Source organism: Bradyrhizobium commune, assembly GCF_015624505.1.
GTDB lineage: Bacteria > Pseudomonadota > Alphaproteobacteria > Rhizobiales > Xanthobacteraceae > Bradyrhizobium > Bradyrhizobium commune.
In genome coordinates, this window is record NZ_CP061379.1 from 5,967,557 (window position 1) to 6,080,967 (window position 113,411).

The window sequence follows — 113,411 nt, forward strand, 5'->3', positions numbered from 1 at the left end:
CGACGATGCGCGTATCCGCGGAGTCCTCGAGCTGCGGCATGCCGAAGCGGATGCGCAGATCGGCGAGCGGAATCACGTTGCCGCGCACGTTGATCACACTGGGAACGAACGATCGTGCACCCGCGACCTTCGTCACCGGAACGGGGTCGATGATCTCGCGCACAAGGCCCGCGTCGAGGGCGAACTTCTCCTCGCCGAGACCGATCATCACGACCTGCATCGCGCCGGCCTGGTGTTCGGCTGCCAAACCGTCGGTCATCACGCCGCCTCGCTGATATGCTGTTTCTCGACCTTCGACTGCGCCAGCGCGACGAGCTGCGCGACGTCGAGGATCAGCGCCGCCGTGCCGTCTCCCAAAATCGTCGCACCGGAGAAGATCGTGACGTCCGAATGCAGCTTGGAGAGCGACTTGATCACGGTCTGGTGGTTGCCGATGATCTGGTCGGCGACGAGACCGACATGGGTCTCGCCGGTCGAGATGATGATCGTCTTCTGGTGGCGGTCGGGCGCGCCGGACGCGTTCATGATCTCGCGCAAGCGCAGGAACGGCACGAGATTGCCGCGGACGTTGAGGAAATTGCGGCCGCGCGAGCGCTCGTCCTCGGCGGTCAGCTCGATGCATTCCTCCACCGCCGACAGCGGAATGATGTAGCGGCCCCCACCGACGCGGATCAAAAGGCCTTCGATGATCGCAAGCGTCAGCGGCAGGCGCAGCGTCACCGTGGTGCCCTGGCCCGGCCTGGTCGAGAGATCGATTGAGCCGCGCATGTTCTCGATGGTGCGCTTGACCACGTCCATGCCGACGCCGCGGCCGGACAGCGCCGAGATGGTCTGCGCGGTCGAGAAGCCCGGATGGAACAGGAACTGGTGGATCTCGTGATCAGACAGCACGGCGCCGGCGGCGATCAGCCCCTGCTCTTCGGCCTTGGCGCGGATGCGCGCGGTGTTGAGACCGCCGCCATTGTCCTTGACGGTGACGAGCACCTGCGCGCCGGAGTGGACGGCTGCGAGCTCGATGCGGCCCTGTTCGGTCTTGCCGTTGGCGGCGCGGGTCGCGGTGTCCTCGATGCCGTGATCGATGGCGTTGCGGATCAGGTGCACTAGCGGATCGGCCAGGCACTCGATCATGGTCTTGTCGAGCTCGGTGTCCTCGCCGGTGGTGACGAATTCGACCGGCTTCGACAGATCGCGCGAGAGATCGTGAATGAGACGACGGAAGCGGCCGAACAGCGAGCCGATCGGCACCATGCGCGCGCCCATCGTGGTGTCACGCAAGGAGGAGGCGAGACGCTCGATCTCCTCGGCGATCATCTTGATCGAGAGATCGGAGCCGGAGGCCGCAAGCTGGGTCAGTCGCGCCTGGGCGATCACGAGCTCGCCGACGCGGTCCATCAACTCGTCGAGACGCTCGGCCTGCACGCGGACGGTGGCGATGCCACGATCGTCGCGCTTGCCCTCGGGCTTCGGCTCCGGCTTGGGTTCTGGCTTGGGTTCCACCTTCGCGACGGGCGGCGCGGCGACCGGCGCGACGGCAACCTCGACCACCGGCGCGGGCATCTCGGCCGGCTCCTCGTCGAGGAGCTGGAACAGCGGCGCCGGCGCGGGCGCTTCGACTTGCTCCAGCGGCGAAAGAGTGAGCTTCATCTCGTCCGAGACGAACATGAAGACGTCGTCGATCGCGTCCTTGTCGCAGGCCGCGTGCAGCTTGACGTCCCACTTCAGATAGCAGTCTTCCGGCTCCATTTCGTCGAGGAACGGGATGCCGTCGGTGATCGGCACGACGAAGCAGGGGCCGAGCTTGCAGAGATCTTCCAGCAGATCGAGCGGGTTCGAGCCGTTGCGCAGAATGTGGGATTCGAATTCCAGGTAAAGGTGCCAGCCGGCCTGCCTGCTCTCGGACGGCGCCAGCGGCGGCGCTTCGACGATCTCGGCGACCGGAGCGGCGGGCCGGTCGGACGACACGAAACGCTTGAGGTCGTCGAGGATGGCCTCACCGATGATGTCGTCGGTCGACTGCGGATCCTCGATCAGCGCGCGGATATAGTCCTTGGCGGCAAGCGCGACCGCGATCAGCTCCTGGGTCGGCTTGATCTCGCCCTTGCGGACGCGATCGAAGGCGGTCTCGAATTCGTGGGTGAAGGAAGCGACCTTGTCGAAGCCGAACATGGCGCCCGAGCCCTTGATCGTATGCAGGGCGCGGAAGGCGGAATCGACCAGCTCGCGGTCGTCAGGACGCAGGCCGAGATCGAGCAGAGCCCCTTCCAGGACCTCGAACAGCTCGCTGGCTTCCTGGCGAAAGACCTCGGTCGGGTCCATCGCGCTCATGCACGCACCAGCTTGGCGACGACGGCGAGCAGCTGCTCGGGCTTGAACGGCTTGGTGATCCAGCCGGTGGCGCCGGCGCTCTTCGCTTCCTGCTTCACTGTGTCGTTGGATTCGGTGGTCAGGAACACGATCGGCATGCCGACCGCGCTCGGCAGCTTGCGCAGCGCCTTGATGAGCTCCAGCCCGTTCATGACGGGCATATTGAGATCGGTGATGACGAGATCGAGCTTGCCGGCCTGCGCCTTGGCGAGCCCCTGTGCGCCGTCACCGGCCTCGATCACGCTGTGACCGGCCGGCTCGAGCACGACCTTGATCATCTGCCGGATGCTGGGGGAATCGTCGACCGTGAGAATCGTGGCCATTAGGTGCCATCTTTCTTTTGCGGGAAATGCTGATCGATCATCGCCTCGCTGGCGAAACCGGCGCGGCGAAGGGTGTTGCGCAGAGATTGGGAAAATGACGTGAGGACCACAGGGCGGCCCTGGGCATCGCCAGTCTTGGCGGCCGACAGCAAAAGCTGGATCGAGGTCACGTCGGCCTTGTCGACGCTGGAGCAGTCGATCTCGAGCCGGTCCTGCCGGCCAAAGGCCTCGCGGATCAGGTCATAGACGCTGCGGATCGCAGCAATGCTGCAATCCGCAGGCAGCCGTAGGGACCACTTCGGCTCAGTCACATCAGACGACATTCGTCCCCCAAATTTCCCCGGGGATTCGGTGCACGCATGGCGCGAATCCCGCGCGATGACTATTCGCTTGGGAGAGTGAGCAAACTCCTAATGGGACTCCCCGTACAACTACGGGTCACAATCCCCAAAACTTCGCGTCTGCATGCATGCGTGCATAGCCCGCTCAAATCTCATGCGCTGCGCGCAGTCTTGAAGCTGTTCGCCGCTGGTTGGACGTTTGCTCCGCGTTAAATCGCAAAGGCTATTCGTTGAGGTCATGCTTCGCCATCCGAACGAGTCCGGCCGCCGATGCTGACCCAAGCGCTTCTGGTTGACGACAGCCGCTCTGTCCTCAATTTCCTGAAACGTCATATCGAAGCGGAAGGCCGGGTCGAGGCCACCACCTTCCTCGATCCCGTCGAGGCCCTGGCCTGCGCGCGCGAGCGCGTTTTCGACCTCGTGCTGGTCGACTACGAGATGCCGCACATGGATGGCATCAGCTTCATCCGCACGCTTCGCAGCCTGCCCGGCTGCGCCGACATCCCGATCGCGATGATCACGTCGCGACAGACCGACGACGTCAAGATGGAAGCGCTGCAGGCTGGTGCAACCGATTTCCTGCCCAAGGCACCACAGAGCGTCGAGATGACGGTGCGGCTGCGGAATTTAATTCAGCTTGGTGCAGCCGTACGCAAGCTCAATGACCGCGCCGCGCATCTGGCCAGCGAAGTCGCGGCCGCGACACGCAAGCTCGGCGAGCGCGAGGAGGAGATCATCCTGCGGCTCGCGCTCGCGGTCGAATACCGCGACAACGACACCGGCGAGCACACGCTGCGGGTCGCCGGCTATAGCCGCATCATCGCCGAGCAGCTCGGGCTTCCTCCCCGGCTCTGCCGCGACATCTATCTCGCCGCCCCCCTGCACGACGTCGGCAAGGTCGCCATTCCCGACAATATCCTCCTCAAGCCCGGCCGGCTCACCGATGAGGAGATGGCGGTGATCCGCACCCATGCCACGATCGGCGAGAAGATTTTGGCCGACTCCAGCTGCGAGCTGATCCAGCTCGGTGCGCAAATTGCCGCGGGACATCACGAGCGTTGGGACGGCGCCGGCTATCCGAATGGCCTGACGGCGGACGCGATCCCGCTCGCCGCGCGCGTGGTCGCGGTCGCCGACGTCTTCGACGCCCTGACGACACGACGCCCATATAAAGAGCCGATGCCGCTCGAGGCGGCACGCGCCTATCTGGTCGAGAACCAGGGGCGGCAGTTCGATCCGGCCTGCGTCGCGGCGTTTCTATCGCGCTGGGACGAGGTTGTGGAAATTGCCGGGCAGCGCGGGACGCTGGTGCAGACATCCGGGGCTGACCCCTCACCCATGATAGAGAGAGTGGCCGGAAGCGGTGCAGACCTCGACCGTTCCCCCGAGACCACCGTGGCGATCTGATTGCGAATCCAGTAACGGCTTGCCAAAGCTCCGTTTTCTGCCATCACAGGCTTGAACCTCTTCCTAGATAGCCTGCACCAATTCATAAGAGTGATTGTAATCACACTTGCCTGGGCCATCCGCTGCTAAGCATGTGACCAGGACGGGGATCAGTCGCGCATCGTTCGAACTGGATGAGAAAACCCATGAGAAGCCTGATCAGCGCCATTGTCGGCGTGTTTTGCCTCACGGTCCCCGCCGTCGCGGAGACGCCGGCCGCGATTGTCGAGGACATCCAGGGCAAGGTCGACGGCGTCGAGTTCATGGACTATGTGGCGCCCGGCAAGATCATCAAGCTCGGCCCCAAGGCGGGCATCACGCTGAGCTATCTCAAATCCTGCATGCGCGAGACCATCAGCGAGGGCGTCGTCCTGGTCGGCACCGAGCAGAGCACGGTGCAGCTCGGCAATGTGCAGCGGGTCAAGGTGCCCTGCGACGCCAATGCGGCGCAGCTCTCCGATCGCGAGGCCAACCAGAGCGCGGCGACCACGTTCCGCACCATGCGCAACGACGTCAAGGGCGGCGCACCGTCGAAGCTGCCGACGATCTATGGCACGGCCCCGCTGATCGAGGCCAAGGGCGGCACCACGCTCACGATCGAGCGGACCGACGGCAAGGAGCCGACGATCAGCGTGCCGCTCAAGAACGACATCATGGTCGGCGGCAAGTTCTACGACCTGACCAAGGCCAGGAAGTCGCTGACGCCGGGCGGCACCTATCTCGCGACACTCGGCACCAAGCGCTACACCTTCCAGGTCGACGCCAGCGCCACCTCGTCACCGACGCCGATCATCAGCCGTCTGCTGCGGTTCGAATAGCCGGCCGGCGACGGCGCGATGCGGCGGATCGGCAGGCGGGACATCGTTGCGGCGATCCTGATCGCGCTCGTTGCGGGCGCGGTTTTCACGTCGCCGCCGCTCGAGGCGCTGCAAGGTCTCTCGCTCGACATCCTCACGGCGTTGCGCTGGGAGCTCGTCGGCGATCGCCGCGATCCCGCGACGTCGCCGGTGGTTGTGGTGGCGATCGACGGCGAGACCTATGACACCCCGCCCTTCAAGGGATCGCCGACGCAAACCTGGACACGCGAGATCGGCCGGGTGCTCACTGGCATCACCGAGGGCGGCGCCAAGGTGATCGGCTTCGACGTCATCTTTCCGAGCTCAATCGAGCAATCCGAAATTCCCTTCGGCGACGCGTCGTTCGGCAGCCGCTTGAAGGGATTTGACCGGGACTATCTCATCGCGCTGCGTAAGCTGTCCGACGGCGGCAAGCTCGTGCTCGGCGAGATCCTGAGCAACGACCATCCGGACGCGCCCTACCCCGCACAGCGACTTGCGGTGAGAAACAACGTCCGCGCCCTCAATGTTCACACCGACACCGACGATGTGATCCGGCGTATGCCGCTGAGCTTTTCCTTCGACGGCAAGCCGGTTCCCGCGATGGCGGTCGAGCTTGCCGCGCGCGCGCTCGACGCAAAACCTGAGACTGCATCGTCCGGCGTGACGACATTGGCCGGTTATGCCATCCCGAGCGCCGTGCCTAACACGCTGACGCTCAACTTCCGTGGCATGGGTCGCGACGTTCCCGCCTATTCCTTCGCCGACCTGCGGGCCTGCGTCGAGAAGGGCGACACCGATTTCTTCCGCCGCGCCTTCGGCGGCAAGGTCGTGCTGCTCGGGACCATCCTCAATTTCGAGGACCGCAAGCTCACCTCGATGCGTCTCTCCGGCGGATATGACGGGACGCCGGGTGCGCGATGCGCTTTGCCTGCACCGGCGAGCACGGTACAAAAGGCGCGCAGTGACATCGCCGGCGTCTTCGTGCACGCCGCCTTTGTCCGAAACCTGATCGAGCGCGACGCCGTCACAGAGCTTGGCGCCCCGCTGCGTATCATTCTGACGATTGCGTTCGCGGCGATCATTGCCTGTGCGGCCTGCATGCTTGCACCGGGCGGCGCGCTGACGACCTGGCTCGCACTCACCGCCGCCTACGCCGCTGTCGCCGTCGGCGCATTCGTCCACGCACTCGCGCTTCCCTTGACCGAGCCTGCGCTCGCGGGCCTCACCGCACTCGGAATGATGACCAGCTACCGCTTTGTCATCGCCGACCGAGAAGAGCGCTTTTTGCGCAAGAGCTTTGCGTTCTATCTCGCGCCTGAGGTGATCAACACCATGGTCAACTCCGGCAAGATGCCGGAACTCGGCGGCGAGATGCGCAACATCACGATGTTCTTCTCCGACCTGGCCGGCTTTTCGTCGATTGCCGAGAAGATGACACCGGCTGAGCTGGTCGCGCTGATGAACGAATATCTGTCGGCCATGACCGACATCATCGAAAGCCATGGCGGGTATGTCGACAAATATATCGGCGATTCCGTCGTCGCCATGTTCGGCGCCCCGGTCGACGATCCCGATCATGCGCGACACGCGGTGGCCGCAGCGCTGCAATGCCGCGACCGGCTGGCGGAGCTCAACGGCAGCCATCCTGCATTCAAGGGCCGCGGCCTTGCCCACCGCATCGGGCTGAACAGCGGTGAGGCCGTGGTCGGCAATATCGGCTCGCGCCGACGCTTCAACTACACCGTGATGAGCGACACCGTGAACCTCGCCTCGCGGCTCGAAGGCGCCAACAAATATTTCGGCACGACGATCATGGCCTCCGAAATGACGGTCACCCAGAGCCGCGGCGCCTTCACCTGGCGCGAGCTCGATATGGTCAGGGTGCAGGGACGCGACGAGCCGATCCGGGTGTCCGAGCCGCTCGCCGACAAGAACCAGGAGACGCAGGAACAGGGCATCCGCGCGGCGACCTACGCCAAAGGACTGGCGTGCTGGCGGGCGCGCGACTTCGCGAAAGCGGCCGAGCTGTTCGAAAGCGCGGCCGGCGACGATCCGCCGTGCCGATACTTTGCCAGGCGCGCGCGCGCGTTGGCGGCAAACCCGCCGCCGCCGGACTGGACAGCGGTGAATACGCTGGAAGGGAAGTAGCCGCGCGAGCTGCGCTTGCTAAAACGGCAGCCCGACATAGTTCTCCGCAAGCAGCCGCTGCGCGGTCTCGGACGAGAACAGATACTCGAGCTCGGTCTGCTGAAGCCGATCCTCATATTCGGAGCGGTCGGGAAAACGATGCAGCATCATGGTCATCCACCACGAGAAGCGCTGCGCCTTCCAGATGCGGGCGAGCGCCTTGGCTGAATAGCCCTCGAGGCCGGAATCGTCGCCCTGCTGATAATGCCCGAGCAGCGCGTGGTAGAGATAATAGATGTCGGAGCCGGCACTGTTCAGCCCGCGCGCGCCGGTCGGCGGCACGATATGGGCGGCATCTCCGGCAAGGAACAGGCGGCCATAGCTCATCGGCTCGGCGACGAAGCTGCGCAGCGGCGCGATGCTCTTCTCGATCGAGGGGCCGGTGACCAGGCGGCCGGCAACCTCGTCCGGCAGTCGACGCTTCAGCTCTGTCCAGAACGCGTCGTCCGACCAGTCCTCGACCTTGTCGGTGAGCGGCACCTGGACGTAGTAGCGGCTCAGCACCTGCGAACGCATCGAGCACAGCGCAAAGCCGCGCGCGTGCTTCACATAGATCAGCTCCGGCGACACCGGCTTGGTGCGCGACAGCACCCCAAGCCAGCCGAACGGATAGACCTTCTCGTATTCGCGCAGCACGTCCTTCGGGATCGATCTGCGGCTGACGCCGTGAAAGCCGTCGGCGCCGACGATGTAGTCGCAATCGACCCGGACGGTCGCCCCGTTCGCTTGATAGGTCACATAGGGCCGATCCGAGGTCAGATCGTGCGGCGTGACGTCCTCAGCGTTGTGCACGACCTTGCCGCCGAGGCGGTCGCGCGCCTCGTAGAGGTCGCGCGTCAGCTCGGTTTGGCCGTAGACCAGCACCGAATTGCCGCCGGAATGCTTGTGCAGATCGATATGGGAGAGCACGCCGTCATGGGCGATCTCGAATCCCCTGTGGATCTCGCCCTCGCGATCCATCCGCTCGCCGCATTGCGCCTCGCGCATCAATCTTGCAAAACCGTGCTCGAGCACGCCGGCGCGGATGCGCGCAAGCACATGGTCGCGGCTGTATTTCTCCAGCACGACCGTGTCGATGCCCTTCAGATGCAGGAGCTGGGACAATAGCAGCCCGGACGGCCCGCCGCCGATGATGCAGACCTGAACTTTCATTCTTGCGTCCTCCCGTCTGCGCTTTTTTGCAGATTCCGCTACCCAGACCGATGGAGGCTTTCGCCATTGTCTTGTACAATTCGAACATGAGAAGCGCAGCCTCCGCCCCGGCGATCCGGGTCTACAATCTGTTCGGCGAGTCCGGCGATCTGCCCGACGTCGTGCATTGCGAGACGATCGCGTCCCGCTCGGTGCTGCACGACTGGACGCTCGCCGTGCATCGGCATGCCCGGCTGCACCAGGTGCTCTTGATCGAACGCGGTGGCGGCGAAGCAACGCTCGAGGGGCGCGTGGAGCCGCTCAAGCCGATGCAGATCGTCAACGTGCCGGTCGGCCATGTCCACGGCTTCCGTTTCGTGCCCGGCACGCAGGGCTGGGTGCTGACCATCGCCGCCGAAATCCTCGACGAGGCGCTGCTCGCCGCCGAGGGCCTGCGCGGCGCGCTGTCGCGCTCGGCCGTGGTCCGCGGCACGCCGCAGATCCGCGCCACCATGAAGCAGATCTTTGCCGAGCACGCCGCGCGCCATTTCGGCCGCGCCCATGTGCTGCGTGCATTGTCGGCGGCCATGATCGGCCTCGTCGCGCGGGCGCTCACGAACGAGAACGGCGGCAACGGCGCGGCGGAATCCGGTCTGTTCCGCCGCTTCGAGGCGCTGCTCGAAGAGCACCATCTGGCGCGCTGGACCGTTGCCGACTACGCGGGCGCGCTGTCGATCACGCCGACCCATCTCAACCGCGTGACACGCGCGGCGACCGGCGACACCGCCTCGCATCTGATCCTGAACCGGCTGATCCGCGAGGCGCGCCGCAACCTCGTCTATACCAACCTGCCGGTCTCGACGATCGCCTACGCGCTGGGTTTCGAGGATCCCGCCTATTTCAGCCGCGTCTACGCCGCCGCCACCGGCCTGTCGCCGCGCGCTTTTCGCGAGCAGCTTCACGGCGGGGAGTAGCGGCGGCAGGCTGCCCCTTGCAAAAGGTGCAGCCATCCCTTATGTACGCGCCTCACTTTGCAATCAGGCAACCGACAATGCGGCAGTCACAGCAAGCATCAGTGCTGATGATGACGGGAGGGCTAATGCCCTCGTCCGCCGTGGATCTGCTTTGCGCCTGAACGAACGTCACACCTGACAATCGAAGCGGCCCGGAGCGGATACGGCTCCGGGTGCCGAACGAGCTCTCGCGGTGCCCCGAGTCGTGCAAACCAGCACGGGAGCTCGAGCACCACAGGTGTCCTATGTCCAAAGAGAAGTTCACTCGCCTCAAGCCCAACTGCAACGTGGGCACGATCGGCCATGTGGACCACGGCAAGACGACGCTGACGGCGGCGCTGACGAAGGTCTCGGCCGATTACGGCTGGGGCGCGTTCGTCTCCTATCAGGACGTCGCCAAGGCATCGGCTGCGCAAGGTACGCGTGACGATTCCAAGATCCTGACGATTGCGACGAGCCACGTCGAGTTTTCGACGGCGGCGCGGCACTACTCGCACGTCGACTGTCCGGGCCACGCCGATTATGTGAAGAACATGATCACCGGCGCGGCGCAGATGGACGGCGCGATCCTGGTCGTCTCCGCCGCGGACGGGCCGATGCCGCAGACGCGCGAGCATATCCTGCTGGCGCGGCAGGTCGGCGTGCCGCGCATCGTGGTGTTCCTGAACAAGTGCGATGTCGCGGATGACCCTGAGCTCGTCGATCTCGTCGAGATCGAGGTGCGTGATCTCCTGTCGAAGTATGCTTACGACGGGGACAACGCGCCGGTCATTCGCGGCTCGGCGATCCAGGCGCTGCGGGGCGAGACCGGTCCGCTGGCGGATCAGGCCATCCTGAAGCTGTTCGAGGCGCTCGATAGTTTCATCGAGGTGCCCGAGCGGCCGAAGGATCGTCCGTTCCTGATGCCGATCGAGGGCGTTCAGTCGATCTCCGGCCGCGGCACCGTCGTGACCGGGCTGATCGAGCGCGGCACCGTCAAGCTCGGCGACGAGGTCGAGATCGTCGGTCTCGGCGAGACGCGCAAGTCGGTGGTGACGGGCATCGAGACCTACCGGAAGATCCTCGAGCAGGGGCAGGCCGGCGACAATGTCGGCTGTCTGCTGCGCGGGATCGACCGGGAGGCGGTGCAGCGGGGTCAGGTGCTGTCGCGGCCGGGTGCTGCGAAGCCGCACCGGGCCTTCCGGGCGGAGGTGTACGTGCTGACGAAGGACGAAGGCGGGCGGCACACGCCCTTCTTCGGGAACTACCGTCCGCAGTTCTACTTCCGCACGGCGGACGTCACCGGCACGGTCCAGCTCGGCGATGGCGTCGAGATGATCATGCCGGGCGACAGCGCCGAGCTCACGATCGAGCTCAACAAGGCGATCGCCCTCGAAGAGCGGTCGCGCTTCGCGATCCGTGAAGGCAACCGCACCGTCGGTGCCGGTGTCGTGACCGCAATCGTGGAGTAACGGATGGGGGCCGGGTCGACCGGCCCCCATCCACAATAGTCAACCGCGCGTTACTGGTGCGCCGTCTCCCGTCCAGACTTCGCGGGCATATCCTCCGGATGCCTCTTCTCGTAATGCAGGAAGAGATCAAGCAGCGCCAGAAGCACGATGACGATCCCGAATCCGATGCTCAGATGCATCGCCCGCGTATGAGGAAATCCGAGCAACCAGGGCGAGGCGATGAGCCAGACGCCCATCAGGACGTTGATCCACTCCTCCCATCCCGGTAAGCAATAATAGCCGCCAGCGACAGCACGACAATGATCGCGCTGGTGACCCAGAGGTCGATCTTGCCCCGGCTGTTGGTCAGCTTGAACAGCCACGGCGATATGAAGAGAACGGCGGCCAGAAACAAGTTGTAGACGTCAGGGGCAGTTTCGCGTTCTTGCAGCTTGCTCATGGCAAACCCTCCGCGAGGGACCTGTCGAAGCAAGAAGCATGACCCAATTTGGTTCCTCACCGGCGGCGGCCGCTTGCCTAGACTTTGGTCTCACTCAGGAACCGAAGCGGCGGCGATAGTCCTGCGGTGAAGTGGCGAGCACGCGAAGGAAGCTGCGGCGCATGGTTTCCTCGGAGCCGAAGCCGCAGCGCTGGGAGATCCGCTTCGCCGGCAGGCGCGTTTCCGACAGCATCCGCCGGGCCGCCTCGACCCGCAGCCGCTCGATCGCACGCAGCGGTGTCAGCCCGGTGGCCTTGGCATAATGGCGGCTGAAGCTGCGCTCGCTCATGCCGGCCTGATGGGCCAGTCGCGACAGGGAGAGATCGCCGGCGAGATGCTTGTTGATCCAGTCGTGCAGCGCGCCGAATTCGTCCTCGGCCGATTGCAGCGACAGCGCCTCGCTGAACTGCGCCTGGCCGCCCGGCCGCTTGAGGAAGACGACGAGATAGCGCGCCACCGCCAGCGCCGTGGTGCGGCCGAGATCCTCCTCCACCAGGGCCAGCGCCAGGTCGATGCCGGCAGTGACCCCGGCCGAGGTCCAGATGGCCCCGTCGCGCACGAAGATCGGATCGGCCTCGACGCGTATGGCGGGGAAGCGTCGCGCGAGATCGGCGCAGTAGGACCAATGGGTCACCGCGCGCCGCCCGTCGAGCGCGCCTGATGCTCCGAGCAGGAATGCGCCCGTGCAAACCGACGCAACCCGTCGCGCCTTCTTCGCGCGTTGCCGCAACCAATCCAGCAACGCCGGATCCGACGCTGCGAGGTCAACGCCCGGACCGCCCGCGACCAGCAGCGTATCCAGCGCGCTGGAACTGCGCGGCAGCGGCTCCGTCGTGATTTCCAATCCCGACGACGCCGCCACCTGCGTGCGATCTTTTGCCACCACGCGAAGGGCATAAGGCGGCGTCCCCCCGGCCTCCACGATCTGCTCGTTCGCGGTCGCAAACACCTGGAGCGGTCCCGTGACGTCGAGCAGCTGCACCGACGGATAGGCCAGCACCTCGATCACGCGGGTTGAACCGGCCTGCGCGGCACGCGAACCGGAACTTGGCGAGAAACGAGGGGTCTTTGGCATTTGCGCCATAGCGTGCCCGGTTAGATTGCCGCTGTCCAGCATCGAGTTGAGAGCAAAACCATGATCCCGCCCGAGACCCATTTGCAAATCGGATCCCTGCTGTTCGACGGCCTCGACCAGATCGATCTCACCGGCCCCTTCGAGGTGCTGTCGCGCATCCCCAACGCGACCTATCGCGTCTATGCAAAAACGACCACCCCCGTTCGCGACGTTAAAGGCTTGCAGCTGACGCCGGATGCGACGCTCGTCGAGGCGCCCCGGCTCGACGTGCTTCATGTGCCGGGCGGCTTCGGCCAGGAAGCCATGATGGAGGACGAGGAGATCCTGGCCTGGATCGAGAGGCAGGTCGCAGGCGCCGGCCACGTTTTCTCCGTCTGCACGGGCGCCTTGCTGCTCGGCGCCGCAGGACTGTTGCGCGGACGCCGGGCAACGACCCATTGGGCTTCGTTTCACCTGCTGCCGTTGTTCGGCGCCATTCCCGTCAACGAACGGGTCGTCGTCGACGGCAATTGGGTCTTCGCTGCCGGTGTCACGGCCGGAATTGACGGCGCGCTGCGGCTCGCAGCCGAGCTCCGCGGCGACGACGTCGCGCGCGCAATCCAGCTCTACATGCAGTACGCGCCGGAGCCGCCGTTCGACAGCGGCACGCCGGAGCGCGCCGCCGGCCCGATCCTCGACCAGGCGAAGAGGGCGGTGGCCGCCATCACCGCGCAGCGGGAGGCAACGGCCCGGCGCGTCGCGGCGAGGCTCGGGATCGCCGCCTCCAATCTCTGATTCACGACGCTCATATCGACCAACCGAAGGAGGACATCATGAGCACGAAAACCTTCACCAGGACCGCGCCGCCCGAATGGCTTCTCGCGATGTGGAAGGAAATCGACGACAAGACGTTCGGCAAGGGCTTTGACTGCTTCGCCGAAGACGCGATCTGCAATCTCGGCGTCGCCGACTGGCACGGCCGCGAGGCAATCCGCAACAATCTGCGGCAATTCATCGACCGCGGCTTCACCGCGCTTCACGACGTCATCGAGTTCTGGGACAGCCCGCTGCTCAAGATCTTTCGCGGCGAAGTCTCGATGCGCTTCGACGATCCCAACATCGCGTCCGTGCGACCGACGATGGTCCATTTCTTCTATATGGACGAAAAGGATCCCACCAAGGTCAAGCACTGGATCGGTGCGGTCGGACCGACCGGCTTCTAGCGGCCTATTGCTCTGAGCGCGAAGGCCTGCCTCGGACAACGGGATCGGCTTCATCCACCGATGCGGCGGCGCGCGGCGGCTAGTCTGCGCGCCCCGCTTTCTCACGCACGACCGGCTCGGCGGGGGCGAACGCTGTCATGGCAAGCCTGATCAGTGTCGCCTGACGGTCAGTACCGGTTTTCTGCAAGAGCTTTTGCAGATGGGTTCGCGTCGTCGGCTCGGAAATGCCGAGCACAATTGCCGTCTCCTTCACGGTCATTCCCTGAGTCAACATGGCGAGCACCCGGCACTCAGCGGGAGAAATTCCAAACCGTTTCTCGAACAATTCGTCCGGCAACGCCTGCACATCGCCAAGCGATTGAATAAACACCGCAACCGATGCGCCTGAAGAAGCCGCGAGGTCGCCGCGCACCCGCCCGTCGAGCGGCAGGATCCAGGCAGCGAGGTCGCCACCATCCGCCCGGCCAATCGGAAGCACCGCTGCCGGCCGGACAGACTCGATCGCATCCCCAAGCGTCACGCGCTCGATCGTCCGCATCAGTTCGGCGTTCGTCCGGGGATCGCAGCACGCAAGGCAGTCGCCGTCGCGTCTTATCGCATTACGCTGATCAAGGAGCCGGCGGCCGGCAGAATTGGCATGAACAATGCGGGATCTGCCATCCACCAGGATGACACCGATCCTGAGCAGGTCGAACGCCGCGGACAACGTATTGCTCTGTTGCGACGGCACGTCGAGCAGCTCTGCAATGCCCACGGCGCGCCGGACATGCGGAGCAACGATACGCAGCCGTTCCAGTATGACATCGGAGATCGGACGCTCGCACGGCACCGACAGGCTGCTGAAGTGATCCACCTTGCGTGTGAGAACGGTCAATGCGGTATCGTAGTAGCCGCTCGGCGCGATCACCTCATTATAGAACCGGCTCTTCAGATAATTCTCCCGCCCAAGAGCGTCCTCGCCGGAGAAGGGTTCGTCGATGCCGACCAGCCAACCCATCGATATCATCGGGTTGATCGCGGTGCTCTCCGTCATACTCCTCTGAAAATCCGGGCTAATCCCCCATTGCGAGATCAGGTGAAACTGTCGCCTGTAGGGACTTTGCGTCGAGATCGCAGCTGCTTCGCCGCCTATATAAGCGACCACCTGTTTCAGCGTCGCCGACCAGTTCGCCGGCGCGACAGCACAATCGTAAATACATCCTATCAGCTCTCGCAACTTTTCGTCCTCGCCCATGGGTCACTCCGCGGGAGACAAAATTCGCTCTGACCGACTGGATCGGATGACCGGACGAAATATTCCCGAAAAAAAGTCGCACTCATTCAAACGAATGAATACACGGGCGTGCCCCGCACTCAGGATGCTGCTTTCGAAGTGATACGCTTGAGACGGTGATTTTCAGCATCCCAGCGCAAGGGCTGGCCGGCCGCGGCGGCGGCGATTTAAGGCGCTGACATCACCTAACCAACGACAAGGAGGCTCCGTCGCGATCGCGCCAAAACGATCGCGGGACGAATTTTGCATTCTTTTGAAGGGATCATCACCATGCCCTCGTATTTTTCTCGCATTCTTTTGGCTGCAAGCATCGTTCTCCTGCTCACCGATCACAGCTTCGCTCAACGAGACCCCGGAGTGCGCGGCGGCCTGCAAAACACGGGAGGCGGGCTTCAGGCCCAAGGCATCAAGATTCCCGTGCCGCCGCTCATCGTCAGGAACGGCAATACCCAGATCAGCGACAATGAGAAGCGATCGTTCTACGAAGGCATCCTCCGCGCCGGGCAGTTGGAATCAAGCTGCGATAACTGCGCGATGGTGACCGACGGCTCACCCGCGCCGAAAAATCCGATCAACGGGCTCAAGGAGCTCGACCCGATTTTTCCGCAGTTCACCACCAATTCGAACGGGCTCGGTGCACGCCACAATGCCGACCAGTGCTTCGGGTGCCACTTTCAGCCGACATTGGGCGGATCCGGCGGCTTCCTGGTTCCCAATCCGGTCGATCTCGCGAAATTCGGGCCAGGAGCTGCCCGGCCACCAGAGAATCCGCAATTCGATCTGATCCCGCACCGCTTCGGCAAGCAGAACATCGTTCCTTCTTTTGAAGAGCGGTACGGGCCGATCCGGGAGGTGCGGTTCATCCACAAGGTCGATGCCAACGGCGATTTCATTCGCGACAGCAACGGCGCGCTCATAGCGGATGGCGGCGTGCATCAACTCTGGACGGTCAAGGGCATCAGCAACGATCCAACGATTCCGAATTGTTCGTTGACCCAGCCGAATTTCGAAAAGCAGCTGCGGCAGAACAACCTCGCGTTCCGGATTCCCTTGCAGATGACCGGTCTCGGTCTGATCGACTCGATCCAGGATCGCGAAATCCTTGCGCGCCAAGCGGCGACGCAGGGCGCGCGAACGGCATTGGGTATCGCCGGCCGACCCAATCGCAGCGGCAATGATGGCACCATCACCCGCTTCGGCTGGAAAGCGCAGAACAAGTCGCTCACCATGTTCTCGGGCGAGGCCTACAACGTCGAAATGGGCATCACCAATGAGTTGTTTCCCACTGCGACCGAGGAGGATCCGGCGTGCAACGGTCCCAACAAGCCGGAACCGAACGACGTCACGCGTATGGATTCCGACGACGAGATCAACCAGTCTTTCTTCAATCCGCTGCATGTTCTCGCGGATTGGATGCAATTCACCTTGCTGATGCGTTTCACGGACGGTCCGCAGCCTGCGCCGAACCCGAGTCCCAGTGCCATTCGTGGCAGGCAGTTGTTCAGCGATGTCGGCTGCGCGCTCTGTCATACGCCGACGATGCAGACGGCGCCGGTGATGAACAGCGCAGTGCTGCAGAACCGGCCCGTCAACCTGTTCTCGGACCTGCTCTTGCACGACATGGGCGCGGGCCTCGCGGATGGTGTCAGCCAGGGTCAGGCCGGTCCGAGCGAATTCCGGACCACGCCGCTGTGGGGCGTCGGTCAGCGCATCTTCTTCCTGCATGACGGGCGAACCAGCGACCTGGTCGACGCAATCAGGGCGCATCGTTCGAACGGATCGGAGGCCAACGCAGTCATCGGAGCATTCAGCAATCTGCAGATCTCCGACAAGCAGGCCATCCTGGACTTCCTGCGCTCGCTCTGAACGTCACCCGCATCGTTACCTGCCCGCGACGCTCGCGGGCAGGCTCATTGGAGGTTTGGTCATCGCATGGGTGGCCGCGGCATCGCACTTTTGACGTTGGCATTTGTCGGCATTGCCGGCGGGCTGTTCGGCGCCCGCGCGCGCGGAGCGTTCGACGCCGGGCTTGAAAAGACTGATCCGGAATTGCCCGCCTTGAAGCGGCTTCCTCCCGAAGATGCGTCGCCCGCGGAGACGCGGCCGCAGGGCAATCCGCTCTGGGGCGTGCCGATCGGCTCGTTGGCCGAGACGATCCAGCGACCAATCTTCACCGCCCTCCGACGTCCGCCCTCGCTGACGCCGGCCCCTATCCCTGGACCCGCGGCAGCGCCCGAACCCGTGAGGCAGAGCGCGCCGCAACGGCCGAACCTCAAATTGGTCGGGACGATCTCCGGCGGCGCGCTTCGTCTCGGCGTCTTTCTCGACGAAACATCGCAACAGCCCACGCGCCTTGCGGTTGGAGAAAACCACAACGGCTGGGTTTTGCGCGCAGTGAGCCCAAGTGACGCCCGCTTCGAAAGCGAAGATCGGGCGGTCACGCTTCTGTTGCGCGTCGAGCCAGACGCACACGCGCCGCCCAAAGATGGCGCGGCTCCGCGCGAGGAGCCTGCCGCGCTCGTTCCCGCGCGGCACCGCAGGCGCTGACGCCCGGCCGGCTTCGTCGGGCAATCGCCCCGCTAGACGTCGAAGAACACCGTCTCGTCCGGCCCCTGCAAATTGATCGTGAAGGAATACACGATCTTGCCGGCCCGCTCGCCGCGAGTGGCGATCAGCGTCTTGCGACGCGCCGGCGGCTCGACCAAATTGAGCACGGGATCGGCCGCGTTGGCGGCTTCCTCGTCGGAGAAATAGAGCCGGGTGTTGAGGCCGATATTGATGCCGCGCGCGACGATCCAGATGTTGACATAAGGCGCACATCTCCGGCCAGCCGTGTCGATGATCGCGCCAGGCTTGATGGTCTCGAACGTCACCAGCCCGGTCTCGAAATCCGAGCCTGCGCGGCCCCAGCCGCGAAACTCCTGGTCCAGCGCGCCAGCCGAGCGATCGGCCGGATGGCTGTAGCGGCCGGCCGCATTGGCCTGCCAGATCTCGAGCAGCACGTCGCGCAGCGGCGTGCCGCTGCCGTCGATCACCCAGCCTTCAAGTGTGATGCGCTCGCCCTTGGTGTTCGGCGTCACCAGCACGTTGGAAAAATTCTTCTCGAAGATGTCGAAGCCGGCCATCGCCGGGATCAGGCCGATATGGACGTAGGGCCCGGCGGTCTGCGACGCGGTTTCCTTGAGATAGTTGAGCGGCTGCGGCATGATTCAAAATCCTTGGCTCAGTTCCCTTCGGGACGATTTTCGAAATAGGTGGAGCGCTGGCCACGCAGCACGATGTCGAAGCGGTAGGCGAGCGAGTCGAACGGCGTCGACGCATTGAGATCGAGCGGCGCCACCAGGCGCTCCAGCGCGTCCTTGTCCGGGATGGTGGTCAGGATCGGGCAGACCGGGATCAGCGGATCGCCCTCAAAGTACATCTGCGTGATCAGCCGCTGCACGAAGCCCGAGCCGAACACCGAGAAGTGGATGTGGGCGGGGCGCCAGCTGTTGACGAAGTTGCGCCAGGGATAGGGACCGGGCTTCACGGTGCGGAAGTAATAATAGCCGGTGTCGTCCGTCAGCGCGCGGCCGCAGCCGCCGAAATTCGGATCGATCGGCGCCAGATACGTGTCCTTCCTGTGCCGATAGCGGCCGCCGGCATTGGCCTGCCAGAACTCGACCAGCGTGTTCGGCACGCCGCGCCCGGTCTCGTCGAGCACGCGGCCGTGGACGATGATGCGTTCGCCGACGGGATCGCCGTCCTTGGCGTAGTTGCGGATCAGATCGTTGTCGAGCGGACCGAGATCGTCGTGGCCGAACACCGGCCCGGTGATCTCCGACACCGAATTCTCGATCGACAGCAGCGCCTGGCGCGGCGAGCGCAGCACCGAGGATTTGTAGCCGGGCGCGTGCGCCGGCGGATGGATCGAGCGGTCGCGCTGGAAGAAGCCGCCGTCGCTTAGCCTGAACGGCTCGGGGCGGTTGAGGCGGGGATCCCTTAAGGCTGGCGCCTGGGCATGCATCGGCGTTGTCTCTCCCTGTGCTGCGCCGGTTCCGGGCGCGCGGCTTATCGGGAGATTATGCGGCGGTCTATTCCACGGATAAATAGATCGATTATAATGAATTGCATGAGAGAAATCGATCATTTGGCGCTCGACGGCCACGCCCTCGAACTGTTCCTCGCCGTGCTGGAGGAAGGCTCGGTGACGGCGGCCGCCACCCGTCTCGGCCTGACGCAATCCGCGGTCAGCCACGGACTGAACAAGCTGCGGCGGATCGCCCGCAATCCGCTGTTCGCCAAATCCGGCCGCGGCATCGTCGCGACCTCCCACGCCCAGGCGCTGGCCGCCAAGGCGCGCGCGCTGATCGACGAGATGCGCAGCTTTGCCGGCGGCGTCACCTTCGAGCCGAAGCTCGCGCAGCTCTCGCTCACGGTCGCCGCCAATGATTTCCAGCGCGACCTCTTGCTGCCACGGTTCTTCGACCATGTCGCGGCGCAAGTGAAGAGCCTGAACCTGCGCGTGATCCCCTCGCAATCGCCCACGCCCGCGATGCTGCGCGAAAACCGCTGCGATCTCCTGATCACGCCGCTGCCGCCGTCCGGCGTCGACATCGTGCAGAAGCGCCTGCTGCGGGATCATTACGTCTGCTACTACGATCCCAAGGCGCGTCCCGCGCCTGCCGGCCGCAGCGCCTATCTCGCGGCGCGCCACGTCACTGTGGTCTATACCGACAATGAGCGGCTCGACTTCGACCGCCGGCTCGCGGCCAACGGCTTCCACCGCGACATCGCGATCTCGGTGCCGAGCTTCTCCGGCGTGCCGTCGTTCCTGCGCGGCTCGCGGATGCTGGCGAGCATGCCGAGCCTGCTGGCGTCCGGTGTCATGCACGGATTTTCACAGGTGCCAATTCCGCTGGCCTCGCGCACGCGGACGCTCGCCGAGCTGCCGATGTTCATGGTCTGGCACCAGCGCTATCAGAAGGATCCCGCGCACCGCTGGATCAGAGCCCAGCTCGAGAGCGTGGCGGTGTCGGCTGCGGCGGCTTGAGCGCGGGCCCCCGGCCGCGGGAAAGCCTGATCCCCGCCAAACCCACTGGTTGCGCCAGGCCCGCCACGCTAGAATTCCCCCATGACAGTGACCGATATTGCGAGCCGGACCTACAATCACAGCTGGCGGCTGGATCCCATCATCCGCAGCCTGCTCGACACCGACTTTTACAAGCTATTGATGTTACAAATGATTCGGGAGGCCTACCCGGATCAGCAGGTGACCTTCTCGGTCATCAACCGCTCGCGCCATGTGCGGCTCGCCGAGATCATCGACGAGGGCGAGCTGCGCGCCCAGCTCGACCATGCCCGCACCATCCGCTTCGGCAAGAAGGAGCTGATCTGGCTTGCCGGTAACACCTTCTACGGCAAGACCCACATGTTCTCGGCGGACTTCATCCGCTGGCTCGCCGAATTCCGCCTGCCCGAATACGAGCTGCACAAGGTCGACGGCCAGTACGAATTACACTTCCACGGTCCCTGGACCCACACCACGATGTGGGAGATCCCGGCGCTTGCCATCCTCAACGAATTACGCTCGCGCGCGGCGATGAAGGGCCGCGGCCGCTTCGAGCTCGACGTGCTGTTTGCCCGTGCCAAGGCCAAGCTGTGGACCAAGGTGGAGCGGCTGCGCAAGCTCGAGAATTTGCGGCTGTCCGATTTCGGCACTCGCCGCCGCCACGGTTTTCTCTGGCAGCGCTGGTGCGTCGAAGCCGTGAAGGAAGGCCTGGGTTCGTCGTTCATCGGCACCTCCAACGTGCTGCTCGCGATGGACAACGATCTCGAAGCGATCGGCACCAATGCGCATGAGCTGCCGATGGTGGCCGCTGCGCTGGCCAAGGACGATGAGGAATTGCGCTGGGCGCCCTATCGCGTCCTCGACCAGTGGCGCCAGACCTATGGCGGCAACCTCCTGATCGCGCTGCCCGACGCCTTCGGCACCAAGGCCTTTTTGCGCGATGCGCCGGAATGGGTCGCCGACTGGACCGGCTTCCGTCCCGACAGCGCGCCGCCGATCCAGGCCGGCGAGGAGATCATGGCCTGGTGGGAAAAGAAGGGCCGCAATCCCCGGGAAAAGCTGCTGGTGTTCTCCGACGCGATGGATGTCGGCTCGATCGAGGAGACCTATCACCACTTCACAGGCCGCGTGCGGCTCTCGTTCGGCTGGGGCACCAACCTCACCAATGATTTCGTCGGCTGCGCGCCGGACGGCTCGTTCAATCTCGATCCTATCTCGCTGGTCTGCAAGGTGTCGTCGGTCGACGGGCATCCGGCCGTCAAGCTCTCCGACAATCCGGAGAAGGCGACCGGCATGCAAACCGAGATCGAGCGCTATCTGCGGGTGTTCGGCGACGCCGGCCGCGTGCGCAAGCCGGTGCTGGTCTAGCGCCAATTCTCTCGTTCGGGTAAATCGCGCTGGATGGATTCGAACCGTCCGCGCGCGGATATCGTGCGGGTTCCGGCTCGTGTGCATTTGCAACGATCTGCGCAAATCCGTTTCACAACGTTTTCACCTTGCAACACGGTCGCTCGACGTTTTCAGGTCGAGTTAAGCAGCGTTCCCGCCTACTTCGCGTTATCAACGGACCACTCCGCTGGGGTCGTTGAGTGATTTGGGGAACGCCTTGTGTTTCGCAGAACCGCGACGTCCATGAATGGGCGCAACTTCCTTCATGTCATCAAGCTCGTCTCGCCATTCGTCGCAGTCGTCGTGCTGCAGGCGGCGATCGCCGGATTCAGCCTCGAGGTGATGTCCTCGGTCCGCGCCTATGTCGCGGGCGAAGCGATGTGGTCGCGCTCGCAGAAGAACGCGGTCTACTTCCTCAACCTCTATCTGCGCTCGGGCGATGCGAGCCAGTTTGCGCAATACCAGACCTCGCTCGCCGTTCCCATCGGCGACGAATACGCCCGCTGGGCGCTCGAGCGCGATCCGGTCGACGTCGAGATCGCGCGCATCGGCTTCCTGCAAGGCGGCAACCATCCCGACGACGTTCCCGGCCTGATCTGGCTGTTCCGTCATTTCAGCGGTGTCAGCTTCCTCCTGGAGGCGATCCGGGAGTGGACAGCCACTGATCCCATGCTGCTTGAACTGAGCATCTTCGGCGAGGTGATCCGCTCCGAGCTGAAGGACGGCCCGATTCGCGACAGCGAGCGCCTGCAATTCCTGTCGTCGCGGCTCTCCGAGCTGAACAGGCAGTTCACAGGGCATGCCGAGCGGTTCTCGACGGTGCTCGGCGAAGGCTCGCGCGCCATCAAGCTGACGCTGACTTGCGTGAACATCGTCACCGCGGCGACCCTGATCCTGCTGCTGATCTGGCACACGCGGCGACTGGTGCTCCAGCGACAGGCGTTCGAGGACGCACTCCATGCCGAGAAGGAGCGCCTCGCCTTTCAGGCCTCGCACGATTGGCTGACCGGCATTGCCAACCGGCGGGCCTTCGAGGCGCGTCTGCAAAGCGAGCTCGACTCTGCCGGCGAAAATTCGTTGAGCCTGATCCTGCTCGACCTCGACCAGTTCAAGAGCGTCAACGACAGCTGCGGCCATCTCGCGGGCGACCGCCTGCTGGGCCAGGTCGCACATCTCCTGCAACAGGACCGGCGGCCACATGATCTCGTAGCCCGGCTTGGCGGCGACGAATTCGGCCTGATCCTGCCGCAATGTCCGCCTTACGACGCCGTCGACATCGCCGAACGGCTGCGAAAGTCGCTCGAGCTGTTCAACTTCGCCTGGGAGGATCGCTGCTTCGCGGTGACGGCCAGCATCGGCGTCACCTGCATCACCGGCGGCAACACCACGCTCGAGGAGGCGATGCGTCGGGCCGACGCCGCCTGCTATCGCGCCAAGGAAAAGGGACGCAACCGCGTTCAGATCGACCATGGACGACCCGAGGTCGTCATCGTTGCACGGCCGCGCGAAGCTGCGCGCGCCTGACGCCCGTCGCCCTGTTACCGGCCCGGCAGGATCCCGAGGCCGACAAGGTGCGCATCGAGAAACTGTTCGACCTGCTGGCGCAGCATCTGGGAGGGCACGGCCACCATGCGCTCCTCGAGGCCGAGCGAGATGATGCCGTGCACGGCGGAAAACAGCGTGCGCGACAGCAATGCGATCCGCACATCATCCGCATCCGGCAGCAACCGCTCCAGCGGTGGATGCATCAGCGCGAAGGCGTCCATCACCATCTGAAGGATATCGTCCGGATACGGTCGGTCGTCCTCCATCCGATGCTCGAACAGTGACCGCAGCAAATTGGGGTGCTCCGCGAAGAAGGCGAGATAGGTCTCGGCAAGCCCATAGAGCTGGCGTACCGGATCTTCCGCCGGAACCCCGGCCAACCGGACCGTCAGGGCCTGAACGGTCTCCCGATTCACGGTCAGGATCACGCCATCGAAGTCCCCGAACTCGTTATAGACGCTGCCAACCGAACAGCCGGCGGCGTCCGCGACATCCCGAACCTTCAATGATCTCAGTCCCTTGGACGCGATAATGCCGCGGGCGATCTCCATGATCAGGAGCCGCCGCCGATTTTTTTTCTGATCGCGCAGCGATTTTTCTTGAACATTGTTCATTTTCAAGCTACTCACGTGAACATTGTTCAAATTAACTCGGAGACTTGCAAAATGCAAACCCTCGTTGTTGATATCGCCACCACCTTCGTCGATGACGCCACCGCCCTCGCCACGGGCCTCGGCCGCGCCGTCCTGAGGCTTGCGATGGCGCCGATCGATCGCATCGCCAATGCCTGCGACATCGCCGGCGTGCTCGCCGAGCGCCGCGCCACCTTCCGGATGTGGCGGGCGAGCCGCGATCAAGCCCGCCACGGCGGCCGCCGGTTCAGCCTGCTCGGCCGCATCTCTCCCTTTCGCCACCTCTCCCATCTCACCTGAGGCCGGAGCGATCCCGGACCGGGTTCGGTCCAATGCAAGGTCCGGTTGCAACGAAGCAATCACCATGTCCGGACATTGCCGACAAATTCAGCCTTCGTCGAAAATCCGATTCAGCTTTTCCTATCTCTCTGGGCGATACCCCGGCGAGTACGGCCAAAGCCATTTGCGAACCTAACGAGACCGCGCGGAGACCAAACAGGATCGGAACGGTGAGCGGCAAAAGCGCAGGCTGGGACAGACGTCGTCGTCAATCTGCGCCAGTCTGTCGCATAGGCTCCGGTCCTCAGCATCACCGCCGTCAGCCATTCAACCTCGGACAGCTCTTCTGGAACAGGACTGGTCATGATCAGGGATTTGATGTCGTCACGCCGTTTCGCGCCGCTGTTCTGGGCGCAATTCTTCTCGGCGCTCAATGACAACGTGCTCAAGAACGCGCTCGTCATCATCCTGCTTTACAGCGCGGCCACCGGCCACGGCGATGCGCTGGTGACGGTTGCGGGCGCTGTCTTCATCTTCCCCTATTTCATCCTGTCCGGGCTCGCCGGCCAGCTTGCCGATAAATACGTCAAGTCCGTCGTCGCAAGGCGGCTGAAGTTCGCCGAGATCTTCGCGGCGGGCTTTGCCGCTGCCGGTTTCTTCCTGCACTCGGTGCCGCTGCTGTTCACCGCGCTCGCGCTGTTCGGCATCATTGCCGCGCTGTTCGGCCCGGTGAAATACGCGATGCTGCCGGACCAGCTCGAGCTCGGCGAGCTCGCCACCGGCAACGCGCTGGTCGAAGGCGCGACCTTCATGGCGATCCTGCTCGGCACCGTCGCCGGCGGCCAGTTCGTGGCCGGTTCCGCCCATATGGGCTGGGTGTCATCGGCCGTGGTCGTGCTGGCGCTGTTGTCCTGGGCCTTCGCGTCCCGGATTCCGCAGACAGCGCCCTCCGCCCCCGATCTGCCCGTCAACGCCAATCCCTGGACCTCGACGGTCAGCCTGTTGAAGACGCTGTACGCCGACCACCGGCTGTGGGACGGCACGGTGATCGTCTCCTGGTTCTGGCTGGTCGGCGCCATCGTGCTGTCGCTGCTGCCGGCGCTGGTCAAGGATGTCGTCGGCGGCTCCGAAGGCGTGGTGACGCTGTGCCTGGCGATCTTCGCGATCGGCATTGCCATCGGCTCGCTGTTCGCGGCCAGCCTCAGTCATGTTCGTCCGAACCTCGCTTTGGTGCCGATCGGCGCCATCCTGATGGGGATCGCCGGCATCGACCTCGCCTGGGCCATCGCCATGACCACCAAGGGCCAGGACATTGCGGCAGTCGATTTCGCGACCTCGTTCGCGGGCCTGCGCATGATGATCGACTTCGTCGCGTTCGCTTTCGGCGGCGGCTTGTTCGTCGTGCCGTCCTTTGCAGCCGTCCAGGCCTGGTCGACACCGTCCGAGCGCGCCCGCATCATCGCGGCCGGCAACGTGCTGCAAGCCGGCTTCATGGTGGTCGGCTCGCTGTTCGTCGCGCTGTTGCAGGCGGCAGGATTGCATATCGGCTGGATCTTCTTCGGCCTTGGCGTCGCAAGCTTCGGCGCGGTGTGGTTCGTGCTGACGAAATGGGGCAAGGAAGGCGTCCGCGACTTCGGCTCGCTGCTGTTCCGCGCGCTGTTCCGCACTGAAGTGCGCGGGCTCGAAAACCTGCCACCTCCCGGCACGCGCATGCTGATCGCGCCGAACCATGTCAGCCTGATCGACGGCCCGCTGCTGCACGCCGTGCTGCCGATCGACGCGAGCTTCGCGGTCGATACCGGCATCTCCAAGGCCTGGTGGGCAAGGCCGTTCCTGCGTGTCGTCAAGCATTACACCATGGACCCGACCAAGCCGCTGGCCGCGCGCGACCTGATCAAGCTCGTCGCCGCCGGAGAACCCGTGGTGATCTTCCCGGAAGGGCGCCTCACCGTCTCCGGCTCGCTGATGAAGGTCTATGACGGCACCGCGATGATCGCGGACAAGGCCGACGCCGTGGTCGTGCCGGTTCGCATCGAAGGCGCGCAACGTTCCCATCTCAGCTATCTCAACGCCAGCCAGATCAAGCGGTCGTGGTTTCCGCGGGTGACGGTCACGATCCTGCCGCCGGTCAAGCTTCCGGTCGACCAGTCGCTGAAGGGCAAGGCGCGCCGCAATGCCGCCGGCGCCGCGCTCCAGGACGTGATGATCGATGCCATGGTGAAGAACGCAATGCTCGACCAGACGCTGTTCGAGGCGCTCGGACACGCCTATCGCGACCGCGATACCGGCAAGGTCATCGTCGAGGACGCGCTCGGCACCAAGCTGACCTATCGCAAGCTGATCCTTGGCGCGCAGGTCCTGAGCCGCAAGTTAGAGGCCGGCACCGCGGCCGGCGAGAATGTCGGCGTGCTGCTGCCGAATTCGGCGGGCGTCGCTGTCGTCTTCATGGCGCTGCAAAGCATCGGCCGTGTTCCGGCGATGCTCAACTTCTCCGCCGGTCCGGTCAACGTGCTTGCCGCGATGAAGGCCGCGCAGGTCAAGACCGTGCTGACCTCAAAAGCCTTCATCGAGAAGGGCAAGCTCGACAAGCTGATGGCGGCGGTCTCCGCCGAGGCCCATGTCATCTATCTCGAAGACGTGCGCGCCTCGATCGGGACGGCCGACAAGATCAAGGGCCTGCTTGCCGGAACCGCACCGCGCGTCGCCCGCCAAGCCAACGATCCGGCCGTCGTGCTGTTCACCTCAGGCTCGGAAGGCACGCCCAAGGGTGTGGTGCTGTCCCACCGCAACATCCTCGCCAATGCGGCGCAGGCGCTGGCGCGGGTCGATGCCAACGCCAATGACAAGGTGTTCAACGTGCTGCCGGTGTTCCACTCGTTCGGGCTGACCGGCGGAATGATGATGCCGATGCTCGCGGGCATTCCGATCTACATGTACCCCTCACCGCTGCACTACCGCATCGTGCCCGAGCTGATCTACCAGACCGGCGCCACCATCCTGTTCGGCACCGACACGTTCCTCACCGGCTACGCCCGCTCGGCGCACGCCTACGACTTCCGCACCCTGCGCCTGGTGATCGCCGGCGCCGAGGCGGTCAAGGACCGCACCCGTCAGGTGTTCATGGAGCGCTACGGCATCCGTATCCTCGAAGGCTATGGCGTCACCGAGACCGCGCCGGTGCTGGCGATGAACACGCCGATGGCGAATCGTCCCGGCACCGTCGGCCGCCTCTCGCCGCTGATGGAAAGCCGCCTCGATCCGGTTCCCGGCATCGAGGACGGTGGACGCCTCTCGGTCCGTGGACCGAACGTGATGCTCGGTTACTTGCGGGCCGAAAATCCCGGCGTGCTCGAAAGGCTTCCCGACGGCTGGCACGACACCGGCGACATCGTGTCAATCGACTCCGCCGGCTTCATCACCATCAAGGGCCGCGCCAAGCGCTTTGCCAAGATCGCGGGCGAAATGGTCTCGCTGTCGGCGGTCGAAAGCATCGCGACGACGCTGTGGCCGCAGGCCGCATCGGTCGCCGTGTCGATCCCCGACCAGCGCAAGGGCGAGCGCATCGTGCTGCTGACGACGGAGAAGACCGCCGAGCGCAGCGCCATGCAGGGCCAGGCCAAGGCGATCGGCGCCTCCGAGCTGACCGTGCCCGCGGCGATCATGGTGGTCGACAAGGTGCCGCTGCTCGGCACCGGCAAGACCGACTATGTCACCGCGACCGCAAGGGCCCGCGACCAGGCGTCCGCGCCGGAGCGCGAGGTTGCGTAAGGAAGATGCACGAGTCGTCTGAGATCGGCGGCGCGCGATGTCCGGGAGTGGTTCTGCTTCATGGCATCGCGCGCACCTCGGCTTCTCTGAAGAGCCTTGAGCGGGCGCTCCAGGCGGCTGGCTTCGCAACGCTCAATATCGACTACGCCAGTCGCACCAATCCAATCGCAGCCCTTGCGGACGATATCCACCCGGCCATCGCCCGCTTCGCCGAACGTGACGCCCCGCTCCATTTCGTCGCGCATTCGATGGGAGGCCTCATCACGCGCGCCTATATCGCGAAACACCGGCCGCACCGGCTTGGTGGTGTCGTGATGCTCGGCACGCCGAACGGCGGCAGCGAGGTCGCCAATCTCCTGAGCGGATCTCGCCTCTTCCGCGCATTCTACGGCCCGGCCGGGCTCGAACTCACCACAGCAAACCGACCGGATGCCCTGCCCGCCCCCGACTATCCGGTCGGCGTGATCGCGGGCAATCGATTCATCGACCCCGTCGCCGGCCTCTTTGTTCTACCGAAGCCGAATGATGGTCGAGTCTCGGTCCAGAGCGCGACGCTGGCCGGCATGGCCGACCATGTCGTCGTTAAGGCTTCTCATACCGGGCTGCCGCGTCACGCCGTCGCAATTGCACAGACCATCGCTTTCCTGCGCGAAGGCCGCTTTCACGTGTACGCGTGAATCGAGGCGGCCTGGATCACGCGTCTTCGATGTCATGTCCGCTATGTTCCTGACAGCGACGAAAAAGCGGACATTGCCGTAGGTCCGAGATGAGCCAGAGGTAGGCATCTGCGGATGCCGACTCAGTCAGAGAGTGACCTTCGATCGAACGATGCGAATGGCAGGGTAGCCCTGTTTTTTGAGGAAAAGTCGGGCCTTCGCTTCCGCGTCTTTGGGGGCGAGCGGCCCGATCAGAATTTCCTTGATGTTGCCGCGCTTCTTAAGAGGTAAATCCGCCTCGACATAGTGCTTAGTACGGTCGCCTAGCTTTAATTCCCTACGGATGTCGTCAAATTTGCCGGGCAGGTTCATGATGACATACCGAACCTCGCGCTCATTCGCGTACTTGATATCCTTCGCGGTCAAACAATTCCAGACAAGTTGCGATGCGATGAACTCGGTCTGCATTGCCTGGATAAATTGCAGCAAGATTTCCTTGTCTCTTGGCATCTTGATGTTTGCCCTGCCGTAGCGGCTAACGACCTCAGCGACCTTTTCAATCCCGCGCCGGTGACGCACCCGCGTTGCAGGTTCGCCGTAGATCACGCGACCCACGTGCAGGTTATCACTCGCCTTTTCGCTCACCGTGTCCTTGTCGGGCTGAAATAACGGCGGAGCGAAGCCGATGGCGAAACCGCGTCCCGCATTTCCGTATTCCAGCCATTGTTGGCGATCGTCGCGATGCTTGCTGAGACTGAACAAGTAGAACTCGAAGGTATCGACCAAGGAGTTAACTTCGAGCACGTCATCAAGACCGCAGCACATAGAGCGCTTAAAAGGGTCTTTCGACCAGCCGACCGACCGCATTACCTCGCGCGCAATTTGGAGCGAGTATTCGAATTCGGTTTCGTCCCGCTGATGCAAGTGGCGAAAGCACCAAATCTGTTGCTTCTTTAAAATGCTGTGGAACGGGACATCACCCGTATAATGATAGAGCGCATCGACCGGCGTGGTCTCGTTCTGCTCTTCGAGCAATTGTTTTTGTGACCACTTGACGAAGCCATCCACTGCGGTTCGGACTTTGCGCGGCAAGTGGGCGTATCGCGTATCGTAGAGATCGGTCATTAGGTTCGCTGCCAATGCCACAATTGAGCGCCGGACTGGTCGAGCGGTCAAGGCCTGAAATGGATGGTTTGGTAAGTTCGCTAAGGGTCACAACCGGTAAAGCTCAGCGCAAGATTTCCGCTTTGCCTCCGAAACCTGACATATGCGGATTTATGAGTACACGGCCTACCGTAACCGCTAAGCCTCCGTCCGCCGCTCCTGCGCGTAACGCAGCAGCGCCGCGAAGCGATAGATGCCGTGCACGAACTTGCCATACGGCATGGTGATGAACAACGCGAACACGGCGCCGAGATGCAGCGCGAGCAGCGGCCCCATGGCGGCGGTCTCACGCAGAATGAGAAGCAACATGCCGGTGAGACCGGTCAGGAACAGCATGGCGATGAAGCCGACATCCATGCCTGAGCTGCTCTCGTCGAGCAGCTCGGGCGCACGGCGCGACTTCGCGATGAACAGGCCGACGGGGCCAACGACGAGGCCGATGCCACCGAGCGTGCCGAGCACCGCGGGCAGGTCCCACCAGGGATACGGCGCCTCGCGGCCGAGCAGATAGTGATAGAGCGTGCCAACCGAGGTCGCGGCAAAGCACAGCAGGAAGCCGTAGAACGTCAAATGATGGAACAGCTTGCGCCGGTCGGTCGGCTTGTCGTCCTCGTTGTAGCAGCCGACGCCGCCGCCGTGGAGATAGCGCAGCTCGCCGGCATCGCGGATCGCCTGAAAGATCGAGCCGCCATCGGCGCGGCCGCCGATGGGCGTCCCGATGTCGCGCCAGAACGCACGCACGCTCATGACCAGCGCGAGGATGGCGAAGAGAAACGCCGCGCTGAACAGCGCCGCCATCGCATTGTGCGGCATCAGCCTGTAGAACGCGCCGGGACCGGTGTGCACGCCGAACAGCACGCTGCGGTCATTCAAGGCTGCAAAGCCGAAGATGAAAGCCGCCATGCTGAGCGCGGCGACGATGCTGATGACGAGGCCGTTGCGCGCGAAGGCGCCGGACAGCGCCCGCGGCCAGGCATAGGCGGCGTAGGATTCCGCGCGCGCGATCGCGAGCGTCTGGGGAACGTTGACATTGAACTCGTGCGGCGGCGAGAACTGGCAGTCGACGTAACAGGCGCCGCAGGAATGGCAGAGATTGGCGAGATAGTTGAGGTCGCCATCGGAGAAGGCGCGGCGCATCTCCATGGCGGGAAACACCGCGCACAGACCCTCGCAATAGCGGCAGGAATTGCAGACCGTCATCAGACGGTCGGCTTCGTCCAAAATCCTAGTTCCGTGCATGTTTCGCCGCTTCCCGTCCTGCGATCCGCCCGAACACGCTGCCGATGGTCATGCCCATGCCGGCCGCGTAGCCTTTGCCGAGCACGTTGCCTGCCATGATCTCGCCGGCCGCGAACATGTTGGCCGACGGCTTGCCGTCAGCCATCAGCATGCGCGACTCCTTGTTCACCCGCGTGCCGAGATAGGTGAAGGTGATGCCGGGCCGCACCGGATAGGCGAGAAAAGGCGGTGTCTCGATTTTGCGTGCCCAGTGCGTCTTGGGCGGTGTGACGCCTTCGGTCACGCAATCGTCGAGAATGGTGTGATCGAAGGTACCGGGCCGCACCGCGGCGTTGAATTCGGTGATGGTCTTTTCCAGAGCAACTGGGTCGAGCGTCAGCTTGCCGGCAAGCTCGGCGACCGTCTGCCCGGCGATCGGCGGGAACAGCGTCGGCATGAAGCTGGTGACGACGGTCGAGTCGAAGATGATGTAGGCGATCTGGTCGGGCTGCGCCGCGACCAGCCGGCCCCAGATCGCGTAGCGCTTCGGCCAGATGTCCTCGCCCTCGTCGTAGAATCGCTCAGCGTGCTTGTTGACGACGATGCCGAACACAACGGAGTCATGGCGCGTGATGATGCCACCGTCGAATTTTGGCGCGCGCGCGTCGATCGCGACCGCATGGCACTGGGTGGGATCGCCGACCTCCTGCACGCCCTTGGCGAGCAGCATCTTCAGGATCGAGCCGCGGTTATAGGGCGTGCCGCGGATCAGGAAATTGTCGGCGGCCTCGCCCCAATATTGCTTCAGCCATTCGATGTTGGCCTCGAAGCCGCCGGCGGCGGCGACCAGCGAGGTCGCGCGGATCTCGGTCTCGCCCCCGATCGGCCGCTTCAAGCGCGCGGCGAGGAACATGCCGTCCTCGATCACGAGGTCGGTGACCTCGGCATCGTATGCGACATCGACGCCAAGCCGCTCGGCGGTGAGATAGAGCGCATTCAGCATGGCGCGGCCGCCGCCGAGGAAGAACGAGTTGGTGCGGCCGAGGCTCAGCGTGCCGCCGAGCGAGGGTTGCCAGCGCACGCCCTGCTCCACGATCCAGTTGAGGATGTCCTTGGACTCCCGGATCATGTGGCGGGCCAGCACCTCGTCGGTCTGCCCGCCGGTGACGCGCAAGAGATCCTCCCAGAACTCCTCCTCGGTATAGGGACCGGTGAGGATTTCGGTGGCGGCGTCATGGGCGCAGCGCATGTTGCGGGTGTGGCGGGTGTTGCCGCCGCGATAGAATTTTGGCGCACCTTCGAGCACCAGCACGGACGCACCGCCGCGTCGTGCCGCGATCGCCGCGCACAGCGCCGCGTTGCCGCCGCCGATCACCAGCACGTCGTATTTGCTGCCCATGCCGTCCGTCCGATGCGACGAGGTTAGAGACATTCTGCCCGCACGCGGTCCCGGTCAACCCTGAGAGCCATTGCGTACTTTTGTATACAAAGATATACAGTAGCGGCGCAAGCGGCATCTCTGCATGGGCAGGATGCGCCCTGCGCTTCGAGGGACCATGGCGAGGCGCCCGGCAAAGGCAGGCGGATCGATCGCGCGCGGCGGTGGCGTGGCGCTGGGCGAAGCCGTGTTCCGCTCGCTTTGCGAGGCCCTCCAGGCCGGCAGCTACCGCGCCGGCGACCGCCTCCGCGAGGAGGAGGTTGCGCAGCGGCTGAAGGTCAGTCGCACCCCTGTGCGGGAGGCGCTTGGCCGGCTCGCGGCACGCGGCTTCGTCGAGCCCGCCGGCGGCCGCGGGCTGATCGTGCGCAACCTCGACATCTCGGAGGTGCTCGAGCTCTACGCGATGCGCGAGATCATGGAAGGTGCCGCCGCGCGCCTTGCCGCCGAGCACGCATCTGCGCCGGAGATCGACGCGCTCAGGGATATCGAGCAAGCATTCATGGAGGCGTCCGCGACCGACGCCGCCGAGATGGCAAGAGAAATGGCAAGGCTCAACCGCGCCTTCCACGAGGCGATCTGCCGCGCCGCCCGCAACCGCTATCTCGACAACGCTTCGCGGGAATTGCAGGACTGGATCGCCCTGCTCGGCCCGACCACCTTCACCGTGTCCGGCCGTCCCTCGACCAGCCACGGCGAGCATCAGGCGATCATCGAGGCGATTGCCGCGCGCGACGGCGACAAGGCCGAACAGCTCGCGCGCGCCCACATCCGCGAGGCGCTGCGCTGCCGGCTCAAGTTGTTGCAGAAGCAGTAGAGACATTCAGGCGAGCACGTCCGCGACGACCGCCTTCAGCACATCCCGCACATCGGCAGGCTTGAGCCGAACCTGCAAGCCGCGCTGGCCACCGTTGACGTAGACCTGCTCATGCGCAAGCGCACCCTGCTCGATCACGGTGCGGACGGGTTTGCGCTGCCCGAACGGGCTGATGCCGCCGACCTTGAAGCCGGTGACACGTTCGGCTTCCGGGGGCTTCATCATCTGCGCTGCCTTGCCGCTGACGGCCGCGGCGAGCTTCTTCATCGAGACTTCCTGATCGGACGGCACGATGACGCAGACCGGCTTGCCGTCCACCAGCGCCATCAGCGTCTTCAGCACCTGCGCGGGATCCTCGCCGAGCGCGGACGCCGCCTGCAACCCGATGCTCTCAGCGTCGGGATCGTAGTCATAGGCGTGAACGGTGAAGGCAACGCCGGCAGCCGTCAGCGCGCGGGTGGCAGGGGTGACTTTGGACATGGGTGATATCTAGCACCGTCAATACGAGGCGCGAAGGGAGGACATTCCGTCGTCGTCCCGGCGAAGGCCGGGACCCATAACCCCAGGGAGAAGTTTGGCGAAGACTAGTCGTTCGGGATGCTACCGCCCGCAATCGATAGATTCCGCGGTATGGGTCCTGGCCTTCGCCACGACGACAGCGAGGGTGTGCACGCGCCCTGCAATGACGACGATGCGGGAGGCGATGAGTACCAGGCGGGCGCTGTTGGCGATGATGCAATAATACAGGTGTTTTGCCCGACGCCGCAAGCTGTTTCGGCAAGACCGAAATTACTCAAGCCTCTCAACCCCGGTTCTACTGTGCATGGGGTTGTTTTCGCATTTTAGAGGAAGGCCTGGCCCGGACGACGCCGGAGGGGTGGCTCGCTACTCCGCCGCGTCGCGCATCTCGGCGCGCTCGGCCCGCGCCGCGCAGAATTTGAACTCCGGGATCTTGCCGAACGGATCGAGTGCGGGGTTGGTCAACAGGTTCGCCGCCGCCTCGGCGTAGCAGAACGGCATGAACACCATGTTCTCGGGCACGTCGCGGTCGGAGCGGACCTTGACCTCGACGGCGCCGCGGCGGGTTTCGAGCCGGATGAAATCGCCGGGCGCAAGCTTCTTCTGGCGCATGTCCCTCGGATTCATGAACGCCACCGCCTCCGGCTCGATCTGGTCGAGCACCTGGGCGCGACGGGTCATCGAGCCGGTGTGCCAATGCTCGAGCACGCGGCCGGTCGAGAGCACCATCGGATATTCGTCGTCGGGCAGCTCGTCCGGCGGGATGACATGGGCCGGCACGATCTTGCCGCGGCCGCTGGCGGTCGGGAAACCCGTGGTGAAGATGATCTCGTTACCGGGCAGTAGCGGATCGTCCGCCGGATAGGTCACGGCCCCCTCACGCACCAGCCGCTCCCAGCTGATGTTCTTCAGCGACGGCATCAGCTCCGCCATCTCGGTGTAGACTTCGCCCGCGTCGGCATAATTCCAGGGCAGGCCCATGCGCTTGCCGATCTCCTGGATGATCCAGAGGTCCTGCCGCGCATCGCCGGGCGGCTTGATCACCTGGCGCGCGAGCTGCACGCGGCGGTCGGTGTTGGTGAAGGAGCCTTCCTTCTCCGCGAACGCCGAGGCCGGCAGGATGACGTCCGCGTGGAAGGCGGTCTCGGTGACGAACAGATCCTGCACCACGAGATGATCGAGCATCGCGAGCGCCTGGCGCGCATGCTGCAAATCAGGGTCGGACATCGCGGGGTTCTCACCCTCGATATACATGCCCTTGATCTCGCCGGCATGGATCGCGTTCATGATCTCGACCACGGTGAGGCCGCGCACGGGATCGAGGTCCTGGCCCCACAGCTTCTCGAACGCGCCGCGCATGTCGTCGCGGCCGACCGGCTGGTAGTCCGGCAGGAACATCGGGATCAGGCCGGCGTCGGAAGCGCCCTGCACGTTGTTCTGGCCGCGCAGCGGATGCAGGCCGGTGCCGGGACGGCCGACCTGGCCGGTGATCAGCGCCAGCGCAATCAGGCAGCGCGCATTGTCGGTGCCGTGGACGTGCTGGCTGATGCCCATGCCCCAGAAGATGATCGACGATTTTGCCCGCGCATAGGTCCGCGCCACCTCGCGCAGGGTCTGCGCTGGGACGCCGCAGATCGGCGCCATCTTCTCCGGCGTGAACTCCTTGATCTTCTCCTTGAGGTCTTCAAAGCCCTCGGTGTAGCCGGCGATGTACTGGTCGTCGGTCAGGCCTTCGGTGATGATCGTGTTGATCATCGCGTTCAGCATCGCGACGTCGGAGCCGGGCTTGAATTGGAGGTGCCTGGCTGCGTGCCGCGACAGCGATTGCCGGCGCGGATCCATCACGAACAGCTTGGCGCCGTTCTGCTTGACCGCATTCTTGATGAAGGTCGCGGCCACCGGATGGTTCACAGTCGGGTTGGCGCCGATCACCCAGATCACCTCGGCATCCATCGCCGCGGAGAACGGCGCCGATACCGCGCCCGAGCTCAAGCCTTCGAACAGCGCTGCCACGGACGAGGCGTGGCACAGACGCGTGCAGTGGTCGACGTTGTTAGAGCCGAAACCGGTGCGCACCAGCTTCTGGAACAGATAGGCCTCTTCGTTCGAGCCCTTGGCCGAGCCGAAGCCGGCGAGCGCCTTCACGCCATGCGTGTCGCGGATTTCAACCAGCCCCTTGGCGGCGATGTCGAGCGCTTCGTCCCAACTCGCTTCACGAAAATGGGTGAAGGGATTGGCCGGGTCGACCTGGTCGTTGGAATCCTTCTTCGCATTCGGCAGCCGCACCAGCGGCTTGGTCAGCCGATGCGGATGGTGGATATAGTCGAAGCCGAAGCGGCCCTTGACGCAGAGACGGTTGTGATTGGCCGGGCCATCGCGGCCCTCAGCATAGATCACCTTCTCGTCCTTGACCTCGTAAGTCACCTGGCAGCCGACGCCGCAGAATGGGCAGAGCGAATCCACCTTCTTGTCCGGATAGGTCACGCGGGTCTGCTTGTCGTCGAGCATCACCGCCGGCATCAACGCGCCGGTCGGGCAGGCCTGCACGCATTCGCCGCAGGCGACGCAGGTCGATTCACCCATGGGGTCGTCGAAGTCGAACACGATCTTGGCGCTGTGGTTGCGATAGGCCATGCCGATGACGTCGTTGACCTGGACCTCGCGGCAGGCGCGCACGCACAGGCCGCACTGGATGCAGGCGTCGAGATTGACGCGCATCGCCGGATGGCTGGCGTCGGTCTGCCAGCGCTCGGCAGCGGGGAAGCGGCTCTCGGTGACGCCGGTGGTCTCGGCCCAGTGCCAGAATTTCGACTCCGGATCGTGCGAGGTCTCGCGCGCCGGCTGGTCGGCGACCAGCAGCTCCATCACCATCTTCTGCGCCGACACCGCACGCGCGGATTCGGTCTTCACTTTCATGCCGACCGACGGCGTGCGCTTGCAGGAGGCCGCAAGCACGCGCTCGCCTTCGATCTCGACCATGCAGGCGCGGCAATTGCCATCGGGGCGATAGTCCGGCGCGGGCGAATAGCAGAGGTGCGGAATCTCGCGGCCCTGGCGGTGCGCGACCTGCCAGATCGTCTCGCCGGGTTTGGCCTCAACCTGCTTGCCGTCGAGCTCGAACGTGATCCTGGTCATTCGGCCGCTTCCTTGAACTCGTCAGGGAAATATTTGATGACGGACGACAGCGGGTTCGATGCTGCCTGTCCGAGCCCGCAGATCGAGGCATCGCGCATCGCCTGGCTCAATTCTTCCAGCAGGGCACGGTTCCAAACCGGCTTCTGCATCAACAGCGCCGCCTTCTGGGTTCCAACCCGGCACGGCGTGCACTGGCCGCAGCTCTCGTCCTCGAAGAACTTCATCAGGTTCAATGCGGCTGCGCGCACGCTATCCTGTTGCGACAGGATCACGATCGCGGCCGAGCCGATGAAGCAGCCGTATTTCTCCAGCGTGCCGAAATCGAGCGGGATGTCGTCCATCGACGCCGGCAGGATGCCGCCGGACGCGCCGCCCGGCAGATACGCATAGAATTGATGGCCGTCGGCCATGCCGCCGCAATATTCGTCGATCAGCTCGCGCACGGTGATGCCCGCGGGCGCGAGCTTCATGCCGGGATTTTTCACACGCCCGGAGACCGAGAAGCTGCGCAGGCCGTGACGCTCATGACGGCCATGGCCCTTCCACCAGTCCGCGCCCTTCTCGACGATGTCGCGCACCCACCACAGCGTCTCGACGTTGTTGATCAGCGTCGGCAGACCGAACAGGCCGACCTGGAACGGATAAGGCGGCTTGTGCCTGGGCAGGCCGCGCTTGCCCTCGATGCTCTCCAGCAGCGAGGATTCTTCGCCACAGATGTAGGCGCCGGCCCCGCGGCGCATGTGCAGCGTCGGGCCGCCCACGGGAAGCTTGGCGATCTCGCGCTCCAGAATCTCGCGCGACGCCGGATACTCGTCACGCAGATAGATATAGACATCGGAGGCCTGCACCACATGCGCGCCGATCAGCATGCCCTCGATGAAACGGTGCGGATCGGTTTCGAGATAATAGCGGTCCTTGAACGTGCCGGGCTCGCCCTCATCGCCGTTGATCGCCATCAGCCGCGGGCCGGGCTCGCCGAGCACCGCGCGCCATTTGCGCCCGGTCGGGAAGCCGGCGCCGCCGAGGCCGCGCAGCGATGCGTCGTCGAGCGCCTTCAGCAAATCGTCCCTCGGCAATTCGCCCGAGCGCACGCGATTGAGCAGCTTGTAGCCGCCGGCGGCGACATAGGCGTCATGGTCGATGTATTTCGGCAGATGCGCGTGAGTGTCGCCGGATTTCGCCGCGGCCAGCACGTTGGCGACCGTGGCGTGATCGACGAAGTTGTGGCCGACTTCAGCAGCAGGCGCCGTGTCGCAACGGCCGACGCAGGGCGCCCGCACCACGCGGATGCCGGGACCGGCGGCGTCTTGCAAATCCTCGAGCAGCTTCTCGCTGCCGAGCATTGCGCAGGTGAGAGAGTCGCAGACGCGGATCGTCAGCGGCGCGATATCCGGCTCGCCTTCCTTCACCACGTCGAAATGCGCGTAGAAGGTCGCGGTCTCGAACACCTCGGCAAAGGCGAGCTTCACCTCGTCGGCGAGCGCGGCGAGATGCGCCGCTGAGATCTGATGATACTTGTCCTGGATGAGATGCAGATATTCGATCAGGAGATCGCGCCGCCGAGGGCGATCGGCGAGCAGCAGTTCGATCTCATGCGCGGCAGTCGGATCGACCTGCCGCCCCTTGGGCGTAGCCTTGGCGCGCCGGCGCCCTTCGCCCGGATGCTCGAATTCCCTGACCTTGTGAACGTCGTCGTTGCTGCTCATGGAGACGTCGCGTTCTCCTCAAAAGCGCCTATCAGGCACGCGCATGGAGCCAACTCTAATCTCTGGTATGCCAGAGGCAAGGAAATTTAGAACGTCTCAATTATGATTGAGGGGGCAGGCAGCCGCCCTGCCGTGCCCCCTTGCGCAAGCGGTGCGCGGAACGTCGCCTCAGGTCTTGCTCATGCACTCTTCGATGTAGAACCAGCGGTCGTCGCCGATCAGCCCCTTGGACTTCACATCGGCGCGGCAGGCTTTCAGCTTCGGCTTGTTGGCCGACCACTTCGCCTTCATGTCCTTCAGCTTCTGCATGGTGAGCTTGATCTTGCCGGGCGGCTTGGCGTCGGTCGTAGCACTCGGCGCAGGCGCAGCAGGCGCTGTCGCAGTTTGCGCAGATGCGGTGTGAAGGCCCGCGGCCAGCAGCATGGCAGCGAGGCAAATACGGGTGCGAAGCATCGGAATCCCCCTAAGTCCCATTCTCAATCATCTTGTCAGGCGAGCACCGCGGGATGTGGCCATGCGGCAGCATCCCGCGACGATGTGGGCTTGAGATCAGAAGATCTTCACGGCGCTGAGCAGCGTCATGTACACGCCATAGGCCAGCGGAATGGCAACGAACGCCCAGAACAGCGCGGCCTTGCCGTCGAGGCCTCCCGTGCCAATCCCGAACGAGCCGGTCTGCCCGGCGTTCGCGCCGGCGGTCGATGCCTGGAGCTTCGCCACTTCGGCTTCGCTCATGTACCATTTCGGATTGACCGGCTTGATCAGGTAGTTGCAGATCAAGCCCGCGACCAGCATGGCGCAGAGGATATACATGGTCGAGTTATAGACTTGGTCGCGCGGCACGCCCGCCGCGAGCTGAAACTCGCGGATGTAGTTGACTATGACGGGGCCGATGATGCCCGCGGTGGACCACGCCGTCAACAGCCGGCCGTGGATAGCGCCGACGAACTGGGTACCGAACATATCGGCGAGATAGGCCGGCACGGTCGCGAAGCCACCACCGTACATCGACACAATGATGCCGATGGCGAGCACGAACAGCAACTTCGAGCCCATTGCCGCAAAGGTCGGCGCCAGCGCGTAGAGTACGATGCCCAGGATGAAGAACGTATAGTAGGTGTTTTTGCGGCCCATAAGGTCCGACATCGAGGCCCAGAAGAACCTGCCGCCGATGTTGAACAGCGATAGCAGGCCACCGAACCCGGCCGCGATCGTCGCAATCTGAGCCTTCTGAGCCGTAGTCAGCGCGTTGAAGCCGACATCAGGCAGACCGATAAGCTTGCCGGCGAATATCTCCTGGAGAATCGGCGAGGCCATGCCGAGCACCCCGATGCCGGCGGACACGTTCAAGCAGAGCACCCACCAGATCAACCAGAACTGCGGCGTCTTGTGCGCATTGTTGAGATGAACGTGATGCTCGGAGATCATCGACTTCTTCTCGCTCGGCGGCGTCCAGCCATCGGGGCGCCAGCCGGCCGGCGGCAGGCGGTAGCGGAACGCGCCGATCATCATGAAGACGAGATAGCCTGCCCCCATAGCGAGGAAGGTCTCCCAAGCTCCGACCGAGGTCGACGTCTTGAATTGGTTCATGAGCCAATCGGCGAGCGGGAAGCCGATCATGGCGCCGCCGCCAAAGCCCATAATGGCCATGCCGGTCGCCATGCCGCGGCGGTCCGGGAACCATTTGACCAGCGTCGACACCGGCGAGATGTAGCCGAGACCGAGACCGACGCCGCCGATCACACCACAGCCTAGCCACATGACCCAGAGCTGGTGGACATAAATTCCGATGGCGCCGAGCACCAGTCCGCCACACCAGCACAACGCCGCAACGAAGCCGGCCTTGCGTGGCCCGACGCGCTCAAGCCAGCCGCCCCAGATTGCGGCGGAGACGCCGAGGAAGACGAAGAACAGCGTGTACATCCACCCGAGGCTTGCGACCTTCCAGTCGCACGTCGTGGTGAACAGCTCCTGCCACAGCGAAATATCCGGGCAGGCCTTCGGCGCGGTCAATCCGATCGCGCGCGACAGCGGCAGCCAGAACACCGAGAAGCCATAGGCCATGCCGATGCAGAGATGGATGCACAGCGCCGCCGGTGGCACCAACCAGCGATTGAAGCCGGCCACAGCGATGGTTCGCTCGCGATCGAGGAACCCGGCGCCTGCGCCCGAAATCCTTCCAGCGCTTTCGATTGTCGTCATGCATTCCTCCCCTGCCGCCGCCCTTCTGAGCAGCCTGCCGCTACCATCCTGTTCCTCAGCGCTTGGCGGTGCAGCCTCTGTCCCTGCTGCTCCGCACAATCATCCGACACGCGCCAGGATTGTCACACGCGTCTGAAAAGTTAACCCCTCGACCGGGGCTCTATGCCCGATACGAGCTCCAGGCTTCGTGCGTGGCCCGTTGATCCGCGTATCGCAGACAAGACTCAACCTCCGCGCCCGTACGGAGAAAGTCAATTGGGGCAGAAGCCGTGATCGATGTCGATAGACAAAAGGTCGGTATCAGCGCGGTAACGCGCTCAAGAATGCAGCGCAGCATTGACGTCGCCTATCGAACCATTTGTCTTTTCTATCAAGAACACGATGCGCGCGTCGTTGCGCTCGGTGATCTCCACCTTGTCGCCGGTCTCGCGGATCAGATTCGGAATGTCAATCACCGACAGGGGATCGGTACAGTGCACTTCGAGCTGATCGCCCGGATGCAACGGCTTCAGCGCCTTGCGTGTCTTCAAGGCAGGCAGCGGGCATTTCAGCCCGGTAAGATCAAGTGTTGTCCTGGTCATGGGCGCAACATGCAGGGGCAGATTAAACGCGTCAACGCGGCTGACTCAGATCAGGTCGGCGTAGGACAGGAAACCTACGCTCGAGCCGGGCTCGACGCGCGTGATGTCCTCGCCGAGTTCGACAAGGCCGTCGGTCTCGACCAATGACGACAGCAGCCCGGCGCCCTCGCGCGGGAACTTGACCGCCTCCAGCATTCCGTCCGCGCCACGCCGCAACGAGGCGCGGACATATTCGCGCCGGCCGATCTTCTTCTTATAGGAGAAGGCCGCGGGCACCGGAATCGGCAAGAACCGTTCCGGCAGGCCGCCGGCGAGCGCCAGTACGGTGGGCCGCACCACATGGACAAACGTGACGAAGCTCGCCACTGGATTGCCGGGCAATCCGATCAGCGGCGTGCCCTGGATGATGCCCATCGCCACGGGCCGGCCGGGCTTGATCGCCATCCGCCACAGCACCAGCGAGCCGATGCTCTCGACCGCCGCCTTGACGTGATCCTCCTCGCCGGTCGAGACACCGCCGGTGGTGAGGATCAGATCATGTCTGCCTGCGACCTGCTTCAATCCATCCGCAAGCGATATGCGTTCATCGCGCAAGATGCCGAGATCGGAAACCTCGCAGCCGAGCCGGCGCAACATCGCCATCAGCATGAAGCGGTTGGAATCGTAAAGCTGCGACCGAGCGCGTGGCTCGCCGGGCGACGCAAGCTCGTCGCCAGTCGAGAACACCGCGACGCGGATGCGCCTGACCACATCGAGCAGGGTCAGGCCGAACGCAGCTGCAAGCGCGACGTGCTGCGGCCGCAAGCGCAGACCGGCGCGCAACGCGACGCGACCTTGCGGAATGTCTTCGCCCGCGGGGCGAACATTGGCGCCCGGCTTGAGCCCCGGCGGCAGCACGATCCTGCCGGCGTCATCGATGCGGACATCCTCCTGCATGAAGACGGTCTCGGCATCCGGCGGCATCGGCGCGCCGGTAAAGATGCGCGCGGTGTGGCCTGGCTTGATCGCGGCCTGCGCCAGGCCGCCGGCCTGGATGCGACCGTCGAGCGGGAACGCCTGCTCCGCATCCCGCGGAAGGTCCGCGCTGCGCACGGCATAGCCGTCAACAGCGGAATTGGTGAAGGGCGGCAGCGGCAGGGGCGCCGCGATGTCGTGCGCCAGCACGCGCCCGTCCGCATCGACCAGCGCCACCGCCTCGAGATCGGCAATCGCATTGACCCGCGCCGTGATCAGGCCAACCGCCTCGTCGACCGACATCATCGGTCCACCGAAGGCAAAACAATCGTCCGACAATTGCGCCATGGTGCCTCGTCAGCGCATTGCGGCGCTCTTCGCGACCGCTTCCTCAACCGGCATCGCCGCACGCAGCAGCAATGCCGCAGCAGCCGGGATATCATCGAGATGGACGGTCGGCAGCCGGGTTTCAACCGTCGCATCGGTCGCAATCCCGACAATTCCGGGATCATCGGGGAACAGCAGCGGCTTGTCGTTCGCGGCGCGGTGCACCTCGATCTTGCGATGCGGCTCGCGTTTGAAGCCTTCGACGACGACGAGATCGACGGCAGACAGCTTGCTCAGAAGATCCGGCAGCCGCGGCTCCGCGGCGCCACGCAATTCGTGCATCAGGGCCCAGCGGTTCGACGAAGCCACCAGCACCTCGGCCGCACCGGCCTCGCGATGGCGCCAGGAATCCTTGCCGGGCACGTCGACATCGAACTGGTGATGCGCATGCTTGATGACGGAGACGCGCAGCCCCTGCGCGTTGAAATGCGGGATCAGCCGCGTCAACAGCGTGGTCTTGCCCGCACCGCTCCAGCCTGCAAGGCCGATGACTTTCATTCCAGCTCCGTCTCCGCGAGCGACCTGGTCTTTGGTGGAACCGCTCCCGCCACCGTCATTGCGAGCGACGCGGAGCAATCCAGACTGTCTCCGCGGGGGCATTCCGGGATTGCTTCGCTTCGCTCGCAATGACGAGGCGGCATTTTCCTCTCTCTCGGCCATGCTTATATCGGCTTGGCCCGAATGTCATGCTAACCTCGCGGCCATGATGAAGATCGACAAAGCCCCGGTGCCCCTGATCGTCCCAAACCCGGACGACCCACGCCTGACGGAGAGCGTGACCGGGACCGACCAGACCGGCGCCAGGGTCGAGATCAAGGTGCCGATGGAGCGGCCGCTGACGCTCTATTTGAATTCGCAGGAGATCGTCACCATGATGACGATCGGCGACTATCCGGAATATCTGGCGCTGGGCTATCTGCTCAACCAGAACATGCTGAAGTATAATGACGTCGTCACCGAGGTCGAATATGACGACGACCTCCAGGTGGTCGTGGTGCGCACCTCACATCACACCAATTTCGAGGCCAAGCTGAAGAAGCGCACGCAGACCTCGGGCTGCGCGCAAGGCACCGCCTTCGGTGATCTGCTCGAGGCCGTCGAGAGCGTCGCGCTGCCGAAGGCCGAGCTGCGCACCTCCTGGCTGTACCAGATGACGCAGACCATCAACACCATGCCCTCGCTCTATCTCGAAGCCGGCGCGATCCATGGCTGTGTGCTGTGCCAGGAAGGCACTCCGCTCTGCTACACCGAGGATGTCGGCCGCCACAACGCCGTCGACAAGATCGCGGGCTGGATGTACCGCCACGGCGTCGACGCCTCTGACAAGATTCTCTACACCACGGGACGCCTCACCTCCGAGATGGTGATCAAGACCGTTCGGATGGGCATTCCGATCCTGGTGTCGCGCTCCGGCTTCACCGCCTGGGGCGTCGATCTCGCCCGGCAAGTCGGGCTGACGCTGGTCGGTCGCACCCGTGGCAAGCGCTTCATCGCGCTCGCGGGCGAGGAGCGCATCGTCTACGACCAGAACCTCGAATACGTCGAGGAGGAATCGGCGAAACACAAGCGCAAGGGTGAAGGTGGTGACGACTAGGATTCCGGCAACGCAAGGCGTGCTGCTCGCCGGTGGTCTCGCGCGGCGCATGGGCGGCGGTGACAAGCCGATGCGCACGATCGGCGGCCGCACCATCCTGGAGCGCGTGATCGCGCGTCTGACGCCCCAATGCAGCGGCCTGATCCTCAATGCCAACGGAGATCCCGCGCGTTTCGCCGTGTTCGGCTTGCGGGTCATTGCCGACGACGTGCCCGGCTTTCCCGGCCCGCTCGCCGGCATCCTCGCCGCGCTCGACTGGACGGCGGCGAACCGGCCCGAGATCGAATGGGTCCTTAGCGCCGCCGGTGACTGCCCGTTCCTGCCGCGCAATCTCGTCGCGCGCCTGCACGAGGCACTTGAGCGAGAGAGCGCGCAGCTCGCGGTCGCCGCATCAGGCGACCAGTCGCATCCGGTGATCGGTCTGTGGCGCGTTGATTTGCGCGAACAGCTGCGTCACGCGCTGGTGGTCGAGGACCTTCGCAAGATCGACCGCTGGACCGCCCGCTATCGGCTGGCGACAGTGACTTGGCCGACCGAGCCGCTCGACCCGTTCTTCAACGCCAACACGGTCGAGGACATCGCGGAAGCCGAGCGGCTGGCGGCGCTGGATGCCGCGACCTAGCGCCAACGCGCAAAGCCGCCAGCGTCCAGCAATCCGCTCAGGCCGCGAGCGGCACCTCCCAAGCGTCGTAGCCGTAGACCCAGCTGGTATCGGTCCGCTCTCTCAGCCAGATATTGGCGCGCGAGGTCTCCTGCACCCGCGTGGTCCGCACCTTGCGCGTCGCCTCGAAGCGGCCGAATGCGTTGGCGACGCCGTCGCGGTCGACGCCTTCGAGGCAGCGCGACAGCACGGCGGCATCCTCAATCGCCATGGCCGCGCCTTGCGCCATGTAGGGCGTCATCGGATGACAGGCATCGCCCAGCAGCGTCACCTTGCCGTCCGCCCAGCGTTCCAGCGCATCGCGATCCATGATCGCCCATTTGTGCACGTCGGGGCACGCCGCGAGCACTTGGCCGACCTGCGGATGAAAGCCCTCGAACGAAGCGCGCAAATCGCACACGTCGCCCTTCGCCGACCAGGACTCGATCCGGAAGTTCGGCTCGGGCTGGCTGGTGACGAGATAGACCTCGCTGCGGTCGGGCTTGACGTAGTAGATCACGATGTGGCGGTCCTCGCCCCACCACTTCGTGCAGTCGTCGATCTTCTCCCCGCCGAGCAGCGCCGCCGGATAAGTGGTGCGATAGGCGATGCGGCCGGTGAACCTGACCGGCGCGGTGTCGAACAGGATGTCACGCACCACCGAATGCACGCCGTCCGCGCCGACCACGGCGTCAGCGACGACGCTCGAGCCATTTGCAAAAGTCAGGCGGATGCCATCGCCGGTCTCGTCGAGACCGATCAGCTTGTGGCCAAGCCTCACACGCTCATCAGGTACCGCGCTCGCAAGTGCCGCATGCAGATCGCCGCGATGGGCGAGCAGATAAGGCGCGCCGAACTTCTCCTCAGCGCTCTCGCCGAAAATCATGTCGAACTTGATGTCGCCGCTGTTCCAGTCGCGATTGTTCCACGAGCGCGGGTAGAACGACTGGCTGCGCATGCGTTGCTCCAGCCCCAGCGCGCGCAACACCTTCATCGCGTTGCAGCCGATCTGGATGCCGGCGCCGATGCGGGCGAATTGGGCTGCTTGCTCATAGACCATGACATCGATGCCGACGCGCCGAAGCGCCGCGGCGGTCGCAAGCCCGCCCATACCGGCACCGACGATCGCAACCGAAAGCGGCTTTGCCATCCCGTCCCACCCCTGTTTGTCGCGCGGCTTGAAGCGCCGCGTTGTCAAATCATAATGCTTGCCCGGGAACGGATTGAACAGCCATTCGAAGCATGGCCGTCCTCGCAATGGTCATGGCGGGCGGATCAGTCCGCCTTCCTCTCGGCATTCGGAAAGAACACCTGCTGTCCGTCGACCCTGTAGGCGGCGATCGCCGCCTGCCCCTCCGGCGAGATCAGCCAGTCGACAAAAGCTTGGCCTGGCTCCTTTTTCACGCTCGGAAGCTTTTCCGGGTTCATCAGCATCACGCCGTATTGGTTGAGCAGCCGCTTGTCGCCTTCGACGACGATGTCGAGATCGCCGCGTTCCCTGAAGGCGATCCAGCTGCCGCGGTCGGACAGCACATAGGCGTTCGCCGTGCGTGCGGCGTCGAGCGCAGCGGTCATGCCTTGCCCGATGTCGCGATACCAGGCGCCCTTGGCAGTCGCGATGTCGATACCCGCGACGATCCAGAGCGCGAGCTCCGCGGCATGAGTTCCCGAGCGATCGCCGCGCGACACGAACGGTGCCCCCTTGGCCTCGATCGTCTTCAGCGCGGTCGCGATGTCCTTGCCCTTCACGCCGGCGGGATCGCTCTTCGGCCCGACCAGCACGAAGTCGTTGTACATGACGTCGAAGCGCTTTGTGGCAAAACCGTCGGCGACGAACTTCTCCTCCTGCGGCCGCGCATGCATCAGCACGACATCGGCCTCGCCCTTCCGCGCCCCATCGAGCACCTCGTCGGCGCGGCGGGCGATCACGGTCACCTCGATGCCGGTCTTGTCGTGAAAGATCGGCAGCAGGTAACGGAGCAGGCCTGAATCCTGCGTCGATGTCGTCGAGGCCAGGACGATCGCGCGCTCCTCGGCGGACGACGCCGCAACGCCCGCGACAAGGCCGCAAAGAAGCGCAAGTGAAACAGGCAATTGGCGGACGGCCATGAACGGGTTCCCACTGAACAGAATGCGATCATGAAGATCGATTGCGCCGCACTCGTGACGCATCCGCCCGCGTGGCGGCAACAAAAGATAGAACACGAGCTGAGCCACTACCGGCAGCACACGTTGCCGGCGCATGGGCGATCGCGCCGCGACGGGTCGCTCGGGAAATCTCGGCAATGAATCAACCGGCACGTTGATTGCTCTCGCGAGCGCGCGGGTCGCAAGGCTCGCACCATTCGAGCCTCGCAAGATCGTCAACCAAGATGAAATCGCGTGTCAGGATGTGTTGCAAAGCAACGAGATGATCGGGCATGGTTCGCGCGGACTGAAATTGAAAGTGCAGAATTCCCCCTGCGTTGAACGTCAAAAAGAAGCAAGAATTTGCATAGGAATGCAGGATGGAATTCCTGACGACGAGTGAAGCCGCCGACTATCTCCGGCTCGGTGAACGAAAGCTCTACGAACTCGTCACCAACGGTGCGATCCCCTGCACCAAGGTGACCGGGAAGTGGCTGTTTCCCCGCCACGAGCTCGATCTCTGGGTGCTATCAGGACTGGCGCGTCCGGCCGGCATGCTGACCGCGGAGCCGCCGCCGGTCGTCGGCGGCAGCCAGGACGAGCTTCTCGATTGGAGCCTGCGCGAATCCGGCTCCGGCCTCGGCTCGATGAGCGAGGGCAGCGTGCGCGGGCTCGAGCGCCTGCAACGCGACGAGGTGATGGCAGTCGCGGTGCACTTCCACAGTCTCGATGCCTCCGGCAATCTCGCCTCCGACGCCAGCGTCACGGCGCTGCGGGACGCGCCGGATCTGCATGATGCGGTGTTGGTGGCGTTCGTGCGGCGCGAGCAAGGGCTCGTGCTGCCGCCGGGCAATCCGAAGCGGCTGCGCGGCCTCTCCGACGTGCTCGCGCTCGGCGCCAGGATGGCGATGCGACAGCAGGGCACCGGCGCGCAGATGCTGCTCGACATGTTGCTCACGCGCGCGGGCGCCTCCGCGCGGGATCTGCGCCGCGTGGACCCGCCGGCCCTCACGGGGCCTGATCTCGCCGAGATCGTCCGCGCCGGACAAGCCGATTGCGGGGTCGCGACGCGCGCCGCGGCGCGCTCGGCCGGCCTCGATTTCGTGCCGCTGGTCTGGGAGAATTTTGACCTCGCGATGCGGCAGCGCAGTTATTTCCGCCCCGCCATGCAGGCCCTGATCCGGTTCCTCAGCGAACGGCGGCTGCGGCAGCGCGCCGAGGAGCTGACCGGCTACGATCCCTCGCCGGCAGGACAGATCCGCTTCGCAGCCTGACATTGACGCCCGCCCCCAAATAGTTGCAAAAGAAACCAATTCAGCCGGGCATACCCGGCGGGGCAACAGCGGCCAACGCGCCGGCTCAGGGGAGGACAAGCGTGAATCCAACAAGATTTGGACTGCCGGTCGCGGCCGCCTTCGTGGCGGCGTTGATGTCGGGCGCCGCGATGGCGCAGATTTCCGACGATGTGGTCAAGATCGGCGTGCTCACCGACATGAACGGCCCGGCCTCCGCGCCGACCGGCCAGGGCTCGGTCACGGCAGCGCAGATGGCGATCGACGATTTCGGCGGCACGGTGCTCGGCAAGCCGATCAGCATCGTGATCGGCGACCACCAATTGAAGGCAGACGTCGGCGGCGGCATCGCGCGGCGCTGGTACGACGTCGACCAGGTCGACCTTATCGTCGACGTGCCGGTCTCGGCCGTTGGCCTCGCGGTGCAGAACATCGCGAATGAGAAGAAGCGGCTGTTCATCACCCACTCCACCGGGACCGCCGACTTCCACGGAAAATTCTGCTCGCCCTACGCGATCCAGTGGGTGTTCGACACCCGCGCGCTCGCGGTCGGCACCGCGGATGCGGTGGTCAAGCGCGGCGGCGACAGCTGGTTCTTCATCACCGACGATTACGCCTTCGGTCACTCCCTCGAACGCGACGCCTCCAGCGTCGTGACCGCCAATGGCGGCAAGGTGCTGGGCTCGGTGAAGCCGCCGCTGGCAACGCCCGACCTGTCCTCCTTCCTGCTCCAGGCGCAGGCGTCAAAAGCCAAGATCATCGGCATTGCCGCTGGCCCACCGAACAACATGAACGAGATCAAGACCGCCGCCGAGTTCGGCGTGCTCAAGGGCGGCCAACAGATGGCGGCGCTGCTCGCGCTGATCACCGACATCCATGGCATCGGCCTGCACGCGGCACAGGGCCTGTTGCTGACGACGTCGTTCTACTGGGACATGGACGACAAGACCCGCGAATGGTCGAAGCGCTATTTCGCCAAGATGAACAAGATGCCGTCGATGTGGCAGGCCGGCGTCTATTCCAGCGTGATGCACTATCTCAACGCCATCAAGGAAGCCGGCACCGATGATCCGCTCAAGGTCGCGGCGAAGATGCGCGAGAAGCCGATCGAGGATTTCTTCGCCCGCAACGGCAGACTGCGCGAAGACAATCTGATGGTGCACGACCTCTGGCTGGTGCAGGTGAAGACCCCGGAGGAAAGCAAATATCCGTGGGACTATTACAAGATCCTTACCACGATCTCGGGCGAGAAGGCGTTCGGTCCGCCGGACCCGGCATGTACGATGGTGAAGAAGTAAGATTGGCGAGTGGCGAACAGGGAGTGGCGAATGGGGGAAGACTCCATTCGCTATTCGCCACTCACCACTCGCTATTTCACCACCCCGATCTCGCGAAAATATTTCATCACGCCCGGATGAATCAGCTCCGGCTTCGGCGCGGCCGCGACCGTGTTCGCGGCGGTGGTCTCGCAGGCCTGCGCGAGCTTCTTGCAGAACGCCGCTTCAGTGCTGTGTAGCGTCTTCGCCAGCCGATAGGCGACATCGTCGGGCAGGTCCTCGCGGGTCAGCACAAAACTCCAGGAGCCGAGCGAGGCGATCGGCTCGGACTGTTTTGGATAGGAGCCGGCCGGCACGGTGAGCGGCTTGAGGAACGCGTGCTTGGCGCGGATGCGCGCGATCTCGTCTGCGCTCGGCGCGATGAAGCGCGCGCCGGACGCGCTCGAGGCGACCGCCGCGAAACCGGGCCAGCCGATGCCGGCGCCCCACAGCGCTGCGACGCGTCCGTCCTCGACCATCGCGGGGCCGTCGCCGGCGCGGTCGAGATAGACCGCCTTGAAATCTTCGTCCTGCTTCAGGCCAAGGCCGTCGAGCACATAGCGCGCCAGGATCGGCAGGCCCGAGCCCTTGGCGCCGAACGCGACGGGCTGGCCGACGAGATCATGGATGGTCTTGTAGGGACTGTCCGCGCGCACCACGAACATGCCGGGGTTGGAATAGATCGCAGTGAGGATCTTGAGCCGCACGGGCGTGCGGCCGATGCCGGCGAAAGCCTCGTAAGCCGGCTCGCCCGCGACCAGCGCGAGATCGAGCTCGCCCTTCTCCAGCAGCGGAATGTTCTCGTTGCTGCCCTTGGTGTTGCGCGGGACGATGGTGAGCGTGCTGTCTGCCGCGTTCATCACCTCCGCAAAGGCGTTGCCATAGAGCGGAAAGCCGCCGCCGGGCGTCGCAGTACCGAGGCTGATCGTTGTGGATGGAATGGGCTTGTCTCCGGTTTGAGCGGCGGCAGGGCCAGCGAGCAGCACTGCTGCGAGAGGAATGATCGAGGCAAGTTTCATGGTCGGTCCCGGCCGGTCTGCGTCAACATCGACTTGAGACGATGTAGGCAGGAGGCGATTTTTATGGAAGCATGGGCGTCAACGACAATAGAACAATGGGAGGCGTCATGTTGCGAATTTTGCGTAACAGTGTTTTCGGGCTCGCGATCATCTCAGGCCTGTTCAGCGCCGCACCTCCCGCCTCCGCCGCCGACTACCCCAACCGCCCCGTGCACTGGATGATCGGCTTTGCCGCCGGCGGCCCGGTCGACATCGTCGCCCGCATCATGGCGCAATGGCTGTCGGACCGTCTCGGCCAGCAGTTCATCGTCGAGAACCGCGCCGGCTCCGGCGGCAACATCGCGGCCGCGGCTGCGATCAACGCACCGGCCGACGGCTACACGCTGCTGTTCGTCGCGCCCAACAACGCGATCTCGACCTCGCTCTACAAGAAGCTGCCGTTCGACTTCCTGCGCGACACCGTGCCGGTCGCCAGCATCATGCAGCTCACCAACATGCTGGTCGTCTCCAACGCGATGCCGGTGAAGACGGTCCAGGAGTTCATCGACTATTGCAAGGCCAACCCGGGCAAGATCTCGTTCGCCTCGTCCGGCAACGGCACCTCGGTGCACATGTCGGCCGAGCTGTTCAAGGCGATGACAAAGTGCGACATGATCCACGTGCCCTATCGCGGCTCGGCGCTCGCCTTCCCCGACATCATCTCCAACAAGGTTCAGCTGATCTTCGACAATCTGCCGTCGGCGCTGGAGCAGTCGCGCGGCGGCAGCGTCCGCGCGCTCGGCGTCACCTCGCCGCAGCGCTGGCCCGGCGTGCCCGACGTGCCCGCGATCGCCGAGACCGTGCCGGGCTTCGAGTCGGTCGGCTTCTACGGCATCTCCGCGCCGAAGGGCACACCGGGCGAGATCGTCGATCTCCTCAACAAGGCCGTGAACGAGGCGCTGAAGGACCCGAAGCTGGTGGCACGCCTCGCCGAGACCGGCGGCATCCCCAAGCCGATGACGCCGGCCGAGTTCGGCAAGCTGGTCACCGATGAGACCGAGAAGTGGCGCAAGGTGGTGGAGTTCGCCGGGGTGTCGGTCGACTAGCGGCGCCGAAGCCGCGAGTTCGCATCTCGCCAACACGGCATTGAGGGGCCGGAAGGCCTCGTTCAATCAAAAAGTTCGAAAACAACCCCATGCACAGTAGAAAGATCGAGCAATTACAATTTGTTACGAAAAAGGCGGCAGTGAGCCCGCCCGAGGCGGTTTGACTTGTCGGGCAAAACAGGACTATAAGGGCATCATCGGAAATTTCGGTAATTCGAAAGTACCGGCCGTGCGGCCCCGGCCTCTCCGCCTCGCCAGAGCCGGCATTGCACCCCCGCCGCCATCCCTGTAAACGAACCGCGCACCGTTGCCGGCCGCGCGCTTCGCGCCGCCGTCTCGCGGCGGGGCCTGTAGCTCAATGGTTAGAGCCGGCCGCTCATAACGGTCTGGTTGCAGGTTCGAGTCCTGCCGGGCCCACCATTAATTCCGATATTCAGAATTTGCAGATTATGCCAGCTAGCTCAATAGTTTGCAGCACTATACCTCGGTTCGGTGAGCAATTTTCTCAGTAGGATTTTTTCGTTTGTTTTTCAATGGGCCAAAATTTGACCCCGACAGGACTCGAACTCATCTTATGAAAGAAGCTCGATTCTGCATTTTTTGAACGCTGCCGTTAAAACCTGATCTTCTTCTTGCGCCCATTTATCTCGACGGTGCGTTCTAGGTCTTTAGGCGAAAGGCGTCCGCCAACAGAGTTTATTGAGCGGGATTTCTGAACCATTAAGAACAACACAAAGCGTAGCAAGTGTGCGCGTCCTCCAACCGATAGCTCAACAATTTAGGCCGCGGCCCTCGTCGCCGGCGCCGCCTCCAGTTACTGCCGCGGACGTTCACGCCATACAGCATCAACGTTGTGGATTTCCACGCCGCGACAGGAGCACCAAGTCGGCCGCTTCCTCGGCATCCTCGAGAAGCGTCTTGCGCGGTGTGCCTATCAACGCACGCATGGTAAGGCCCCGAGCAAAATCCGTGACTTGGATCGCACGTTCGGCCGCAGGAAAATCAGACGGAATTTCCCCGGCAGTGATCGCGTCCCGGAAACGACCTTCCACTAGTGCCGCGCCGCCCGCGGCCGCCTTTTGCAGGAATTTCCGGACCTCATCATCATCCACGAGCGGCGCGACACAAATCAGAAGGCAACCCCGGGCAGATCCCTTCTCGGTCGCGCTTTCCACGGCGTAATGCAGAAAAGCCCCGATCGAGTCGCGGAGACTCTGTGGCGAGAGGAGCGCATTTGCAGCGCGAGCGCCTTTCGCCTCGGCATACGACTTGAGGACGCGCAGGAATATTGCCCGCTTGTCCCCAAAGACTGCATACAGGCTCGGTCGTCCTACACCCATCCCGGCGACCAGATCGTCAATCGTCACACCGTCGTAGCCCTTCGACCAGAATACCTGCGTGGCCTTTTTGAGAGCGTCGCTCTCGTCAAAGGTGCGTGGGCGTCCCCGTGGCTTGGCAGTATTTTGAAACATTCAGTTCAAAACTCCTTGACTGAGACCAATTCGCTTTGCAATATCTAACTGAACAGTTCGAAAATAACAAGGCGGCTCCTACATCACGGGGCTCTTTCGAGCTTCATCTTCACCACGGAGACGCTATGAAACATTCGTTCGCGCTCGTCACCGGCACCACGTCCGGGCTCGGTTACGCGGCAGCCGGCTTGCTCGCCACTAAGGGCTATAAACAGGTCATCGTCACCGGACGCAGGCTGAGCGCGGTCCAGGAAACGGCTGCTCAACTCGCGGCTGAGACCAAGAAGAAAATCTTCACGCCGCTGGAGCTGGATCTAGACTCGCCGTCTAGCGTTGCGTCGGCCCTCGCAGAGTTGGTCAAGCAGGGGCAGCCGATCGATTTCCTGCTGCTTAATGCGGGGATGGTCCCCGGTAAGAAGCGCGTGATCACTGCGGCGGGCATCGAGGCTTCTCAGGCGCCGTTGATCGGCCATCATCAACTGACTGTCGGCTTGCTCCGCAACAATCTGCTGAGCTCCGACGCGCGGATCGTTATTGCCGGCGCGGAGCCTGCCCGAGGAGGTGTGCCCATGTTCAAGTACACCGAGCTGGAAGCCTTTGCGGCAAAATACCACCAAGGCGACCGCACCGCTGCTGTGGAAGCCCTCCTGCGCAACGGGCCGAACGTGAAGTACACGGCCAACAATGCGTATGCCGACGCGAAGCTCATTGTCGCTTGGTGGACCGCGGCGCTAGCGCGCCGGCTACCCTCCGGCATGGCCGTGTATGCTGTCTCGCCCGGTGCATCGAACGCCACCAACGTCGCGCGAAACGCGGGCCCGGCGTTGAAGTATCTGATGATCCCAATCGTAAACCTCATTCCCGGCATGAATCAGAAGCCGGAGACGGCGGCCAGCCGATACCTCCAGGCGTCGGAGTTCGGAACCGACGTCTCAGGGCAATTCTTCGCTTCGGCTGCGGGGAAGTTCTCAGGCCCGATGGAGGTGCAGCGCCAACCACACCTCCACGACCGCGCCAGTCAGGAAGCCGCATGGAAGGCCGTCGCCAAGGTCTCCGGGCTTGATTTCAAATGACAGACTCAGGGAACTAAATGGTCAAAGAGCAGGGAAAGCTTCGTCGCGCGCTCACGATGGGTCTACGCCTGGTTGCAAGCTATGGAACACACGAGCTTTGACTACGCTGTCGATCGCATCGAACGCTTGGAACGGGAGGTGGGACAATTGAAGGAGGAATTGCGCCAAAGCCGCAATACGGGGCCCGTCGATGCTCGCAAGGGAAGCGCCGCTGGGCTCGAACATTGACGAACCGAAAGGAAACAAAATGTCACTATTGAAAAACAAGATCGCCGTCATCACCGGAGGCAGCAGCGGCATCGGCCTCGCGACCGCCAAGAGGTTCGTTGAAGAGGGCGCCTATGTATTCATCGCTGGTCGCCGGCAGGCCGAGCTCGATAGGCCGTCGCAGAGATCGGGCATTACGGTGACAGTGCACAAAACTCTTCGTCCGGCGCTACCTAAATTGCCTTGCGCGGATCGGGCTGAGGCTGCAGCCGATAGATAAGTGCACTGTCACCGTAATTCTTCGCTCGGCCAGCCTGTGCTACACATAGGAAGCGAAGCGAGCGAAGGCTGCCACGCCGGAGCCCAACGGGCGAAGGCGGGCTGTGCGGCCCGCGAGCTACGGCCAGGCAAGCCACCGCACCAGGCTAGTTCGAAGACGGTGCAACCTGCCCGGCGTGGCCATCCAGAATCGGGCCGAACATCTGCCATTGCTCGCCCGTGAAGCGCATCATTTGCACCTGCTCGATCGGAAAGAAATCCGCCGGGGTCGTCTTGATGCGAATGCCTGGAATCAAGGTGTCGATCTCAAAGTCGAGATCGGCCACCACCTTCATGACATTGTCGCGGGTCAGGTTATCGCCGCAACGCTTTAGCACCTCGACAAGTGCGGTCGATGCGTTGAAGGCGATCATAGGACCGCTATCTGAGCGGTCTGCCCCGGGATAGTACTTGGCCATGAAGGCATGGAAGCGCCGCATGCCCGGGTGGCTCTCCCATTGCGGATCGGTGACGTTCATCTGAAAGCCGGCACTGAGAATACCCTTGGCGTTGTCGAGCCCGGCGGGTTTCAGGACTGCTGCAACGGACACCGATATGTTGGTCACGATATGGACGGGATGCCAATCGAGCTCAGCGAGCTTCTTGATCGCTTGCGCGGCAAATTTCGGCGTGGCGATGTCGAGGAAAATATCGGGATGGGCAGCCTTGATCGCAACGACCTGCGAGTCCACCGTTGGCGTGCTGGTTTCATACGGCGTACTGGCGACAACCAACCTGTCGTAGTTGTCTCGCAGCACGTCCTTCAATCCCAGAATATAGTCCCTTCCGAAATCGTCATTTTGGTAGAGCACGCCGATCTTGGCGTTGGGGTGATGCTCGAGAATATACGCTGCGTAGACGCGCGCTTCAGCGCGGTAGTTCGGCTGCAAGCCGATCGTCCAGGGAAAATGCTCAGGGTCGCCCCAGCGCGAGGCGCCGCTCAACACGAACAGCTGCGGCACGCGCATCGTGTTCATGTATTTCTGGATGGCAGCATTGGTCGCGGTGCCAACTGCGCCAAAAATCAGAAAAACTTCGTCGCTTTCAACCAGCCTGCGCGCCTGCTCCACGGTCTTCGGCGGACTGTAGGCATCATCGTCGGAGATGAAAGTGATCCTGCGGCCGTTGATGCCGCCATTGTCGTTGACCATGCGGAAATACGCCCCCATCGTCTTGCCAATGATACCGTAGGCGGATGCCGGACCGCTGTACGGCATGATGTTGCCGATCTTGATCTCGGTGTCGGTCACGCCGGGACCGTATTGCTTCTGGGCAGATGCGCCGCCTGCAAGCAGGGCGAGTGTCGCGGAAAGCATCACCAAATGTCGGGCTCTGACGGCCATCGCACCTCCTCCTCCTGCCAATTACCCAACAACGGATGCAGCCATCATCGCCGTTACCCGACTGACGATCTGCGGGTCGCGCAGAGAGCTTGACCGCTTCACGAGATGGGTCACTTCGAGCATGATCCGATGCACCGTTGCGTCCTCCGCCGCGAGGCGCTGCAGCGCGGCGTTGAAGTTCAAGCGCTGGCAAAAATCATCCGGGCGTTGCCCACGCGTGTTCTCAAAAATGAAGTCGCCCTCCGCCACCGCCCACGGCGCGGCCAGCAAATCCTGAATCTCCGCAAAGAAAGACCGCGCCAGTCCCTTGAGCGGATCAGCTTCGAAAGCCCGCGCTTCGATCAGCCGTTTCAAGACGCGTGTTTCCTGTGCTGCCACACTCATTCCCTGGCCAAACGCCGGATTGAATCGGCAGATCACGTCGCCGAGCGGCAGCAGATGGTCTGGAAAACGGTCAAGCTCCTCAAAGCGTCGGCGAATGCTGCAGGGAAAGCCGAACCGGTAAATGGGTCCGACAGGGACAGTACCCTCGATCGCATCGTGAATACTGTGCGTTCGCAACGTCCGGGCAAACGCGACAAAGTCTGCAACGCTCTCCGGCATCACTTCCCCATGCATGCCGGTTAAATTGACTTGCCAGCAATTGTTCTCGACTGGCACGAGCAACCCGCCGCGGCCGCTTTGGGCAGAAGGCCGATGGATTACGGCGCGCCAGTCACGTGGCGCGGCAGGCGGAATCTCGAACATCGCGGTTGCGTAGCGCAGGTCGATGCCGATCTCCGTCTCTTGCGGTCTTGGCAAGGCCATCCTGTCCAGCAATTCGAGGGTCAATGCGCCGCGCGACGATGCGTCGACGATGAAGTCGGCCGCGAGTTCGTTGATCCCTCCGCTCGCTTCGTCGTAGCGAACTCCGGTCACCGCGGCATGGTCAGCCGATTCCAGCAATTGAGTGGCGCGGCAGCGCGATTTCAGGACAATATTGCCTTGCTGTTCGACGAGGCGCCTCGCGACAAATTCCACGAGTGGCCGCGTCATGCACAAAAAATCGAAGCCAAGATCGCGCCGCGGAAACGGATCGAAGCCGGGCATTTCGAGCAGGGATTGAGAGCCGACCCGCACGCGAACGGCCCCGGCGTGCTCAAGCTCCGTTTCGAAATCCGGGAAGAGTTCGACCAAGGCGTCGAGGCCGCCTCTGAGCAAAACGTGAATTTGTCGCGCCTGGGGCGTGCCGCTGCGCGCGATCGGCTCGGAGGGCAGATCGTCACGCTCGAGCACGGTGACGATTTCGAAGGACGACGACAACGCTTTCGCCGCGGCGAGCCCGCCAATGCCGGCACCGACCACGATCGCGTGCCGGCCGAGTAATCCTGGCATACCCGTTCCCCGCCAAAGAGCGTTCGTCGGCAATTGACCTAGACCAGGATCGTCGAGCGGTCTTGGACCCGAGGGAACAATGGCTTGGACTAAAGTGCCCCGTCTGGTAGATTTCTGCCGAGCGGTCCGTGTCGGCCTTTGCAACAGGATGGCTGATGGTAACGTCGACGCCCGGCTACACTGTCGTTCGGTTCTCGAGTTGCGCCTTGCCGGAAGACGGACGGGGCCAAGCGCTCGAAGAACTGCATGAGCGCGGCCTGCTGCCGACCAGGTTCATGCGCTACGGCAACGCTGCGCCGCGGGTTGATGTTGTCAACCGCACCATGCCCGGACTCCGCATTCTGACGGCGAGCTACGCGAGCGTCCGCCGCGAGGGCGGGCGGCAAGGAGGCGATCTCCTCTACCTCTGCATGACCCTGAACGGGACGACCATGGGGAGCCGGCGCGGGCGCGAGATGGTCCTCAGTGACGGGGACGCCGTGCTGTTGACCAACGAGGCGGCCGCATGGACCATGACCTCCGCCTCATCCGTCAGGATCGCTGGAATATGCGTGCCCCGATCGGCCATCGCGCCGCTTGTTCCCAAGCTCGAAAACGTAACGATGCGACAGATCACGAAGGATACAGGCGAGCTGAGACTCCTGAGAAAATATCTCGACGTCGTTGCCGATGATGAGGCCTTGGCCGCGCCCGCCTCGCAGCGTCTCATCACCGGCCATTTCTACGATCTCGTCGCATTGGTGCTTGGGGCCAATGGCGACGCCAAGGCGCTTGCTGCGGACAGAACGACGGGCGCGGTCCGCCTGGCCGCGATCAAAGCCGATATCGTCGCCAATCTCAATGACGGCAATCTGAATGCGACGATGGTCGCGACCCGCAATCGCATGACGGTGCGCTACCTGCACAAACTGTTCGAGAGCGAGGGCATCACCTACTCGGAGTTCGTGGTCCGCGAGCGTCTGGCGCGGGCCTATCAAAATTTAAGAAACCCTCTTCATTCGCAGCGCGCAATCGGCACAATCGCCTTCGATCTTGGGTTCAACGACCTGTCGTACTTCAACAGGGCGTTTCGCCGGCGTTACAATGCGACCCCGTCCGACGTTAGGGAACGGCGCGGAGAATGATGTCGCATTTGGTCCTGCAGAAATCCCACAGAAATCCTGTGAACAAACACGCGCAAAAATGGACAAACGAGCACGAGGAGTTGCGCCAGCGCACTTAATTGCCCTGACCGTTTTCGCGGGTTCGAAGCTCGTTAATTGAATGCACTGTCAGCGTAATGCGAGTGCCTTCACTTTCAAACCAACGCCAGCCGCAATGACCCTCCAACCGTGCGCGCGGCGCGTTGAACGTTGCCGTCCTTTGACTCGCGCAAGCGCCCATCTGACTGCGCGACGTCCTCTTGCCTCAGGGCGCGCGACATCCGCAAAGTCGGGCAGATCTTGCGCACTGACCTCGTGCGGGACGTTACTGCCCCACAACCGCCATCAGAGATTTTTGCCGTGGAGCCAGGTGCGGATGGCCTGGATGAGTTCGGCCTTGCGTTCCAGCGGCAGCCAATGTCCGGAGGGCATGCTCGTCACGATCAGGTCTGCGCAGGCCGCGCGCATCGGGTCGCCCTGGCGATTTCCGGTGATGCTGCAGATCTGGTCGAAGTCGCCGTTGACGAACAGCACCGGCTGCGACAGGCGGCCGCCATTGGCGGCCTTGCGCGCATAGGCGATGTTGGCGTCGTCGTTCAGGTACCACGCGCAGGAGGGGCGGAAGCCGTGGGCCTCGAATGCCTGCACCAGCACGTCGAAGTCCGCCGGCGGCCAGAGAGCCGGATCAGGCTGGATCGGCGGGGCGCGGTGCGCGGCGCCGAAGCGCCCGCCATTGCGCGTGACCATCGCATTCGGCGAAACCTTGCCGATACCGGCGGGATTGCCTGGCCGAAAGATCGACGCCAGCGATGCTGCCAGGTCCGCATCGAGATCGGCGACCGCCGCCTCGAAGTGCGTCGTGTAGTAGCGGTAGTAGTCCCATTGGCCGTCCGGATATTGATCAGCCGGATAAATCGTTCGGTCGACCAGCGGGACGATCGTGCGCAGCGCGTGCCCGTCGGGTTGATACGCGAGCGAGGTCAGCACGATGCCACGGCTGCGCTCCGGCTGATGCGCGACCAATTCACCGACCACGACACAGCCCCAGTCGTGGCCAACCCAGATCGCAGGCTTGCCGCCAAGGTGGTCATGGAGTTCCGCCATGTCTGCCACGACCTCCTCGATGGCATAGGCGTCGTTCGCTTCAGGCACGGAAGAGCCGCCGTAGCCGCGCAGATCGGGAGCGACGCAGTGCCAACCATCGGCGGCGAAGGCCTCCATCTGGGCGCGCCACATCAAACTGAGGGTGGGCCAGCCATGGACGAAGATCATCAACGGTCCGTCGGCCGGCCCGCACGCGATGTAGTGCGTTGAGTGACGAGGCGTCGTGAAAGTGCGCGAAACCAGCGCGGAGGATGGCGTTTGCAGTGCTGCGCCCGATGAGATCGACATGCTTCAACATTCCGTTTGAGTTCAGACCGGCTACCCCAACATCGGAAGTCTCCGCGCCGGATCAACCCCGCCGGCCTGTGACTTCAAATACGGCGCGTAACGCCGGTCGCAATGACCGTCCGACCGTGCGCGCGGCGCGTTGAACGTTGCCGTCCTTTGGGTCGCGCAAGCGCCGATCTGACCGCGCGAGGTCTTCATGGGCTGGGCCAGGATGTTCTGCCGGTACTCTTGCGCGTGCCCCGGAAGTTCCCATCTGTCTGGCCAGTCTAACCACCCAAGTCAGGACATCCTTCATGGCCAAGCTCGACGGCAAGATCGCTCTCATCAGCGGAGGCACCACCGGCATCGGTGCCGAGACCGCCAAACTCTTTCAATCCCAAGGCGCAACGGTCGTCGTCACCGGCTCCAGCGAGCGCTCGGTGGAGGCCGCCAAAGCGGCGCTGCCGGGGATCGAGGTGCTGCTCTCGGACGCCGGCAACGTGGCCGCCACGAAAGCGCTGGTCGACCAGGTCAAGGCCAGGCACGGCCGCATCGACGTCCTGTTCGTCAACGCCGGCATCGCCAGGTTCGCGCCGATCGCAGACGTCGATGAGGCTCTTTACGACAGCCAGTTCAACATCAATGTGAAGGGCGCGTTCTTCCTGATCAAGCATGCCATTCCGATCATTCCGGACGGCGGCGCGATCATTCTGACGGCTTCGGTGGCGGGTGCGAACGGCGGCCTGGGCGGCGCCAGTGTCTACGGCTCGACCAAGGCGGCGCTGCGTTCATTCGGCCGCACGATCGCCAAGGAGCTGACGCCGCGCGGCATCCGGGTCAACACCATCAGCCCGGGTCCGATCATCACCCCGATCCTCGACAAAGGCGGCCTCACCCCTGCCCAGAAGGATAACTTCATCGAGGGCGCCAAGACGCGCATCCCGCTTGGCCGCACCGGTACGGTCGCCGAAGTGGCGGCGGCCGCCCTCTACCTTGCTGCCGACGCCACCTACACCACCGGCGCCGAACTGTTCATCGATGGCGGCTTGATCGACCTATAGGTGCTTGCGAAGGTGCGATGTGGCGCTCGCGCCGGACACCGCGAGGGATCATGATCGCACCGCTAAAGCGCGATGAGATCGGGATGAATCGTCATCGCGCTTTAGGTTGTTGTTTGAGCATGATCCTTTCGGAAAACCGCTGCGCACTTTTCCGGATCATGCTTTAGCGGCAGGAGGATTTCACGATCGAGCCAGGTGAGCGCTATCGTGGCGAGGCGAGCGAACCTTCGCCGAAAGGGCCTGCTCCGGTTCTACCGGTCTCGCAGGCGGGCGCGATACGCGCTCGGCGTCATGCCATGATGACGCTTGAACGTGTTGGTCAGGGTCGAGAGGTTGCGGAAACCGGCGGCCAGCGCAATTTCTGCAATCGAGAGATCATCTTGCCGCAAGGCTTCTCTGGCCCGCAACAGCCGGCGCTCGACCAGGTAGCCGTACGGCGTCCGCTGCGTCGCAGCCCGAAAGGCGCGGATGAAATGATTGGTGGACAATCCAGTCAGGGCCGCAAGGTCGGCGAGGCCGATCTCCGAGGTGAGATTGGCCTCGATATAGTCGAGCACGATGCGTAGCCGGCGCGGACTGAGCGGATGCGGTGCACCGAGATTCTCCGTTGCCCGACGGCTGCGAAGCATCGCGTTCGAATGCCAATGGACCAGGTGGCGAATGAGCAACTGCTGCGTTTGATCGAGCAGCAGCGAGTGCGCCTGATTGTCGATGCCCCCGTAGAGCTCGAATTCGGCGACGAGCATCGCAAAGTAACCTTGCAGCCACGGGTCCCGCATGGCGAACAGCGGATCGATATCGACCATGGTTGTGCCGGTGAGATTCTGCTGGGCGTAGCCGTTGATCAGATCCTGATCGAGATAGAGATGCAGCATCTCGAACACGCCGTTTCGCACGCTCTCCAGTTCCAGATCGTGAGGACGGAACGTGACGGAGCCGTGTTGCGACCCTGTCCCCTGGCATACGCCCTTGATGAACATCGACACGGAGGTCGAACCGCCGATGTGGTACATCAGGACGTTCTGGCCGAGCTTGCGCAGTCCTGTCCGGGTCGCGGGCCGGCGCCACTTCGCGGCGATCATATGCCCATCCGCATCGGTCACGGCATAGTCCGGACCGGTGCCGGCGTTCGTGCCGAGATAGGCATCAAAGGCTGATTTTGGTTCGGGTCCCTGATCGCCCATAGGGTTTGTCCTCCACAGCACGCGCGGTCTTGCTGCGTCTGCGCCGCGCCTCCTTGGGACGGTCGCACAAGCGGCAATCACGCGACGTCTGGAGCGCGTGAGGTTTGGCCCACGCGCCCCTTGCTCGAGGTCAGCCTAACGCAGGCGGAGTTCTAGAGCCTTTCCCGTTCCGATGGAATCGGAACGGGGCTCTAGATTCTTGTTTTGACGCGTTTTCTTGACGCGAACCGGTATCCACTTCGCTCGAAAACGCTCTAGCGTCTAGTCAGGGCATCGCCACGTCGTGGCGGCAGATGCTCCGAGCATTCACTGGCAGTCAGGCCAACGCTCCTGAAATCGAGGTTGTCGCTGTCTTCCTGCCCGAACACCGTTTTCACGTCGTCGCAGGCAACCGGGAGGCCCTGGATCGGTCGTCCCGTACCGTTTCTGATCACGCCGGCTTGCAGGTTGCCGCCGCAGGTGAAGCTGCTGGCGTCGTTGATGCTGCCGAAGCCGCTATAGATCGCGGTCTGCGGGAACGGACACATCGGCCGGGTACGGCCTGGAACGAGGCCGTGCGAATCGGACACACCGAGGATGGTCTTCGGCACGACGCCGTGCTCGACCCAGTTCCGGAGCGCGACGAACGGATCGTACCAGTACGGGCCGAATCCACCACCGATGTGTCCGGTCATCGGGGCGACAAACAGACGGTACCAGGATTGCAGCTTCTCATAATCCGCAGCTTTGGTGCCGCCGTACAATTTGGTCGCGACGCGGTTGTAGTAGTCCACGTCATGCCGCCAGCGGATCGCCGGATCAGCACTGCCGTGGAGTTGAATGATCTTGGTGCCGTGTTTCATCACCTCCTTGAGGTCCGGATCCTGGTTGTCCGTGTAGAGATCGATCGGAGGCGCCCCCAAGTCGGATCCGATCCGCGAACCGGTTGCAGCTTCCCGCTCATAGGTGGTGGGAACGCCGGGAGATGCACACGCCGCCCACCCCGTGGCATTGGTCGTCCCCATCTCGAGCGATTCCTGATCGACGAACAGGCAGTTGTTCGCAGGCCACGCGGCGTTGGCGTGATCGTACTGCACCACCTCAACCGTGCTCGCCGTCAAGGTTGCGGAATTGTACGAGGTGCTCTGGAACGTCCCCAACGCATTTGTCGGGAAAGTGATGCTGATGTCGTAAGGATACCAGATCCGCGCGCCCTGGCTGTTGCGGGGCCCGTCGAAAATCCGGTCGAACGCCGCCGCCTGCCTGGCGGTGAGGCAATTCGGCCGTGGCGGCGCGCCCGTGACGCCGCAGATGTTGGCCGCGGCGGAGAAGTGCATTGTGCAGACCCTCGGATCGGCGATCATGCCGTCAGCGACAGTGTCGGTGCCTTCGACGTCGCATGCCTTGACGATGGTGTTGTAGAGGGCGGTCTGCTGGTCGTTTGTCGGTAATGCCCCGGCCCCGTCGAGTTGGATCAGCTTTCGCATGACCAGAGCCGGCCAACTGTCCGCCAGCCGGAACTGCTGCCAGCGATAGGCCGGCGCGCCGATCAGGAAGCCGTCATATTCGTCGCCATGGTGCTGCAATTGGCCCATGCCCATGTTGCCGCCGCCCGAGCCGCCATTGTAGTAGTGCAACTTCGGCTCCTTGCCGTAATAGACCTCCGCGATGGCGTCAGCCCATTGCCTGCCATACCAGGTGCCGCGATAGATCCAGTCGGCGACCGTCCCGTAGGCGATCTTGTTGCGGTAAGGGCTGTTGGCGGTCGAGATAATCGCGAAGTTGGCGTTACCGGGGGTGCCTTGCGTGAAATGGCCGGCGTATTGCTCGCCGGCGTCGGTGATCGAAGCGACGAAGCCCTGACGGATCGCGTAGGTGGCGTTGGCACCATCGAGCCCCTCTCCGAAGCCGGATGGGTTGAGTGTTCCGGACTGCCCCGGCGCCCCCATGGTCATGACGCCACCCGTCCAGGCGCCGTTGACGGCGCCAAGATTGGTCGGGCCCTGGTCGGCTGAATTGAGTGGCAGCGAAATCACGATCTCGATGGCCTGCTTCTGGCCGACATCGTAGGCTGGCTGCCCCTTTGGGATACCCGGCGAATCCAGGCCGGGGCCGGCGGCATTCGGTCCCTCGCCGCCGGGATAATAGACGAACGCGACCTGACAAAAGGCCGGCGTCGGTCCTATCGGCGTCGGTCGGAAGTTGAAGCCGGAGCCGCCGGCCGGCTGTTCCGGTGCCGCGGGCACGATGCTGGCATAAGGAACCGTGACTGTGCTTGTCCCCGGGGTAATGACGCCCTGAACGATGTCGCCCGGAAGCGTGCCTGGCACGATCGCTGCCACTTTGGTCCCGAGATTGCCAAGGCAAGTCGGCAATGGCGGCGGTTCTGGCCGATTCGCGCGTGCGGGCATTATAGTTGCCATAGCAACTATTAGCCCGGCGAAGTGCAGAACTGCTGGTCTTTGCATGGTTTCCTTCCTCCTCTTCGTGATTTGGTAGAAGCTGGTCGAACAATCACCGCTTTTGCACGAATACGCGTGGCCGTGCGGTCCGTTCGCCTGAGAGGGCGAGTACTAGGATCTCTGTTTTTGGATTGTCGACTTGACCAAGCGCATGACGTGCACCGGTGGAACGGAACGCACGGGCGACAGAAATCGCCAGACTGCGCGCTTGGACACACCCCCCCTTATTTCCTCTGGCTTGCAAGCAAGGACATTGGAAAGATCATTCGAGCCGTGCAACGGAAATCAGCACTTGAGAGGAGATCGCTGGAAGATTGGCGCGATTTTGTAAAATGCAGCGATTTTGGAAATCGATGGAGGCCCCGCCAGCCTCGCACCAGCTTCGCGCCAGAAACTACCTCGGGACGCTGCGGTCGCGCGGCCTTTCCTGGTCATCTCATGAATCGCCAACAACGCCGCGCCGCGGCCAAACAACCCGAAACCGTCGCACCGCAAAAACTGGAAGCCGTAAAACAGGGCCAGTTGCTGTTTGGTCTCGGCCGCTACGCCGAAGCCCTGGAATGCTTCAACGCTTTCGAAAAGCACAACCCCAACATCGCCCCCCTCTATCAAACGCGCGGCCTCTGCCTGCAACGGCTCGGCCGGTTCGCCGAAGCGCAGGCCGACTTCGAGCGGTCGATCGCGCTGAACCCCCTTGAGGCGGAGACGCACAAGAACCTCGGCACGCTGCATGCGCGATTGGGCCGGATGGAGCAGGCCTTGGCGTGCATCGATCGCGCGCTTGCGATTCGTCCGAATTTTTCGGCGGCGCTCACCGAGAAGGCGCGGGCGTTGTGGAGCCTGCAATTGCTGGATGAGGCCTTTGCGGCCTTTCACCAAGCGCTGGCGGTCGACCCCGGCAATCCGCATACGATCTGGAATCTCGCGCTGCTTCAGATGCTGACCGGAGACTTTGAGCGGGGCTGGCGGGGGCGCGAGGCGCGTTGGAATGCGTCGCTTGGGCTGGTCGATCGCGGCTTGTCGCAAGCCCTTTGGCTGCGTGACCGGCCGATCGACGGCAAGACCATTTTGCTTCATGCCGACGAGGCCCTGGGCGATTCCATTCAGTTTGCGCGCTATGTGCCCATGGTGGCCGCGCTCGGGGCGCGTGTCATCCTGGAGGTCAAGCCTGCGGTCCAGCGGTTGCTGGCTGATGTGCCCGGCGTCGCGATGTGTATCGACCGATCGGCTGTGACGTCGCTCGCGTTCGACCTGCACTGTCCGCTCGGGAGCCTGCCGCTCGCGTTCGGGACGCGGCTCGATACGATTCCGTTTGCGGACGCGTATCTTCCTGCGGCACCAGTGGCGCGCGTGAAGACGTGGCAAGACCGGCTCGACTCACGGCTTGGCCCGCGCAACCGCATGCGCGTCGGTCTTGCCTGGTCTGGGGATCCCGCTCACAACAACGATCACAATCGATCGATGGCGTTGCGCACGCTTGCGCCTCTCTTCGAGAGCGACGACGCTCAGTTCGTCAGCCTGCAAAAAGGCGTCCGGGTTCAGGACCGGGCCTTCCTCGCCGAACGCGCTGATATCGTCGACCTGACGGAGCAACTGACGGATTTCAGCGACACGGCGGCGCTGATTTTCTGTCTTGATCTCGTCATCGCGGTCGACACCAGCGTCGTTCACCTTGCCGGTGCGCTCGGCGTTCCGGTCTGGACGATGTTGCCGTTCAATCCGGACTGGCGCTGGCTGCTCAACCGCGACGACAGCCCGTGGTATCAGTCGATGCGGCTGTTCAGGCAACCGACGCGAGGCGACTGGGAGAGCGTCGTGGACAGCGTGCGCTGCGAGCTGGAGCGGCAGGTGTTCGCGTGGCGGCCTGAGCGAGAGCCGGCTTTGCTGCTGCCTGCCGAGTGAGCGAGACCGGGCGGTCTGCTGGACAGCCGCCCGGATGGTTCGATGCGAATGCCGTCTGGCGATCGTTGCCGCTCACCTGCCCTGAAGCAGAAGGCCGAGAGGCTTGAGCGGGCCGACCGGGATCATCTCGAACGCAAGGAAGCCGCCGGCCGCGAGCGGCAGCGCGTTGATGGTCGCCTTGGCTTCATCGACCGAGGCGACGTTCATGAGAAAGACCACGCCGGGCTTGTCGTCGCGGAACCAGAACTGCTCGATCTTGCCGTCGAGGTAGAGCTTGAGCGTGTCGGGGACTTCCTTCTGCATCATCTCCTTGCGCTGCTCGTCGGTCATTGGCTTGCTGAAAGATCCGATGGCGAAGACTTTCATGAGTGTTCTCCTGTTGATTGAGATCGTTGCGAAGGACCCATGCCGGGCGCCAATCGAGACGGAAACGACATATTTAGTGTCATTTACGCCAACTCAGGTTTGCGGATTCCGTTGACAAAACCGACGTTTTATCAGCATTTTGTCAGGCACCCTCAGGCCGATCACGCTGTGGCAAAGCTCGTTCGCTGAGGAAGGATGTAGGCTTAGCCAGGCCGAACAACCATTGTCGTAAACGACAACTTTAAGAGCATTTACGCCATGCGTCTCGCGATCCTCGCGCTGGAGGGGCTTTGGGATACCGGCCTCACGGTCATCCTCGACGCGTTCAAGCTCGCCGACAATTTTTCAGTGCTGCAAATGGGCGGAACGCTTCGCTTCAACGTCTCGATCGTGGGGTTGCGCAAGAAGGTTCGATCCGGCCAGGGATTTGCGATCCCGGTCGAGGCGATCGCGACGGAGGCGAAGCCCGATTGGGTGATCGTGCCGGCGCTCAACACCGCAAGACCCGAGCTGCTGGTCCCCGCCCTCGATCGGCGCGACGTGAAGCAGGCCGGGGAGCAACTTCGGACATGGCATGCGGAGGGCGCGCGCATTGGCGCGTCGTGCATCGGCACGTTTGTCGTCGCTGAAACCGGACTTCTCGATCACCAGGAAGCCACGACGACGTGGTGGCTCGCGCCCTTGTTTCGCCAGCGTTATCCCAATGTGCGGCTCGACGAGAAAAGAATGCTCGTGCCGTCCCGCATCGGCGCGACCGCCGGCGCTGCCATGGGGCATCTCGATCTGGCGCTGTGGCTGATCCGCCAGGCCAGCCCGGAGCTGGCCGCGATGGTCTCGCGCTATCTGCTGGCCGATCTGCGCTCGTCACAGGCTCGCTTCATCATCCCCAATCATCTCGCGCAGGCCGATCCCCTGATCCAGCGCTTTGAACGGTGGGCGCGGGATCGTCTCAAGCAGGGTTTTTCGCTACAGGACGCAGCCGAAGCGCTGGCAACAAGCCCGCGTACGCTTCAGCGCCGCTGCGAAGCCGTGCTCGGAAAATCGCCGCTGTCGTATTTCCAGGATCTGCGGGTCGAACGTGCGCAGTCGCTGCTGCATGGCAGCGGCCTCGATATCGAGGCGATTGCGGCCGAAGTCGGCTACGAAGATGGCGCCACGCTGCGAACGCTCATCCGGGAACGCCTGGGCCGCGGCGTGCGCGAGCTTCGGGCGGATATGCGTTGAGGCGGCGCGATCGTCCCCGATCAACGTCGCCCCATCGCATCGTCTTCCTCAGTGTCCCGCAGCTTCGAGAATGAGACCCGCGATCTCCTTGGGATGCGAGATCAGCGCCAGATGGCTCGCCTTGACTTCGATCGTCTTGGCGCCCATGCGCTTGGCCATGAAGCGCTCGAGGTCGGGATTGATGGTGCGGTCCTCGGTCGAGACGGCGTAGTAGCTCGGCTTCGACCGCCAGGCCGCATTGGTGGTCTTGCCCGCCAGCAGCGCCTTGTGGAACGGCTCCTGCACCGCGTAGAGCCCTTTGGCCTTCGCGGCGGGCAGGTCGCCGGCGAAGTCGCGCAGGAATGCTTCCTCGGAGAGGCGCCCCTCATCGCCGTCGAAGACGATGCCCGCGCTCGCCGGCGGCGTCGGATAGGTCTTTGCAAGCGCCGTATAATCCTCGCCCGCGTCGGGCGCGCGTGCTGCGACATAAACCAGCGCGGAAACGTTCGGATGCACCCCGGCCTCGGTCACGATCATGCCGGAGAAGGAATGACCGACCAGCACCGTCGGGCCGTCCTGCCGCGCCAGCACGCGCTCGGCGGAGGCGACGGCTTCGGGCAGCGTCGTCAGCGGGTTCTGCACCGCCGTGACGTTGAGTCCGGCGGCCTGAAGGCGCGGGATCACTTCCAACCAGCACGAGCCGTCGGCAAACAGGCCGTGCACCAGCACGACGTTGCGCGCCTTGAGGGGCGCGGCGACGGCCGCGGTCACGCGAGTCGATAGCAGCGAGGCTGTCGCGCCGGCGGCGAGGATGCTGGCAAAGGTACGTCGGGTCATGGTCACGGCTTGTCTCCTTGTTGAAGTGTCGTGGATCTGAAGGCGGTGACGCGGGATCCCCGCGCGGATTCAATGGGTTTGCAGCAGGGCCTCGACGTCGGGCGAACGGACAATGGTGCCGTCGCGCGCATAGACCTCGTGGTTGGCCTCAATGCTGTCGCGGTCATAAAGATAATTGACCATGACGCCGAAGGATTCCGCGATCCCACGTTTCGTTGTATTGCCGAGCCAGTTGATGCGCTCGAGCCGCGCGCCGTTGCCGAGGTGAAAGCGCGCCACCGGATCGATGCGGTTTCCGGCTGATGCCGGTCGCGTCAGATAGGTTGCACACAACCGCATCAGGACGGGACGCAGCGCTTCGCTCTGCCGCGCATCGTTCCACCATCCGTCCTGCGCAAGCGCGGATGCAACCGCTGCGGTGGATGTGCCCGCCTCAGCAAGCTGACCTGTGAGCCAGCGCCGGAAGCCCGGTATCGGCGACAGCGTGGAGAAGCGCTTGAGCTGCGGGAATTCAGCCTTGAGCTCCTCGACCACCTGCTTGATCAGGAAATTGCCGAACGACACGCCGCGCAGGCCTTCCTGACAATTGGAGATCGAATAGAAGATCGCCGTGTCCGCGCGTGCCGCCTGCGCGCGCGCAACCGCTTCGTCAACATCCTGCGCCAGCAGCGGCGGCATCGACGTCGCCAGCCCCTCCACCAGCGCGACCTCGACGAAGATCAGCGGCTCGTCGGGGAGTGCCGGATGGAAGAAAGCGAAGCAGCGGCGGTCCGGAGCAAGCCGGCGACGCAGATCGTCCCAGCCCTTGATCTCGTGCACCGCCTCATAAGCGATCAGCTTCTCCAGCACGGCGGCCGGCGACTGCCAGTCGATCCGGCGCAATTCGAGGAAGCCGCGATTGAACCACGACGAGAACAGGTGCTTGAGGTCGCCGTCGAGCAGCTTCAGGACCGGTTCGTCGCGAAGGCGCGCGGCGATCTCGCTGCGCATCGCGATCAGCGCGGCGGTGCCGCCGGGCGCCATGTTCATCCGCCGCAGCAGCTCCTGGCGCGGCGGATCGGCGGCCTGCGCCACCGCGGCCGCGGTCTCGGCCGTCGCCTCCGCGAGGTAGCGTTCCGCAGCCGTGCGCAGCGCGGTTGCGTCGGGCTGAAATCCGGCCGCGAGATAGCGCTGGAAGCCGTGCCGGTCGGCCGCATCAAGCGCGGCCATCACGCCGTGCAGTTCGCGGGCGACAAAGGCGCCGGACGCTTCGCCGCGCTCGGACAGCAGCGTCTCGGCAAGTTGCTGGGCGAGGCCGAGCCGGACCGACGTCGCATCATGCGGGTTGCTCAGGGTTTCCGTGGTCGAGGTCATGGTCTTCTCCTCATGCAGCATTGGTGGTGGCCGGCGTCGCGGCCGGCTTGCGGAATTTGGCCGGCGGCACGTAGAGCCCGCCCGACGCCGTGACCAGATCGTCGATCGTCCTGGCGGCGAGCAGGTCGCGCGTCGCACTCCGGACGTCGATGCCGAGATCGGACGGCAGCATCACGATGCCGCGGCGGCGCAGATCCTCACTCGCCTCCGGCGACTGCCGCCGGCCAAATTCGGTGTCACCGGCAACCGCACGCAATGCCGCCTCACGCTCCGCGGGGAGCCGGCAGCGCAGCAGATTGGCGACGCCCTTCTCGGTGATGACATGCGTGACATCGTCGCCATAGACCATGACCGGCGGGCGCGCGAAGCCTGCGGACGCCGCGAGGTCGAACGCATCCAGCCGCTCGACGAAGCTCGGCGCGCCGTTCGGCTGCTGCGTCTGCACCATCTGCACGACCAGCTTGCGGCCGCGCAGGGGATCGCCGGCCTCCTCGCCGGCGCGCAACCAGGTCGGGCTGTCGTGGCGGCGGCCACGCGCATCGGCGCCCATGTTCGGTGCGCCGCCGAAGCCGGTGATCCGTCCTTTGGTGGCGGTCGAGCTGTTGCCCTGCGGGTCGACCTGCAACGTCGCTCCGACGAACATGTCGCAGGCATATTGCCCGGCGACCTGCGCTAGCGCGCGGTTCGATCGCAAATTGCCGTCGGCACCGACCGGGAACACATTCGCGCGGCTCGCGACATAGCGCTCCATGCCGAGCTCGGAGCCGAAGCAGTAGACGTTGTCGACGAAGCCGGCCTCCACCGCGGGGATCAGGGTTGGATGCGGGTTGAGCACGAAGTGGCTCGCGACCTTGCCCTTCAGCCCGCGCGCGGCCGCGTAGGTCGGCAGGATCAGCTCGATCGCCGCGGTGGCGTAGCCGATGCCGTGGTTCAATCGCTGCACCTGGAACGGTTCGTAGACTGCGGCGATCGCCATCGTCGCCATCAGCACGTTCGCGTCCCGCACCTTGGCGGGATCGCGCGTGAACAGCGGCTCGATGGCGTAGGGTTTTGGCGACGGCACCACGACATCGACCCAGTCGCAGGGGATGTCGACCCGCGGCAATCGATCGACGATCTCGTTGACCTGCGCCACGACGATGCCGCCACGGAAGGAAGCAGCCTCGGCAATGGTCGGCGTGTCCTCGGTGTTGGGACCGGTGTAGAGGTTGCCATCGCGATCGGCCTTGTCGGCGACGATCAGCGCCACGCGCGGCGTGAGGTCGACCAGCATCCGGGCGTAGAGCTCGAGATAGGTATGGATCGCGCCGACCTTGACGGTGCCGTTGGTGACCAGCTCGGCCAGCTTGCGGCTCTGCGGTCCGGCGAAAGCAAAATCGAGCCGGCTCGCGATACCGCGCTCGAACACCGCGAGATGGTCGGGTAGCGCCAGCACCGACTGCACCATGTGCAGATCGTGCAGGCGCGTGGGATCCGCCTTCGCAAGCGCTGCAGCCAGGAAATCGGCCTGCTTCTGGTTGTCGCCCTCGATGGTGACACGGTCGCCCGGCATCACGACCGCCTCGATCAACGCGGTTGCCCGATCGGGCGGGCAGATCTTGCCGTCCGTGAGCGTTGCGGCGCGTGCCAACCGGGCTGCACGATCCGTTCCCTGTGACGTGACTGACATGTTCGACCTCTTTTGCTGAATGCCGTCTTCACAGCAGAAGGTAGGGTCGGCCCATTGATTAGAGAAACGATATTCCATAATATTATTGATCGCAGAATCGGATTAATCGGATGCTCGACTTCGAATTGTTGCGCGCCTTCGTCGCGGTTGCCGATTGCGGCGGTTTCCATCGCGCCGCCGAGCAGTTGCATTTGACGCAGTCGACCATCAGCCAGCAGATCAAGCGGCTGGAGCTTGAAACCAGGCGCCCTTTATTCCGGCGCACGACGCGAAGCGTGGCGCTGACCGATGACGGTGAGATGCTGCTCGGCGACGCCCGCCGCCTGCTCCAGCTCGAGGAGGCCGCGCGCCATCGCCTGACGGCGCCACGCCTGTCCGGCATGGTGCGTCTCGGCGTGGTCGAGGAAATTGCCGGAGGCTCGCTGCCTTCGGCGCTCGGTCGTTTCGCAGCGTTGCATCCCGGCGTGAAGCTCGAGGTGCAGATCGGGGTCAGTGCGGAATTGATCGCGCAGCTCGACGCCGGCCGGCTCGACGTCGTATTCGCCAAGCGCCCGCTCGGCACGTCACGTGGACGGCTGGTGTGGCGCGAACCGCTGGTCTGGGCGGTGGCGGAGAGTTTCGATCTCGTTCCCGGCGCGACCTTGCCGCTCGCGCTCTATCGCGAGAAATCCGTCTCGCGCGAGGCCGCGCTTGCCGCGCTCGACCGAAGCGATCTGATCTGGGAGATCGTCTATACGAGTCCGAGCCTGACGGGCGTGCGCGCGGCCTCGCTTGCGGGCCTTGCGATCACGCCGCTTCCAATCAGCGCAGTCGTTCCAGGCCTGCGCGTTCTGGGATTGGAGGACGGGCTGCCCCGCCTCCCCGACCTCGAATTCGCGATCTATGAGAGGGCACGGCCCGAAAAGGCGGCGGCGGCCCTCGCGGCAGCTCTGCTGGCGCTTGGACAGTCGCCGGCACGCCCGACGATCTGACAATCACGATGTATCGGCGACAAGTGCGCCTCAATGCTCGACGCGGTACAGCCGCCAGCGCTCCGGCACACCCTTGAGCTGGTGGGTACCGTGATCCTTCAAGCGGATTGCCGACTGCGACACCAGCAGATCCTTGACCGCACGGGAGACCAGCACTTCGCCCGCATGCGCCTTCGCGGCGACGCGGGTGCAGATGTGGAAGGCGAGACCGACCATCTCGCCGCCGCTCATCGTGTACTCGCCGGCGTGCAGGCCCACCCTGATATCGAGGCCCAGCGTGCGCACGGCCGTCTGGATTGCGGTCGCGCAATTGATGCCGGCGGCCGGCGCCTTGAACGTCGCCAGCACGCCGTCGCCCGTCGTCACGACCTCCTTGCCGCGCGCACCCTTCAGTTCCTTGCGGACGGCGGCGTAATAGAGACTCATCACCTTGGTCCAGCGCGCGTCGCCGAGCTTTGCCGCCTTTGCCGTGGAGCCGACGATGTCGACGATCAGGATCGTGGCACGCGCCTGCTTGAGGTCGGCGCCATCGCTGACGGATTTGCGTTTGGCCGCGATCGCGCCGGTCAGCGGTTCATAGCGATGGTTGCGACGCCGCGCGATCGCGGCCTTCGCATAGTCCTGGGCACGCTGCGCAGTGCCGCAGCGAATGGTCTTCTCCTGCGGCTGGCGCGTCCAATAGACCTTGCGGCCGGCGCCCGCGCCCTGGACCTCGACGGCGCCCCACTTCAGGAAAATCGCCGTGCCGACCCGGCGAACGCACCACGCCTTCGACGTGTATCCGGAAACGTTCGACTGATGGACACCGATGCGCAGGAATTTTGGCATGAACGTGCGGCAATCGAAGGAACGACGGGCCTAGGATCAAGCGTAGTTGTACGTTCCTGCGTTGGCAACAGGACTCCCAAGAGCGGATGGGACGCTTGGAGGCCGACCAAGCCTAGATCATCCGCCGCGGCTGTTGAAACGCGCCGCCGAAAGCCTCTTCCTTTCGCGTTCGGTAGATGGTGACGACCTCCCGGCACGCCTTGACGTTCAACCGGTGGAAATCGAGCTTCAATCGCTCCAGCTCACCGGCGGTTATGCGGTAGTTGGCCGCCCCCAGGAACAGCAGCGCCATCGTGGTGGGCCATGAGAAATCGAGAGATTTGGCCAGGATCAGCGCCGGCTCACGGTCCTTCTCGAGAAGTGCCCGTTCCGCGATATCGATCGGCAGCTGACACAGCAACGACAGGGCGACGGTGGTCTCGTTGAACTTGAGCGAGTGAGCAAGTTCGAAGACCTTGTCTTCCGTCAGCTCGCCTTTCTCATGCAACTTCGCGATCGTGCGTTTCGCGGTGAAGTAATCCTTCGACGCCGGGCCAAACCTGGCGTGAACGGCGCCCGTGACATCGACGACGACGCGGTGGATATCGGTTTCGATATCCGGCCGCTCCCTCCGGAGCTTCTCCCGCACCTCCTCGGAGGCCTTCGCGATCAACTGGTGGAAGATGTGCCGCGGAATGTCCTTTCGAAGTCCCACCGACTCCGCAAGGATCGAATCGCCTTCCGATCGCCGCACCAGATGGAGAAATCCGGAACCGGAGAAATTTGCGCCCGCGTTCGAGGCGACCGAGGTGACAACCTCGGACGATCCCCGCACCACCAGCACATCGGTGACCGCGACCGGAACCGCTTGCCGCTTCGAGATGGCAAGCAAATGCTGCTGGCTCTTGCTTTTGGCACACGCGATCAATGTCTCGGTGTCAAGCCGTTCCGACTGGCTGAGGATCGGCCATGCGACGTCAATACAATCGTCGCTGGCCATCTGCCGGGTCAGCGCATAGGGCGCATTGGGGCTGCTGGCGAGCTTGCCAGCGAGCTTGGCCCGCGCACTGGTCTCGATCTCCTGCGCGAGACGGCCGATGACCTCGCCAAAAGTCCAGATCTGCTCCTCGGAATAGGTGCCGGCGATCAGAACGTCTGCCGCATGCCAAAGCGCCCGCAGACAGCTCTCGGGATTTCCTCTCGCAACCGCTTCGTCCAACTCGGACAGGAAAGACGCGGTGACAGCCATCGATGCGCTCGCAGTTTTGAAAACGATCAAACGACAAAAAGGGTTTCAGTGAAACGAGGCGATGACACCACCTCAGCCCTCAACGCGCGGTAAAACCTCCCGGTCAACTTGGACCGGGCTTAAGGCCCGCCTAATCGGATCGATTGGATTTTAGCTATTGCCGGCTCTAAAGCGCGATGAGATTGGGATGAATCGTCATCGCGCTTTAGGTTGTCGGTTGAGCATGATCTTTTCGGAAAAACGCTGCGGCACTTCTCCGGATCATGCTCTAGCCGAACGCAAACAGCTCGATCGGCTCGCTGAAGCCGCGCACGGCGTGCTTGCCGACGCGCTCCAGCTCGAACTCCCGATCCACCAGCTCCGCAAAGTCGCGCGACAGCAGCACCGGTTTTCCGATCTGCTTGGTCAGGGTCTCGAGCCGTGACGCCATGTTGACGGCGGGGCCGATCACGGTGAAGTCGAGGCGGCTGCTCGATCCGATATTGCCGTACATGACGTCGCCGACATGGATGCCGATGCCGTAGTTCAGCGGCACGCGGCCGGTCGCCTTGTTGCGCTCGTTCAGGGCGGCCATCGCCGCTCGCGCTTCGGTCACCGCGCGCAGCAAATTGGCGCAGGCGTTGGGCTGGCTCAGCGGAAAAATAGCGAGCAGGCCGTCGCCGATGAATTTCAGGATCTCGCCGCCGTGCCGCGCGATCGGGTCAGACATCGCGTCGAAATAGTCGTTGAGGAGATCGATGACGTCGTCGCGCGGCCAATTGTCGGAGATTTTCGTGAAATCGCGCAAGTCGCAGATCATGATCGCAGCGCGCACCGTGGTGCCGGTGCCGCGCCTGGTGGCGCCGGCGAGGATCAGCTCCCCGGCATGTGAGCCGACATAGGTCTCCAGCAGCGTTCGCGCCAGGCGGTTCTTGATGCGGATTTCGCTGACCAGCGCCAGCACCGGCAAAAGCTTCTTGAGGCTCGCGATATCCGCATCATCGAAGCCGCCGGGACGGTCGGTCGCGAAGGTGACGAGATGGCGTTTGCCGAGCGTGTGGTAGAGCGGCCAGGCCACGTAGTCGGTCAGGCCCTTGGCGCGCATCTCGGCATAAAGGGCGTGCTTGCGGCCGAGCGCCGGGTCTCGTTCCAGATTCTCGCGCAATTCGGCGGCGCCGTCCTGCATCTCGTTGGCCGGGCTGCCGATGAATTCGGACCGCTCCCTGACATCGAAATCGACCCGGGCGATCTCCGCCTCGCGCATGCCGTCGGACCACATGAAGCGGGCCCCCAGCCATTGCGGATGCTGGATCAGCACGTGAAGCGTCGACCGCTTGAGCGGAATGCCGGCCTGCTGGAGGCGGATGCACATCTCGGCAAAGATGTTGTCGATGAAGCGCTCGTCGCGCGTGCCGTTGGTCAGCCAATCGACGACGGCGTCGCTGCCGGAATGGACGGTTTCGTTGGTTCTCGGCGCGCTCATCATCTGGTCCTGGTATGCATCGGACCTGATATGTTGTCCCGGAGCGGCGGCGTCAACCTAGCCAGTTGCCCGGATTGTGCGCAACGCTCCGGCGGACAGGTCAGCCGACCAGTTGGATAGACCCCAGCACGGCGAGCCCCGAGACCAGCGCCAGCGTCGACGCCTCGGCCAGTTCCACCTTCAGCGTATTTTCGTGCGAAATCGCAAAATCCTCGCCATCGAGACGGATGCTGCAATCGCCGCGCGCGGCGTAGACGAGATGCGTGCCGGCGGGCAATGGCCGGTCACCCGGATCTCTCAGTGCCGCGAGCTCGATCTCGACCGCGCCGCGGCGTCCCATCAGGTTGACGACCTCGACCGGGCCGGCCTGAAGCTCGGTGACGATTTCGGTCTCGCCGATGAAGCGCACCGTCGTGAACGGTTCGCGCTCGTCGAATTCCTGTCCGGGCGCTTTGAGCACCAGCCCACGGCCGCCGACGACCATCTGCAGGCGGTCGATGCCGGGCATGAAGGAGAAGGGACCAGGCTCGACAATCGGCGTCGAAGCGAAACGCCACAGCAGGCTGTCCCAATCCTTCACCGCAGCATCGGCGCGATGCGCGCCGGCGATATCGGTGAAGACGCCGCCACCGTTCTTCCAGGTCGAGCGGGTGTAGTGATCGGATGTCAGAAGGGTGGTTTTCATATCTCGCGCCCAGAATCAGCGCACGCATCATGCGCGGGGGTGGTCGACTTTGCCAACCGGTGATGACGCTATTTCGACCTGAGTGCAGCGACCGGCTGCCATGCCGCGTCGGGCGCCGCGTCCTCAAATTGCCGGCAGCGGTCGCGCATCAGCTCGGCCGGACGGTCGTGGCCGCGCTCGGCGAGCACGGCTTCGAACTCGGCCAGCGCCTCAGCGAAGCGCCGGGCGCGATAATGCGCGAGCCCCTGTTCGTAGCGTGCGATCCAGCCGGGCGTCTCGCCATCGCCGGCAAGGGCGATCAGCTCGTAGACGGAAAATCCCTCCTCCCGGCCATAGACCGCGATGCTGTCGATCTCGCGCGTGACGATGGCATCGCGGGCCAGATGCTCGGTCGCCTCGCCGATCAGGATGTGGGTGCCGAACGACTTGTTGGCACCTTCGAGCCGGCTCGCGACGTTCACGGCATCACCGATCACGGTGTAGTTGAGGCGTAGCTCCGAGCCGATATTGCCGACCAGCATGCGGCCGGAATTGATGCCGATCCGGATCTGGAGCGGCTGGCCGAGATCGTCGGTGATGCCGGATTGTTCGATCGCGCGCCGGCAGGCCAGCGCCGCGCGGCAGCAGCGCAAGGCGTGATCGGCCTGCGGCTGCGGCGCGCCCCAGAACGCCATCACGGCATCGCCGATGAATTTATCGATGGTGCCGCCATTGGCGACGATGACTTCCGAGGCGATGTCGAGATAGCGCGACAACAGCGGCACGACGCGATCGCCGAGGCGTTCGGACAGGCCGGTGAAGCCGGCGATGTCGATGAACATCACGCTGAGCTCCTGGATCGTGCCGCCCGGCTTGGCGTCGACGCCTTGCCGCAGCAGCGAGCGCACGAGATCGGCCGGGATGAATTTGCGGAACGCGGAGAGGCCGGCCGCCATTTCGGCGATGGCACCTGACAGGCTCGCGATCTCGCGCAGGCGCGACGGGTGACGCCGTACCTGCTCCAGCGCAAAGTTCTCGACATGGCGGATCTCGCCGACGACGCGCGTCAGCGGCGCGGCGATCACCGAGCGCGCCAGCATGGCCGACGCCAGCGCGGCAAGCACGGCGCCGATGGCGAGCCCGACAATCAGGCGCCGTAGCGTAGTCTCGACCGGGCCCAGGAACTCGGCTTCGGGGATGACCGTTGCCAGCCGCCAGCCGGGGAACGGAAGCGGCGCAATCGCGACCTCGTAGGCGGCCCCGCCCGAGGTCAGGCGGCTGCGCCAGGCCTCGTTGCGGCCATCGCTGCCCGTCTGCGCGAGCGCAGTCTGCGCCAGCGGCAGCAGCTCGCTGTCGCCACGCGCGACATGCAGCTCGTCGGCCTCCTTGTCCGGCGCCGCGACAAGATCGCCACGACTGTCGAGGATGAAGGCCGTTCCGGTGCGCCCGACCTCGAGCTGCGAGAGAAAGCGCGCGAGGCGGGTGTATTCGATGATGACGGCCAGCACGCCCTGGCGCTCCTGGTAGACGTCGATCGGACCCGCAAAGGCGATCGACGGGCGATCGCCGGTCGGATGCTCCGTGACGCGGAACCATTGCGGATCATCCGCGGTGAGCCCGGTCTTGAACCAGGCCTGGTCGGCGACGTGGAAGCCGGTCGGCTCGAACCGGCGATTGGCGAATTCGATGTCGCCGGGCACCACGTCGTACTCGTCGACGCGGCGCTCGCCGGCGTGATCGGTCAGCGAAATCTCCATCATCTCGAGGCGCCGATCGCCGAGCTTGTGCGCGGCGAAGAACGAACCGTCCGGCCAGCCGAAGGCGACCCAGGAGATCGTCGCCTGCGACTGCAATTGCGACAGGAACACGAATTCGCGCTTGTCGGCCTCGCGGGTGTCGAGCACGTTCTGGAGGAACAGGGTGCGAATGGCGGTGTGGGCGGCGCGAGCCTCGTCGACGATGGCCGCGACTTCTTTCCGGACCGCCGCCACGATCTGCTCGTTGATGGTGGAGGCAAGCTGCCGGCTGGTCGCCTCCGCCGTCCGCCACCACAACAGGCTCGCGAGCGCAGCCGTCAGAAGGATCGCGGTCAGCACCAGCGCCGAGACCGCCATGCGGATAGAGACCGTCAATCTGGCGATCTCCTGCAACCGCTCTCCCGGAAAGACCTTCATCGCAGTTCCGCCGTGACTGGCCGCGTGCTGACTCTACGCCGCGTGCGCCCGTTCGTTACTCGCAAGGATCGCCGACCGGTTCCAATGCCCCCCGGCTAATGTCTCGATAGCGCACGGGCATTGGATTTGCGCCCCCACTTGCGGCTTTAGTCCCGGCCAGGCGCACCGAGCGTGCGCTCCGCTCAACCGTCTCACGCACTCGTGAGCGACCCGCATTGTAACGCGGATTGCGAACGAGGCGAACGAGACCATGCGCCTTCGCTTTGCCAGGCGATGAAAACTCGAAAAAGGAGAACCCGATGTCTGCCAAACACGTCGTCACGTCACTTGCTCTCGCCGGCGCGCTGTCGACCGCGCTCGCGACCCTTGCCGCCGCCGCGCCCCTCACCAAGGCCGAGGCGGATGCCGCGGTCGCCGCCAAGAAGGAAAAATGCTTCGGCGTCGCGCTGAAGGGCCAGAACGATTGCGCCGCCGGACCGGGTACGACCTGCCAGGGCACCTCGACCACCGACTTCCAGGGCAATGCCTGGAAATTCGTCCAGGGCGGAACCTGCACCAGCATCGACCTGCCGGGCGGCAAGAAGGGCTCGCTGAAGCCGGTCTGACGCGCAGTCAGCACATCACGCCAACAGCAAGGAAGCGGAGAAGCATCATGATCATGGCCGCCAAGCCTGCCAATGTGCCACTCCGCTTTTCGCTGCCGATCGGCGGCCGCGCCGGAACCAGCTTCAAGCCCGAGCATCTGCCGGCGATCCTGGAAGCCGGACCACAACGCGGCTTCTTCGAGGTCCACGCCGAAAACTACATGGGCGCGGGCGGCGCGCCGCATCGCGCGCTCGAGGCCATTCGTCGCGACCATCCGCTGTCGCTGCACGGTGTCTGCATGTCGATCGGCGGGCCGCAGCCGCTCGACAGAGCGCACCTGGCACGCTTCCGCGCCCTCGTCGCGCGCTATCAGCCGGCGCTGGTCTCCGAGCATCTCGCCTGGTCCACGCATGAGACCAGCTTCTTCAACGATCTCCTGCCGCTGCCCTATACCGAGACGACGCTGCACGCCGTCTGCGATCACATCGACGAGGTGCAGGCGGCGATCCGCCGGCCGCTGCTGCTGGAGAATCCGTCGACCTATGTCGCCTTCCGGGAGTCCTCGATGAGCGAAACGGATTTCATCCGCGCCATCGTCGCACGCACCGGCTGCGGTCTGCTGCTCGACATCAACAACGTGTTCGTCTCCGCCACCAATCACGGATTTGCGGCGCGCGATTATCTCGCGGATTTTCCGCTGGCCGATGTCGGGGAAATTCACCTCGCCGGCCATGCCGAGCAGACCGATGACGACGGTGATCGCCTGCTGATCGACAGCCATGACGGCCCGGTCGCGGATGCCGTCTGGAAACTGTTCGAGATCGTGGTGGCGCGCCGCGGCGCGGTGCCCACGCTGATCGAATGGGACAGCAAGATTCCGGATTGGCCGGTGCTGCAAGCGGAAGCCAATGCCGCACAGGCGATCCTCGATCGCTGCCGGCCGGCCGCAGCGACGGAGGATCGTCGTGCGGCCTGAACCTGACACCGGCTTTGCCGCGGCCTTCGCGCCGGCGCTGCTCGATCCCGCGCGCGAGGCGCCGTCGGCCGTCACCGGGCGGAACGGCAGACCAGCCGGGCGACGCTACGACGTCTATCGCAACAACGTCACGGTCAGCCTGATCGAGGCGCTGGCCGCGATCTATCCGGCGGTGCAGCGCATCACCGGCGCCGATTTCTTCCGTGCCATGGCGCGCTTCCATGTCCGCAGCGATCCGCCGACCTCGCCGCTGCTGTTCGACTATGGCCGCGACTTTCCCGCCTTCATCGAGGCTTACGAGCATGCACGGCCGTTGCCCTGGCTCGCCGACGTCGCCCGCATCGAGCGGGCCTGGCTGGATGCGTATCACGCTGCTGATGCGACACCGTTGTCGCCCGCTCAGCTTGGCGCGATTGCGCCAGAGCGGCTTGCCAATCTCGTCTTCACGCCGCATCCAGCGGCGCGTGTCGTCCGGTCGCCATTCGCGGCGGTGACGATCTTCGCCGCCAACCGCGACAGCGCGCCGGTTGCGCGCATCGACGCCTCGACGGCCGAAGACGCTCTGATCACACGACCCGACTTCGACGTCGTCGTTCGCCACCTGCCGCCCGGCGGCGCGGTGTTCGCAACCGGCCTGATGTCGGGCCAGCCGCTCGGCGAGGCCGTGAGCCTCGCGCTCGACTCAACCGCCGATTTCGACCTCGCTACGAACGTCGCCGGCCTGATCGAGGCCGGCGCATTCACCTCAATCGCTTACGGAGACGCGTGATGATGACGGACCAGCGCATGTCGGCGGGTGGCAGCCTACTGTCACTCGGGCTTCTCGTCGACAAGGCCAATCATCTGGTGCAGACGATTGCCGCGCCGTCGCTCGTCCAGCTCGTGCTGCGCGTGGCGCTGGCGGTGCCGTTCTGGCGCTCCGGCATCCTCAAATGGGCTGGCTTCCTAAAGCTCAACGACACCGCGGTGACGCTGTTCTCCGACGAATTCATGCTGCATCTGCCGGGCGGCCCCTATCACTTTCCGGCGCCAACCGTGATGGCCTTCCTGTCGGGATGCGGCGAGATCACCTTTCCGATCCTGCTGATCCTCGGCCTCGGCACACGCTTTGCCGGGCTCGGGTTATTGTTCATGACCCTGATCGTCGAGCTCACCGTACCCGACGGCTGGCCGATCCACATCACTTGGGCCGCGATGGCACTCGCGATCATGGCCTACGGGCCGGGGCGCATCTCGCTCGACCATCTCGCCGACCGTGCACTGGGGCTGCCGGACGCGAGCCGCTGACAACGGCTATTTCACCACGCGTCCCATCGCCTCAGCCGTGGCGACGAGGCGCTGCTGAACGTCGGTTTGATCGAACAGCGGCATCGAGATGTCGTAGAGTGCCGCCCTGGCATGCCGGTAGCCCATCGTCCGCCACTGCGCCAACAGCTCCTTCGTGGCCGCGTTCGTCGACGGGAGATTGGAAGTCAGGCGGGCAGCGAAATCCTCTGCTGACGTCCACAGGACATCGTCCTCGACGACACGGTTAGCCAGATTCCACGACGCCAATTGGTCGGCCGATAATGGCTCCGAAAGCATCACGACTTCGATCGCCTTGGTTCGGCCGATGCGCTCGGCGAGTTGCAGTACTCCGCCCTGCAACGTCATGATACCGACGCGAGCCTCGGGGAACGCGAAACGTGCCGACCTGGTCGCGACGATCAAGTCGCAGCTCAAGGCCAGCTCGAAACCGCCGCCCATGCACCCGCCCTGAACAGCGGCGATCGAGGGCATTTTCAACGCTTCGAGACGTTCAAGAGCCTTCGCGAAGACCTCGATGCGCGGACGAAGCTCGTTGGCTGGAATGCCGGGCCACTCCCGCACATCGCCACCGAGACAAAAGTCGGGTCCTTCCGCGCGGACAATCACCGCCCTGGCCCCGCTTTTGGCGACGCGATCGAAGATGTCGAGAAGCTCGGCCCGCATCGCAAAGTTGATCCGGTTGCCTGCCGGGTGGTCGAGCGTGACGCGGGCAATGTCGCCCACAAAGTCCAGGTGTGCGTATTTCTGCGAGTCTTTCAAATCGGTCGTCCTTCCCGGAGAGAGAGCGATGCTTGGCGGCCTAGATCTCGACACCGGCTGCGGCCAACTCCTGGCGCTTCAGGGCGCTAATGCCTTTCCGCCATTCATCCTCGGCCCCCGGGTCAGGCAGCACCCGCCCGAACTCGACCATCTGCCGTGGCGGAATATCCAGCACGTAGACCCAGACATCTTCCGCGCCAACGCCTGCGATGTCTCGCACCTGCATCGCGATGTCCTGGATCAGGCCTGCCTTGACGTCGGCGCTTCGTCCGGCCCGGATCAGCCCGTGAACGAAGACATGCGGTGTCCTGTTGGGCTTGCCCCCGATGTAATGTTTTAGATCGGGCAGAGCCACGAAGATCACTTGCGCGAAGAAACCCGGTGCCCCGGTGTTGCTCTTGTGCGCATCTGTGATTGCCGCGGCTATGGCGTCGTGTTGCGCTGGCGTAAGCGTGACGTTCGCGGTTGTGACGGTGTAGGTCGGCATCTCTCGCTCCTTTCATCGGTCGATGTGTCATCCAGGCGCATGTCGGGGCCGCAGCTCGGTCGGTGTCGATACGGGTGGCGTCTCCGCCGCGCTGACCAGCCGCCAAGTGAGGATGGTCGAGACCAACATGAAAAACGCGCCAGCGAGGAACAGCGCCTGGTAGCCGTTAGCGAAGCTGGCGACGGAGAGGGCTTCGATGGCCGCCGCATCGTGACCAGCCACTGGTGCCCCGGCAAGGTGGCCGGCGGTGATCTCCTGGACCAGCCGCAAGCGATCGGTTGCGGATGCGTCGGGCAACCCTCGACCCACCGAGGCCGCTGCGCGACCATATAGCACCGCGCCAAGGGCTGCGATGCCGATCACCAGACCGGAAAACCGTACTGTTCCGGAAATGCCGGACGCCATGCCCGAACGTTCCCTTGGGATCACGGTCATTCCGACTTTGGTGGTCTCCCCGTTGAGCAGGCCCGCGCCTGTGCCGGTCAGAAGCATGCCGCCGATCATCTGACCGTAGGCAAGCTCGCGCACTACGGCTGCGAACCAGAACAGACCGAGACAGACGACAAACAAGCCGAGGCTCAGCAGCGCGCGGCCCGACAGCCGGTGGGCCAGATGCCTGGAAACGATCCGCGGCACGATGAAGAGCGGCACCACCATCGGCAGCATCATTGACCCGGCCAGTGCCGGGGCGTGGCCGAGACCGCTCTGCAGGAAGATCGGAATGAAGGTCAACATGGTCAGCATCCCGGCCGAGAACGACAGCTGCGCCAAATTGGCGCCGAGATAAGTCGGCCTGCGAAAATAGGACAGATCGAGCATGGGGCGTGCCTGCCGGAGTTCGACCGCGACAAACAGTGCAGAGAGGACTAGCGCGCCTCCCAGCTCGGCGAGAATCCAGCGATCGGTCCAGCCGCGATGGTTGCCCTCGATCAGCGCGAGCGTCGTCAGAAACAGGGCGCTGGCAAAGCAGGCCACGCCGGGCAAGTCGAGCCTCACGGCGTCAGGATCTCTTGAGGAATCGACGACCTTCACGATCAGGGCAATCAGGGCAGCACCGATCGGCAGGTTGACGTAGAAAGCCCACTCCCAGCCAAAGAGCTGCGTGATGAGGCCACCGACGATCGGTCCGCAGGCGATGCCGATGCCGACCACTGCGCCCCAGAACGAGAAGGCCCTCGCGCGCGCCTCGCCCTGGAAGGCGTGGGAGAGCGTTGCCAGTGCGGAGGAAAGCTGCATGGCCGCGCCGGCGCCTTGCAGGGCCCGCGCCGCTACGAGCACCGGGAGATTCGGCGCCGAGCCGCACAGCAGAGAGGCCACGGTGAAGACCGAGAGCCCGATGATCAGCATCGCCTTACGGCCGAAACGATCGGCCAGCGCGCCCGCCGGCAGCAACAATGACGCAAAGCTCAGCATGTAGGCCGTGATCACCCATTCGATTCCGGCGAAGCTTGCGTCCAGCGAACGCGCGATGGCCGGCAGCGAGACCGAGACGATGTTCGCATCGAGCTGGAGCATGAACGACGGTGCGGACGTGCAGAGCAGCACCAGGAAGGCATGACGCTTCGTCAGCCCGACGGCTTCGGCCGGAACTGCGGTCGCAGACGCCGGGTTCGCCATCTCATGCCGCATATTGCGCGACACCGTTGCCGAAGGACCAGTTCTCCTTCTTGACCTCGACGAGATTGACGAAGACGTCCTGCGGCCTGACGCCGGGCATCGACGCCAGCCCGGCAGCGATGGCCTTGTAAAGCGCCTTCTTCTGCTCGACGGTGCGGCCCTCGTTCCAGGTAATCTGGATGATGACGAGATCTTCGGTGCGCTCGATACCGAGATAAGTCGAATCGAACAGGAAGTTGTCGGCTTCGTGCTCGGTGATGACCTGAAACCGGTCGTTCGCAGGCACGCCGACGCCAATCATGGCCTCATAGACGACGCGGCCGATCGCTTGCCGATAGGTGGCGCTCTTGCCCTTCCGAAGGTCGATGCGAACAAGCGGCATGGCTGGCTCTCCTCAGAGTTGGAGACCAATCGAGCGTGGCGTCGATGGTCGAATATTATCTGCATATGCTTGCATTTCTCATATTATCAGCATATGCTGATATCAGGAGTCAAGAGGTTTGGCCGGAGGATCTGGATGACTGGACGCAAAGCGGAAGCAGACGGGGGCAGCCGTTGCAGCTGTACGGCGTTGCGCAAGGCGACCCGCCGCGTCTCGCAGCTTTACGATGCTGCACTTGCGCCGACCGGCCTCAAGACCACGCAGCGCGCCATTCTGGCTCAGATCAGCCGTTCCGAGGCGAGCACGGTCGGAGCGCTCGCCGAAGCGCTGGTGATGGATCCGGGCGCGCTTGCCCATACGCTCAAGCCGCTGGAACGCGATGGCCTGATCTCGATCGAGGTCGATCCGAACGACCGCCGCAGCCGGCTGATCGCTCTCAAACGCAAGGGCCGCGGCAAGCTTGCCGAGACCGACGACTGCTGGGCGCGCGCTCAGGCGAGCTTTGAAAGCGCGCTCGGGCGTGTCGAGTCCACCGCCCTACGCGAGGCGCTGAGCTTCCTGATCTCGGATGATTTCGTCGACAGCTTTGAAAAGGGCCTTTCGGCATCCTCTGACTGAACGCCGTTCAAGGAGAAACGCAATGACGTCAATCTACGATCCCAGGATCACCGCGCTGCTGTGCATCGATTTCTACAACGACTTCCTGAGCGAGGGCGGCAAGCTGTGGCCCTGGGTCAAGGACATTGCCCAGGAGATCAACCTGCTCGACAATCTTCGCAGTATCGTGCGGACCGCGCGCGAGGCGGGCATCACGGTGTACCATGTCCCGCATCACCGGTCGGAGCCCGGCGACTACGCGGACTGGAAATATCCGTCCCCCTATCAGCTTGGCGCGACCGAAGGGCAGATCTTTGCGAAAGGCACATGGGGCGGGACTTTCCACGACGACTTCCAGGTGCAGCCGGGCGACATCGTCGCAACCGAGCACTGGGCATCGAGTGGCTTCCCGAACACCGACCTCGAGCACAAGCTCAAGCGCTACGGCAAGGAGAAGATCATTTGCGTCGGCCTGTTGGCGAACACCTGCCTTGAAGCCACCGCGCGGATCGGAATGGAGCTTGGCTTTCACGTCACGCTCGTCCGCGACGGAACAGCGGCGCGCAGCCGCGAGGCGTTGCACGCCGCGCTCGATATCGACGGACCGACCTATGCTCACGAGATCCTGACGACGTCCGAGCTGATCTCAGCGATTAAAAACGCGACGTCCACCGACAAATCAGCAGCCTGACCGAGAATCGTAGCCCGGATTACGCTTACGCTCCATCCGGGCGACAGACGGCGCGGCCGCGGATCGCGCTCACTCGGCCTTCAGCTTCGGCAGCGTCTCGACGATCTTCTGCTTGCCGTCGACAATCTCGGCGAGGAAGCTCGCGCGGTCGATGTCGCCGTTCTGGTCCCAGCTCGCCTCCATCAGCATGCCCGGCGCCTTGTCGGGCGTCAGGGTCAGGCCCTTCATCGCCGCGCCAAAGGCCTTGCTGTCGAACTTGCCGATCTTTTCGGTGACGTATTTGACGAGGTAGACCGCGGTGTAGCCCTTGATGCCGTTGTGGTCGGGCCGGTACTTGAAGCGCTCGCTGAATTTCCTGGTGAACTCTTCAATGGCGGGAATCGGTGCATCGGCGCTTAAGCCGACATGGCCGCGCACGCCGTTGGCCGCGGGGCCGGCGAGCTCGACCACCTTCTGACTGAGCAGCGTGGTCTCGCCGAACAGCGGCGTCGACAGACCCTGCCGCTTCGCCTCGATCAGGAAGCGGGCGCTCTCTTCCTCGTTGGTGTAGACGAAGACGGCATCGGCCTTGGCGCTCTTCAGCCTGATGACGTCGGAGCCGAAATCGACCTGGCCTTGCTCGGTGGAAATATCGGCCGCAACATCGATGTTGCGCGTCTTCATTTCCCTCACGAAATTGTCGTGGCCGCCCTTGCCGAAATCGTTGTTGACCCAGACCACCGCAACATTCTTCACCTTGAGCTTGTCGTGCAGATAGTTGGCGATCTTCGGCATCGAGAATTGCTGGCCGAAGGCGGTGCGGAAGATCCAGGGATTGCCCTGCGTGGTGATGTCGGCGGCCTCGGCGCCGACGATCTGCGGGATCTCGGCCTGTTGCGTCAGTGCCATGTTGACCTTGACCGAGCCGGAATAGATCGGCCCGAGCACGACATAGGGATCCTTGTCCAACACCTTCTGCACTTGCGCGCGCGAGATGCCGGGATTGCTCTGGGTGTCCAGATGCTCGGTCTGGATCTTTCGGCCCAAAATGCCGCCAGCGGCGTTGATCTCGTCGACCGCGAGCGCGACGCCGTCGCGCCAATTGGTGCCGGAGACCGCGCCGGGCCCGGAGAGCTCGATGACATCGGGGATGTAGACGGTGGATTGCGCGTTGGCCCCGCCCGCCGAGAGCGATGCCGCGACGGCGATGAGAAGCGGCCCTGCAAGATGCCTCATGATGTCCCTCCCGTTTTGATCTGTTGTTATCTCGTTTGATCCGCCGCACCGTCGAAGCCGAGCAGCCTTGCCGGCGTTCGCCATAAGAGCCGCTGCTGGTCGCCGGGGTCCGGAAACAGTTTGGTCAACACCGCGAGCAGCGGGCCGTAGTCGAGCCGCCCAGTCGCGCGCAGGAACGGATAGTCGGAGCCCCAGACACAGCGATCGAGCGTGAAGGCGTCGACCAGCGCGGCGATGAACGGCCAGGCGTCCTCGTAAGGATGCGGCTGCTGCGAGAATTTGTAATAGCCGGAAAGTTTTATGTGCGCGGCGCGCTCGCGGCCGATCGCCAGCAGCGCCTGGAACGCCTTTCCGTTCAGGCCCTGCGCGACCGAGGGACGCCCACAATGATCGAACACCAGGCGCACGGATGACTTCTCGAGCAGCGGCAAAAGCGGGATCAGCTGATCATTCTCGACCTGGATCTGGAGAAACAGGTCGAGATCGACCAGCTTCTCCAGCAGCGGTGCCGCCTTGAGATAATAATCGGCGCCGTGGAACGGCACATTGAAGGCGACCCCGATCACGCCGGCGGCCTTAAGCCGTTCGAGCTCCCTGATGTCGACATAGTTCTCGACGACGGCAACGCCCCTGAAGCGGCCACCGCCCTGCTTCAACGTGTCGAGCAGGATGCGGCTGTCGCTGCCATAGCCGGTGTTGGTCGCGACCGCCAGCGCATGGCGGACGTCAAAGGCGTCGAACACGCGGATGAGCTGAGCGGCAGGCGCGATCTCCTGCCCGCTCGGCCGGTACGGCGTGTCAGCGCCATAGGGAAAGCGGACGGGATCGATCGCATGGATGTGGCAGTCGATCTTGGGGCACGTCGGCAAGGTCATGGTGCAAATCTCACCACACGCGTCAGAACGTGGCCTCGATGGCCTTGATCAGCTCCGGCGTTACATCCGGCATGACGCCGAACCAGGCCTTGAAGGCGAGCCGGGCCTGGTTGAGCAACAGGCCGAGCCCGTTCACGGTGACACAGCCGCGTGCACGGGCCGCGGCCAGGAATGGCGTCTCCAGCGGGGTATAGATGAGATCGGCGGTGAGTGTCGTGGGCTTCAGTCGCGACAGGTCGATCTCAAGTGCATCCTTGCCGACCATGCCGCGGTCGGTGCAGTTGATGAGCAGCGCCACATCGCCAAGTGCCGCGGCGCGATCGTCCCACGCGATGGTGCTGACAGCGGAGCCGAACTCCCTGGCGATCGCCTGCGCCTTGTCGGCCGTGCGATTGGCGATACGGATCTCGCGTGCGCCGTTCTCGAGTAGTGCCACCACCACGGCGCGGGAGGCGCCGCCCGCGCCCAGCAGCAGGATCGGCCCCGCATCGCCGCGCCAGTCGGCCTTGGCGTCGCGCAGGCTCTGCACAAAGCCATTGCCGTCATTGTTGAAACCGGAGAGCGTGCCGTCGGCCTCGATGACGATCGTGTTGACCGCGCCGATGCGCGTGGCGGTCTCGTTGACGCGGTCGAGCTTCGGCATCGCCGTCTGCTTGTGCGGCATGGTGACGTTGCAGCCGCGGAAGCCGAGCGCGATCAGCCCGCGAAGCGCATCCTCCAGCCGCTCCGGCTTGACCGCGAGCGGAACATAGGAGCCGCGGATGCCGTGAGCCTTCAGCCAGTAATTGTGAATGACGGGCGAGCGCGAATGCGCGACCGGCATTCCAATGATCCCCGCCAGCCCAAATCCATCTGCCTGCGACATGCCGCGCTTCCATCCTGACCCTGCGCCCTTCGGCGCGCGACCATTTTATTTGGTCACTTGTCCAAGACAATTAGAGGGAATGGCTAGCGGGTGCAATCTGAATCTGGCCTAGATGTCGTCCTGGCGAAGGTCAGGACGACAGTGTGGAGGCATCTCGCTTCCAGTTAAGCGGCGTCCGTAGCCCGGATACGCGCGCGGTGCTATGCCTCACAGTGCGCGCCAAATTGAATTTGTATTGCGACGCCGGTCGGATATTCTCGCTGCCATTGCATGTCCCGGCTTGGGGGCCGTGATGAAATTCTTGTGTCTGTTTCTTTTCAGCGCCCTGGCGCTTGCTGTCCAGCCTGCAGGGGCATTTGCCGACGAGCGCATGGCGCTGGTGATGGGCAATGCGGCCTATCAGCGCGCGCCGCGCCTCTCCAACTCCGCCAACGATGCCAACCTTCTCGCCGAGACGTTCAAGAAGGCCGGCTTTACCGTCGTCGATGCGCGCAACGACCTCTCGGCCCAGGACATGCGGCGGGCGCTGCGCGATTTCGGCGCCAAGGCACGCAATGCCGACATCGCCGTGATCTACTATGCCGGCCACGGCATCGAGATCGACGGCAACAATTATCTCGTGCCCATCGATGCCCAGCTCGAGAACGACACCGACGTCTATGACGAGACCATCGGGCTCGACCGCGTGCTGGTCGCGATCGAGCCGGCCAAGCGACTGCGTCTTGTCATCCTCGATGCCTGCCGCGACAATCCATTTTCGAAGAACATGAAGCGCACCATGGCGTCGCGTGCGGTCGTGCGCGGCCTCGCCAAGGTCGAGCCGTCGAGCCCGAACACGCTGGTGGCGTTCGCCGCCAAGGCCGGCTTCACCGCGCTCGATGGCGATGGCAAGAACAGCCCCTTCGCCACCGCACTCGCGCACCATCTGGCAACACCGGGGCTCGATCTGCGCAAGGCGTTCGGCTATGTCCGCGACGAGGTGCTCCAGGCCACGACCAATCGGCAGGAGCCCTTCATCTACGGCTCGCTCGGCGGCGATGATGTGATGCTGGCGCCGGCGGCAGCCCCTGCTCCGGCGCCCGTTGCAACCGCCGATACGAGCGCCTCGCGGGACTACGAGTTCGCCGAGCGCGTCGGCACGGTGGAAGCCTGGGAATCCTACATCGCGGCGCATCCAACCGGTTTTTACGCCGATCTCGCGAAGGCTCAGCGCAACAAGCTCGCAGCGGCGGTCGAGCCGAAGAAGCCACCGGCGCAGGCCGCAACCGCTCCGCCGCTCGCGCCCGAAGTCGCAAAACCGGTCGCCGCGCCGAAACTCGCAGCAGTTCCCGCCACCGTCACGCCATTCGCGCTCACCGGCTCCCCGACCAGCGAGACGAAGAGCATCGCTGCCGTGCCGGCGTCGACCTGCACCACGCGGACCGCGCGCCGCGGCAACGATGCCGTCGGCGGCCCCTTCATTCCGGTCTCGATCAAGCCCAATGTCGAGGGTGCGAGCGTCCGCACGATTGCCGTCGCTCCCAACGGCCGGGAGATCGCCACTGCGGGCGACGACGGCGTGATCCGACTCTGGGACGCATCCTCGTTCCGGCAGACGCGCGTGCTGCGGGGCCACTCGGGGCCGATCTACGCGCTCGACTACTGGACCGACAGCACGCTGCTCGCCTCCGCGGGATGGGACGGCAAGGTCAAGGTCTGGGATCTCCGGAGCGACGGCCAGAGCCTGACCTTCGATGCCGGCGCAAAACAGTTCACGGTCGCCTTCGCGCCGGAGTCGTCGCTGAAATACCTGGCCTCGGCCGGCGAGGATGGCGTGGTGCGGATCTGGAATATCCAGAGCCGCGAGCTCGCCAAGAGCAAGCTCGATCATCAGAGCGCCGATCCCGCGCGCGCGGCCGTGCGTTCGCTGAGCTACGCGCCCTCCGGCTCCGGCGAATTCGTCTCTGCCGGGTTCGACGGCAAGATCCGGTTCCATCGCACCAGCGGCGCGATCGACGCCAAGGACGCCTACGGCCGCAAGGCACTGCGTGTCGCGTATTCTCCCGACGGGTCGCGCGTGGTCAGCGCTGGTTCCGACGCCGAGCTCGGCTCCGCGAGGATATTCGACGTCAAGAGCGGCGCGTCCCGCCCTCTGATCGGGCACAAGGACTATGTCGTGTCCGCGAGCTGGTCCGCCGACAGCCGGCGGATCGCGACGGGCGGCGGCGGACACGACAAATCGGTGAATCTGTGGGACGCCGACAGCGGCCGGATGCTGGCAAGCTTTGCGGGCCATCAGGAGGATGTCGAGGCGGTCGCGTTCTTCCCGGGCGGAACGCGGCTGATCTCCGCCAGTGAAGACAAGACCATCAGGGTGTGGGACATCGCGGAGCGGCGGCTGCTGCTGACCGCGATCGGCTTCGGAGACGACGGCTATGTCAGCTTCACACCCGAAGGCTGCTATGCCGGTTCGAATGGCGTTGAGAGCCGGCTCAGCGTCTTCAACGGCAGCCGCTATGAGCTGATGTCGCTGGACGCCCGCAAGGCGATGCAGGAGCCGGCGGGCTTTACATCGCTGCTGGCGCGCTAACGCACCCGTCCAACCCCGTTGTCTCCAGCCCTTCAGCGAGGCAAACATGTCCGCCACCGACAAGGTCTTCGCCGGCTCGATTCCAGGGATCTACGACGAATATCTGGTCCCGCTGATCTTCGCCGATTATGCCGGCGACATCGCCAAACGCGTCGCGGCGCTCTCGCCCTCGGTGCTGCTTGAAACGGCGGCAGGCACCGGTGCGGTGACGCGCGCGATCGCGGCCGCGCTGCCGGGTCATGTTCGCTACGTCGTGACCGACCTCAACGAGCCGATGCTCGCGATCGCGGCGCAGCGCCAGGGCAAGGACGACCGCATCTCGTGGCACCAGGCGGACGCCGCGGCCCTGCCCTTCGGGGACGCCAGCTTCGACGTGGTGTGCTGCCAGTTCGGCGCGATGTTCTTTCCGGATCGCGTCAAGGGCTACGCGGAGGCGAAGCGGGTGTTGCGGCCGAATGGCGCCTTCGTCTTCAATGTCTGGGACCGCATCGAGGACAATGTGTTCGCGAACGAAGCAACCGATGTGCTCGGACAAATGTTTCCCGACGATCCGCCGCGCTTCATGGCACGGACACCGCACGGCTATCACGACAAGGCCGTCATCAAGGCCGATCTGGAACGCGCGGGGTTCAGCGACATCGCGATCGAAACGCGACCCGCGATCAGCCGCGCGCCGACGGCCGAGCAAGTCGCGTTCGCATATTGCCAGGGAACGCCGCTGCGCAGCGAGATCGAGGCCAGGGATGCGAGCAAGCTTCAGGCCGCGACCGATGCCGTCGCCGAGGCGATCCGGATCAAGCATGGATCCGGACCGGTCGAGGCGAAGATTCAAGCGCTGGTGATCACGGCCCGGCCGTGATTACCAGAAGCTCCGCTGCATCGGCTGCGCCGGCTGGTAGTACTGGTACTGGCCGCCGCGCTGACGGCGCTGCACCGGTTGCGGATTGGGATCGCGCTGCCCAAAGAAGAAGAAACCGTTGCCGCCAAAACCGTTGCCGCCATTATCCCAGCCGTCATCGCTGGCAACGGCCATGGGAGGCGCGGTCGGCCTGCGTGTAATGAAGCCGCCCTGGGGCTGATTGTTCAAGACCGCGACGAACTCGGTGCGGTAGTTGGTCTCGGCACTCAGCGGCTCGTCCGAGATGATGATCGACGACCGCGGCAACGCCGTCGGCGCGATGCGATCGAGCACCTCCTGCGGGAAGGTGATGCGGTCGAGCGCGTTCTTGGCGGTGTCGCCCTCGTCGATGGAGACCACGCTCCAGCGCAGGCCCGTGTCGGTCTTCGCCATCGCCGTGAAGATGTGCGTGCCGAGCGGCTGGTCGGGATTGCGGATGGTGACGGGCACTTCGATGCTGGTGTCGAACACCTCGCCGCCGCCATCCGGTGCCGGCTTGTGCGTGTTGCGCCGGACGTAGAGCTTTTGCGTTGCGCGACTGATGTAGACAGAGACCGGCTCGAGCGCGAGCTTGGCGTCGGTTGCAGCCTTCACGGCATCGGCCTTTTTGGTCGCAGCCGCCTTGGCGGCGTCCTTGGTGGCCGCCACCGCATCGCGCTTCGGCTGCGCGGCGGTCTTGGCGGCGTCGAGCTGGGTCGCAGCATCCGCAGCCTTGGTCGCGGCCTTCTGCTTCAGCTCGTCGGCCTTGGCCTTGGCCTGATCGGTCTTGGCATTCGCAACCAATTTATCGGCATAGGCGTTCTCGGCGTCGGCGCGGGCCTTCTGCTGCTCGAGCTTGCGCAGCGTCGCCGGAAGCGATTGCGCCTCTTTCGCCGCCGCTGCTGCAGCCTTCTTGGCTTCGTCGGCGACCCGCGTGGCCTCTTCGGCCTCGACGGAGAGCTTTTGGGCGCGCGAGGGCGCTGCCGCGATGGCCTCCTTGCTCGGCACGAACAGCGAAGGGTGCGAGAAGTCGATCGGCGCCGCGTCGTTCGGCGAGATGATCACCCGCATGCCGATATTGGTCTTGTCGAACAAATTCTCGGCAAAGCCGAACGGCATCCGGACGCAGCCATGCGAGGCGGCATAGCCCGGCAGCGGCCCGCCATGCAGCGCGATACCGTTCCAGGTGATGCGCTGCATGTTCGGCATCCAGGCATCATCATACATGGACGAGTGGTGATCCTTGTCCTTCTCGATCACGGCGAAGACGCCGGCCGGCGTCTCGCGCCCCGTCGTGCCGGTCGAGACCGGCGCGCGCAGGATCCAGCCCTCGGCATCGTAGAAAGTGACCTGCTGGCTCTTGATCGACACCACCGCCATCATCGGCTCGCCGGCTTCGCGCGGCGCGACCGCCTCGACGGTCTGGCGCGGCTGCTTGGCCGCCATGGCGCCCGTGGTCAGTGCCGCCAGCGCGGCTGCGGCCGCGAACGTCATCACAATTCCGGGAGGCCCCCAACGCCGCATCGCTCCATTGGATTGCGCCGTCGTCAGTTGGTCTTTCATGCCATACCCCGGTTGCCAGTCCGCTCTTGCGTCGATCACATGTCAGACTGCGATCTTTGGATTAAGAAATCGCAGCCACCATCCGTTCCGTATCCGGCGATATTCGGACCGTACCGGCGGCAAATCACTCTTATACGACGGCCCGCGCGGGCGGAAGGGCGGGCCGTGGCCGGGGCTGGCGAACGGGCGTGAGCCAACTAACCGCAACCGGGGACGGCCGAGACAGCTGGATGTGACCGGGATCACGGAATTATTCATCGGAAAAACAGAACTCGACAATTTCGGCAAATATTACAGTTTTGTGACATAAGCCACAGAGGCTTCCGATTCGTGCTGCTAGCCTCGCACGCATGATGAAACATTTCAGGCTCCCGATCGTCCTCGCCGCTCTGGTCGTCGTCACGCAAAGTTTCGCTGCCGAGACCACAGGTGCAGGCTCAACCTTCGTTTCGCCCGTGATGGCGAAATGGATCGACATCTACAAGGCGAAGACCGGCAACACCGTCAGCTATCAGGCGGTGGGATCAAGCATCGGCGTCGGCCTGATCAAGAAGGCCGCCGTTGATTTCGGCACAACCGACATGCCACTGGATCCAAAACAGCTGGAAAAGCTCGGCTTGATCCAGTTTCCGATCGTGATCGGCGGCGTCGTTCCGGTCGTCAACGTCGACGGCGTGAAGCCGGGCCAGATGCACTTCACCGGCGAGGTGCTCGCCGGCATCTATCTCGGCAGGCTCAAGGCCTGGAATGATCCGGCCATTCGCGCCATCAATCCGGATCTCAAGCTGCCGAACGCGCCGATCACCGTCGTGCATCGCGTCGACGGCTCCGGCACGACGTTCAACTGGTCGAACTATCTGTCCAAGGTCAGCCCGCAATGGAAGACGAGCGTCGGCGAAGGCACCGCGGTCGAGTGGCCGGTCGGGCTCGGCGGCAAGGGCAATGACGGCGTCGCCTCCCTCGTGAGCCTCGTGCCCGGCTCGATCGGGTATCTCGAATATGCCTATGCGCTGCAACGGCTCGACAAGATCTCGTTCGGCGTGGTGCAGAACAGCGCCGGTCATTTCGTCGTCCCCGACGCGGCATCGTTCCAGGCCGCAGCCTCAAGCGCGGACTGGACGGCGGACAGGGACTTCCATCTCGTCCTCACCAACGCGCCGGGCGAGGATGCCTATCCGATCACGGCCACGACCTTCGTGCTGATGCCGAAGCAGCCGAAATCTCCGGAACGGTCCGCGGCGGCCATCGACTTCATTCGCTGGTCGCTGGAGAACGGCAAGTCGCAGGCCGAAACGCTCAACTACGTTCCGCTGCCGCCGACCTTGATCGAGCAGGTCGAGATGTACTGGCAGCAGAGCTTTGGACCGGCGACCATGACGGCGTCAGCCGCCGGCAGGCGGTAACGGACCGACGCAAGCGCGGCGCGCCACTACGGCGCGCCAATCGCCTTGTTCGTAATCAGCGCTTCAATTTCCGCGTCACTCATCCCAGCTTCGCGCAACACCTCGCGCGAATGCTCGCCGAGGCGCGGCGCCATGCGGTGAATGCCGGCCGGGCTTTCGGAGAATTTCGTCGCAGGCCGCGCCTGGCGAATGCGACCTTCGGTCGGGTGATCGATGTCGGCAAACAATCCGACGGCCGCAAGGTGCGGCTGATCGCCGATCTCGGTCAGCCGCGCAAAAGCCGTGTGGGGCACGTCGAGCCGCAGCAGCAATTCCTCCCACTCGGCCGTGGTGCGGGTCGGCCCGATCTCGCTCATGCGATCGTAGACCTTGTCGATGTTCTGCGAGCGCAGCACGGGATCGCGCACGCCGAGCTCTTCGATCAGCTCTGGGCGGCCGACGGCCTCGAAGAAGGCGCACCAATTGTCCCCCGAATAGGGCAGCATCGTCAGCCAGCCGTCCTTGGTCCGCACCGGGCGCCGATTCTTCATCCGCTTGTACCCGGTCGGGCCGATCGGCGGATCGAAGGCGTGTCCGCCCAGCATCTCGATGCTGTTGAAGCCCGCGATCGTCTCCAGCATCGGCACTTCGACGAACTGGCCCTGCCCGCTGCGCTCGCGCCGGAACAGCGCGGCGGACACCGCGCCGACCATCGCCATCGCACAGATCTTGTCGCCGACGAGGCTCGGGATGAATTCCGGCTCCTCGTCCGATCCGATCGACGATGCGAGCCCCGAGGCCGCCTGAATGATCTCGTCGAAGGCGGGACGTGCCGCCCACGGGCCGTCCTGCCCAAACCCGGTCGCCGCGGCATAGATCAGCCGCGGATTGAGTTTTGCGCAGGCCTCATAGCCGAAGCCGAGCCGCGCCATCGCGGCGGGACGCACATTGGTGACGAGCGCATCGACCGTCGGGATCAGCCTGGCCAGCGCCGCCTTGCCGTCCGGATGCTTCAGGTCGAGCGCGAGGCTGCGCTTGTTGCGGTTGACCGCCATGAACTGGCCGCTCATGCCGCGGTTCCGGAACACGCCGGTATAGCGCCAAGTGTCGCCCGTCGGCGGCTCGATCTTGATGACATCTGCGCCCCAATCGCCGAGCATCTGCGCCGCATAGGGACCGAACAGCACGCTCGTCAGATCGAGAACACGGATGCCGCTGAGAGGACCGGTCGGTGTCGTCATGTCATCACTAGGGCTGGAGGAAGCGATCGCGGTGGGGCATGCTATTCGCCAAGCACGTCGCCGAACAGCTCCCAGGACTTGCCGTTGAAGCGGGCCATCTGCAATTGCCGGATCGGCGTGACCTGCTCGGCGGAGGTGTTGAGCTTGATGCCCGGCAACAGCATCGGCAGCTCGACATCCCTGAACGACTGCGCCTGCTTCATCAGATTGGCGCGCGTGAGGTCATTGCCGGCACGTTGCAGCACCAGCTCCATCATCTGCGCCATGGTGTAACCGGTGACGTTGAAGATGTCGGCGGGATCGGCGCCGGAATTGTAGGTCTTCATCCATTCGCGCCAGGCCTTCATGCCGGGATCGTCGGCCCAGCGCGGATCGCCGGGATCCTTCTGGAATGCGCCGGTGACGATGCCGACGGAATTTTCCAGTCCCGCAGGCACCAGCACCGAGCCGACGGAATTGGAGACGGCCGGAAGAATGATCTGCGGCTTCCAGCCGAGCTCAGCCGCCTTCTTGATCGCCTGCGCCGCGAATTTCGGCGTGCACTCGTTGAACAGCACGTCGGCACCGGCGGCCTTGAACTTGACAATCTGGGAATCGACGGTCGGATCGGTCGTCTCGTAGACGGCCTCGGACACGATCTGACTGACGTGCTCCCCTAACCCTTGCTTGAAGCCCGCGAGATAGTCGCGGCCGGGATCCTCATCCGGCGTGATGACGGCGATCTTGGCGTCGGGCTTGTTCGCCAGGATCCACTTGGCGTAGAGCCGCCCCTCGGTCCGGTAGGTCGGCTGCGAGCCCGTGGTCCAGGGGAAATGCTGCGGATCGTTCCAGCGGCTGGCGCCACTCGACGGGAACAGCTGCGGGATCTTCTTGGCATTGAGATATTTTTGCGCCGCGATGTTCGGGCCGGTGCCGAGCATCGAGAACATCGCGAAGACCTCGTCGCTCTCGGCGAGACGCCGCACCTGCTCGACGGTCTTCGCCGGCGAATAGGCATCGTCCATGCTGAGGAGCTCGACCTTGCGGCCGTTGATGCCGCCCTTTTCGTTGAGCATCTTGAAGTAGGCGATTTCGGCGCGGCCGATCGCCGAATAGGCCGAGGCCGGCCCCGAATAGGGCATGGTCTGCCCGAGCTTGATCGTCGTGTCGGTCGCGCCGGTATCGTAGTTACCGGCCAACGCGACAGACGCGGCACCCAGGACCGCAATCAGCGCGGCAGCTCCACGGACGAAGTCGAATTGTCTTGCCGGCATGTTCGGCATCTCCTTCCCTGGCAGAGTGCATCGACATTGGCCTCACAGGCCGCCGTCAACGTCCTCCAGTTCTGTTCTTGGTTATCGTCGGCCGCACGGATGTCGGCAGTCGCGACGATACCTCGATTAAGGGGCGTGAGATGTAGCGCAGAATTCAGATGCGTATGCGCAAGCCGCAGCCGTTCACGAGCACGTCACCTGAGGCGACGTCAGACTTCGAGCCATTCCTGCCGTACGGCGGCATTGGCCTTGAGCTCATCCGGCGTGCCCTCGAACACCACGCGGCCGTGGCCCATGATGTAGACGCGCTTCGAGATGCGCATCGCGATCGACAGCTTCTGCTCGACGAGGAGAATGGCGACGCCGGCCTGTGCGATACGGGCGATGAGATCGCCGACCTGCTGCACGATCAGCGGCGCGAGGCCTTCGGTCGGCTCGTCGATCATGATCAGGTCGGGATCGCCCATCAGCGTCCGGCAGGTCGTCAGCATCTGCTTCTCGCCGCCCGACAGCACGCCCGCGGCGGTGTCGGCGCGCGCAGCGAGATTGGGGAACATGTCGAGCATGTCCTGAAGCCGCCATTTGCCGGGGCGGCGCGTGTCCTTGACGCCGAGCAGCAGATTCTGCCGGACCGTCAGGCTCGGGAAGATGTCGCGATGCTCGGGCACATAGCCGAGCCCGAGGCGCGCGATCCTGTAGCTGGGAAGGCCGGCGATGTCCTTGCCCTTGAAGCGGACCGTGCCTTGCGGGGCGACCTCGCCCATGATCGCCTTGACCGTGGTGGAGCGGCCGACACCGTTGCGGCCGAGCAGGCTCACGACTTCGCCGGCGCCGACGTCGAGATCGACGCCCTGGAGAATGTGGCTCTTGCCGTAATAGGCGTGGAGATCCCTGACCTCGAGCATCAGTGCGCTTCCTCGCCGAGATAGGCTTCCTTGACCTTCGGATCGCGCCGGATCTCTTCCGGCGTGCCCGAGGCGATGATGTGGCCATAAACCAGGACCGAGATGCGGTCGGCAAGGCCGAACACGACGCTCATGTCGTGCTCGACGATGACCAGCGTCTTGCCCTCGGTCAGCCGCCGGATCAGCGACACCGCACGATCGGTTTCGGCGTGGCTCATGCCGGCGGTCGGCTCGTCCAGCATAACGACGGTGGCGCCGCCCGCAATGGTGATGCCGATCTCGAGCTCGCGCTGCTCGGCGTAGGTCAAAAGGCCCGCCGGGACGTCGCGCCGATGCATGAGATGGATGTCGTCGAGGATCTGGGCGGTGCGCTCGCGCACTTCCGGCAGGCTGTCGACGTTCTTCCAGAACGCGTAGCGATGCCCGGTGGCCCACAGCACCGCGCAGCGCACATTCTCCCAGACCGTCATGCGCGCGAACACGTTAGTGACCTGGAACGAGCGCGACAGGCCGCGCCGGTTGATCTCGAATGGCCTGAGGCCTGAGATCAGATCGCCGTTGAGTTTCACCTCGCCCGAAGTCGGCGCGATGTGGCCGCTGATCAGGTTGAACGTCGTGGACTTGCCGGCGCCGTTCGGGCCGATGATGGCGTGACGTTCACCCGTGGCGACGCTGAGATTGAGGTCGCGGATGATGCCGACATTGCCAAAACGCTTTTCGACGGCGCGGACTTCGATGGCTGCGCGCTTTTCAGATACCGCTCCGCTCATGCCAGATACCCCCGGTCACGGGCGACCGTCGCAGCCCGGTCCCACGCCTCCGCAATCCTCCGCCAGGTCAGCCGCGCAACGAAGAAGCCGCCGACCGCGAGGATCGCCGCAGTGATCCATGTCACCGGCGAGGCCGGGTTGAAGGCGATGCCGAACAGATTGATCGGGTCACCGCCGGAGAAGCGCGCAACCGTCTCGGTGACCAGGATGACGCCACAGGCCAACGCAATCGTAGGCACGATCGCGACAAGATAGGACGGGATCACGGTCCACAGTGTCCCGGCGCGGATGAGCGGGCGGTGCATCATCAAGAGGCCGGCAATGCCGCCCGGCGAATACATCACGATGCCGATGAAGATGATGCCGAAATAGAGCTGCCACGCGGTGGTGAGATTAGTGAGCCCAAGCTGGAGATAGGTGACGAGGATCGCACCTAAGATCGGGCCGAAGAAATAGGCGGTGCCGCCGATGAAGGTCGAGAACAGCACCAGGCCAGACTGGATCGCGCCGAGATAGGCGGAGTTTGCGATCTCGAAATTGATCGCGGCGAGACCTCCGGCAATGCCGGCGAAGAACCCGGCAAAGCAGAATGCGAGATAGCGCACGACATGCGGATCGTAGCCGATGAACTGGACGCGCTCGGGATTGTCGCGGACCGCGTTGCAGATCCGTCCGAGCGGCGTCCGGGTCAGCGCGTACATCGCGATCGCCGACAGCACCAGCCAGAACGCGATCAGATAATAGACCTGAAGCTGCGGCCCGAACGACCAGCCGAGCATTTTTGGCAACGCAGTGCGGTCCGTGGTGATGCCGGCCTCACCGCCGAACACCGAGCGCAGGATCAGCGAGGACGACGCCACCAATTCACCGATGCCGAGCGAGATCATCGCGAACACGGTGCCGGCGCGCTTGGTCATGACCCAGCCGATGATCATCGCAAAAACAAGACCGCCAAGCCCGCCGAACAGCGGAATGAACGGCAGCGGGATGGGCCAGCCATGGGAGACCACGGCGTTCATCATGTGGCAGGCAGCAAAGCCGCCGAGGCCATAATGGACCGCATGACCGAACGACAGCAGGCCGGTCTGGCCGAGCAGGATATTGTAGGAGAGCGCGAACACGATCGCGATGCCGATCAGGCTGAACGACGTCCGCGAGCCGCCGGACGAAAAGATCATCGGCAGGACGATCAGCACGGCGATGCCGATCAGCCAGATACCGTAGAAGCGCAGGTTTCCGCCGGCAGGGTTTGCCGCCGCCTTGGATGTCGCAGTCGCAGCCGTGGTCATGATTCGCGCGTCCCCATCAGGCCCATGGGGCGCACGATCAGAATGATCACCAGCAGGAGATAGGGCACGATCGGCGCGACCTGCGCGACCGTGACGTTCCAGATATCCGTGAGGACGGAGGGCCCGGCCGACGGATCGAGCGGGCCGAACGCGCTCGCCAGCGAGCCGTCGAGCGCCACGGCGAAGGTCTGCACCAGGCCAATGACAAGCGACGCAACGAACGCACCCGGCAAGGAGCCGAGGCCACCGAATACGATGACCACGAACAGGATGGGCCCGAGCGACGCGGCCATGTCCGACTGTGTCACCAGGGCTGGTCCGGCAATCACGCCGGCAAGAGCGGCCAGCGCACTGCCGACCCCGAACACCAGCATGAACACACGTCCGACATTGTGGCCGAGATGCCCGACCATGTGGGGGTGCGTCAGCGCCGCCTGGACGATGAGGCCGACGCGGGTGCGCTTGAGCACGATCAGCAGCGCCACGAAGATGATGACCGACACCGCCAGCATGAAGATCTTGTAGGCAGGATAGTTGGTCGAGAAGATCGTGAAAGCCGGGAAATCCAGCAGCGCCGGTACGCGATAGTCCAGCGGGCTCTTGCCCCAGATCATCGAGACGATCTCTTCGATCGCAAACGCCAAGCCAAACGTCAGCAGCAGCTCGGCGACATGGCCGTGCTTGTGGGTATTGCGCAGGCCGTAGCGCTCCACCGCCATGCCGATGGCGCCGACCAGCAGCGGCGCCAGCACCAGCGCCGGCCAGAAGCCGATCCACTTCGTGAGCTGGAAGCCGAAGAAGGCGCCGAGCATGTAGAAGCTGGCATGGGCGAAGTTGAGCACGCCCATCATGCTGAAGATGACGGTCAATCCGCTCGACAGCAGGAAGAGCAGCATGCCGAACAGCACGCCGTTCAGGGTCGAAATGACAATGAGTTCAAGCACAGCGCACTCATGGATATCCGGGGCCGCAGGGCCCCGGCGAACATCGTTCAACCAACAAAATGTATTTCCAGCCGCCTTCCCGCGTCCGATGACGACCGCGGAAGAGCAACGTATCCCGCGATTACGGCCGCGTCATCTTGCAGGTCGTGGAGACCATCGCCTGCGGCGTGTCGATCCTGGAGACCAGATGCCAGCCCCAGCCCGTGCCCTCCTCGTCGAACGGCTCGCTCTCGGTCAGCTTGCCCAGGGAGGAGATGTAGATCGGCTGGAGGAACTGGTGGTCGTCCTTGCGCATAATGCCGGTACCGCCATCCAGGACCTCAAACTTCAGATCCTCGAGCGCCGCCGCCACCTTCACGGGATCGATCGAGTTGGCCTTCTCTGCCGCCGCCTTGAACATCCGCATCTCGTTGACCGCCCGCGGATACCACAGCGACAAATTGACCTTGGCGCGGAACGCCTTCTCGTAGTCCATCGCGGCCTTGTTGCCGGAGTTGGCAAAGCCCTCGGTGATCTGGAAGACCTGATGATCAAGACCGGTCTGCTTGACGGCAGTGGGACCGCCGGCACCGCCCGCATAATAGGTATACCAATTGACCTTCAGACCAGCATCCGCCGCCGCCTTGAGCAGCAGCGCAAAATCCTGACCCCAATTGCCGGTGACGACGCTGTCGGCGCCGGAGGCCTTGATCTTGGCGATATAGGGCGAGAAGTCGGTGACCTTGAGCAGCGGATGCAGCTCGTCGCCGACGATCTGGATATCGGGGCGCTTCGCACCCAGCATCTTGCGCGCGTCGGTGCGCACCGACTGGCCGAACGAATAATCCTGGTTGATCAGGTACACCTTTTTGATCGACGGGGTGTCCTTCATGTAGTTGGTGAGCGCTTCCATCTTGATGTCGGAGCTCGCATCCCAGCGAAAGTGCCAGTAGCTGCACTTCTCGTTGGTCAGGCTCGGATCGACGGCGGCGTAGTTGAAGTACAGCACTTCCTTGCCGGGATTGCGCGTGTTGTTCTTGGCGACGAAATCCGACAGCGCCGCACCGACCGACGAGCCGTTGCCTTGCGTGATGTAGTGAACCCCGGCGTCGATGGCCTTCTGGGCCTGAACCAGGCTCTCCTGCGGATTGGTCTTGTTGTCGAGCGGCACGATCTCGATCTTGTGGCCGAGAATGCCGCCCTTAGCGTTGAGCTCGTCGGCCAGATATTGGAATGTCTTCAAACCACCCTCGCCGACACTGGCGCCGCCGCCGGAGAGCGGATCGATGTAGCCGATCTTGATGGTGTCCTCAGCCGACGCTGCATGACCGAGCATCGGGGCGATCACGGCAATGGCCAAAGTGAGCTTGCGCATTATTGTTTCCTCGCTGGCTATCGACTTTAGTCGATGGGCTTTTTGCGCATGTTGCAGCGCAATTTCAGGTCTCTAATGAGCAGAATGGACTTTGCTTTTCAAGCGCATCAGGACATGGCTCGAGCTCGCGCTATGAAATGTGATGCGGCTGCCCATGTCTCCTCAGCATTCCGCGACAAGGAATAGAACGCAAGCAGGAACTCGCATCGATCGCATCGTGTCAGCGCCCATTATAGGCTGCGATAATCCGCGATCCCCGACAGGTCGGGCGTGAACCCAAGACCCGGCTCCTCGCCGAGGATGATCGTACCATCCGTCACATCGGCCACGGCACCGCAGAACAGATCGCGCAGCGGATTGTCGTTGGCGTCGACCTCGAGCCAGCCATCACCGCCGATGCCGGCCAAGAGATGCGCAGAGCCTAGCAGCCCGATGCCACCACCGAGATAATGCGGGCAGAAGGTCTTTCCCGATTTCAGAATGTCGCACGCAAGTTCAGCGCAGGCGCTAAGCCCGCCCCATTTCGCGATATCGGGCTGAACCACACCGAGCACCTCTTCAGCCAGGACCTCCCTAAAGCCCGCGACGCTGGAAATGTTTTCGCCGGCTGCAATCGGCATTTTCGCGCTCTCACGCAGCCTGCGCCATTCGTCGCGCGGCCGATCGACGCGGATCGGCTCCTCCAGCCAGCGCAGATCAAACTCGGCAAGCCGCGGCAGCATCGTCAGGGCCTGATCGACAGACCACCCCTGATTGGCATCCGCCGCAAGCATGCCGGCGCCGACGATGGCGCGCAACGCGGCAAGGTTAACGAGGTCGGTCTCGGCGCCGAACCCGATCTTCAGCTTCAACGCAACGTGGCCGCGCTTGAGGACGGCTTCGGCGGTTTGCGCGGCACCGCCGGGATTGATGCCGCTGGCGTAGACCTTGATCCTGCTCGACTGGCCGCCAAGAAGCCGCCACAGCGGCAAACGCCGGCGTCGCGCGAAGAGGTCCCACAGCGCGAGATCGATGCCCGAAATCGCCTGTGCGAATGGCCCGGGCTCACCGCATTGAAGTGCCAGCACCTCCGTACCGCTCGTCAACGTCTGGAACGCCTGCGCGGGGCTCTCGAGTTTGCGCCCGACCAGGCCGGGCGCGAGCACCTCGTTGACGAGCCGGGCGCGATGCTCCGCGCCCGGTGCAGGGAAATTCGACCAGGTCTCCCCCCATCCCTCGACGCCGTCTTCGTCGACAACGCGAATGAAGACGGCGGGGCGGTTGGGCATTTTTCCGAACGAGGTCACCACCGGCGTCGCCAGCGGATAGCGATAGCAGAACGCCTCGATTGAGCGGATGGAAAAGCTGTCAGTCATGTTGCAGATCCTGCGAGACCGCGCGGAGCCGCCACCATCTCAATAGGCGCGCGCGAAGTCACCTTCCTGCTTGATATCGGTGAACACCGGAAAGCGCGCCTTCCACGGCGTGCCCTTGGCCGTGGTCAGCTGATTGAGCCGCTCCAGCACGTTAAGGCCATCCCTGCGCAGGCTTGCCGACACCGCGGCGCGGTCCGGGAAATTCTTCAGGACGGCATCGAGCCAGATGGTGCGGCCCGCCAGAAATCCGCTTGCGCCCGCGGCATAGGAATAGTCGAGAACGCGCTCGAACTTCTCCGGCGCGGCACCGCCGGACAGCAGCACCCAAGGGATGCCGTGTTCGCGGCAGATATCGCCAATCGCGTCGAACTCCTTCTGCGAGGCCTTCGCTTCCGCGCTACCGTCGCGGGCCGGCAGGCCGTTGGCCGCGAGCGGGCTTTCCAGCTTGAGGAGATCGACGCCATATTCAGGCTTCGCAAACTCGCGCACGCTGTCGATGACGAGACCGGGAAGTTTGCCGGGCGATTCTACATAGTCGGCCGTGTGGTTCGCACTGCCGAGGAATGGATAGACCAGCAGCTCGAGAACGTAGGGAATGTCGTGACGGGCGCAATCCTCGCCGATCTCGCGGACAAACCGCTTTTGATGTTCGTTCACGACCGGGTCGGCGTCCGGCCGGTACCACGCCAGCACCTTGACAGCATCGCCGCCCATAGCGCGGATCTTCTCCACGCTCCAATTGGCGATCGCGCGCGACTTGCGGCCGCCCGCGGTTTCGTCGACGCGGTGCTCCTCCAGCGTCATGATCAGGCCGCAGCGCGGCGGCAAGAGATCGATCGCGGCAGGCACTGCGAAATTCGGATCGAACAGCATCGAGCTGCAATGCGGCGCCAGGTTCTCGACGAGCAGGCGCTTCGCCGCCGTGACATCGGAATATTCGACCTGCTCGCGCGTGATGCCCTTCGCCTTGGCAAGGGCATCAAAGAGTGGCGGTCGCTGGTCTAGCGCGACCATGCGAAAGTGACCGTCCGCGTCGGCGAGTCGTGCCAGGCCGCGGTTCTTTCCAATCGTTCTCATGGCTTCGTCCTCATGAATGCAAGACACTCGTTGATATCGGGGATTCCGTTGCGGCCACCGGCATGGCCACATTTCATCGCAGCCGCCGCGGCCGAAAACGCCATGGCCTCGCGCACATCGAGGCCAACGCCGATCGCGAGCGCATAGGCACCGTGAAAGACGTCACCCGCGCCGGTGGTGTCGACGACATCGACAGCATAGGCGGCCAGCCGATGCAGCCGTGCATTCTCGTACCAGCTCACGCCCTCCTCGCCGCGGGTGACGGCGATGACGCGGCAACCGAAGCGCGCAAGCGCCGCGAGGGATTCGTCACGGGCCGAGCCCGCAAAGGATGCAAGCGCTGGCTCGGAGAAAATCGCGTGGTCGGTCAACGGCAGCAACCGCTCGAACACTTCGGCATCCGCCACGTCGCCGTCGAGTACGGTCGGAATGCCGCGCGAGCGCGCTTGACGAAACAATGTCGCGGCGGCCTCCACCCAGCGCGGGTCGGTTAGTGCGGACGATGCACCGGCGACGGTTTCAAGTGGAAGCCAGTCCGCCGCTTCCGGATACTGGCCGCGGAAGTTTACGATCTGGCGTTCGCCGGAGCTGTCCACGATGATTCCGGAGACCGACGAGCGGCCATCGGGAAACAGGCGGAAATTCTCGACGTCGACGCCTTCGGCGATGAAGGCCGATTTCATCTCATGGCCGGCCGCATCGTCCCCTGCCCGCCCCCAGAACGCGACGGACGCGCCGAGCCTTGCCACCGTGACCGCGGCATTGGCGGCCATGCCGCCGCCAAGAGTGCCGTAGCCGGTGGCCTTGATCTTCTCGCTCCCTCCCGCGAAGGGCCGATCGACGCGCCAGACCTGATCGAGCGCCGACAGGCCAAGGCAGATCACGTGTACCGGCCTCGCGCCCGACGCGATGTCGGCCAGCGCCGAGAGATCTCCGATGTTTGCCGACGCACTCACCGCAAAACCTGTCCATTGCTTGCATCGAACAGATGCGTCTTGCCCGGCTGCGATCGTAGCGTGATGCGATCGCCGACCTTCGGCCGCAGCGACGGATCGACCCGCGCGATGGCGGAGACGCCGGCGAGATCGAAATGGATCAGCGTATCCGAGCCGAGTGGCTCGACCAGCTTGACGTTGATCGCAACAGCATCGGCGGCATCCGCTGCCACAGCAAAATGTTCAGGGCGAATGCCGAGCACGGCGCTGCCGGCCTGCCGCAGCCGGGTCGCGGTCTCACCATCCAGCGGCACCATGGTTGCTCCTTGCGAGAGAATCGGACGCTCGTCGCGCCATTCGACCGGAAAGAAGTTCATGGCCGGCGAACCGATGAAGCCCGCCACGAACTGGTTGGCCGGCCGCTCGTAGACCGTCTCCGGCGTGTCGTATTGCTGGATCGTGCCGCTCTGAAGCACCACGATCCGGTCCGCCATGGTCATGGCCTCAATCTGGTCATGGGTCACGAAGACCATGGTGGTCTTCAGTTCTTGCGACAGCGCCTTGATCTCGGCGCGCACCTGTCCGCGCAGTTTCGCATCGAGGTTGGACAGCGGCTCGTCGAACAGGAACGCCTTGGGATTGCGTACGATCGCGCGCCCCATGGCGACGCGCTGGCGCTGACCTCCGGACAGTTCCTTCGGCTTGCGATCGAGATAGGGTTCGATGTGCAGGAGCGCGGCCGCTCGCTTCACCCGCGCGTCGATCTCCGCCTTCGGCGTCCCCCGCAGCTCCAGCGCGAACGACATGTTGTCGTAGACCCGCATGTGCGGATAGAGCGCATAGTCCTGGAACACCATCGCGATGTCGCGCTGCGCGGCCTGGACGCCGTTGACGCGCTTGTCCCCGATGTAAAGGTCGCCGGACGAAATCGGCTCGAGGCCCGCGATGATCCGCAGCAAGGTCGACTTGCCGCAGCCGGACGGGCCGACGAAGACGACGAATTCATGGTCCGCGATCTCCAGATTGAGGTCGGGGATCACGGTATAATTGCCGTAGCGTTTGACGAGATTGCGGATCGAGATTGAGGCCATGATCGCTCAGTCCAGCGCCAATACCGGCTTGATCAGCTCGCCTTTGGCAAAACGGGCGAAATTCTCAGGTAGGGCCGACAGGCCGAACTCACCATCGACCAGGACGCGGTATTCGTCCTTGTATCTGCGCAGCAGCTCGACATTCGGCTCGAAATCCGAGACCGGGAAGTAGAAGGTCCGGATCATATAAAAATCCTTGCGGCGAAAGACCTTGCCTTCCTCGATGGTCCAGGGCGCGGCGTTCTCGCCGACCAGCACCAGTGCGCCGCGCGGCAGGACCAGCTCGATGCCGAGATTGCGCGCGGCATGCGCGCCGGAGCATTCCATGATGAGCGCGAAACGTTTTGACGTATCGCCGACCGGATGCGTTTTCGCGCCGAAGGATTGCGCGATCTTCAGGCGCGCTGCATTTGGGTCGGCCACGTAGATGTCGTTGTAACCGAGCGCGTGGAGCGCCAGCACGACGCCGAGGCCGACCGGCCCCGCGCCCATCACGAGCACCGGCCCGGCCTCACCCGCCGGCACGACGCGGCTGACGAAGCGCACAGCGTGGCCGGATGTGCCGATGGCGTCGAGCAATAGCGGCGCGAGACTGTCCTCGATGTCGTCGGGCACCGGGAGCAGGCAGTTCTCCGGCACCGGCACGTATTCGGCGTAACCGCCGGGCCGGTTCCAGCCGATCAAGCTGGAGACCGCGAGGCACATCTGGGTGTCGCCACGCTTGCAGGCGGCACAATGATCGCAATGAAGCGGGATATAAACGGCGCAACGACGGCCGTGCAGGCGATGGCTGGGTTGTTCGACAACGCCAAAGATCTCGTGGCCGGCGGTGAACTCGGCACCCTTGTGCCAGAGCTTGAAATCCGAACCACACAGCGCGGTACGCGAGACGCGCAACAGCACCTCGCCGCTCCCGACGTCCGGCATCGCGACACGTTCGATGGTGATGCGGTCGTTGCCGTGGAAGACCGCGGCCTGCATGATCGCATTCGGACGGGGTGACACATTCATCGGATACCTAGCCTTTCACCGCGCCGAGAGTCAGTCCGGACACCAGCCAGCGCTGAACCAGGGCCGCCAGCACCAGCGGCGGCAACGCGATCAACGTCGCAGCCGCCATCAGCGCGCCCCATTGCGTCGAGCCTTCGCCGATGAAGTTGAAGGCCGCCGCGATCAGCGTCTTGGTGTCGCCGTTGGAGAGCACCAGCGCAAACAGGAAATAGTTCCACGAGAACACGAAGGCGAGGATCGCCGAGACCGCGACACCGGACGCCACCAGCGGCAGCGCGATGCGCCAGAGGATACGCGTGACGCTGCATCCGTCGACCTGCGACGCCTCGAACACGCTGCGCGGGATGCCGTCGAAGGACGGCAGCAAAACCCAGATCACGATCGGCAAGGTGATGACCGCATGGCTGAGGATCAGCGCGGTGTAGGAGCCGATCATGCCGACCTGCCGGAACATCACGTACCATGGCAGCAAGAACAGCGTGCCGGGCGCCATACGCGCCGCCAGCGTCAGGATCGCCGGCCAGGAGATGCGCGTCCATGAGACGGCAAAGGCCGCAGGAATCCCGAACAGCAGACCGAGCGCGGTCGAGCCCACCGTCACAATGAGACTGTTGAGCGCGTAGCTCAGGAACGGCGTGGTCCTGGTCAGCTCGACATAATTGTCGAGCGTCGGCGTGAAGACCAGCGTCGGCGGATAGGCGGTGACCTCGAAGGACGGCTTGAACGAGGACAGCACCATCCAGACCGTCGGCGCCATGATGATGATTCCGGCCAGCACGAGCTGCACCGAATTCAGCCAGCGGATCCAGCGGTCGGTGTTGGCGGCATCGCTCATGACATCACCATGCCACCGCGCCGCGCAGGCGGTTGAAGGCAAGGACGGCGCCGAACACGATCGCCGTCAGCGTCAGCATCAGCGCGCTGGCATAGCCGATGTTGAAGAATTCGAAGCCGACCCGGAAGCCGTAGATGTTGAGCGTGTTCGAGGCGTTGCCGGGACCGCCCTGGGTCGTGATGTAGATGATGTCGAAGAAGCGCAAGAGGTCGACGCTGCGGAGGATGGCGGCGGCGACGATGGTCGGCAGCAGCAACGGCAGCGTGATGCGCTGGAAGGTCTTGAACGCCGACGCACCATCGATCTGGGCGGCCTCGTAGACGCTCGGCGGCAACGACTGCAATCCGCCGAGCACGATCAGGGCGACATAGGGCGTCCACTGCCAGCTATCGATCAGCGCGACAGTCGGAATGACCCAGGTCGGCGAGGCCAGCCAGTCCGACGGCGGCAGGCCGAACGACTGGAGAATGTAATTCGCGGCGCCGAGCGACGGATCCAAGATCACCAGCCACATCATGCCGGCCACCACCGGCGGCATCATGAAAGGCGAGATGAACAGCGAGCGCACGATTCCCGGCAGGCGCTTGGTGTGAAACAGCACGAGCGCAAGCCAGACGCCGAAGACGAGTTGCAGCACCAGCGACAGCACGAACAGCGCGATGGTGATCCACAGCCCGTGCCAGAACTCGTAGTCGGAGATCAGCTTCGAATAATTGGCGAGACCCGCGAAGGATTGCTTGCCCGTCTGGGAAAAACTCAGGAAGCCGAGCCAGACGGTATAAACGACCGGAAACGCGATCATGGCGAGCGTGAAGACCACAGCCGGCGCCGAGAGCGCCGACATTTCCAGCCTCTGCCGGTCCTGCGTCAATGTCGCAGCCGTGTCCGACATGCATCCGTTTCCTTGATCGGGTGAGGTGCCGGCACGCCGCGAAGCCAGCCGGCATCGGGCGGTTAGTTCAGCGCGATCAGCGCATCGAGCGCCTTGTCGGCATCCGCGCAAGCCTGATCGACGGTCTTCTGCTTCAGGATCAGATCCTGTACCGCCTGCCCGATGAACTCGCGCGATTGCGGATTGGCGACGATGGGATAGCCGACTTCGGATGAGCCCTTGGTGGCAAGCACGTCGAGCGCGCCTTGCCATTCCTTACGCACGGGCTCTTCGTCGATCCACTTGCGGTACTCGGGATCCTTGGCGACTGACGGACGCGGCGGGGCAATGCCCTGGAGCGCCATCTTCTTCTGTACCTCGGGGCTGGTCGCCCATTGCACGAAATACCAGGCCGCGTCCGGTTGCTTGCTGTGCGAGGACACCGCCATGCCCCAGCCGATCGTGGTCGGCACCTGGCCGGCATCGCCCGCCGGGAACGGCAACAGCCCGGTGTCCTTGAGGCGCGCGCCACCGTCCATCACCGTGCGCAGCTCATTGGACGATTCGAACGCCATCGCCGCACGGCCGCTGCGGTAAAGCGCGGAAATTTGCTGGAAGCTGTAATTGACGACGCCGGGCGGCCCGAAATCGCGCAGCAACCGGCTATAGGTGTCGAGCGCCTCCTTGCCCTTAGCGGAGCACAGGTTCGACTTGCCGTTGGCGATGTAGGTCCCGCCGATATTGTGCAGCATGTTGCTGAACGTGTAGGCGACCGCGGGCTTGAGGCCACGCGAGACGAACGGCGTCACCGTGCCGTCGCAGCTCTTGATCTTTTCGGCGGCCGCCTCGACGTCCTTCATGGTCTTCGGCGCCTCGATGCCGCACTTCTTGAAGATGTCGGTGCGGTAATAGAAGATCGGGCCCTCGATGTTCATCGGCATGCTGGTCAGCTTGCCACCGAAGGTCGCAGCCTTCAGCAGGGCCTGGCTCAACCCGTTGGGGTCATAGTCCTTGGCGACATCGTTCTTGGCCATCACGGTGAGATCGGCATACCAGCCGGCGGACGCGAACTGCTCACCCTCGCGCGACGGCAGCGTCATGTATACGTCGACCTCGTCGCTGTTCGCGTTCATGACGGTGACCAGACGCTGTCGCATCTGCTGTTCCTGATAGCCGTCGACCTTCAGGGTCATGCCGGTCAGCTGCTCGAAATCGGCCTTGTAGGTCAGCAGCGCCTGCGACACCGGATTATTGTTGGCGAGAAAGGTGACCGTCCTGCCCTCGAACTTCATCCAGTCGAAATCGGCTGCGCGCGCCTGCGCACTGACCGCGGCAATTGCGAGAACCGGCAGCACGACGCGTGTCGCGAGCATCCTGGCCTTCATCGAACTCTCCTCCCGGCTGGCCGCCTTATGTTGGCGGCCCTTTTTGAACAGGGCCTGAAAACGGTTACATCTTAAGCGTCATGCCCGCTGTGTCAAGCGATGGACATGCAGCAAAATCTGCGGCAGATTTGTGGGGATATCACTACCATACAGCCTGCCGAGCGAAATGTAACGTTACATCCATGCGATTGACAAACGCCAAGTCTGCAAAGCAGGGCATCCGCGCCGTTGCGGCCCGCGCCGGCGTGTCGACCGCATCCGTCTCGCGTGCCCTCAACAATCCGGACGCGGTCAGTCCGTCCTTGCGCGTCCGCATCGAGCAGGCCATCGACGCGCTTGGCTACATTCCGCATGCGCCGGCGCGCATCCTTTCGTCGCGCCGCTCGCGAACACTCGGCGCAATCGTGCCAACGATCGACAACACGATGTTCGCGCGCGGCATCGCCTCGCTCCAGCAATATCTGTCGTCGGTCGGGTACATGCTGTTTCTCACCACGAGCGGCTATGATCTCGACGTCGAATTGCAGCAGGCGCGTAATTTGATCAGCCGCGGCGTCGACGGCCTGGTGCTGCGCGGCGATTGCCATCACGACGGATTGCGCAAGCTGCTCGCCGACAACGCGGTGCCCTTCATCAATGTCGGGATCTACCAGCCCGACCGCCCTTACCCGTGCGTCGGAACGGACAACGAGGCCGCCGCCCATCGCGCGGCCGCGCACGTTATCGAGCTTGGTCACAGCCGTATCGGCATTGTGTCGGCACTCCAGCGCAACAATGATCGCGCCAGCGCGCGCGTTGCCGGCTTTCGCCGCGCGCTGACCGGGAACGGCCTCGAATTGCCTGCGCAATGGCACGTCGAGGTGCCCTACACGCTGGACGATGCTCGCGAAGCGGCTCGTTATCTCCTGAACCTCAAGGACCGTCCGACGGCCGTGGTCTGCGGCAACGACGTCATCGCCTACGGCGTGTTGCTCGAGGCTGAGCGCAGCGGCTTTTCAGTGCCGCGCGACCTGTCGGTCGTCGGCTTCGACGATCTCGACTGGAGTCGCCATCTGCGACCAAGCCTGACCA

102 protein-coding genes, 1 tRNA gene and 1 pseudogene (2 of these 104 running past the window's edge) are annotated in these 113,411 nt (G+C 64.0%); 40 read left to right on the plus strand and 64 right to left on the minus strand.

Annotated elements, in window-relative coordinates; translation table 11 throughout:
• The 4 genes in view from IC761_RS28005 to IC761_RS28020 are tightly spaced (each overlapping or abutting the next) and all read right to left on the minus strand, a layout consistent with a single transcriptional unit that may run on beyond the window.
• Positions 1–259: the 5' portion of a chemotaxis protein CheW gene (locus IC761_RS28005; protein ID WP_195799904.1), read on the minus strand. It extends 203 nt beyond the left edge of the window; the window shows 259 of its 462 coding nt (coding positions 1–259); the start codon lies at positions 257–259; its stop codon lies beyond the left edge, outside the window.
• A complete protein-coding gene (locus IC761_RS28010; protein WP_195799905.1) occupies positions 259–2,325 on the minus strand; it encodes a chemotaxis protein CheA in 2,067 nt (688 codons plus the stop codon). Before IC761_RS28010 ends, IC761_RS28005 begins: the two co-directional genes overlap by 1 nt.
• On the minus strand, positions 2,322–2,687 hold the full coding sequence (locus IC761_RS28015) for a response regulator (RefSeq protein WP_092300982.1): 366 nt from the start codon (positions 2,685–2,687) through the stop codon (positions 2,322–2,324). The genes IC761_RS28010 and IC761_RS28015 overlap by 4 nt, the downstream gene beginning before the upstream one ends.
• Positions 2,687–3,010, minus strand: coding sequence for an STAS domain-containing protein (locus tag IC761_RS28020; protein ID WP_195799906.1), 324 nt, complete (start codon positions 3,008–3,010; stop codon positions 2,687–2,689). Before IC761_RS28020 ends, IC761_RS28015 begins: the two co-directional genes overlap by 1 nt.
• 288 nt (positions 3,011–3,298) lie before the next feature.
• On the opposite strand from IC761_RS28020, the gene IC761_RS28025 reads away from it, so the two are divergent.
• The 3 genes from IC761_RS28025 (at position 3,299) to IC761_RS28035 (ending at position 7,461) form a co-directional block, all read left to right on the plus strand.
• Positions 3,299–4,435 carry an HD domain-containing phosphohydrolase gene (locus tag IC761_RS28025; RefSeq protein ID WP_195799907.1) on the plus strand — a complete coding sequence of 379 codons (1,137 nt, stop codon included), beginning with the start codon at positions 3,299–3,301 and terminating at the stop codon, positions 4,433–4,435.
• A 185-nt stretch (positions 4,436–4,620) separates the two neighbouring features.
• A complete protein-coding gene (locus IC761_RS28030; protein ID WP_195799908.1) occupies positions 4,621–5,292 on the plus strand; it encodes a hypothetical protein in 672 nt (223 codons plus the stop codon).
• Positions 5,293–5,310: 18 nt separating this feature from the next.
• The gene (locus IC761_RS28035) at positions 5,311–7,461 is read left to right on the plus strand and encodes an adenylate/guanylate cyclase domain-containing protein (RefSeq protein ID WP_195799909.1); all 2,151 of its coding nucleotides are present in this window, start codon (positions 5,311–5,313) and stop codon (positions 7,459–7,461) included.
• Positions 7,462–7,479: 18 nt separating this feature from the next.
• Here the strand turns inward: IC761_RS28035 and pobA are convergent, their stop codons facing one another.
• Positions 7,480–8,652 (minus strand): 4-hydroxybenzoate 3-monooxygenase, encoded by a 1,173-nt coding sequence (pobA, locus tag IC761_RS28040; RefSeq protein ID WP_195799910.1) that lies wholly within the window; start codon positions 8,650–8,652, stop codon positions 7,480–7,482.
• Between the two features lie 50 nt (positions 8,653–8,702).
• On the opposite strand from pobA, the gene IC761_RS28045 reads away from it, so the two are divergent.
• On the plus strand, positions 8,703–9,605 hold the full coding sequence (locus tag IC761_RS28045; protein WP_195799911.1) for a helix-turn-helix domain-containing protein: 903 nt from the start codon (positions 8,703–8,705) through the stop codon (positions 9,603–9,605).
• Positions 9,606–9,889: 284 nt separating this feature from the next.
• The gene (tuf, locus tag IC761_RS28050) at positions 9,890–11,095 is read left to right on the plus strand and encodes an elongation factor Tu (protein ID WP_195799912.1); all 1,206 of its coding nucleotides are present in this window, start codon (positions 9,890–9,892) and stop codon (positions 11,093–11,095) included.
• 50 nt (positions 11,096–11,145) lie between these two features.
• On the opposite strand, the gene IC761_RS35970 is transcribed toward tuf, so the two are convergent.
• The 3 genes from IC761_RS35970 to IC761_RS28060 form a co-directional block, all read right to left on the minus strand.
• Complete coding sequence (locus IC761_RS35970) at positions 11,146–11,331, minus strand: SPW repeat protein (RefSeq protein WP_246791345.1); 186 nt, start codon at positions 11,329–11,331, stop codon at positions 11,146–11,148.
• Positions 11,331–11,534, minus strand: coding sequence for a hypothetical protein (locus tag IC761_RS35975; RefSeq protein ID WP_246791346.1), 204 nt, complete (start codon positions 11,532–11,534; stop codon positions 11,331–11,333). Before IC761_RS35975 ends, IC761_RS35970 begins: the two co-directional genes overlap by 1 nt.
• A 94-nt stretch (positions 11,535–11,628) precedes the next feature.
• On the minus strand, positions 11,629–12,648 hold the full coding sequence (locus IC761_RS28060; protein WP_210338486.1) for a GlxA family transcriptional regulator: 1,020 nt from the start codon (positions 12,646–12,648) through the stop codon (positions 11,629–11,631).
• 60 nt (positions 12,649–12,708) lie between these two features.
• Here IC761_RS28060 and IC761_RS28065 point away from each other — a divergent pair, with 60 nt between their 5' ends.
• Entirely contained in the window at positions 12,709–13,422 is a 714-nt protein-coding gene (locus tag IC761_RS28065) for a DJ-1/PfpI family protein (protein WP_195799914.1), read from the plus strand.
• A 38-nt stretch (positions 13,423–13,460) separates the two neighbouring features.
• Positions 13,461–13,850, plus strand: a complete 390-nt coding sequence (locus tag IC761_RS28070; protein ID WP_195799915.1) for a nuclear transport factor 2 family protein — start codon at positions 13,461–13,463, stop codon at positions 13,848–13,850.
• 79 nt (positions 13,851–13,929) lie between these two features.
• On the opposite strand, the gene IC761_RS28075 is transcribed toward IC761_RS28070, so the two are convergent.
• On the minus strand, positions 13,930–15,084 hold the full coding sequence (locus tag IC761_RS28075; protein WP_195799916.1) for a helix-turn-helix transcriptional regulator: 1,155 nt from the start codon (positions 15,082–15,084) through the stop codon (positions 13,930–13,932).
• A 309-nt stretch (positions 15,085–15,393) separates the two neighbouring features.
• Between IC761_RS28075 and IC761_RS28080 the strand changes: the two genes are divergently transcribed.
• Together IC761_RS28080 and IC761_RS28085 are read left to right on the plus strand one after the other, a co-directional pair.
• A complete protein-coding gene (locus tag IC761_RS28080; protein WP_195799917.1) occupies positions 15,394–16,989 on the plus strand; it encodes a di-heme oxidoredictase family protein in 1,596 nt (531 codons plus the stop codon).
• 66 nt (positions 16,990–17,055) lie between these two features.
• The gene (locus tag IC761_RS28085; RefSeq protein WP_195799918.1) at positions 17,056–17,670 is read left to right on the plus strand and encodes a general secretion pathway protein GspN; all 615 of its coding nucleotides are present in this window, start codon (positions 17,056–17,058) and stop codon (positions 17,668–17,670) included.
• A 32-nt stretch (positions 17,671–17,702) separates the two neighbouring features.
• Here the strand turns inward: IC761_RS28085 and pcaG are convergent, their stop codons facing one another.
• Together pcaG and pcaH are read right to left on the minus strand one after the other, a co-directional pair.
• Positions 17,703–18,329 carry a protocatechuate 3,4-dioxygenase subunit alpha gene (gene pcaG, locus IC761_RS28090; protein ID WP_195799919.1) on the minus strand — a complete coding sequence of 209 codons (627 nt, stop codon included), beginning with the start codon at positions 18,327–18,329 and terminating at the stop codon, positions 17,703–17,705.
• Between the two features lie 17 nt (positions 18,330–18,346).
• The gene (pcaH, locus tag IC761_RS28095; protein WP_195799920.1) at positions 18,347–19,129 is read right to left on the minus strand and encodes a protocatechuate 3,4-dioxygenase subunit beta; all 783 of its coding nucleotides are present in this window, start codon (positions 19,127–19,129) and stop codon (positions 18,347–18,349) included.
• Positions 19,130–19,225: 96 nt separating this feature from the next.
• Between pcaH and IC761_RS28100 the strand changes: the two genes are divergently transcribed.
• From IC761_RS28100 to IC761_RS28110, 3 genes are all read left to right on the plus strand, one after another.
• Positions 19,226–20,155 (plus strand): LysR family transcriptional regulator, encoded by a 930-nt coding sequence (locus IC761_RS28100; protein ID WP_195799921.1) that lies wholly within the window; start codon positions 19,226–19,228, stop codon positions 20,153–20,155.
• An 81-nt stretch (positions 20,156–20,236) separates the two neighbouring features.
• On the plus strand, positions 20,237–21,541 hold the full coding sequence (gene pncB, locus IC761_RS28105) for a nicotinate phosphoribosyltransferase (RefSeq protein ID WP_195799922.1): 1,305 nt from the start codon (positions 20,237–20,239) through the stop codon (positions 21,539–21,541).
• 240 nt (positions 21,542–21,781) lie between these two features.
• On the plus strand, positions 21,782–23,086 hold the full coding sequence (locus IC761_RS28110) for a GGDEF domain-containing protein (protein ID WP_195799923.1): 1,305 nt from the start codon (positions 21,782–21,784) through the stop codon (positions 23,084–23,086).
• A gap of 14 nt (positions 23,087–23,100) precedes the next feature.
• Here the strand turns inward: IC761_RS28110 and IC761_RS28115 are convergent, their stop codons facing one another.
• Positions 23,101–23,721, minus strand: a complete 621-nt coding sequence (locus IC761_RS28115) for a TetR/AcrR family transcriptional regulator (RefSeq protein WP_195804794.1) — start codon at positions 23,719–23,721, stop codon at positions 23,101–23,103.
• Positions 23,722–23,772: 51 nt separating this feature from the next.
• On the opposite strand from IC761_RS28115, the gene IC761_RS36205 reads away from it, so the two are divergent.
• The 3 genes from IC761_RS36205 (at position 23,773) to IC761_RS28125 (ending at position 28,463) form a co-directional block, all read left to right on the plus strand.
• A complete protein-coding gene (locus IC761_RS36205) occupies positions 23,773–24,039 on the plus strand; it encodes a hypothetical protein (protein ID WP_368367072.1) in 267 nt (88 codons plus the stop codon).
• A 342-nt stretch (positions 24,040–24,381) separates the two neighbouring features.
• On the plus strand, positions 24,382–27,786 hold the full coding sequence (locus IC761_RS28120) for an acyl-[ACP]--phospholipid O-acyltransferase (RefSeq protein WP_195799924.1): 3,405 nt from the start codon (positions 24,382–24,384) through the stop codon (positions 27,784–27,786).
• Between the two features lie 5 nt (positions 27,787–27,791).
• Complete coding sequence (locus IC761_RS28125; RefSeq protein WP_195799925.1) at positions 27,792–28,463, plus strand: esterase/lipase family protein; 672 nt, start codon at positions 27,792–27,794, stop codon at positions 28,461–28,463.
• Positions 28,464–28,589: 126 nt separating this feature from the next.
• Here the strand turns inward: IC761_RS28125 and IC761_RS28130 are convergent, their stop codons facing one another.
• From IC761_RS28130 to tcuA, 3 genes are all read right to left on the minus strand, one after another.
• Entirely contained in the window at positions 28,590–29,567 is a 978-nt protein-coding gene (locus IC761_RS28130; protein ID WP_195799926.1) for a DUF2971 domain-containing protein, read from the minus strand.
• 177 nt (positions 29,568–29,744) lie between these two features.
• The gene (gene tcuB, locus IC761_RS28135; protein ID WP_195799927.1) at positions 29,745–30,845 is read right to left on the minus strand and encodes a tricarballylate utilization 4Fe-4S protein TcuB; all 1,101 of its coding nucleotides are present in this window, start codon (positions 30,843–30,845) and stop codon (positions 29,745–29,747) included.
• Complete coding sequence (gene tcuA / locus IC761_RS28140) at positions 30,832–32,223, minus strand: FAD-dependent tricarballylate dehydrogenase TcuA (protein WP_195799928.1); 1,392 nt, start codon at positions 32,221–32,223, stop codon at positions 30,832–30,834. The genes tcuB and tcuA overlap by 14 nt, the downstream gene beginning before the upstream one ends.
• Before the next feature lie 157 nt (positions 32,224–32,380).
• Here tcuA and IC761_RS28145 point away from each other — a divergent pair, with 157 nt between their 5' ends.
• Complete coding sequence (locus tag IC761_RS28145) at positions 32,381–33,076, plus strand: GntR family transcriptional regulator (protein ID WP_195799929.1); 696 nt, start codon at positions 32,381–32,383, stop codon at positions 33,074–33,076.
• 6 nt (positions 33,077–33,082) lie between these two features.
• Here the strand turns inward: IC761_RS28145 and ybaK are convergent, their stop codons facing one another.
• The 8 genes from ybaK to mobB all read right to left on the minus strand — a co-directional run bounded on the left by ybaK (position 33,083) and on the right by mobB (position 43,058).
• Positions 33,083–33,556, minus strand: coding sequence for a Cys-tRNA(Pro) deacylase (gene ybaK, locus IC761_RS28150; protein ID WP_195799930.1), 474 nt, complete (start codon positions 33,554–33,556; stop codon positions 33,083–33,085).
• A gap of 405 nt (positions 33,557–33,961) precedes the next feature.
• Positions 33,962–36,730, minus strand: coding sequence for a formate dehydrogenase subunit alpha (gene fdhF / locus IC761_RS28155; RefSeq protein WP_195799931.1), 2,769 nt, complete (start codon positions 36,728–36,730; stop codon positions 33,962–33,964).
• Complete coding sequence (locus tag IC761_RS28160; protein WP_195799932.1) at positions 36,727–38,436, minus strand: NADH-ubiquinone oxidoreductase-F iron-sulfur binding region domain-containing protein; 1,710 nt, start codon at positions 38,434–38,436, stop codon at positions 36,727–36,729. The genes fdhF and IC761_RS28160 overlap by 4 nt, the downstream gene beginning before the upstream one ends.
• 168 nt (positions 38,437–38,604) lie before the next feature.
• Complete coding sequence (locus tag IC761_RS28165; protein ID WP_195799933.1) at positions 38,605–38,889, minus strand: hypothetical protein; 285 nt, start codon at positions 38,887–38,889, stop codon at positions 38,605–38,607.
• 96 nt (positions 38,890–38,985) lie between these two features.
• Entirely contained in the window at positions 38,986–40,638 is a 1,653-nt protein-coding gene (locus tag IC761_RS28170) for an OFA family MFS transporter (protein ID WP_195799934.1), read from the minus strand.
• A gap of 317 nt (positions 40,639–40,955) precedes the next feature.
• Positions 40,956–41,219 carry a sulfurtransferase TusA family protein gene (locus IC761_RS28175; RefSeq protein WP_195799935.1) on the minus strand — a complete coding sequence of 88 codons (264 nt, stop codon included), beginning with the start codon at positions 41,217–41,219 and terminating at the stop codon, positions 40,956–40,958.
• A gap of 45 nt (positions 41,220–41,264) precedes the next feature.
• A complete protein-coding gene (locus tag IC761_RS28180; protein WP_195799936.1) occupies positions 41,265–42,521 on the minus strand; it encodes a molybdopterin molybdotransferase MoeA in 1,257 nt (418 codons plus the stop codon).
• Positions 42,522–42,530: 9 nt separating this feature from the next.
• Positions 42,531–43,058 (minus strand): molybdopterin-guanine dinucleotide biosynthesis protein B, encoded by a 528-nt coding sequence (gene mobB / locus IC761_RS28185; protein ID WP_195799937.1) that lies wholly within the window; start codon positions 43,056–43,058, stop codon positions 42,531–42,533.
• 205 nt (positions 43,059–43,263) lie between these two features.
• On the opposite strand from mobB, the gene fdhD reads away from it, so the two are divergent.
• Together fdhD and mobA are read left to right on the plus strand one after the other, a co-directional pair.
• Positions 43,264–44,154 carry a formate dehydrogenase accessory sulfurtransferase FdhD gene (gene fdhD, locus IC761_RS28190; RefSeq protein ID WP_195799938.1) on the plus strand — a complete coding sequence of 297 codons (891 nt, stop codon included), beginning with the start codon at positions 43,264–43,266 and terminating at the stop codon, positions 44,152–44,154.
• Complete coding sequence (mobA, locus tag IC761_RS28195; RefSeq protein ID WP_195799939.1) at positions 44,135–44,776, plus strand: molybdenum cofactor guanylyltransferase MobA; 642 nt, start codon at positions 44,135–44,137, stop codon at positions 44,774–44,776. The genes fdhD and mobA overlap by 20 nt, the downstream gene beginning before the upstream one ends.
• A 37-nt stretch (positions 44,777–44,813) precedes the next feature.
• On the opposite strand, the gene IC761_RS28200 is transcribed toward mobA, so the two are convergent.
• Together IC761_RS28200 and IC761_RS28205 are read right to left on the minus strand one after the other, a co-directional pair.
• Positions 44,814–45,944, minus strand: coding sequence for an FAD-dependent monooxygenase (locus IC761_RS28200; RefSeq protein ID WP_195799940.1), 1,131 nt, complete (start codon positions 45,942–45,944; stop codon positions 44,814–44,816).
• A gap of 125 nt (positions 45,945–46,069) precedes the next feature.
• Positions 46,070–46,903, minus strand: coding sequence for an ABC transporter substrate-binding protein (locus IC761_RS28205; RefSeq protein ID WP_195799941.1), 834 nt, complete (start codon positions 46,901–46,903; stop codon positions 46,070–46,072).
• Between the two features lie 133 nt (positions 46,904–47,036).
• Between IC761_RS28205 and IC761_RS28210 the strand changes: the two genes are divergently transcribed.
• From IC761_RS28210 to IC761_RS28220, 3 genes are all read left to right on the plus strand, one after another.
• Complete coding sequence (locus tag IC761_RS28210) at positions 47,037–47,324, plus strand: hypothetical protein (RefSeq protein ID WP_195799942.1); 288 nt, start codon at positions 47,037–47,039, stop codon at positions 47,322–47,324.
• Complete coding sequence (locus IC761_RS28215) at positions 47,302–48,195, plus strand: substrate-binding domain-containing protein (RefSeq protein WP_195799943.1); 894 nt, start codon at positions 47,302–47,304, stop codon at positions 48,193–48,195. Before IC761_RS28210 ends, IC761_RS28215 begins: the two co-directional genes overlap by 23 nt.
• 101 nt (positions 48,196–48,296) lie before the next feature.
• Complete coding sequence (locus IC761_RS28220; protein ID WP_195799944.1) at positions 48,297–49,511, plus strand: ABC transporter substrate-binding protein; 1,215 nt, start codon at positions 48,297–48,299, stop codon at positions 49,509–49,511.
• Positions 49,512–49,582: 71 nt separating this feature from the next.
• Here IC761_RS28220 and IC761_RS28225 read toward each other — a convergent pair whose 3' ends face one another.
• Entirely contained in the window at positions 49,583–50,548 is a 966-nt protein-coding gene (locus tag IC761_RS28225; protein WP_195799945.1) for a TAXI family TRAP transporter solute-binding subunit, read from the minus strand.
• Positions 50,549–50,655: 107 nt separating this feature from the next.
• Here IC761_RS28225 and IC761_RS28230 point away from each other — a divergent pair, with 107 nt between their 5' ends.
• Together IC761_RS28230 and IC761_RS28235 are read left to right on the plus strand one after the other, a co-directional pair.
• Positions 50,656–51,633 carry a Bug family tripartite tricarboxylate transporter substrate binding protein gene (locus tag IC761_RS28230; RefSeq protein WP_195799946.1) on the plus strand — a complete coding sequence of 326 codons (978 nt, stop codon included), beginning with the start codon at positions 50,656–50,658 and terminating at the stop codon, positions 51,631–51,633.
• Positions 51,634–51,977: 344 nt separating this feature from the next.
• Positions 51,978–52,053: transfer RNA gene (locus tag IC761_RS28235), tRNA-Ile, on the plus strand.
• 425 nt (positions 52,054–52,478) lie between these two features.
• Here IC761_RS28235 and IC761_RS28240 read toward each other — a convergent pair.
• Positions 52,479–53,105, minus strand: coding sequence for a TetR/AcrR family transcriptional regulator (locus IC761_RS28240; RefSeq protein ID WP_195799947.1), 627 nt, complete (start codon positions 53,103–53,105; stop codon positions 52,479–52,481).
• A 125-nt stretch (positions 53,106–53,230) separates the two neighbouring features.
• Between IC761_RS28240 and IC761_RS28245 the strand changes: the two genes are divergently transcribed.
• Together IC761_RS28245 and IC761_RS28250 are read left to right on the plus strand one after the other, a co-directional pair.
• On the plus strand, positions 53,231–54,178 hold the full coding sequence (locus IC761_RS28245) for an SDR family NAD(P)-dependent oxidoreductase (protein ID WP_195799948.1): 948 nt from the start codon (positions 53,231–53,233) through the stop codon (positions 54,176–54,178).
• 247 nt (positions 54,179–54,425) lie between these two features.
• Positions 54,426–54,590 (plus strand): annotated as a pseudogene (locus tag IC761_RS28250) (SDR family NAD(P)-dependent oxidoreductase); the annotation flags it as partial.
• A gap of 220 nt (positions 54,591–54,810) precedes the next feature.
• Here the strand turns inward: IC761_RS28250 and IC761_RS28255 are convergent.
• Together IC761_RS28255 and IC761_RS28260 are read right to left on the minus strand one after the other, a co-directional pair.
• Positions 54,811–56,046: an ABC transporter substrate-binding protein gene (locus IC761_RS28255; RefSeq protein WP_195799949.1), complete on the minus strand. Its 1,236-nt coding sequence runs from the start codon at positions 56,044–56,046 to the stop codon at positions 54,811–54,813.
• A 21-nt stretch (positions 56,047–56,067) separates the two neighbouring features.
• Complete coding sequence (locus IC761_RS28260) at positions 56,068–57,420, minus strand: FAD-dependent monooxygenase (RefSeq protein WP_195799950.1); 1,353 nt, start codon at positions 57,418–57,420, stop codon at positions 56,068–56,070.
• A gap of 155 nt (positions 57,421–57,575) precedes the next feature.
• On the opposite strand from IC761_RS28260, the gene IC761_RS28265 reads away from it, so the two are divergent.
• The gene (locus tag IC761_RS28265) at positions 57,576–58,544 is read left to right on the plus strand and encodes a helix-turn-helix domain-containing protein (RefSeq protein WP_195799951.1); all 969 of its coding nucleotides are present in this window, start codon (positions 57,576–57,578) and stop codon (positions 58,542–58,544) included.
• 363 nt (positions 58,545–58,907) lie between these two features.
• Here the strand turns inward: IC761_RS28265 and IC761_RS28270 are convergent, their stop codons facing one another.
• Positions 58,908–59,954, minus strand: a complete 1,047-nt coding sequence (locus tag IC761_RS28270) for an alpha/beta fold hydrolase (RefSeq protein ID WP_195799952.1) — start codon at positions 59,952–59,954, stop codon at positions 58,908–58,910.
• Between the two features lie 293 nt (positions 59,955–60,247).
• Between IC761_RS28270 and IC761_RS28275 the strand changes: the two genes are divergently transcribed.
• Positions 60,248–60,994, plus strand: a complete 747-nt coding sequence (locus IC761_RS28275) for an SDR family oxidoreductase (RefSeq protein WP_195799953.1) — start codon at positions 60,248–60,250, stop codon at positions 60,992–60,994.
• Positions 60,995–61,245: 251 nt separating this feature from the next.
• Here IC761_RS28275 and IC761_RS28280 read toward each other — a convergent pair whose 3' ends face one another.
• Both IC761_RS28280 and IC761_RS28285 read right to left on the minus strand, forming a co-directional pair.
• The gene (locus IC761_RS28280) at positions 61,246–62,007 is read right to left on the minus strand and encodes a helix-turn-helix domain-containing protein (protein WP_195799954.1); all 762 of its coding nucleotides are present in this window, start codon (positions 62,005–62,007) and stop codon (positions 61,246–61,248) included.
• Positions 62,008–62,432: 425 nt separating this feature from the next.
• On the minus strand, positions 62,433–64,499 hold the full coding sequence (locus tag IC761_RS28285) for a tannase/feruloyl esterase family alpha/beta hydrolase (protein ID WP_195799955.1): 2,067 nt from the start codon (positions 64,497–64,499) through the stop codon (positions 62,433–62,435).
• Between the two features lie 558 nt (positions 64,500–65,057).
• On the opposite strand from IC761_RS28285, the gene IC761_RS28290 reads away from it, so the two are divergent.
• Entirely contained in the window at positions 65,058–66,521 is a 1,464-nt protein-coding gene (locus tag IC761_RS28290; RefSeq protein ID WP_195799956.1) for a tetratricopeptide repeat protein, read from the plus strand.
• A gap of 72 nt (positions 66,522–66,593) precedes the next feature.
• Here the strand turns inward: IC761_RS28290 and IC761_RS28295 are convergent, their stop codons facing one another.
• The gene (locus IC761_RS28295) at positions 66,594–66,887 is read right to left on the minus strand and encodes a muconolactone Delta-isomerase family protein (RefSeq protein ID WP_195799957.1); all 294 of its coding nucleotides are present in this window, start codon (positions 66,885–66,887) and stop codon (positions 66,594–66,596) included.
• 258 nt (positions 66,888–67,145) lie between these two features.
• On the opposite strand from IC761_RS28295, the gene IC761_RS28300 reads away from it, so the two are divergent.
• Entirely contained in the window at positions 67,146–68,111 is a 966-nt protein-coding gene (locus IC761_RS28300) for a GlxA family transcriptional regulator (protein ID WP_195799958.1), read from the plus strand.
• Positions 68,112–68,159: 48 nt separating this feature from the next.
• On the opposite strand, the gene IC761_RS28305 is transcribed toward IC761_RS28300, so the two are convergent.
• From IC761_RS28305 to mdcA, 3 genes are all read right to left on the minus strand, one after another.
• Entirely contained in the window at positions 68,160–68,933 is a 774-nt protein-coding gene (locus tag IC761_RS28305; protein ID WP_195799959.1) for an alpha/beta fold hydrolase, read from the minus strand.
• A gap of 63 nt (positions 68,934–68,996) precedes the next feature.
• Positions 68,997–70,280: a malonyl-CoA decarboxylase gene (locus IC761_RS28310; RefSeq protein WP_246791348.1), complete on the minus strand. Its 1,284-nt coding sequence runs from the start codon at positions 70,278–70,280 to the stop codon at positions 68,997–68,999.
• Between the two features lie 10 nt (positions 70,281–70,290).
• A complete protein-coding gene (mdcA, locus tag IC761_RS28315) occupies positions 70,291–71,949 on the minus strand; it encodes a malonate decarboxylase subunit alpha (RefSeq protein WP_195799961.1) in 1,659 nt (552 codons plus the stop codon).
• 110 nt (positions 71,950–72,059) lie between these two features.
• Between mdcA and IC761_RS28320 the strand changes: the two genes are divergently transcribed.
• On the plus strand, positions 72,060–72,920 hold the full coding sequence (locus tag IC761_RS28320; RefSeq protein WP_195799962.1) for a LysR substrate-binding domain-containing protein: 861 nt from the start codon (positions 72,060–72,062) through the stop codon (positions 72,918–72,920).
• A gap of 30 nt (positions 72,921–72,950) precedes the next feature.
• On the opposite strand, the gene IC761_RS28325 is transcribed toward IC761_RS28320, so the two are convergent.
• The 5 genes from IC761_RS28325 to IC761_RS28345 all read right to left on the minus strand — a co-directional run bounded on the left by IC761_RS28325 (position 72,951) and on the right by IC761_RS28345 (position 79,276).
• Positions 72,951–73,748, minus strand: a complete 798-nt coding sequence (locus IC761_RS28325; RefSeq protein WP_195799963.1) for an adenylate/guanylate cyclase domain-containing protein — start codon at positions 73,746–73,748, stop codon at positions 72,951–72,953.
• A 112-nt stretch (positions 73,749–73,860) separates the two neighbouring features.
• Positions 73,861–74,727, minus strand: coding sequence for a DUF2336 domain-containing protein (locus IC761_RS28330; RefSeq protein WP_368367073.1), 867 nt, complete (start codon positions 74,725–74,727; stop codon positions 73,861–73,863).
• A 517-nt stretch (positions 74,728–75,244) separates the two neighbouring features.
• On the minus strand, positions 75,245–76,438 hold the full coding sequence (locus IC761_RS28335) for an adenylate/guanylate cyclase domain-containing protein (RefSeq protein WP_195799965.1): 1,194 nt from the start codon (positions 76,436–76,438) through the stop codon (positions 75,245–75,247).
• Positions 76,439–76,538: 100 nt separating this feature from the next.
• Positions 76,539–77,123, minus strand: coding sequence for a HutD/Ves family protein (locus IC761_RS28340; protein ID WP_195799966.1), 585 nt, complete (start codon positions 77,121–77,123; stop codon positions 76,539–76,541).
• A 68-nt stretch (positions 77,124–77,191) separates the two neighbouring features.
• Positions 77,192–79,276 carry an adenylate/guanylate cyclase domain-containing protein gene (locus IC761_RS28345; protein WP_195799967.1) on the minus strand — a complete coding sequence of 695 codons (2,085 nt, stop codon included), beginning with the start codon at positions 79,274–79,276 and terminating at the stop codon, positions 77,192–77,194.
• A 299-nt stretch (positions 79,277–79,575) separates the two neighbouring features.
• Between IC761_RS28345 and IC761_RS28350 the strand changes: the two genes are divergently transcribed.
• Genes IC761_RS28350 through IC761_RS28365 form a run of 4 tightly spaced genes read left to right on the plus strand, consistent with a single transcriptional unit; the run spans position 79,576 to position 82,124 of the window.
• Positions 79,576–79,881 (plus strand): BufA1 family periplasmic bufferin-type metallophore, encoded by a 306-nt coding sequence (locus tag IC761_RS28350; RefSeq protein ID WP_195799968.1) that lies wholly within the window; start codon positions 79,576–79,578, stop codon positions 79,879–79,881.
• Between the two features lie 47 nt (positions 79,882–79,928).
• Complete coding sequence (bufB, locus tag IC761_RS28355) at positions 79,929–80,837, plus strand: MNIO family bufferin maturase (protein WP_195799969.1); 909 nt, start codon at positions 79,929–79,931, stop codon at positions 80,835–80,837.
• Positions 80,827–81,606 (plus strand): HvfC/BufC N-terminal domain-containing protein, encoded by a 780-nt coding sequence (locus tag IC761_RS28360; protein WP_195799970.1) that lies wholly within the window; start codon positions 80,827–80,829, stop codon positions 81,604–81,606. Before bufB ends, IC761_RS28360 begins: the two co-directional genes overlap by 11 nt.
• Positions 81,606–82,124 carry a DoxX family protein gene (locus IC761_RS28365; protein ID WP_195799971.1) on the plus strand — a complete coding sequence of 173 codons (519 nt, stop codon included), beginning with the start codon at positions 81,606–81,608 and terminating at the stop codon, positions 82,122–82,124. Before IC761_RS28360 ends, IC761_RS28365 begins: the two co-directional genes overlap by 1 nt.
• A 6-nt stretch (positions 82,125–82,130) precedes the next feature.
• On the opposite strand, the gene IC761_RS28370 is transcribed toward IC761_RS28365, so the two are convergent.
• Genes IC761_RS28370 through IC761_RS28385 form a run of 4 tightly spaced genes read right to left on the minus strand, consistent with a single transcriptional unit; the run spans position 82,131 to position 85,390 of the window.
• Positions 82,131–82,904, minus strand: a complete 774-nt coding sequence (locus IC761_RS28370; protein ID WP_195799972.1) for an enoyl-CoA hydratase/isomerase family protein — start codon at positions 82,902–82,904, stop codon at positions 82,131–82,133.
• Positions 82,905–82,944: 40 nt separating this feature from the next.
• Positions 82,945–83,391, minus strand: a complete 447-nt coding sequence (locus IC761_RS28375; RefSeq protein ID WP_195799973.1) for a tautomerase family protein — start codon at positions 83,389–83,391, stop codon at positions 82,945–82,947.
• Positions 83,392–83,418: 27 nt separating this feature from the next.
• The gene (locus IC761_RS28380) at positions 83,419–85,020 is read right to left on the minus strand and encodes an MFS transporter (RefSeq protein ID WP_368367074.1); all 1,602 of its coding nucleotides are present in this window, start codon (positions 85,018–85,020) and stop codon (positions 83,419–83,421) included.
• Positions 85,010–85,390, minus strand: a complete 381-nt coding sequence (locus tag IC761_RS28385) for a tautomerase family protein (RefSeq protein ID WP_195799975.1) — start codon at positions 85,388–85,390, stop codon at positions 85,010–85,012. The genes IC761_RS28380 and IC761_RS28385 overlap by 11 nt, the downstream gene beginning before the upstream one ends.
• A 135-nt stretch (positions 85,391–85,525) precedes the next feature.
• On the opposite strand from IC761_RS28385, the gene IC761_RS28390 reads away from it, so the two are divergent.
• Positions 85,526–86,008: a MarR family winged helix-turn-helix transcriptional regulator gene (locus IC761_RS28390; protein WP_195799976.1), complete on the plus strand. Its 483-nt coding sequence runs from the start codon at positions 85,526–85,528 to the stop codon at positions 86,006–86,008.
• Positions 86,009–86,030: 22 nt separating this feature from the next.
• On the plus strand, positions 86,031–86,678 hold the full coding sequence (locus IC761_RS28395; RefSeq protein WP_195799977.1) for a cysteine hydrolase family protein: 648 nt from the start codon (positions 86,031–86,033) through the stop codon (positions 86,676–86,678).
• A 69-nt stretch (positions 86,679–86,747) separates the two neighbouring features.
• Here IC761_RS28395 and IC761_RS28400 read toward each other — a convergent pair whose 3' ends face one another.
• The 3 genes from IC761_RS28400 to IC761_RS28410 are packed head-to-tail and all read right to left on the minus strand — an operon-like array spanning position 86,748 to position 89,633.
• Positions 86,748–87,893, minus strand: coding sequence for an ABC transporter substrate-binding protein (locus tag IC761_RS28400; protein ID WP_195799978.1), 1,146 nt, complete (start codon positions 87,891–87,893; stop codon positions 86,748–86,750).
• A gap of 26 nt (positions 87,894–87,919) precedes the next feature.
• The gene (locus IC761_RS28405) at positions 87,920–88,768 is read right to left on the minus strand and encodes an amidohydrolase family protein (RefSeq protein WP_195799979.1); all 849 of its coding nucleotides are present in this window, start codon (positions 88,766–88,768) and stop codon (positions 87,920–87,922) included.
• Positions 88,769–88,790: 22 nt separating this feature from the next.
• Entirely contained in the window at positions 88,791–89,633 is an 843-nt protein-coding gene (locus IC761_RS28410; RefSeq protein ID WP_195799980.1) for a shikimate dehydrogenase, read from the minus strand.
• Positions 89,634–89,925: 292 nt separating this feature from the next.
• Here IC761_RS28410 and IC761_RS28415 point away from each other — a divergent pair, with 292 nt between their 5' ends.
• A complete protein-coding gene (locus IC761_RS28415) occupies positions 89,926–92,202 on the plus strand; it encodes a caspase family protein (RefSeq protein WP_195799981.1) in 2,277 nt (758 codons plus the stop codon).
• Between the two features lie 46 nt (positions 92,203–92,248).
• A complete protein-coding gene (locus tag IC761_RS28420) occupies positions 92,249–93,061 on the plus strand; it encodes a class I SAM-dependent methyltransferase (protein WP_195799982.1) in 813 nt (270 codons plus the stop codon).
• Here the strand turns inward: IC761_RS28420 and IC761_RS28425 are convergent, their stop codons facing one another.
• Positions 93,062–94,642: a L,D-transpeptidase gene (locus IC761_RS28425; protein WP_195799983.1), complete on the minus strand. Its 1,581-nt coding sequence runs from the start codon at positions 94,640–94,642 to the stop codon at positions 93,062–93,064.
• A 350-nt stretch (positions 94,643–94,992) separates the two neighbouring features.
• On the opposite strand from IC761_RS28425, the gene pstS reads away from it, so the two are divergent.
• Positions 94,993–96,045 (plus strand): phosphate ABC transporter substrate-binding protein PstS, encoded by a 1,053-nt coding sequence (gene pstS / locus IC761_RS28430; RefSeq protein ID WP_195799984.1) that lies wholly within the window; start codon positions 94,993–94,995, stop codon positions 96,043–96,045.
• Between the two features lie 26 nt (positions 96,046–96,071).
• On the opposite strand, the gene IC761_RS28435 is transcribed toward pstS, so the two are convergent.
• The 15 genes from IC761_RS28435 to IC761_RS28505 form a co-directional block, all read right to left on the minus strand.
• Positions 96,072–97,265, minus strand: a complete 1,194-nt coding sequence (locus tag IC761_RS28435) for a CaiB/BaiF CoA transferase family protein (protein WP_195799985.1) — start codon at positions 97,263–97,265, stop codon at positions 96,072–96,074.
• A gap of 41 nt (positions 97,266–97,306) precedes the next feature.
• Positions 97,307–98,518, minus strand: a complete 1,212-nt coding sequence (locus IC761_RS28440; RefSeq protein ID WP_195799986.1) for an ABC transporter substrate-binding protein — start codon at positions 98,516–98,518, stop codon at positions 97,307–97,309.
• Positions 98,519–98,727: 209 nt separating this feature from the next.
• Positions 98,728–99,423 (minus strand): ABC transporter ATP-binding protein, encoded by a 696-nt coding sequence (locus IC761_RS28445; RefSeq protein ID WP_195799987.1) that lies wholly within the window; start codon positions 99,421–99,423, stop codon positions 98,728–98,730.
• On the minus strand, positions 99,423–100,193 hold the full coding sequence (locus IC761_RS28450) for an ABC transporter ATP-binding protein (RefSeq protein ID WP_195799988.1): 771 nt from the start codon (positions 100,191–100,193) through the stop codon (positions 99,423–99,425). Before IC761_RS28450 ends, IC761_RS28445 begins: the two co-directional genes overlap by 1 nt.
• The gene (locus IC761_RS28455) at positions 100,190–101,482 is read right to left on the minus strand and encodes a branched-chain amino acid ABC transporter permease (RefSeq protein WP_195799989.1); all 1,293 of its coding nucleotides are present in this window, start codon (positions 101,480–101,482) and stop codon (positions 100,190–100,192) included. Before IC761_RS28455 ends, IC761_RS28450 begins: the two co-directional genes overlap by 4 nt.
• A complete protein-coding gene (locus IC761_RS28460; protein ID WP_195799990.1) occupies positions 101,479–102,426 on the minus strand; it encodes a branched-chain amino acid ABC transporter permease in 948 nt (315 codons plus the stop codon). Before IC761_RS28460 ends, IC761_RS28455 begins: the two co-directional genes overlap by 4 nt.
• 121 nt (positions 102,427–102,547) lie before the next feature.
• Entirely contained in the window at positions 102,548–103,780 is a 1,233-nt protein-coding gene (locus tag IC761_RS28465; protein WP_195799991.1) for a branched-chain amino acid ABC transporter substrate-binding protein, read from the minus strand.
• A gap of 230 nt (positions 103,781–104,010) precedes the next feature.
• Positions 104,011–105,135 (minus strand): mandelate racemase/muconate lactonizing enzyme family protein, encoded by a 1,125-nt coding sequence (locus IC761_RS28470; RefSeq protein WP_195799992.1) that lies wholly within the window; start codon positions 105,133–105,135, stop codon positions 104,011–104,013.
• 39 nt (positions 105,136–105,174) lie between these two features.
• The gene (locus IC761_RS28475) at positions 105,175–106,212 is read right to left on the minus strand and encodes a tagatose 1,6-diphosphate aldolase (RefSeq protein WP_195799993.1); all 1,038 of its coding nucleotides are present in this window, start codon (positions 106,210–106,212) and stop codon (positions 105,175–105,177) included.
• Positions 106,209–107,168, minus strand: coding sequence for a sugar kinase (locus tag IC761_RS28480; protein ID WP_195799994.1), 960 nt, complete (start codon positions 107,166–107,168; stop codon positions 106,209–106,211). The genes IC761_RS28475 and IC761_RS28480 overlap by 4 nt, the downstream gene beginning before the upstream one ends.
• Positions 107,165–108,238: an ABC transporter ATP-binding protein gene (locus IC761_RS28485; RefSeq protein ID WP_195799995.1), complete on the minus strand. Its 1,074-nt coding sequence runs from the start codon at positions 108,236–108,238 to the stop codon at positions 107,165–107,167. Before IC761_RS28485 ends, IC761_RS28480 begins: the two co-directional genes overlap by 4 nt.
• Positions 108,239–108,244: 6 nt before the next feature.
• A complete protein-coding gene (locus IC761_RS28490; RefSeq protein ID WP_195799996.1) occupies positions 108,245–109,249 on the minus strand; it encodes a zinc-dependent alcohol dehydrogenase family protein in 1,005 nt (334 codons plus the stop codon).
• A 7-nt stretch (positions 109,250–109,256) separates the two neighbouring features.
• Entirely contained in the window at positions 109,257–110,084 is an 828-nt protein-coding gene (locus IC761_RS28495; RefSeq protein ID WP_195799997.1) for a carbohydrate ABC transporter permease, read from the minus strand.
• A gap of 4 nt (positions 110,085–110,088) precedes the next feature.
• A complete protein-coding gene (locus tag IC761_RS28500) occupies positions 110,089–110,976 on the minus strand; it encodes a carbohydrate ABC transporter permease (protein ID WP_195799998.1) in 888 nt (295 codons plus the stop codon).
• Positions 110,977–111,038: 62 nt separating this feature from the next.
• The gene (locus IC761_RS28505; protein WP_195799999.1) at positions 111,039–112,340 is read right to left on the minus strand and encodes an ABC transporter substrate-binding protein; all 1,302 of its coding nucleotides are present in this window, start codon (positions 112,338–112,340) and stop codon (positions 111,039–111,041) included.
• Positions 112,341–112,522: 182 nt separating this feature from the next.
• Between IC761_RS28505 and IC761_RS28510 the strand changes: the two genes are divergently transcribed.
• Positions 112,523–113,411, plus strand: the 5' portion of a protein-coding gene (locus tag IC761_RS28510) for a LacI family DNA-binding transcriptional regulator (protein ID WP_195800000.1). The gene runs 146 nt beyond the window's last position; 889 of the gene's 1,035 nt are visible here — the first part of the coding sequence; its start codon is at positions 112,523–112,525; its stop codon lies beyond the right edge, outside the window.

What these genes read in the sequence shown, in the direction of transcription:
- IC761_RS35970 (WP_246791345.1), bottom strand. Translation starts at nt 11,331, where the DNA reads ATGGGCGTCTGGCTCATCGCCTCGCCCTGGTTGCTCGGATTTCCTCAT.
- IC761_RS28215 (WP_195799943.1), top strand. Translation starts at nt 47,302, where the DNA reads ATGGAATTCCTGACGACGAGTGAAGCCGCCGACTATCTCCGGCTCGGT.
- IC761_RS28175 (WP_195799935.1), bottom strand. Translation starts at nt 41,219, where the DNA reads ATGACCAGGACAACACTTGATCTTACCGGGCTGAAATGCCCGCTGCCT.
- IC761_RS28280 (WP_195799954.1), bottom strand. Translation starts at nt 62,007, where the DNA reads ATGTACCACATCGGCGGTTCGACCTCCGTGTCGATGTTCATCAAGGGC.
- IC761_RS28490 (WP_195799996.1), bottom strand. Translation starts at nt 109,249, where the DNA reads ATGAATGTGTCACCCCGTCCGAATGCGATCATGCAGGCCGCGGTCTTC.
- tcuB (WP_195799927.1), bottom strand. Translation starts at nt 30,845, where the DNA reads ATGCACGGAACTAGGATTTTGGACGAAGCCGACCGTCTGATGACGGTC.
- IC761_RS28275 (WP_195799953.1), top strand. Translation starts at nt 60,248, where the DNA reads ATGGCCAAGCTCGACGGCAAGATCGCTCTCATCAGCGGAGGCACCACC.
- IC761_RS28080 (WP_195799917.1), top strand. Translation starts at nt 15,394, where the DNA reads ATGCCCTCGTATTTTTCTCGCATTCTTTTGGCTGCAAGCATCGTTCTC.
- IC761_RS28100 (WP_195799921.1), top strand. Translation starts at nt 19,226, where the DNA reads ATGAATTGCATGAGAGAAATCGATCATTTGGCGCTCGACGGCCACGCC.
- IC761_RS28130 (WP_195799926.1), bottom strand. Translation starts at nt 29,567, where the DNA reads ATGACCGATCTCTACGATACGCGATACGCCCACTTGCCGCGCAAAGTC.
- IC761_RS28070 (WP_195799915.1), top strand. Translation starts at nt 13,461, where the DNA reads ATGAGCACGAAAACCTTCACCAGGACCGCGCCGCCCGAATGGCTTCTC.
- IC761_RS28405 (WP_195799979.1), bottom strand. Translation starts at nt 88,768, where the DNA reads ATGACCTTGCCGACGTGCCCCAAGATCGACTGCCACATCCATGCGATC.
- IC761_RS28400 (WP_195799978.1), bottom strand. Translation starts at nt 87,893, where the DNA reads ATGAGGCATCTTGCAGGGCCGCTTCTCATCGCCGTCGCGGCATCGCTC.
- IC761_RS28265 (WP_195799951.1), top strand. Translation starts at nt 57,576, where the DNA reads ATGGTAACGTCGACGCCCGGCTACACTGTCGTTCGGTTCTCGAGTTGC.
- IC761_RS28025 (WP_195799907.1), top strand. Translation starts at nt 3,299, where the DNA reads ATGCTGACCCAAGCGCTTCTGGTTGACGACAGCCGCTCTGTCCTCAAT.
- IC761_RS28390 (WP_195799976.1), top strand. Translation starts at nt 85,526, where the DNA reads ATGACTGGACGCAAAGCGGAAGCAGACGGGGGCAGCCGTTGCAGCTGT.
- IC761_RS28180 (WP_195799936.1), bottom strand. Translation starts at nt 42,521, where the DNA reads ATGGCGCAATTGTCGGACGATTGTTTTGCCTTCGGTGGACCGATGATG.
- pobA (WP_195799910.1), bottom strand. Translation starts at nt 8,652, where the DNA reads ATGAAAGTTCAGGTCTGCATCATCGGCGGCGGGCCGTCCGGGCTGCTA.
- IC761_RS28450 (WP_195799988.1), bottom strand. Translation starts at nt 100,193, where the DNA reads ATGAGCGGAGCGGTATCTGAAAAGCGCGCAGCCATCGAAGTCCGCGCC.
- IC761_RS28145 (WP_195799929.1), top strand. Translation starts at nt 32,381, where the DNA reads ATGGCGAGGCGCCCGGCAAAGGCAGGCGGATCGATCGCGCGCGGCGGT.
- IC761_RS28470 (WP_195799992.1), bottom strand. Translation starts at nt 105,135, where the DNA reads ATGACTGACAGCTTTTCCATCCGCTCAATCGAGGCGTTCTGCTATCGC.
- IC761_RS35975 (WP_246791346.1), bottom strand. Translation starts at nt 11,534, where the DNA reads ATGAGCAAGCTGCAAGAACGCGAAACTGCCCCTGACGTCTACAACTTG.
- fdhF (WP_195799931.1), bottom strand. Translation starts at nt 36,730, where the DNA reads ATGACCAGGATCACGTTCGAGCTCGACGGCAAGCAGGTTGAGGCCAAA.
- IC761_RS28485 (WP_195799995.1), bottom strand. Translation starts at nt 108,238, where the DNA reads ATGGCCTCAATCTCGATCCGCAATCTCGTCAAACGCTACGGCAATTAT.
- IC761_RS28425 (WP_195799983.1), bottom strand. Translation starts at nt 94,642, where the DNA reads ATGAAAGACCAACTGACGACGGCGCAATCCAATGGAGCGATGCGGCGT.
- IC761_RS28455 (WP_195799989.1), bottom strand. Translation starts at nt 101,482, where the DNA reads ATGACCACGGCTGCGACTGCGACATCCAAGGCGGCGGCAAACCCTGCC.
- tuf (WP_195799912.1), top strand. Translation starts at nt 9,890, where the DNA reads ATGTCCAAAGAGAAGTTCACTCGCCTCAAGCCCAACTGCAACGTGGGC.
- IC761_RS28255 (WP_195799949.1), bottom strand. Translation starts at nt 56,046, where the DNA reads ATGGCCGTCAGAGCCCGACATTTGGTGATGCTTTCCGCGACACTCGCC.
- IC761_RS28045 (WP_195799911.1), top strand. Translation starts at nt 8,703, where the DNA reads ATGGAGGCTTTCGCCATTGTCTTGTACAATTCGAACATGAGAAGCGCA.
- IC761_RS28270 (WP_195799952.1), bottom strand. Translation starts at nt 59,954, where the DNA reads ATGTCGATCTCATCGGGCGCAGCACTGCAAACGCCATCCTCCGCGCTG.
- IC761_RS28075 (WP_195799916.1), bottom strand. Translation starts at nt 15,084, where the DNA reads ATGGGCGAGGACGAAAAGTTGCGAGAGCTGATAGGATGTATTTACGAT.
- IC761_RS28345 (WP_195799967.1), bottom strand. Translation starts at nt 79,276, where the DNA reads ATGAAGGTCTTTCCGGGAGAGCGGTTGCAGGAGATCGCCAGATTGACG.
- IC761_RS28365 (WP_195799971.1), top strand. Translation starts at nt 81,606, where the DNA reads ATGATGACGGACCAGCGCATGTCGGCGGGTGGCAGCCTACTGTCACTC.
- IC761_RS28210 (WP_195799942.1), top strand. Translation starts at nt 47,037, where the DNA reads ATGGGCGATCGCGCCGCGACGGGTCGCTCGGGAAATCTCGGCAATGAA.
- ybaK (WP_195799930.1), bottom strand. Translation starts at nt 33,556, where the DNA reads ATGTCCAAAGTCACCCCTGCCACCCGCGCGCTGACGGCTGCCGGCGTT.
- IC761_RS28415 (WP_195799981.1), top strand. Translation starts at nt 89,926, where the DNA reads ATGAAATTCTTGTGTCTGTTTCTTTTCAGCGCCCTGGCGCTTGCTGTC.
- IC761_RS28065 (WP_195799914.1), top strand. Translation starts at nt 12,709, where the DNA reads ATGATCCCGCCCGAGACCCATTTGCAAATCGGATCCCTGCTGTTCGAC.
- IC761_RS28290 (WP_195799956.1), top strand. Translation starts at nt 65,058, where the DNA reads ATGAATCGCCAACAACGCCGCGCCGCGGCCAAACAACCCGAAACCGTC.
- IC761_RS28380 (WP_368367074.1), bottom strand. Translation starts at nt 85,020, where the DNA reads ATGCGGCATGAGATGGCGAACCCGGCGTCTGCGACCGCAGTTCCGGCC.
- pcaH (WP_195799920.1), bottom strand. Translation starts at nt 19,129, where the DNA reads ATGCATGCCCAGGCGCCAGCCTTAAGGGATCCCCGCCTCAACCGCCCC.
- IC761_RS28395 (WP_195799977.1), top strand. Translation starts at nt 86,031, where the DNA reads ATGACGTCAATCTACGATCCCAGGATCACCGCGCTGCTGTGCATCGAT.
- IC761_RS28115 (WP_195804794.1), bottom strand. Translation starts at nt 23,721, where the DNA reads ATGAACAATGTTCAAGAAAAATCGCTGCGCGATCAGAAAAAAAATCGG.
- IC761_RS28225 (WP_195799945.1), bottom strand. Translation starts at nt 50,548, where the DNA reads ATGAAACTTGCCTCGATCATTCCTCTCGCAGCAGTGCTGCTCGCTGGC.
- IC761_RS28170 (WP_195799934.1), bottom strand. Translation starts at nt 40,638, where the DNA reads ATGACGACAATCGAAAGCGCTGGAAGGATTTCGGGCGCAGGCGCCGGG.
- mobB (WP_195799937.1), bottom strand. Translation starts at nt 43,058, where the DNA reads ATGAAAGTCATCGGCCTTGCAGGCTGGAGCGGTGCGGGCAAGACCACG.
- IC761_RS28260 (WP_195799950.1), bottom strand. Translation starts at nt 57,420, where the DNA reads ATGCCAGGATTACTCGGCCGGCACGCGATCGTGGTCGGTGCCGGCATT.
- tcuA (WP_195799928.1), bottom strand. Translation starts at nt 32,223, where the DNA reads ATGGGCAGCAAATACGACGTGCTGGTGATCGGCGGCGGCAACGCGGCG.
- IC761_RS28085 (WP_195799918.1), top strand. Translation starts at nt 17,056, where the DNA reads ATGGGTGGCCGCGGCATCGCACTTTTGACGTTGGCATTTGTCGGCATT.
- IC761_RS28030 (WP_195799908.1), top strand. Translation starts at nt 4,621, where the DNA reads ATGAGAAGCCTGATCAGCGCCATTGTCGGCGTGTTTTGCCTCACGGTC.
- IC761_RS28375 (WP_195799973.1), bottom strand. Translation starts at nt 83,391, where the DNA reads ATGCCGACCTACACCGTCACAACCGCGAACGTCACGCTTACGCCAGCG.
- IC761_RS28465 (WP_195799991.1), bottom strand. Translation starts at nt 103,780, where the DNA reads ATGCGCAAGCTCACTTTGGCCATTGCCGTGATCGCCCCGATGCTCGGT.
- IC761_RS28495 (WP_195799997.1), bottom strand. Translation starts at nt 110,084, where the DNA reads ATGAGCGATGCCGCCAACACCGACCGCTGGATCCGCTGGCTGAATTCG.
- IC761_RS28410 (WP_195799980.1), bottom strand. Translation starts at nt 89,633, where the DNA reads ATGTCGCAGGCAGATGGATTTGGGCTGGCGGGGATCATTGGAATGCCG.
- IC761_RS36205 (WP_368367072.1), top strand. Translation starts at nt 23,773, where the DNA reads ATGCAAACCCTCGTTGTTGATATCGCCACCACCTTCGTCGATGACGCC.
- IC761_RS28445 (WP_195799987.1), bottom strand. Translation starts at nt 99,423, where the DNA reads ATGCTCGAGGTCAGGGATCTCCACGCCTATTACGGCAAGAGCCACATT.
- IC761_RS28320 (WP_195799962.1), top strand. Translation starts at nt 72,060, where the DNA reads ATGCTCGACTTCGAATTGTTGCGCGCCTTCGTCGCGGTTGCCGATTGC.
- IC761_RS28350 (WP_195799968.1), top strand. Translation starts at nt 79,576, where the DNA reads ATGTCTGCCAAACACGTCGTCACGTCACTTGCTCTCGCCGGCGCGCTG.
- IC761_RS28010 (WP_195799905.1), bottom strand. Translation starts at nt 2,325, where the DNA reads ATGAGCGCGATGGACCCGACCGAGGTCTTTCGCCAGGAAGCCAGCGAG.
- mdcA (WP_195799961.1), bottom strand. Translation starts at nt 71,949, where the DNA reads ATGTCAGTCACGTCACAGGGAACGGATCGTGCAGCCCGGTTGGCACGC.
- IC761_RS28435 (WP_195799985.1), bottom strand. Translation starts at nt 97,265, where the DNA reads ATGACGACACCGACCGGTCCTCTCAGCGGCATCCGTGTTCTCGATCTG.
- pstS (WP_195799984.1), top strand. Translation starts at nt 94,993, where the DNA reads ATGATGAAACATTTCAGGCTCCCGATCGTCCTCGCCGCTCTGGTCGTC.
- IC761_RS28505 (WP_195799999.1), bottom strand. Translation starts at nt 112,340, where the DNA reads ATGAAGGCCAGGATGCTCGCGACACGCGTCGTGCTGCCGGTTCTCGCA.
- IC761_RS28475 (WP_195799993.1), bottom strand. Translation starts at nt 106,212, where the DNA reads ATGAGAACGATTGGAAAGAACCGCGGCCTGGCACGACTCGCCGACGCG.
- IC761_RS28160 (WP_195799932.1), bottom strand. Translation starts at nt 38,436, where the DNA reads ATGAGCAGCAACGACGACGTTCACAAGGTCAGGGAATTCGAGCATCCG.
- IC761_RS28420 (WP_195799982.1), top strand. Translation starts at nt 92,249, where the DNA reads ATGTCCGCCACCGACAAGGTCTTCGCCGGCTCGATTCCAGGGATCTAC.
- IC761_RS28330 (WP_368367073.1), bottom strand. Translation starts at nt 74,727, where the DNA reads ATGGCCAGCGACGATTGTATTGACGTCGCATGGCCGATCCTCAGCCAG.
- IC761_RS28385 (WP_195799975.1), bottom strand. Translation starts at nt 85,390, where the DNA reads ATGCCGCTTGTTCGCATCGACCTTCGGAAGGGCAAGAGCGCCACCTAT.
- IC761_RS28200 (WP_195799940.1), bottom strand. Translation starts at nt 45,944, where the DNA reads ATGGCAAAGCCGCTTTCGGTTGCGATCGTCGGTGCCGGTATGGGCGGG.
- IC761_RS28300 (WP_195799958.1), top strand. Translation starts at nt 67,146, where the DNA reads ATGCGTCTCGCGATCCTCGCGCTGGAGGGGCTTTGGGATACCGGCCTC.
- IC761_RS28165 (WP_195799933.1), bottom strand. Translation starts at nt 38,889, where the DNA reads ATGCTTCGCACCCGTATTTGCCTCGCTGCCATGCTGCTGGCCGCGGGC.
- IC761_RS28020 (WP_195799906.1), bottom strand. Translation starts at nt 3,010, where the DNA reads ATGTCGTCTGATGTGACTGAGCCGAAGTGGTCCCTACGGCTGCCTGCG.
- IC761_RS28440 (WP_195799986.1), bottom strand. Translation starts at nt 98,518, where the DNA reads ATGCCGGCAAGACAATTCGACTTCGTCCGTGGAGCTGCCGCGCTGATT.
- IC761_RS28060 (WP_210338486.1), bottom strand. Translation starts at nt 12,648, where the DNA reads ATGCCAAAGACCCCTCGTTTCTCGCCAAGTTCCGGTTCGCGTGCCGCG.
- IC761_RS28125 (WP_195799925.1), top strand. Translation starts at nt 27,792, where the DNA reads ATGCACGAGTCGTCTGAGATCGGCGGCGCGCGATGTCCGGGAGTGGTT.
- IC761_RS28230 (WP_195799946.1), top strand. Translation starts at nt 50,656, where the DNA reads ATGTTGCGAATTTTGCGTAACAGTGTTTTCGGGCTCGCGATCATCTCA.
- bufB (WP_195799969.1), top strand. Translation starts at nt 79,929, where the DNA reads ATGATCATGGCCGCCAAGCCTGCCAATGTGCCACTCCGCTTTTCGCTG.
- IC761_RS28325 (WP_195799963.1), bottom strand. Translation starts at nt 73,748, where the DNA reads ATGCCAAAATTCCTGCGCATCGGTGTCCATCAGTCGAACGTTTCCGGA.
- IC761_RS28340 (WP_195799966.1), bottom strand. Translation starts at nt 77,123, where the DNA reads ATGAAAACCACCCTTCTGACATCCGATCACTACACCCGCTCGACCTGG.
- IC761_RS28240 (WP_195799947.1), bottom strand. Translation starts at nt 53,105, where the DNA reads ATGTTTCAAAATACTGCCAAGCCACGGGGACGCCCACGCACCTTTGAC.
- pncB (WP_195799922.1), top strand. Translation starts at nt 20,237, where the DNA reads ATGACAGTGACCGATATTGCGAGCCGGACCTACAATCACAGCTGGCGG.
- fdhD (WP_195799938.1), top strand. Translation starts at nt 43,264, where the DNA reads ATGATGAAGATCGACAAAGCCCCGGTGCCCCTGATCGTCCCAAACCCG.
- IC761_RS28120 (WP_195799924.1), top strand. Translation starts at nt 24,382, where the DNA reads ATGATCAGGGATTTGATGTCGTCACGCCGTTTCGCGCCGCTGTTCTGG.
- IC761_RS28205 (WP_195799941.1), bottom strand. Translation starts at nt 46,903, where the DNA reads ATGGCCGTCCGCCAATTGCCTGTTTCACTTGCGCTTCTTTGCGGCCTT.
- IC761_RS28035 (WP_195799909.1), top strand. Translation starts at nt 5,311, where the DNA reads ATGCGGCGGATCGGCAGGCGGGACATCGTTGCGGCGATCCTGATCGCG.
- IC761_RS28295 (WP_195799957.1), bottom strand. Translation starts at nt 66,887, where the DNA reads ATGAAAGTCTTCGCCATCGGATCTTTCAGCAAGCCAATGACCGACGAG.
- IC761_RS28245 (WP_195799948.1), top strand. Translation starts at nt 53,231, where the DNA reads ATGAAACATTCGTTCGCGCTCGTCACCGGCACCACGTCCGGGCTCGGT.
- IC761_RS28015 (WP_092300982.1), bottom strand. Translation starts at nt 2,687, where the DNA reads ATGGCCACGATTCTCACGGTCGACGATTCCCCCAGCATCCGGCAGATG.
- IC761_RS28310 (WP_246791348.1), bottom strand. Translation starts at nt 70,280, where the DNA reads ATGACCTCGACCACGGAAACCCTGAGCAACCCGCATGATGCGACGTCG.
- pcaG (WP_195799919.1), bottom strand. Translation starts at nt 18,329, where the DNA reads ATGCCGCAGCCGCTCAACTATCTCAAGGAAACCGCGTCGCAGACCGCC.
- IC761_RS28500 (WP_195799998.1), bottom strand. Translation starts at nt 110,976, where the DNA reads ATGTCGGACACGGCTGCGACATTGACGCAGGACCGGCAGAGGCTGGAA.
- IC761_RS28335 (WP_195799965.1), bottom strand. Translation starts at nt 76,438, where the DNA reads ATGAGCGCGCCGAGAACCAACGAAACCGTCCATTCCGGCAGCGACGCC.